This window comes from Pseudoalteromonas sp. SCSIO 43101 (assembly GCF_023650775.1).
Taxonomy (GTDB): Bacteria; Pseudomonadota; Gammaproteobacteria; order Enterobacterales; family Alteromonadaceae; genus Pseudoalteromonas; species Pseudoalteromonas apostichopi.
On the sequence record NZ_CP072673.1, the window covers coordinates 2,271,250 to 2,386,592 of the forward strand.

Below are 115,343 nucleotides of genomic sequence, written 5' to 3' on the forward strand. Positions count from 1 at the left end.
ATGTTGAACTTTAAGTTGAGATTAATTGGCTAATTTTATCATATTTTATCTCAATAAGAGGACATTTTGCCTTGCAATGTTCTAAACTAATAAGGTCTTTTAATTCAAGAAAATAACTAAACTATGTCTGATAATTCGCCAGTAGGCTTAGATTTAGAGCAACAGCTTGATAATGTACTTGCCTTTATTACCCAACCCGATAAAGGGTCGGCGCCAGATAAAAGTACTCAATCTGTTGAAAACGTACTAAACAAAGCTTTGTATTATTTAAAAAATGAACAGCCTCCCCTTGCAGCCAAATGGATGCGCCTAGCTGCTATGGCAGGTAATCATAGAGCGCAATTCTACATGGGGCTATTTTTTATCAAAGGGCAAGGTGTTCCGCACAGCGTATTTCATGGTGCGGTTTGGCTAAGTTTGGCAAGTAGTCAGGGATATGAGCCTGCAACCGCTGCTCTTGATGACCTTAGAAAGCACATTAGTAATCGCCGATTACATGATGCGCAAAGCTATGCAGCGACCTTATACGAACAAATCCACCAGCAACAGTTTGCTCATTTAATTCCTCGTGACCCTGACGCCAGCTAACACGCGTCAGGTTCTGCAACTCATTAATGCTGTCTTGTCAGTTTACTCTCAAATGTGATGAGACCTGCACCAACCACAAGCAATAAGATACCTAAAAACTCAAGCCACACATGGCCTTTATGCGGCTTGATAATAGGTGTTTTTGAAGTAAGGCTGTATAAGCGTCTGCTGTCTTGCTCGCCAGGCTCTACAAACGAGATGCCCTTATAGTCAGCTGAGATAATAAATTTAAAATCATGCCTGCTAATCATTTCTCGACGTTTTGCATCTATTTTCTCGCGGCTTTGTTCAACGAGTAGCGTTCGCCAATCATGAAAAATGCCATCTGGTTCATTATCTTTCACTTCACCGTATGATTTGTACTCATAGAACATTGTATTGAATAGCTTTTCTTGATGCCCTAAATAAAACATGGCACAGCCTAGCGCACTCAACAGTATGGCAACATATATCAATGAGCGCTGTTTAATGAATTGTTTATTACTTTGTCGCTTATACCAAGCTTCAATGTCAGGCACATTAATCAACCTCGCTTTATCTGCCGAGTGTTTTAATGGCTCCATAAAGTCACAAATTGTTAGGTTGAGCGCCGTTAGTATCGAACGAAATGTGTCATTTGAAGGCACTGATTTATCGTTCTCAAGTTTTGAAAGGTAGCTTTGTTCTATCCCTATTTGCTCAGCAAATTCTGGTTGGCTTAGTTTTAGCTCACAGCGATAGTGTTTTAGTTGTGTTCCGAATGTACTCATAACGCATTTCCTTTTGTTGTGGAGCCACTATTCTTTGCTATTCATGCAGATATAAGAAGCTGAATAAATAGGAATAATTAAGAATATTAGCAAGATAGGAAGAAATATACGAGATACGAGATACGAGATACGAGATACGAGATACGAGATACGAGATACGAGATACGAGATACGAGATACGAGATACGAGATACGAGATACGAGATACGAGATACGAGATACGAGATACGAGATACGTTTTCAGTGTAAAGAGATAATTTGTTGGAGAGTAAAGACTAATTTAATCATTTGCTTTGATGAAAACAAATGGCGGAGTGGACGGGACTCGAACCCGCGACCCCCGGCGTGACAGGCCGGTATTCTAACCAACTGAACTACCACTCCGCAGTGGTATGTGCATGGGGTAATGCACTTAATTTGTTTATGATATCAAATGGCGGAGTGGACGGGACTCGAACCCGCGACCCCCGGCGTGACAGGCCGGTATTCTAACCAACTGAACTACCACTCCGCAGAGATATCATTGTTATTACTTAATTTGTTGGCGGAGTGGACGGGACTCGAACCCGCGACCCCCGGCGTGACAGGCCGGTATTCTAACCAACTGAACTACCACTCCGCGATACAAATTTTGTAATAAAATAGCGTTTAAATAGTGGCGGAGTGGACGGGACTCGAACCCGCGACCCCCGGCGTGACAGGCCGGTATTCTAACCAACTGAACTACCACTCCGCAGTATCTAATGCTATTTATTTTCCTATTGGCGGAGTGGACGGGACTCGAACCCGCGACCCCCGGCGTGACAGGCCGGTATTCTAACCAACTGAACTACCACTCCGCAAAGGAAAATGTTTTACAACCATAAGTTGTGCAAGTAATTGGCGGAGTGGACGGGACTCGAACCCGCGACCCCCGGCGTGACAGGCCGGTATTCTAACCAACTGAACTACCACTCCAGCGCATACTTACAAATTATCGAAAATTGGCGGAGTGGACGGGACTCGAACCCGCGACCCCCGGCGTGACAGGCCGGTATTCTAACCAACTGAACTACCACTCCACATTTTCGTTGCTGACTGAGTCTCCCCTGACAGCGGCGTGAATAATACGAATCACCCTCTGGTTCGTCAAGGGGTTTTTTGTATTTTTACAGGTTTTTTAGTCATCTGACATCGAAAGGTTTAAAATTTCACCTGATTTGTCATTTTTTGAGCCGTTTTTGCCAACTTCATTTTCATTCGTTGCTTGCTCATCATTTTCGGTTTGATTTTTTTTCTTTAAAAACGGTAACGAAAATTTAAATTTAAGCGGTTTCTTTTGAACAAAAATTCTAATTGCTAGCCAACCCAATAAAAGTACGGTTAAATTTCCAACAACAATTAAAGTCACCATGAGCATGGTGGATGTTTTTTGTTCTTCTTCAAGAATTCGTTGTTGCTCCGCTTGCGCTTCTAAATCAATTTCAGGGCGAACAATTTCTGGTACAGCTTCAATTGGGCGCTCTATTTCAAATTTATAAGTAGGTAAAGTAGCCATAAATTCACGGTCATTTATATTGCTACCAAATACAGAAAGCTCGACACTGTATCGACCCCAATCATAATTTTTAATGGCAAGCTCACGTGTTTGCGATTTATCAGCATCTAAAGAGAACATTTGCTCTTCATTATTGGGGTAATATATTTTTCCTTGAATAAGCACTGTTTCTGGTTTGACGATTTCAGGATTTAAGGTGATCGTTAAAATGTGATCATCTTCATCTTGCTCAGCAAGTGCTATTTCGTAAGCAAAAGGCGGTTCGTGCACGACAATGGGTTTTTGTACCACGGTACGCTTTAATATAGGGGTTTCTATATAAAGCTCGGGTTGCCACTCCCCGGCTGGGAATATCAGCTTAAATTCACCGGTAAACACACCATCAAGAGGACGCTCATCAAAGCCACGCCCATCATCTCTAAAATCGGTAACACTTTGCGTACCTGCGCCAAAGTTTGCGAAATCACTATTATTCGTGCTGACAAAATCAACGTGTAGACTTATTACATCACGAAACTGGCCAACTTCTATAGGCTCACCATCATTTAATACGCGGCCAGTCAGTTTGACTGTTTCTCCACGAAACAGCATAGGCGGGAGTGGATCAACATTAAGCTCAATTTCACCCAGCACCATTATACGGCTATCTGGCAAAATGCTGCCGACTACTTGCCAGGGACCAGGCATTGGGTTGCTGATGGTGATCAAGTCATAGCTTAATTCATCATGCCAGTCGAGGTCATCATTTTTGACTGAGTCAGTAGCATAGTACTTGGTACCATCAGGGCGAACTAAAACAACGGCAGGCGCACCGCGCTTACGAAAGAAGAGTAAAGTAACTTTATCGATTTTATGGTCAATACGAAAACGGTTCTCTAGCAGGGGAATTTCATTTTGCACCCCATCACGTTCTAATGGGGTTATTTTATCTTGCTCGTTGGCAAATCCCGTTAAGGGAATTAAACACACTAATCCTGCTAGCAGTTGTTTTCTCATTTTATTACCCTATTCTGCACGCCATAAGCATTGACCACCTTTAGCGACCAAGTCTAAACGCTCTTCATGAGCGGCGTGCTCTTGTTCTGTTGCTCTTAATACGACAAGCGGTGCTCTATCAGCACTAAGTCGGCGAATACCACCAGCTTGTTGTGTTGAGCTTTCATCTTTATTTTGATTAAGATTCAGCTTTACTTGTCCACCCGTCATAGAAAGGTAAACATCTGCTAGAATTTCGGAATCCAGCAGTGCGCCGTGTAAGGTACGCTTTGAGTTATCAATATCGTAACGACGACAAAGTGCATCAAGGTTATTCTTTTGACCTGGATGCAAGTCACGCGCCATTTTCAAAGTATCAAGTACACTACATACATCGGCAGTATTCGGAAAACCTTGATTTAACAATGCAAATTCATTGTCCATGTGACCGATATCGAACGCAGCGTTGTGGATTACAAGCTCAGCGCCGCGAATATATTCTAAAAATTCATGAGCAATCTGGTGGTATAAAGGCTTATCACGCAAAAATTCATTGGTTATACCGTGAACGTCTATCGCTTCTTCTTCTATTTCACGCTGTGGATTGATATACACATGAAAGTTGTTGCCAGTAAGGCGGCGATTAACAAGTTCAACACAACCGATTTCAATAATGCGGTGGCCTTGCTTTGGGTCAATACCCGTGGTTTCTGTATCTAAAACTATTTGTCTATGTGCCATATCGTCTTAAGCCTGACTCTGGTATCTTTCTATCATCACTTTATTGTACACAATATCAAGGTAAAACAGTGCAGAAAACCGTAGAGATTTACACCGATGGATCATGTTTAGGTAATCCAGGGCCTGGAGGTTATGGCATCGTGATGCGATACAACGGCCACGAGAAGCAATTAAGTCAAGGTTATACCCTAACAACAAATAATCGGATGGAAATGCTCGCAGCTATCGTTGCACTAGAAACCCTCACCCGCTCTTGTCACGTCATTCTCACCACCGATAGCCAATATGTGAAACAAGGGATTGAGTCATGGGTCGAAAATTGGAAAAAACGCGGCTGGAAAACAGCAGCAAAAAAGCCAGTCAAGAATGTCGATTTATGGAAACGACTTGATGCAGCATGCCAACAGCATGACGTAGAATGGCGCTGGGTAAAGGGCCATAGCGGCAATAAATATAATGAAATTGTTGACGATCTTGCTCGCGAAGCTGCTGGCAGCGATAAATTACTTGAAGACACAGGTTACGACGGTAATTAAGGAGCCTTGAAATAAACTTGGCGCAGGCCGTTTTATATTTGTGTTATATGTTATAAGATTTGGCTATAACGAATTATAAAGGACTCATTATGGCTCTGCGCATTCACTCTTTTTATCATCAACAAAGCGCCACTCTCTGTTATTTAGTTAGTTGTGAAAGCACTAAAGATTGCTTGCTGATTGATGCACCCGCTGATTTTGATATGCCAAGTGGTGAGTTAAGTTTTACAACAGCCAATGAGATCATCAGCTACATAAAGACTGAGCAGCTCACATTACAATGGCTACTTGAGACCCATGCACATGCTGACCATATCACCGCAGCAAGTTATATAAAGCAACAATTACAAAACACACATCCCTGTAAGCTTGGTACAGGCGAAGGGATCACACACGTTCAAAAACACTTTAGCCAACTTTATAATCTAGATATGCCATGTAATGGTGAACCGTTTGATGCCTTATTTGCTAATAAAGCACAATTTCAGTTAGGTGATTACACGGTTGATGTGATTGCCACACCGGGCCACACTCCTGATAGTGTGTGTTACCACATTGATGGCAATGTATTTGTAGGTGACACCTTCTTTATGCCAGACAGCGGCACAGCCCGCTGTGACTTCCCTGGCGGTAGTGCAGCCGAGTTATATGATTCACTACAACGTATTTTAGCTTTACCTGACGACACGGTACTTTGGATGTGTCATGACTACCAACCAGATGGCCGCCCTCTCGCGAACAAAACCACAGTGAAAGAGCAGCGTGAGCAAAACATTCATTTAAAAGGCGATAAACAAAGCTTTATTGCAACTCGGGAAGACCGCGATGCAACCTTAGCTGTACCAAAGCTGCTGCACCCTTCTATTCAATTAAATATTCGTGCAGGCCAATACCCAAGCAAAACGGATACTCACCAACACTATTTAGCTATCCCGCTCACAGTGCTGCTTTGATGTTTGTCTAAGCCCAGCTCCTTTTACCGGCGAAAATTGCGGCCTTGCATGCCATTTAGGTTTAATTGGTGTAAGCGGGGCCACACGTTTTCGAGCCACCAGCATATAAACACTCCCCATTGGCTTTAAATATTGTTGACCAAAACTACGCCAAGCAGCAAAGCGTGATAAACGGCTCCCTCTTGCAAGCGATGAATGGATAAATCGCTCATCCGAAATAATCTCAAAACCCAATAGATTCAGCCAATCTTTTACTCGCGACGGTGTAAAAAAGCGCCCTGTCCAAGGAAGCTTTTGGCGACTAAAAGGTAAAAGCTGCGCCAATCCACACAAGCTAAACGGGTTAAAGCCCGTGATCACCAGATAGCCACCGGGAATTAAAGTACGGTGTGCTTCGCGTAAGATGTGGTGCGGATCAGAATGATATTCTAAGCAATGCGATAAAATACATGCATCAACACTGTGCTCATAAAAAGGCAGTTCGTCTACATCCGCAATTACACCGGTAAATAACCCCTGCTCTGCTACACAAACTTGATGCTTAATAGGACTTTCACTGGTTGCCAGCTCACCACTTAAATTACCAAGTTTGAGCATGTGATAGCCAAACATGCGTGGCAGCCATGGCGTTAGCTTACGTTCAATTTCAGCACGTAAATAGTCACCATGAGGGAACTGCTGCCAAGAGTATGGCTTAGGACCTTCTTGAAAACTAAGGGCTGGTTTCATTTTCTGAGCTCGTTATACTGTGTGTTAACTGTCACTTTATAGAGCAATTAAACATGGTGCAAGTTAAAGCAATTAAAGCCTTTTCTGATAATTACATTTGGTGCATCAGCAATGAGGCTGAGCAAACTGCATGGGTTGTAGACCCAGGTCAAGCAGAACCTGTTTTAAACTACCTAAACGAGCAAAACTTAACACTTTGCGGTATTTTGATTACCCATCACCACTATGACCATACCGATGGCGTTGCTGCACTGGTTAAGGCATTTCGTGATATTCCGGTTTATGGGCCAAGACACAGCCCTTTTAAAGGCATTACTCATGGCGTATCAGAAGCGGATAAAGTCACTGTGTATGATTACACTTTTACCGTGCTTGCGACACCCGGTCATACCCTAGACCATGTTTGTTACATTAATGACGAATTAAGTTTTACTGGCGACACCTTATTTAGTGCTGGCTGCGGACGATTATTTGAAGGCAGTGCTGAGCAAATGTGGCACTCGCTATGTAAATTAAGAGCCCTGCCAGATGAGTGTAAAATCTATTGCACTCATGAATACACGCAAGCCAACTTAGCCTTTGCAAAAGCCGTTGAACCAAATAATGAATACCTACTCAACTACAGTGATAAAGTAGATATGCTGCGCGCCAACGGCGAAATAAGCCTGCCAACTCAGTTAGGCGTTGAAAAACAAATAAATCCATTTTTGCGTAGCAACGTAGCAACTATCACCGATGAGCTGCCTGATGAGCTAAAAATTAATTTGGATCTGAATGAACCTTGGCAACGCTTTTCAGGTCTCAGAGCTTGGAAAGATAACTTTTAAATAAACGTAAACGCCAGTGTTTACAATTTTGTATATTTAGATCAGCATCTTGCAATAATAAGCTGACATAAACTGGTCATAAAGTGGCAATATGTTCTCAGAGCAGGTAATATTCGCCGAGTTTTTTTACCTGATGTATGGGTATATATGTATAAGTCTCCTTTAGTTTTATCACTTGCGCTGATTTTAAGTGGCTGTCAATTAACAGCCTCTGACTCAGCAAGTACAGATGTTGCGAACAATAATGTTGAGCAACAATTAGACGGCGCAAGTCCGAGCGACATCAATGATGCATTGATGATCAACGCTCAGTATCAACAATTAACCGATATTGATGAGCCGCCTCCTGTATTTGATGATGTATGGGAACGTATTCGCTACCAGCTTTCGATTGATGTGCCACAAAACCGCCCTGTTGTTGCTGAGCGTAACTATTATGCGCGTCATCAGGCCTATTTAGATCGTATCTCGAAGCGAGCTGAGCCATACCTATACTTCATTGTTGAAGAAGTCGAAAAACGTCAAATGCCAATCGAAATTGCCCTTTTACCCATTGTAGAAAGTGCATTTGACCCATTTGGCTATTCGCACCGCAGTGCTTCAGGTATCTGGCAATTTATGCCACAGACCGGTGAGCGTTTCGATTTAAAACAAAACTGGTGGTATGACGGTCGTCGTGACATTGTGCAATCGACCCGTGCAGCGCTAGATTACTTATCATATTTACACAAAACCTTAGAAGGCGATTGGCTAAATGCCATTGCGGCCTATAACTCAGGTGAAGGTCGTTTACTTCGCGCCATTAAAAAGAACCGTAAAAAGCATTTACCAACGGATTTTTGGTCACTTGATTTACCAAAAGAAACCACTTCGTACGTACCAAAGCTGTTAGCGCTGTCTGATCTAGTAAAACGCAGCGACGAGTTTGGTGTGAAGTGGCAGCCAATTATTAATGCTCAAGTAGTTGAAGCGGTTAATGTAGGAAGCCAAATCGACTTGGCACTCGCTGCTGATATGGCAGATATTAGCTTAACTGAACTTTATCGTTTGAACCCTGGTTTTAATCGCTGGGCGACTGATCCAAATGGACCGCACTTTTTATTATTACCGTCAGATAAAGTTGAATCGTTTTCTGAGAGACTAGCAAAAACAGAGCAAAAAGACCGACTGCGCTGGCAGCAATATGTGGTTGCACGTGGTGACAGCTTATCTGTGATTGCGAAGAAGTTTTCTACAAGTACAAATGCCATTAAAACGCTGAATAAACTTTCATCGAATACTATTCGTGTTGGTCAGCAATTACTTGTGCCACTAAGTGATGGTGAGATAAATAGCCAGCATTTACCAAAATCAGTACGTATGGCAGCGAATAAAGCAACACGTAAAAAGCTAAGCCATAAAGTCGCCAGTGGCGATACACTTTGGGATATCAGCCGTGAGTACGATGTGACTATTGCAGAACTAGCAACATGGAATAAGCTGAAAAAAAATTCAGTGCTTCGTGTTGGTCAAAAGCTAACTGTATATAAGGAAGAAAAGTCACAACTTGCTGCGACACAAACCAAAGAGCGAACAATTACCTATAAAGTTCGTCGTGGTGACTCGTTAGCGCGAATTGCCGCTAAGTTTAATGTTTCTGTGCAAGATATTATTAAATGGAACTCATTAGCTGGACAAAAATACATTCAGCCTGGGCAAAAGCTTAAGTTAAAAGTTGATGTACGAAGCGCATAACGGCTTCATTTTATGTTAAAAAAGAGCGCCTTTAGGCGCTCTTTGTCTCTCTCACTTAGTATTTATGCTTTAAAGCCCATAAGTGTAATAACTCATTGGCAATGGTCGCTGCGGCAATCGCGGTTAATTCACTTTGATCATATGATGGCGATACTTCAACCACATCCATACCGACCATATTAATGCCCTTCAATGCACGAAGCACCTTAAGCACTTTATCGCTTGTTAAGCCACCACACACAGGTGTGCCTGTCCCTGGAGCGAATGCAGGGTCAAGGCAGTCAATATCAAAGGTTAGATACACAGGTAAGTCACCCACGCGTGCTTTGATTTGCTCAGCGATATCTTGTGCAGGTAAATCATTGGCAGCCATTGCATCAATCACCGCAAACTCATGTTTGCTCTGATCAAAGTCAGTACGAATACCAATTTGAATACTGTGTTCAACATCAATGAGTCCTTCCATCGGCGCATGATAGAACATGGTACCGTGATCATAACGTGAGCCATTGCTGTAAGTATCTGTGTGAGCATCAAAATGAACTAATGCCATCTTACCGTATTGCTTAGCATGGGCGCGCAGTAAAGGCAAAGTCACAAAATGGTCGCCACCTAAGCCTAATAATGTTTTACCTTGACGAAGAATTTGCTCAGCCGCTAATTCTAATTGCGCTGTAAAATATTCTGGGTCACCTACTGGGTAGGTAAAATCACCAGCATCAGCTAATTTTAAACGCTCAAACAACGGGAACGTCCACGGGTACTTGATTTCTTCCCACGCAAGGTGCACAGAGGCACGACGAATTGCATCAGGGCCTAAACGTGCGCCTGGGCGACCCGAGGTCGCCAGGTCAAATGGTAAACCTAGCACCACTACATCGGCATCGATTGCAGTGATGTTTTGCACCATCGGCTGACGTAGAAACGTCATGCCGTTTGAATATAACGAATGATCTGTGTGGTCAAACAATGTCGACATTGCTTATAACTCTTCTAAATAAGTGTAACCATTTAAGCCAGTTTGCAACTCATCTAATACGCTTTGCTGCTCTGATTCTGGTAATTTTGCCGCTACCAGTTGGGCGTAAGATTGCTGAAAACCTTCTACATCTAAATGTACATAACGCATCATGTCAGCAACGGTATCACCCTCGTTAACCTCAGTGATTTTCGCCTGACCCTGCTCGTCCATTTTTATAATTGCACTGTGCGTGTCACCAAATAAATTATGCATATCACCTAAAATCTCTTGATAAGCACCCACTAAGAAAAAGCCCATTAAATAAGGTTTTTCTTCGCTAAATGCTGGTACCGGCAAGGTGCTTTCAATACCTTGACCATCGACATAGTGCTCCATAGCACCATCTGAGTCGCAGGTAATATCAAGTAACACTGCACGCTTTTGTGGTGCCTCTGTTAAACCACTTAAAGGCAAAACAGGAAACACTTGGTCAATACCCCATGCATCCGGTAATGACTGGAACAATGAAAAGTTCACAAAAAACTTATCTGCTAAACGCGCATTTAATTCATCAATAATCGGACGATGAAAACGGTTTTTGTTATCCATATGTTTGTTAAGTTCATAACATACACGTAAGTTAACTTGCTCCGCCCATGCTCGCTCTGTTAAATCTAATAAGCCAAGTGCAAATTGATTATGTGCTTCGGCTAAATCACCTTGGCTATCATGATAAATTTCAATTAATGCACGGTCGTCATTGTCATCACTTAACTGCTGCCATGATGTCCACATGTTTTTTAATAATAGTGGTGCATCAGCGGCTGGCGCTTGAATGTCTTCTGGTACATAGCTTTCGGTACCAATAACATTCGAAATCAATACAGCATGGTGCGCTGTTAACGCACGACCTGATTCAGAAATAATGCGCGGCATTGGTTGCTCATATAACTTACAGGTATCACCAATGGTGTATACAATGTTATTAGCATATTCACTTAAGCTGTAGTTCATTGAGTTATGAGACTGGCTACGTGTACCGTCATAATCTACCGCTAAACCGCCACCTACATCTAAACAATCAATTTGTGCACCTAATTTGCGTAACTCACAGTAAAAACGCGCAGCTTCACTCACACCTAAGCGAACATCGCGGATGTTTGCCATTTGCGAGCCAAGGTGAAAGTGTACAAGTTGGATCAGATCAAGTTGATCAGATGCTTTTAAACGATTAACCACACTGAGTACTTGCGATGCCGACAAACCAAATTTTGATTTTTCGCCACCACTTGCTTGCCACTTGCCCTTACCTTGCGACGCTAAACGTACACGAATACCAATGCGTGGCTTTACGTTTAACTCTTTTGCTTGGCTAAGCACCATGTCTAGCTCAGACAGTTTTTCAAGAACAATGTAAACCTTGTGACCTAGCTTCTCGCCAATCAGTGCTAAACGAATGTATTCTTGGTCTTTATAGCCATTACATACAATTACAGCACTGGTTTTTTCAGCCATGGCTAAAACCGTTAATAGCTCAGGTTTACTGCCCGCTTCTAGACCCAATTGCTTTTTTTCAATATCAGCTTGGCTTGCAACTATTTCTTCAACAACTTCGCGTTGTTGGTTTACTTTAATTGGATAAACAAGCAAATAGTCTTTCGGATAACCATAATTTTCAATCGCCGTGTTAAATGCCTGACATAAGCTATGTACACGATGATGTAAAATTTGTGGAAAACGAACCAACGCAGGCAAGCTTAAGCCTTTGTCTTGTAATTGCTGTGCGATATCGATTAGTGCAATGGTTTGCTCTGGGGCATGGGCCTTTGGCGCAACATACACATCACCTTGATCATTAATACCAAAGAAACCTTGGCTCCAATGACGAACATTGTAACTCGTGCGAGCTTGTTCTAGTGATGTTGTCTCTTTCATCTATCTTTCTCTTTTATTTTAGTAATGCCAAAAACGGCAAGGGTTGTTGCCGCGCATTAAAAGAAAAATAGTGATTCAAGTCCAACAAGAATTTTTACTCGTAACGAGTGATTTTTAATGTGAAAAACGAATCGATAATTCCCTACCCATACTCAAAATTATTTAAGGACAGGCACTGTAAACAAGAATACATATTAGTGGACTGTTTTTCATTTTAGAGTATTTTAGAGGACAGCATTTTAGAGGACAGGCACTACTTTTGTGATTTCATCTGCTTTTGTTGAGTTCGATCCCAAGCGCCTCCATGCCTCATATTGCTCGTTATCATGCCACGTAATACCGATGTACTCTTGCCAATTTTCAAAGTCCTTTGTCCGAAACTTTTCAACCCCACACCCTCCTGCACCAAAAGATGTGCGGCAAATTTTTACAGTAAGATAAGTACCATCAAAATTAAGCTGTGATTGTTTATCAGTGCAAACACTTAAAGGCCGATAAGGAAATGTAAGAATAACTTTTGATTCTATAGTGCCATTATGATTGAAGACACCAGTTAGGGAGTGACATGAGTTTAAGTAGAACTGGGTGGTATCAATAGTAAAGTCGGGTTGCTTACTCTTAGAAGTAATAGATACTTGTGACTTATCACCACAGGCAGTAATCAAAAAAATCGTAACAAAACATATGAATTGTAAGGAATATTTATAAATTAGGATAACCTCAATAAAACATGGCTTAATACCTAACTTACTGGTTAAGCCCTAACTCCATAAATAAACTTTGTGGATTTTCGCTATAGTTACCAAACGGACCACAACGATTGAAGCCTAAGTTTTCATATAGGCTAATGGATTCTGTTTGTTTAGGGCCTGTTTCTAATCGAATAAGCGGAATTTGCTGCTCACCTGCGTGATGCAAGAGTATTTGCATAATTCGACGTGATAAACCTTTACCACGGTAACTTGGTTTTACATATAGGCGGCGGATCTCACCATATGGAGGATTGCCTTCTTGCATCACGATTGCACCACAAGCAACGATACCATCTTCATTTTTCAAGCCAATGGCATAAACATTAGGTTCAGCAAGTTCTTCAACACTTAAGGATTGAGCGGTTGCAACAGGATATAATGAGTTTATGAGTCGGTCTATATCAGAAAACACGTGTACTACTTCAGGATCATGTGGATTTAAATCGACTAACTGCATAAAACTCCCATTTTTATATGTCGTTTTTGTTAATGATGTTAACAATGATATCGGATATTAGTTTAATCCTCTACTGTTGTTTTCAATATTCATTTTTATAGGTACTGTTCAGACCGCCATACTATCGCTTAGTTCAACAGTATGTAACTGAAAAAACGCCCAGTTGATAAAAATTAAAGTCCAACCTACACCGCTCAATTAAAGATTAATGATTTTTACTAAAACTTTAAGAAGACAGTCACTTTAGTTTTTAATTTAACTAAAATGGACAGGCACTTAAAAATAAAAACCTTAGACTTAGGTTAAAACTCCTCTCAATCTCTCTAAACTTGACCTTGCAAAGCCCGCTTAACTATAAAGGTCTTTCTTTTCATTTAATCTTAAAACTGATTTTGATTAATTTGAGAAACGCTAGCCATTTCAAAGTAATGGTTTTAAAAAATAATATTACAAAAATCACATAAAAGAATTAGCTAGCTAACAGTAATAGACTATTAGTCCTGTTACTTCGCCGCTTTCGAGCAGTTTTACTACAGTAGTTTTCAATAGCTTGTATTCGACCTACAGCACCGTGAAATAAATGTTCAAACTGTGTTGTTAATGTTAGCCAATTTGCTGGCTCGAGATTAAGCCTCTCAAGGATAGGAGGTAAATGATGATCTATATATCCGCGTTTATCCGTGCTAATACAACGCCCTGTCTGCTCTACAAGTAACAGGTATGACTTTAACTCAAAAGGTATTCCCTTTGATTTATTCTTGTTCATACCACCAACAAAACGAGCTAGTAGCTTAGGTTGTTTTGAATTCTTCGCTCCCTGACACCGCTTTTTGAAACTTGTATAGTCAGATTGCTCTGGGGTCCTCGCAACCTCTGCACGAACAGGGTTTAAATCAACATAGGCCATGCACGCTAAAAGAGCAGATTCATCAAGTAGTGCTTGGCTCTTGAAGCGCCCTTCCCAAAAATGCCCGGTACATTCGTCTTCTTTATTTGCACGTCTGGCAATATATTCATTAAGCATTCGCATGAACCAACTAATGCTAGAAAGGCGAGTCCTATACTCTGCAACCTCTTTATTTAAAAAGGCCTGTTGAACGTCACTCAATTGCTCACCACGGAGGAAGTTTTGACCTAAAGGCGTCATTTTACTGAGCTTATTCCAGCGTAGAAGAACGGCCTTATCGGTTAACCTATTTGCTTTTTTATCATCTACATAAAGCACAATATGAGTATGATTACTCATCACTGCATAAGCACACACATCAATACAAAATACCTTCGCAAGAACAAGCAGACGATCTTCAACCCACCCTCGGCGGTGTTCATATGATTTACCTGTAAGAGTGTCTTCTCCGCAAAGGTAGGCGCGTCTAACGCATCGGGATACACAGTGATAGTATTTAGTATTCGACAAACAGATTTGCCGCTTCCTTGCTAAAGCCATCGTCCACTCCTTGAACCGATAATTTAAAATGCATGGGCTGTAACTAAAGTGTAGACAAAAACTCTTGTGCTGCAAGAACAGTTAAGTGTAATGACTGTCTATTTAAATTTCTTCCCTTGGAATACAGCTGAGAGCTAGGCTTAAAGTGACTGTCCATGTAAAGAGTTAGTCCATGTAAAGAGTTAAACACTTTGTTACGGAAAAAAGCTGTTCAAATATCGTTAAAACCATATACTGCAAACAACAAGAAAAAAGATGAGGTTTTCTCGTGCAGTTCACTCAAGGTATGGAATACTTCTTTTCTGGCTTTAAGTTAATTAGCCAAAAGGGGTTGAAACGTTTTGTACTTATTCCTTTAACAATCAATATCCTGCTTTTTGGTAGTTCGCTGTTCTTTTTGTACGGTTGGCTCACTGATGGCTTTGCTTACATGAACTCGTTATTACCAGAATGGCTTAGCTGGCTCGAATGGCTAATGTGGCCGATTGCCGTGCTGGTGATTTTATTTAGTTACAGCATGCTCTTCACGGTTATTACGAATTTTATAGCAGCCCCATTTAACGGCCTGCTCAGTGAAAAAGTTGAGCTTTACTTAACTGGGCAAAAAATTAATGACGATAGCCTTTTCGATACAATGAAAGATGTGCCGCGCATGCTAGGACGAGAGTGGACAAAACTTTGCTATTACCTACCACGCGCTATTGGCTTTTTTATTTTATTGTGGATTTTACCTGTGATCGGGCAAGTTTTATGGGTGCTTTTCACCTGTTGGATGTATGCCGTTCAATATGAAGACTACGCTTTCGATAACCATAAAATTAGCTTTAACGAAATGAAAGGTGACTTAAAGCAAAAGCAAACCTTGTCCTATGGTTTTGGTTTAGCTGTAATGATTTTAACTGCAATCCCAATTGTTAACTTAATTGTCATGCCTGTTGCAGTATGTGGAGGCACACGTTTATGGGTCGATACTTACCGAAGTAAATATCGAACTTAAATTAGATGTTTAATCGTCTAATATAAAGGCCAATAGTTTTAGCTATTGGCCTTTTTATTTTCAAATTGATGCTAACTGTAAAGGCTTTGTGGCACCTTAGTTACATTCAAATGTACTGTGACCTCTTCACGATCGTGATACAAATGCTTGGCTTGCAGCTCGTAGCTCACTCCATATTTATCAAGCTCTTCTTTGATCATTTTCAAACATTCGTAAACGCTGTCAAAACGTTTTTTCATAGGCAACTTGAGATTAAAGATTAGCTCTTTAGCGTAGGCATTAACTGCCCAATCAATCATAAGATTAGTCACTTTTGTCGGCTTCTCAACCATGTCACACACTAACCACTGAATATTGCGCTTTTCAGGGCGATATTTAAAACCATCTACTCTGAAGTGCTTAACCTGCCCTGTTTCCATCAAATCATCATTCATTGGGCCATTATCGATTGCGCTTACAAACATTCCACGGCGCACCAGCTGATAAGTCCAACCACCTGGGCAAGCGCCTAAATCAACGCCTCGCATGCCAGGTTGCATACGTTCTTCGGCTTCATGGGGGGGAATAAACACGTTAAAGGCTTCATCGAGTTTTAAGGTAGAGCGGCTCGGCGCATCATTAGGCATACGTAAGCGCGGAATACCCATAAAGAAAGGCGAGTTGTTAAATGTATACGAATAGCCGACATAAGCACTGTCATTTGCTAAAAATAACACATGCATTACTGGTTTCTTCTCTGCAAGCTCGCGAGTTACCTTCGAGCGCTTTTCAAGCGACTTTTTCAGTGGCGTCGAAATCTTTTTGCAGAATTTAGACAGCTCTTTACCTTCGTTAGTATCGGGCGTTTCTACGCGTAAGTCACCACATTCAGGAAAGTCAGCGGCAGCATCAACAATGGCACTAACACGGTCTTCAAGTGGCATATTATCCACTAGAATGCCAGTAAACCATTGACGCGCAAATACCATATTTTTGAAATCGACTTTTTTTATGATTTCATCGCCGTGACTTGTATCAAAACATTCATAAACAACAATACCTGTATTTGGTTTTGTTTTAACGTAACCTGCAAAGCCTTGTTCAGCAGCTTGAAAGGTAATTTCAGCAGCGGCATCATTTTCAAAACCACTGCGACAATAAATAATTACACTCGACATAGATAACCCTTAAAACTTATATCGTGCGGCTTGAACTAACAAAATAGCCCAACCAATAATAAAACAAACGCCGCCAATAGGGGTGATAGGCCCAAGCCATTTCATGCCCGTTAATGCGAGTAAATACAAACTACCACTAAATAGAAACGTACCTGCTATAAAAAATCCACCAGCCCAACTTAGGTTCATGCCCCACTTAATTAAGATAGCAATAGCTATAAGTGCAAGGCCATGCACCATTTGATACTCAGCAGCTGTTTTAAAAATCCCAATTGCGTATTCCGAGACACGGTTTTTTAAACCATGAGCGGCAAATGCACCAAGCATCACCGAAAGCATGCAGAATAAGCTGCCAACCATTAAATATAGTTTGATCATTGCTCATCTCCTGCCACTAAATTAATAATAAACTTTGCTGCATAATCCGCAGCTTGCTGTAGATTCTCTTCTTCAGTAATTCCACTTTTTTTACGTGGTTTTAGTGAATGATCACCATCTTTGAGAAATTTGATTTCTGGCGGATTAATCATTTTAAGATCAGCGAGCTCTTGCTGATTTCCAAATGTATCGCGCTCACCTTGCAGAACTAAAAAAGGACATGGTATGTCTGCAAAATGCTCTATACGAAGTTTTTCAGGTTTTCCTGGTGGGTGAAACGGATAACCAAAAGCCACAACTCCGGCTATTTTAGCTAGGCTCTGCTCGGTACAAAGCATAGAAGCCATACGCCCCCCCATTGATTTACCACCGATAAATAAAGGCAGCTCTGGCTGTCTCTCTCTCAGCACCTCTGCAAAGTATGCAAGCAACTTAGGAGCACGCTCTGGCGGTCTTCGCTTGCCTGTCTCTTTTGCAATTTGCATATATTGAAAATCAAACAACGCCACATCAATATTGAACTGACTAATAAGTTTAGCCATTGTTTGCATAAACTCAGAGTCGCTGCCCGCCCCTGCACCATGTGCAAATATAAACTGTGCACGGGCACTGCCCGTTGCACTTTTAAACCACTGTAACATGTTAATACTCTTGTTCTTGCTCTACTAAGCTCAGCATCCAGTCTTTGAAAGACACTATTTTACCAAGCTCTGTTTGCGATTCGCGGATCACTAAATAGTAAGCATTTTTACTTTCTAATGAGTGATTAAACGGTATGACAAGTCGACCTGCATCAATATCAGGTTTAGCTAATACGCTATTACCAATAGCAACACCCTGACCATGCACCGCAGCTTGTAATACCATCGATGAGTGACTAAAAATTGGCCCTTGGTTAACTTGCACATTACGCACACCAGCCGTTTTCATCCAAGTTTTCCAATTTTTACGGGTCGTATCATGCAATAACGTATGATTCGCCAAATCACTTGGTTGATTGAGTGGCTTAGGGCCTGTTAATAATAATGGGCTACATAAAGGCACCAGATATTCAGTGTGCAGCTTATAAGTTTGCACCCCACTCCAGTGACCTCGGCCATAATAAATGGCAATATCGACATCGTCAGAAAGGGAATTCTCATCCTGATCTTGCGCTTTAATTCGCACATCAATCTCAGGGTGTAATTCATTAAATAAACTAAGTCTGGGCACTAACCATTGAATCGCAAAACTTGGCGTTAAGCTCACTGTAAGTGAACCTTTCGCACCTCGTGCAAGCAACTTTTCTGTAGCATCAATCAGCTGGGTAAAAATCTCTTTAATATCTAAAAAGTAACCTTGCCCTTCTTCGGTCAGCAATAAAGAGCGATTTTTACGCAAAAACAGTTTTAAACCTAAATGCTCTTCTAGGGTTTTAATTTGGTGACTCACAGCTGCTTGCGTTACATACAGCTCTTCTGCCGCTTTAGTAAAGCTCAAATGACGAGCCGCAGCTTCGAATGCTTTTAGCGCATTTAAGGGAGGTAAACGACGAGACATAATCACCAAGCTTAGAATTAGTTTTTCTTATGCGTCGATTATAGCGATACAAATAAAAAAAGGCGACCATGGTCGCCTTTTTCATACTTAAATAGCAAGATTACAAGTCACTAGCGCTAGTATCTAGTGGTGCAAAGCTCTTAACCAAGTCATCAACCGCTTTCATTTGCGATAAATAACCTTCTAGTTTACTTAGTGCAAGTGCACAAGGACCATCACATTTTGCTTCATTAGGATTAGGGTGTGCTTCAATGAACAGACCTGCAATACCTAATGCCATACCACTACGCGCAAGCTCTGCAGCTTGTGCACGGCGACCATCCGCAGAGTCAGCACGACCACCAGGACGCTGTAATGCGTGTGTTGCATCAAAGATAACCGGCGCCATAGGCTTCATGTCATCCATACCTAGCATATCAACCACTAGGTTGTTATAACCAAAGCTTGTGCCACGTTCACACAGCGCAACGTTGTTGTTGCCCGCTTCATTAAACTTTTTAATGATATGGCGCATTTCATGTGGCGCTAAAAACTGTGGTTTTTTCACGTTGATAATGGCGCCAGTTTTTGCCATAGCAACGACTAAATCAGTTTGTCGAGCAAGAAAAGCAGGTAATTGAATAACATCAACAACTTCAGCCACAGGTGCGGCTTGATGTGGCTCATGTACATCAGTGATTAAAGGCACATTGAAAGTAGATTTAATTTCTTCAAAGATTTTTAAACCTTCTTCCATACCTGGGCCACGGTATGAATTAATTGAAGAGCGGTTTGCTTTATCAAAAGATGCTTTAAACACATATGGAATGTTTAGCTTTGATGTTACTTCTACGTAATGCTCAGCAATACGCATCGCTAAATCACGTGATTCAAGTACATTCATACCACCAAACAGCACAAATGGCTTGTTGTTGGCTAATTCAATGTCGTTAATTTTAATTAACTGGTTGTTCATTTCTATTCCTTAAGGTGCAACAGCTTGAAGCATTAATCCACAAATATAAGCCATGTAAGTACCTACACCGTAACCCAAAACAGCAAGTAAAACACCTACTGGCGCGAGAGACGGGTGGAATGCTGATGCAACAACAGGTGCAGATGCTGCGCCGCCTACATTCGCTTGAGAGCCTACTGCCATATAAAACAGTGGTGCTTTAATTAGTTTCGCGACGATTAACATTAAGCTTGCATGAGTAATCATCCAAATCGCGCCCAGTACAAAATACATTGGCGAGTCAAAAATCGCGGTAATATTCATATGTAAACCAATTGAAGCAACAAGAATGTATAAAAAGCTTGATGCTACTTTTGAAGCACCAAAGGCTTCAATATGGCGAACTTTAGTAAATGATAAACTAATACCTATGGTGGTAGAAATAACAATCAACCAAAAGAATTTACTATTTAAACTATACTCTTGCGCCCAAGGGAAATTAGCCCCAAAAAACGGACCTAAAAAGTCTGCACAAAAATGAGCAAGGCCAGTAATACCAAAGGCAATAGCAATAATCGTCATGTAATCATTTAAGGTTGGCATACGCGCATGCTCAGCATGATACTTTTCAACGCGCTCTTTTAAATCTTCAATTGCACGAGTATCTGCCCCGGTTTTGGCATCAATCGCCTTATGATTAGCTGCCATTAATAACAACACCGCCATCCATAAGTTCGCCACGATGACATCAACAGTTACCATTGCAGAGAAAATATCACCGCCCACTTCAAACATTTCTTTCATTGATGCTTGGTTTGCACCACCACCAATCCAGCTACCAGCAATGGTCGTCATACCGCGCCATACAGCATCAGGGCCATGGCCTCCGACAGCTTCAGGGTAAACCGCACTCATTACTAAGATAGCGAGTGGTCCACCAATAACGATACCCATGGTACCCGTTAAAAACATTATTAATGCTTTAGGACCAAGGTTAATAATGGCTTTTAAATCAATACTAATGGTCAGCAATATTAAGCAGGCTGGCAGTAAATAACGTGATGCAACAAAATAAACATTTGAAGAGTGACCATCAACAATACCAAAGGTATTCAGTAATGATGGTAAAAAGTAGCAAAGTAATAATGCCGGTACGTATTTATAAAATTTTTGGCACGCAGCATTATTACTGTGAGAGGTTTTAAAAATAAACCCCAAAATAACGGCAAGCAAACCAAGTACGACTGCGTCATTGGTAATTAGCGCACTGTGGGCGTCAGTCATAAATGTTCCTTTAAAATTAGTGGTGTGTATTATTGTTGTCTTCTATTTCAGCAATTTGATGCTGAATAACTTCGATAGCAGGATCATCTGGGCACTCGTTAATAAAGTACTGCAAATCATCGCGGGCCATTTTTGGGCAATCTAGCTGATTAAGTAAATAACCACGGTCACGACGCTCATAAGGGTCATCACCAAGTAATTCCATCAACATTTCAACACAATGCAAAGCATGACCAAATTTACTTTCGCTAATAAAAGACCATTTTTGCTGAGCTAAATATAATTTATATAGCTCTTCATCAAAAATCAGCTCAAGAGGTTCTTGTTCATCACCATTTTCTTCACACGCATTCTCTGGTGTTATATACCAGCTCTGCTGTCCCGTGCTGGGCTCAATTAAATAACCTTCTTCATCACTCATACCAACATGAACGTGCACGTCTCCTTGACTAAGAGTAACAGTCGCGTCCAATTCAGCATGTTGCAATAAATGACAAAGTAAAACTGCCAGCGTGGTTTGTGTACCACTGCGCATGGTAATGGTGTAGCTAAAACTATTTAACGTATACTCAGGCACTTTTAAGCTTGATGAGCTAAATAGCCATTGTTGATAAAAGGTATCAAGTAACTTATCGAGACGCTCATGTGGCTCTTTTAATTCAGCGCAAAGAGCTGTTACCGTGTCTTCAAGCTCATTGAGGGTGTCATAACAGGCTGTTAAATCAGCTTGATGATCCCACTTCAATTCAGCGTCGATACAACGATAAAGCACTTTCGAAGAAAATGCGTCAAAGGCCTCTTCTTGATAGGATTCATTTTGATCTTCAAACCAAGGGGTGGTCATTTATACTGCTACATCTCTTACAAAAACGAACAGCTAGTTTACCTACTTTTCCCCTAAGTTACCAATACTGAGCGATGAGATATAAAAAAGCGGTATGACAACCTAGGCCATCAAATACCGCTTAGAAATTCTTAAAGAAGAAGTGCCGTTTTAGCAGAGGCTAAATAGCCAATTGCCAATAAGATGAGTGTGGTGATTACAAGTAATACGAGCTTCGCACTTTTTGCATTTTGCTTAGCAGCAACAACACCTAACACAATGTATGCAATAACTAAGATTATCTTTTCTAATAACCAAGACTGCTCTAAAGGGTTAAATCCTGCCATCACAATCAATACCACTGCAGAAACTAGCAGTAAAGTGTCGATACTATGACTACCAATAAATACCACTTTATTTTTTGCCAAAGTGCCCGATTTTAAGCGTGAAAACGAACGAACGTAAAATAAGATAATACTCAACACGGCAAACAGCATGTGAGTATGTTTTACTGCTAAATAATCCATATGCCCCTAATTTTGTTTTAATTAATCTGGATAACGTACAAGTACGTCTTCTATTTCTTTAACCCGCTGATTAAACACTTCAATTAACTTCGGATCAAATTGTTTGCCCTGTTGCGAGTTAATTTCCTTGATTACATCTTCAAGTGACCACGGCTCTTTATAACAGCGTTTATGACGAAGCGCATCAAACACATCAGCTAATGCTACAATGCGACCTGCAATTGGAATTTCCTCACCTTTTAAACCTTTCGGATAGCCTGAACCATCCCAACGCTCATGATGTGATAAAGCAATAATGGCTCCTGTATTAACAATGTCACGATTTGAATCTTTTAAAATTAAATGACCTTTTTCAGCATGCTGCTGCATGATAGCCCATTCTTCGTCGGTGAGCGGCCCTGGCTTATTTAAAATTGCATCAGGAATACCCACTTTACCTACATCATGTAGGGGCGCTGCTAAGCGAATAAGTTCAGCTTCGCGTTTGGGTAAACCATAGCCCAAGGCCAATTCATAGCAAATGTGCGAAACACGTTTTACATGGTTACCGGTTTCCGTTGAGCGTTGCTCTAACGCTTCACTAAGCCTAAATACTAACTCTTGCTGTGTTGCTTCAATTTCAGATTGTAACTGTACATTTTCATACGCCAACTGCACATTTTGTGAAAAAATTTCAATCAGATGACGCTGAGTGTCTGTTAAATGCTTAGGGATACCGGAAATAAATAACATCGAGTTGTGATTACATTCACTACAACAATAAGCAAATAAATAATTTTCACGGTAGACGATGGTTTTTTCGTTCAATGCTTGCTGGCAGGCTTGCAACTGCTCATTATCTAGGACTTCTTCGATAGCCTTACCTTCACTACGTTCAAACTCACCACGCCCCGAAAATACCACTAACTTCTTTTGATTATCCTGCGGGTTACTGGCAACTAAGCTTGTTGCATACATTGCTTGATCTACAGTACCGAGTAATGAGGTGAGTTGTTGCATCACCCCTTCAATAAAGCTCTCAAGTGAATGAGTTGAGAAAATATCACGTGATGCTTTAATAATTTTTTCAAGGCCTTGACGAGATTGCTCAATCGATAAAATGTCACGGTAAGAACGTAAACTCGACATAACCACGGTAAAAAGTTTCTGTGCAGTTAGCTCAGTTTTTGACTTGTAGTCATTGATATCGTAGTTAACTATCACTTGTCGCTCAGGTGCTTGACCTGGCTGACCGGTACGAAGAATGATACGAATGTGATTATTTTTTGCAGTTTCGCGAATAAACTTAGCAACCTTAAGGCCTGCGTCGTCAGTTTCCATTACCACATCAAGTAATACGATGGCAGCATCTGGATGCTGCTCAATTACCTCTTTGGCTTCTTCACCCGAATAGGCACTAATAAACTCTAAGCGTTTATCTTGAAATTCAAAGTCACTCAACGCAAGCTTTGTTACGGCATGTACTTCTGGCTCATCATCGACGATGATGACTTTCCAACTACCCTGAACCACCTCATTAACTTCATCAAGTGCTTCATCCGAAAACAAAAAATCATCCATTGTATGGGACCCTCAAAGGCTATGTACGCACAGTGCTCTTCATGATTATTTAGGCCATTGTGCTAAGGTTACACGGTCATTACCGCCAAGATCTTTAATTGTAAGTATATGGCTATACGACATTTGTGCAAAAAATTCTTGTACCTTCACACTTTGTTTGTAGCCATGTTCAATTAAAAGATAGCCATTTGTCGTTAAATAGTCACGCGCGCTAGTAATAATTTGTTTAATATCAGCCATACCGTCATCATCTGCAACTAATGCAGAGAGCGGTTCAAAGCGAACATCACCTTGGCTTAAGTGCTCATCATCATGTTCAATATACGGAGGATTGCTGACAATTAGGTCAAACTTTTCTGTACTTACTGCACTAAACCAATTGCTCAACGTAAAAGTGGCGTTGTTAATACTAAGTCGTTGTTTGTTCTCTTGGGCAAGCTCAACTGCATCAGCAACTCTATCAACCCCTGTCACCTGCCAACTTGGCATTTCACTGGCTAATGCTAAGGCAATTGCCCCTGTTCCCGTGCCTAAATCAAGCACCTTGGCATCAGCAGGTAATTCAAGACCTAAAGCATACTCAACTAAAGTTTCGGTATCGGGTCTTGGGATCAAAGTCGTTGGGTTAACCTTCAAAGGAAGGCTCCAAAATTCACGAAAGCCAACAATGTGAGCAACAGGTTCACCATTTAAACGGCGCTGACATGCTTTTTCAAAATCAAGTTGTTGCTGTTCGGTAAGTTGTTTTTCTGGCCAGGTAAATAAGTAACTGCGTGGTTTATCAAGAATGGATAATAAGAGGACTTGTGCGTCTAGCTTAGCACTGTCGCTGCTAGGCGTTAATAACGCCGTTGCAGCAACAATTGCTTGTTCAATGCTTTGCGGCACGATTATTCATCGCCCATCGCAGCAAGTAAATCAGCTTGGTGTTCTTGCATTAGAGGTTCAATAACACTGCCCAAATCACCTGCAACTACTTCATTTAAACGGTAAAGCGTTAAATTAATACGGTGATCTGTGATACGACCCTGCGGGTAATTATAAGTACGAATACGCTCAGAACGGTCACCACTACCTACTAGGTTACGACGCTCTGATGCTTCAGCCGCTTGACGCTTTTCATCTTCAGCTTGTTGTAAGCGCGCACCAAGTACTGACATCGCTTTAGCACGGTTTTTATGCTGTGAACGTTCATCCTGACACTCTACAACTACGCCCGTTGGAATATGCGTAATACGGATTGCTGAGTCAGTTTTATTTACGTGCTGACCACCGGCACCCGATGCACGGAAAGTATCTACTTTAATATCCGCAGGATTAATCTCAATTGCTTCCGCTTCAGGGATTTCAGCCATGACTGCTACAGTACACGCAGATGTATGAACACGGCCTTGCGATTCTGTCTCTGGTACACGTTGTACACGGTGCGCACCTGATTCGAACTTAAGCTGACCATAAACACCTTCACCTGAGATATGTGCAATCACTTCTTTATAACCGCCGTGCTCACCTTCATTAGTACTAACGACTTCCACCTTCCACTTTTTAGTTTCAGCGTAGCGACTGTACATACGGAATAAGTCACCTGCGAAGATAGCAGCTTCATCACCACCGGTACCGGCACGAACCTCTAGGTAGACGTTATTATTGTCTTTAGGGTCCTTAGGTAACATTAGAATTTGGATTTCGTCTTCTAAAGCAATTATTTGTGCTTTTGCTTCTTTATATTCTTCTTGCGCCATTTCACGCATATCAGGATCAGAGTCTTTTAACATTTCTTCAGCAGTAGCAACATCATCTTGTGCTTGTTGGTAAGCTAAAAATGCTTTTACGATTTCTTCTAATTCTGAGTATTCTTTAGATAAGGCACGAAAGCGATTTTGGTCGCTGATCACAGAGGGGTCGCTTAGTAGCGCTTGCACTTCCTCATAACGCTCAACTAAGGTTTCTAATTTTCTATAAACAGACTCTTTCATTTAACGACTATTCCTGATCAATACCTAACATTTTCTTTAATTGGCTTAACTCCGCTGCTTCACCTTTTTTAGCAGCATCTTGAATGGCACGGGTAGGTGCGTGCATCAAGCGGTTGGTCAGTTTGTTTGCCAACTCGAGTATAACTTTTTCAGCTTCTTTACCTGCTTGCAGCTGGCCTAAGGCTTTTTCGACAAGTTCTGACTTTATATCTTGTACATCGTTGCGATAATGGCGAATTAAATCCACCGAATCGAGTGAACGCAACCACATAGCAAATTCATCGGTACGTGAGCGAATAATAGCTTGTGCTTGCTCAGCAGCCTGCTCACGGGCGGCGATATTCTCGCTTACTATGGCTTGTAAGTCATCAACTGAATACAAATAGGCCGCATCTAATTCGCCTACTTGGCTCTCGATATCACGTGGTACTGCAATATCAATAAATAACATTGGTTTGTGACGGCGCTTTTTCAGCGCTTGTTCTACTACCCCTTTACCAATGATGGGCAAAGTACTGGCGGTTGAACTAATTACAATATCTGCATCATGTAAACGCTCAGGTAACTGAGCTAATGCAATGACATCCGCATTAACATCATCTGCTAACGTTTTAGCTCGTTCAATAGTACGGTTAGCAACTGTTATTTTTTGCGGATCATTTTGGTATAAGTGTTTAGCAACCAGCTCTATCGTCTCACCTGCCCCAATAAGCAATACATTGGTTTTATCTAATTTGCCATAAATGTGCTTAGCAAGATTAACAGCTGCATAAGCAACAGATACCGCACTGGCACCAATATCAGTTTCGGTACGAACTTGTTTTGCAACTGAAAATGTTTTTTGAAATAAACGGTCGAAGGTTACACCTATCGCATCATGGGTTTTCGCATTATGGTAAGCTTGCTTTATTTGCCCTAAAATTTGCGGCTCACCGAGTACTAACGAATCTAAACCACATGAAACCCGCATTAAATGGTTAATTGCTTCATGATCTTCATGATAATAAACATTATTGCTCAGTTCCTGTTCATCCAACCCATGGAAACTGGCTAACCAGTGCAACAGGGTTTGGGAATTACGCTCGGCAAGGCTACAATAGATTTCAGTTCGGTTGCAGGTCGAAACAATAACCGCCTCATTAAAATGCGAGTGACCACTTAATTGCTGCAACGCCTCAGACATTTGCTCTGGCGAAAAAGCGACTTTTTCACGTAATTCTACGGATGCGGTTTTGTGATTTATACCAAGTGCTACGATGGTCATATGTACCAAATATTGCTAAGCCCAGCTGTAAAGGCGTTAATTTTACCAAAAATCAGCGGAATATGGAAAGTAAGGAACGACATTTGATTAAACAATATTTGATTTTATTCATATTTTTTTTATTTATAGGTGGCTGTGCGCAAAAAATTTCAACAGTTGATTACATTTATCCCGACTGGAAAAGCCGATTAGAACAACAAGCTCAGTGGCAAGTACAAGGCAAAATGGCATTTATTAGTACAGAGCAACGCCAATCCGCCAATTTAAATTGGCAGCACGATGAGCAGCACAGTGAAATGGTACTCACCAGTTTTATTGGTACTCGCATCCTTTCTTTAAAACAAAATGCACAAGGTGCTGAACTTGAATATGACGGCGATGTTTATACAGATAGTGATGCCTCAATGTTATTATATCGCCTAACAGGTTTTTCAATCCCATTAGATAACGCGGCAAAATGGCTAAAAGGAACTGTAGAAAACGAACAAGCCAGCTTTGATGAGCAAGGTCGTTTAAAAAAACTTATATGGCAAGCTCAAGATGGTCAGCAATGGCAGATTAGCTATTCAAATTACATCAAACATAATGGCTATTGGCTTCCTGTTAAGCTAAGCCTTAAAAACCAAAAAATTCGTATTAAAATTCAACTTAATGATTGGCAGTTAAATTAATAATGACGCAAGCTTCAACCGCCCCGCTAACTTTAATAGCACCAGCAAAACTTAATTTATTTCTTCATATAAATGGTCGCCGTGAAGATGGCTACCATGAACTAGAAACTTTATTTACCTTTTTAGAATTTGGTGATGACTTAACATTTACAGTGACCAATGATCTGGACATAAATGTAAAGGGTGATACCAGCGGCATTGAGTTAACAGACAATCTTATATACAAAGCAGCCCGTTTATTACAACAGCATTGTGATTGCCAACAAGGCGTTTCTATAGAATTATTAAAACGCTTGCCTATGGGCGGTGGCGTCGGTGGTGGTTCATCCGATGCGGCCACTACCCTATTAGCTCTCAATAAGCTATGGGGCTGTGATTTATCACTCGCAGAGTTAGCAAAACTTGGAGTAACATTAGGCGCCGATGTTCCGGTGTTTATTAATGGTCACAGCGCGATTGCTCATGGTATTGGCGAGCAGTTAGAAAATGTTGAATTACCGCGAAGCTGGTTTTGTGTTATTCATCCAGGGGAACATGTCAGCACCGCGAAAATTTTTACTCACCCTGATTTAAAACGCGACACTCCCAAGCTAAAAGCAGACTGGCAAATAGAAAATTTAGGCAACGATTGTGAGGCTTTAGTTAAAAAGCTCTGCCCCGAGGTTGAAAAAGCCCTGCAGTGGTTGCTAAAATACGCACCGTCAAAGATGACTGGTACAGGCGCTTGCTGCTTTGCTGAGTTTTCAACCGAGGCAGAAGCACAACAAGTTTTAGCTCAATTACCAGAAAAATGGACAGGTTTTGTTGCAAGTAGTGCTACACTTTCACCTGCTCATACAGCATTAAATGCTCACTTTGAAATGAAGTAACGTACAAGTAAATGTTAACCTGCTTTGGTGCCTACCATAGCCTGTTAGTCCCAAAATTCAGTGCCTGAGGAACCCTACCGTGCCTGACATGAAGCTCTTCGCTGGTAACGCAACACCTGAGCTAGCTCAAAAAGTTGCAAAACGTTTGTATATTGAATTAGGCGATGCTGTTGTTGGCCGTTTTAGTGACGGTGAGATCAGTGTTCAAATTAATGAAAATGTTCGTGGCTCTGACGTTTTCATTGTCCAATCAACCTGTAACCCCACTAACGATAACCTGATGGAGCTTATCGTTATGGTTGATGCCCTACGTCGTGCATCTGCTGGACGTATTACCGCAGTTATTCCTTATTTTGGTTACTCACGTCAAGACCGCCGCGTGCGTTCTGCGCGTGTTCCAATCACAGCTAAAGTAGTTGCAGATTTCCTTTCAAGTGTTGGGGTTGACCGCGTTCTGACGGTTGATTTACACGCTGAACAAATCCAAGGTTTCTTCGACGTACCAGTGGATAACGTATTTGGTAGCCCAGTGCTACTTGAAGATATGAAAGAACGCGACTTCGATGATGTTGTGGTTGTTTCTCCTGACATCGGTGGTGTTGTTCGTGCTCGTGCAATCGCTAAGCTATTAAACGACACAGACCTTGCTATTATTGACAAGCGTCGTCCGCAAGCAAACGTTTCACAAGTAATGCACATTATTGGTGACGTTGAAGGTCGTGACTGTATCATCGTTGATGATATGATCGATACTGGTGGCACTTTATGTAAGGCAGCGGCAGCACTTAAAGAGCACGGTGCAAAACGCGTATTTGCTTACGCAACTCACCCTGTGCTTTCAGGTGATGCAGCTGAGAACATCCGTAATTCAGTGATTGACGAAGTTATCGTAACTGACTCAATTACATTAACTGATGAGCTTAAAGCAATTGATAAAATCAAAGTGCTTACGCTTGCAGATATGCTTGCTGAAACAATCCGTCGTATCAGCAACGAAGAATCTATTTCAGCGATGTTTGAACACTAATCAAAGTCACTGAAATACTATAAAAAGCACCGCCTAGGTGCTTTTTTTGTAGTCGTTATTTATTTTCCCTGAAAGGGGTGGTATGATAGCGCGCCTTTTGGCTGGGGACCTTGGTCGCAAAGGCCCTAAGACTATTAATTATTGGAGACATTATGTCAACTTACACATACAATGCAGAATTACGTACAGAAACAGGTACTGGTGCGAGCCGCCGCCTACGCCGTGAAGATAAAGTTCCTGCAATCCTTTACGGTGCTGACAAAGAAGCTGCATCAATCGTTCTTGCACACAAAGATATGATCAAAGCGCAAGAAGACGAAGGTTTCTACACGCATATCCTTACTTTAAACATCGGTGGCGAGTCAGTTGAAGCTATCCTTAAAGATATTCAACGTCACCCGTTCAAGCCTAAGATCACTCACTTAGACTTCCAACGTGTAGATGCTACTCACAAACTTCACACTAAAGTGCCAGTACACTTCATCGGTGAAGACAAAGTAACTAAAGCAGGCAACACAGTTGTTCACCAATTAACTGAAATCGAAATCACGTGTCTTCCTAAGTCACTTCCTGAGTTCGTAGAAGTTGATGTTGCTGATCTAGTAGCAGGTGATTCAATCCACCTTTCTGACCTTAAACTTCCTTCAGGTGTTTCATCTGTAGAGCTAGCTAAAGGCGCTGATCACGATCAGTCAGTTGTTACTATCAAAGCTAACAAAGCAGCTCCTGCTGAAGACGAAGCTTCAGAAGACGCTGCAGAATAATTTTTAAGGTGTAAACACCTTGAATTCTATTCAAATGCTTGTGGGCCTGGCTAATCCAGGCCCCGAATACGCAAATACACGCCATAATGCAGGTGCTTGGTTCATCGAAGAACTGGCTGCACGTTATAACTGCACACTCAAACATGATCCAAAATATCACGGCCTCACTGGCAAAGTGATTATTCAAGGCCAAGAATTTAAATTACTGATCCCTACGACTTATATGAATTTAAGTGGTAAAGCGGTGAGTAGTCTCGCTAATTTCTTTAAAATTCCTGTAGAGAACATTCTCGTTGCACACGATGAAATGGACTTAGAACCAGGGGTTGCAAAACTTAAAAAAGGTGGTGGCCACGGCGGTCACAACGGTTTAAAAGATATTATTGCGAAAATGGCAAACCAAAAAGATTTCATGCGTCTTCGTATTGGCATTGGTCATCCTGGTCACCGAGAAATGGTAACAGGCTGGGTGCTAGGTAAAGCTGCGAAAGACGATCAAGAAAAAATGGACGCCGCCGTTGACGAAGCAGTTCGTTGTATGGAAATACTTGCAAAAGATGGTGTGTTAAAAGCACAAAACAGACTACATTCATTTAAACCTTAATCCGTTTTAATGAAATTACACAAGGTATCTTACTATGGGTTTTAAATGTGGCATCGTTGGTTTGCCAAACGTTGGTAAATCAACACTATTTAATGCACTAACTAAAGCGGGTATTGAAGCCGCTAACTTCCCTTTCTGTACCATCGAACCAAATACGGGTGTGGTACCGGTTCCTGATGCGCGCTTAAATGATTTAGCCGCTATCGTAAATCCTCAGCGTATTTTACCAACGACGATGGAATTCGTTGATATTGCCGGTCTAGTAAAAGGTGCATCTAAAGGTGAAGGTTTAGGTAACCAGTTCCTAGCAAACATTCGTGAAACAGATGCGATTGGTCATGTTGTTCGTTGTTTTGAAGATGAAAACATTGTTCACGTTGCTGGCACAATTGACCCTGCTGATGATATTGATGTAATTAACACTGAATTAGTACTGGCTGATATGGACAGTGCTGACAAAGCCATTTTACGTAATGCTAAAAAAGCTAAAGGCGGCGACAAAGACGCTAAAGAACAAAATGCTGTTTTAGAAAAAGTGAAAGTACATCTAGATGAAGGTTTAACGTTACGTTCTTTAGAACTAACAAAAGAAGAACAGGCTGCAATTAAGCCTCTTAACTTCTTAACAATTAAACCAACTATGTACATTGCTAACGTAGCAGAAGATGGTTTTGAAAATAACCCTTACCTAGATAAAGTACGTGAAATTGCTGCTGCAGAAGATGCCGTTGTTATTCCAGTATGTGCTGCTATTGAATCTGAGTTATCTGAGCTTGAAGAAGAAGATAAATTAGAATTTATGGCTGACTTAGGTTTAGAAGAGCCAGGTCTTAACTTAGTGATCCGCGGTGGTTACGAGTTACTTAAATTACAAACATACTTCACTGCAGGCGTAAAAGAAGTACGTGCATGGACAATCCCTGTAGGTGCAACTGCGCCACAAGCTGCGGGTAAAATCCACACTGACTTTGAGCGTGGCTTTATCCGTGCACAAACTATCGCATTTGATGACTACATTGCGTTTAAAGGTGAAAGTGGTGCTAAAGAAGCAGGTAAAATGCGCCAAGAAGGTAAAGAATACATCGTTAAAGATGGTGATGTAATGAACTTCTTATTTAACGTATAAGCATTTTCGCTAGTTTTATTTTAAAAGGCTCGTTATTACGAGCCTTTTTTATTACCTAAGTTTTGCTAGCTTTGTAGATAGTGCTAGTCTTAAAGATGCCTGTCACTTTAGGGGATTAATGTTCTTTAATTTACGTGTATTGATTGCAAATCGTATTTTTACACATATGAGTTAAGCAAGCTGATCTCAACAACAGTTTAACCAGAAAGTTAATAAGGTCAGTATCAATTCAATCTACCCTATTGCTGAATTAATGAACCAATAATAGGTAAAAGTGCAAACTATTTTTAGCTAAAGTGCTTATTGAAAACCCTTAACTTTGACTTTTATGCGATTAAACAGCCTAAAAGAACACACTAACTAATTTTGCAACTTGATTTTTGTTTAAAAATCAATCAGATTTAAATCAGTGTAATAACAACCTCAAAGCAGATTGCAGTTTTAAATTGGCAAATAGCTGTCAAAAAAACAGCAATTCAAATGAAATTTAGCCACTTAGCTTAATTTTAGCGCAAACAAACACAGATAAGCGTTTTTTTGCAAAAAAGGTGTTGACGGATTTAGGTCATATCAGCATAATACGCCCCGCACTCAGCGATGAAGTGCTAACAAAAAAGATGGCTAAGTAGCTCAGTTGGTTAGAGCACATCACTCATAATGATGGGGTCACAGGTTCAAATCCCGTCTTAGCCACCATTCCTTTTGTTGCTCAATGAAGAGTTTAAAATAACTACCAGTACTTTAAGTACAAATGATGCGGGAGTGGCGGAATTGGTAGACGCGCTGGATTTAGGTTCCAGTAACTTCGGTTGTGAGAGTTCAAGTCTCTCCTTCCGCACCATGTTCTTGATAAGAACTAAAACTATCAAGCTTTTGTTGGGATATCGCCAAGCGGTAAGGCAGCAGGTTTTGATCCTGCCATTCCCAGGTTCAAATCCTGGTATCCCAGCCACAATGGCTAAGTAGCTCAGTTGGTTAGAGCACATCACTCATAATGATGGGGTCACAGGTTCAAATCCCGTCTTAGCCACCATTCTTTCTTTAGAATGGCTCTACAGGAGTTTAAAATAACTACCAGTACTTTTAAGTACAAATGATGCGGGAGTGGCGGAATTGGTAGACGCGCTGGATTTAGGTTCCAGTAACTTCGGTTGTGAGAGTTCAAGTCTCTCCTTCCGCACCATGTTCTTGATAAGAACCAAAACTATCAACTTATTCTTTGTTGGGATATCGCCAAGCGGTAAGGCAGCAGGTTTTGATCCTGCCATTCCCAGGTTCAAATCCTGGTATCCCAGCCACTTTCTCTACCAAGAGAGTGTTGAAGAATGTCTCTAGCTAAGAGTTTAAAGTAGCACCCCTTTTGATGCGGGAGTGGCGGAATTGGTAGACGCGCTGGATTTAGGTTCCAGTAACTTCGGTTGTGAGAGTTCAAGTCTCTCCTTCCGCACCATGTTCTTGATAAGAACCAAAACTATCAAATTATTCTTTGTTGGGATATCGCCAAGCGGTAAGGCAGCAGGTTTTGATCCTGCCATTCCCAGGTTCAAATCCTGGTATCCCAGCCACTTTCTCTACCAAGAAAGTGTTGAAGAATGTCTCTAGCTAAGAGTTGAAAGTAGCAACCCTTTTGATGCGGGAGTGGCGGAATTGGTAGACGCGCTGGATTTAGGTTCCAGTAACTTCGGTTGTGAGAGTTCAAGTCTCTCCTTCCGCACCATGTTCTTAAGTAGAACTAAAACTCTTCAAGTTTAGCGTTGGGATATCGCCAAGCGGTAAGGCAGCAGGTTTTGATCCTGCCATTCCCAGGTTCAAATCCTGGTATCCCAGCCAACTAACTTCCCTTTCTAATTTCTAATTTCTAATTTCTAATTTCTAATTTCTAATTTCTAATTTCTAATTTCTAATTTCTAATTTCTAATTTCTAATTTCTAATTTCTAATTTCTAATTTCTAATTTCTAATTTCTAATTTCTAATTTCTAATTTCTAATTTCTAATTTCTAATTTCTTCAAAATTGTACTCGATTATATCTACATAAAAAACGGGCTAATTTTCATTAACCCGCTTGTTAGTATTGATTACGAATTTGTATTAATCTAATGTCCCGCTGATAGCATACTTTAACACCCAGTTTTTTGCAGGACCTGTATTATTTGCAAGCTTTAAAAACTTACTGCGCACCCAGCTAAGTGGTTTAACCTCATTTGAAAAGCCAAAGTAACACGCATCCATCATACTCATCATTAGTAAATTAGCGTGACGGCGTTTTTTCTCATAGCGTTTTAATAAATCATGGTGACCAACATCCTGTTGTTCTGCCAAAATATCAGCCAACGCTACGACATCCTGAAAACCTAAGTTCACGCCCTGACCTGCAAGTGGGTTTATTGTGTGAGCCGAATCGCCAACCAAAACTAAACGCCCCTGTGAATAATCATTAGCATGTTGGCGTGCAAGTGGAAAAACGGCATGTTCAAGTACCTCAAAGTCGCCAGGTAGCTCAGGAAAGTGCTCTATAAGCTTTGCTTTCAGTTGTTCATTTGAGAGTTTATGCCATTGCTTTAATACCGCAGCGTCGTGATAGCAAATTAAATTGGCATACGGTGCCTGCATTGGCAAAAATGCCACAGGTCCGGTTGGGGTAAATTGTTGCCATGTTTTTACTTGCTGCGGTGCATCTAATTTGATTAAAACCCCCATGCAGTGTTGGCCGTACTGCCAACCCGTTACACCTAAGCCAGCTTTGGTACGTAATTGGGACTGTCCGCCATCTGCAGCAACAACTAAATCAGCGGTATATTTAGTATCACCATAATGTAAGGTAATTGCATCAGGCGTTTGACTAATATCTGTAATTAGTGACGTTTGTTCTATTACTTCAATGTTGTACTTAGCAAATTGTTGCCAAAGACTGGCTTGTATTAAATTATTTTCTATTAAATGACCTAAATGTGTTTCGCCAATATCTTTGCAATCAAACAATAGATTCTCGTCTTGCTGCTGGTAGGCTTCAAGCTGTTGATAAGGCGCGATGCGATTTTGCCTAAGTAACGGCATTGCACCTAGGTCGTCGAGTAAATTTTCTGAAAAACGATTAATAGCCGAAATGCGAATATCTACTTTATCTGAACTAAGAATGTGATCAGCATCGATAAGGTGCTTTTCAATGACGGTGACATCCCTACCCTGTTTAGCCAGTGTTACCGCTGTAGCAGCGCCGACCATGCCACCACCGACAATTATTACCTTATTTTTATTCATTTAATATTCGCTCATTTGGCTATTAAAATACGCGACAAATTGTAACGTAATTCAATATTGCGTGTCAGTGCATTTACCGCTTATGAATTTCAAAACAGTAACTTGTTTGATTTCACACCACAAAGATAAAAACTATACTTGGATCTGTGCGGGTATCCAGCTAAAATACGCGTCCTTTAGGTCGGCATACTGCCACTTAATCCTGTTTCTAACACATTTTTGTGTCACTACCGAATTGAAAACGAGGCTATATTTCAATGAGTAAAAAGCTGCATATTAAAACCTGGGGTTGTCAGATGAACGAGTACGACTCTCAGAAGATGGCTGATCTACTAGATGCGACTAACGGCTATCAGTTAACTGAAGAAGCTGAAGACGCAGACGTGATCTTACTCAATACCTGTTCAATCCGTGAAAAAGCACAAGAAAAAGTATTCCATCAGCTTGGCCGTTGGAAACTGTTAAAAGACGACAAACCAGAATTAATCATTGGTGTTGGTGGCTGTGTTGCCTCGCAAGAAGGTGACTCGATTCGTCAACGTGCGCCGTTTGTTGATGTAATCTTTGGCCCGCAAACATTACACCGCTTACCAGAAATGATTAAGCAAGTGCAAAGTGGCGACAGCAGTTCGGTAGTTGACGTTTCATTCCCAGAGATTGAAAAGTTCGACCGTTTACCTGAGCCAAAAGCGGAAGGCCCTACTGCGTTTGTATCAATTATGGAAGGTTGCTCTAAATACTGTACATTCTGCGTAGTACCTTATACGCGTGGTGAAGAAGTAAGCCGTCCACTTGATGACGTATTACTTGAAGTAGCACAACTTGCAGAGCAAGGCGTTCGTGAAGTGAACCTACTTGGACAAAACGTAAATGCGTATCGCGGTGAAACTCATGACGGTGAGATTTGTTACTTCTCTGACCTACTACGTTATGTAGCTGCAATTGACGGTATTGACCGTATTCGTTACACCACATCGCATCCTGTAGAATTTACGCCAGATATCATTGATGCGTATGCAGACGTACCTGAGCTTGTTGATCACCTACACTTACCAGTACAAAGTGGTTCAGACCGTATTCTTAATTTAATGAAACGTGGTCACACTGCACTTGAGTACAAATCTACAATCCGTAAGCTACGTAAAATTCGCCCTAACCTAAGCATGTCATCTGACTTCATCATTGGTTTCCCTGGCGAAAGTAAAGCTGACTTTGAAGCAACCATGAACCTAATTAATGATATTGGTTTCGATATGAGCTTCAGCTTTATCTACAGTGCGCGACCTGGTACTCCTGCTGCTGATTTACCTGATGATGTGACAGAGCAAGAGAAAAAAGAGCGTTTATACCTTCTACAGAATCGTATTACGCAAATGGCACAACAAATCAGCCGACAAATGTTTGGTACTGAACAACGTATTCTAGTTGAAGGCCCTTCTAAAAAGAATCCTATGGAATTACGTGGCCGTACCGAGAATAACCGTGTGGTTAACTTTGAAGGCCCTCACTCAGTGATCGGTCAATTCGTTGATGTACGTATTACAGAAGCATTGCCAAACTCTTTACGTGGTGAGTTAATTCGTACAGAATCAGAAATGAACTTACGTCGTGATGTGGCACCTTCAGCTATTTTAAGTAAAGCTGCTGAAGCTGAGGCCGCTGCGGCCCCTAACGAAATTGGCGTTGCTACTTTCGTACCTTAGGGTGACACTTGGTGCAGGCACTGCCTGCACCCATCAATAGGAAGCAATTTTGAGTAATCAGTTAAAAACATTAGAGATTTATTTAGAACCCGCCGACAACAAACGCCTTTCATCTTTATGTGGTCCGTTTGACGAAAACATTAAGCAAATTGAACGCCGCCTTGGTGTTGAGATAGCACACCGTGATAATTTCTTCAGAGTAACCGGTAAACTGCACCTTGCAGCTGCGGCTGTTGAGATCCTAAAAAACCTCTATATTGAAACTCAACCTATTCGCGGCCTGATTGGCGAAATTGAACCTGAAGCCGTACATTTGGCGATTAGCGAATCAAATGCTCTTGAGCAAGATGAAAATCCAGGTGTATATGGCAAAGACATGGTGATTAAAACTCGCCGTGGCGTTATTAAACCGCGCAATGATAATCAAGGCGTGTATGTTGCTAATATTTTGCATCACGATATTACTTTCGGTATTGGCCCAGCCGGTACTGGTAAAACTTATTTAGCCGTTGCAGCAGCTGTTGATGCCTTAGAGCGTCAAGAAATTCGCCGTATTTTATTAACCCGCCCTGCAGTTGAAGCAGGTGAAAAGCTAGGCTTTTTACCGGGTGACTTAAGCCAAAAAATCGACCCTTATTTACGCCCATTATACGATGCGCTATTTGAAATGCTTGGCTTTGAGCGAGTAGAAAAGCTGATTGAGAAAAACGTGATTGAAGTAGCGCCCCTTGCCTACATGCGTGGTCGTACACTGAATGACGCGTTTATTATTCTTGATGAAAGCCAAAACACCACAGCAGAACAAATGAAAATGTTCTTAACCCGTATTGGCTTTAACTCAAAAGCGGTAATTACTGGTGATATTACACAAGTCGATTTACCCCGTGGTGCTCGTTCAGGTCTTCGCCATGCCATCGAAGTATTAAACGGTGTAGATGAAATTAGCTTTAACTTCTTCCAATCACACGATGTGGTGCGCCATCCGGTTGTTGCCCGTATCGTTGAAGCTTATGAGCGCAACGATGAAGCAGAGCGTTTAAAACGTGCTGAGAAACAACGTGCGAAAGAAGCGCAAGCAAACCAACAAGAAGCAAACTCGTGACCGAATTAGATTTACAAATAGCCTGTGAGTTTGACGACTTACCAAGCTTTGAACAATTCCAGCTGTGGGCTGACAAAGCCCTTAGCAATTACCGTGAAGATGCAGAGCTGACCATAGTGATCAGTGATGAAGCGCAAAGCCAGCAGCTCAACAATGATTACCGCGGCAAAGATAAACCGACTAATGTCTTATCTTTTCCATTTGAAGCACCACCGGGCATTGAGTTACCTTTAGTAGGTGATTTAATCATTTGTCCGGCCATTGTTTTAGCCGAATCAATTGATCAAGAAAAGACCTTTCACGACCATTTTGCCCATATGGTTATCCATGGATGCTTGCATTTACTTGGATTTGACCATATAAAGGACGAAGATGCACTTGAAATGGAAAGCATAGAAAAGCAATTACTTGCCGATCTGAACATCGCTGACCCATATCGAGACGATATTTAAATTAACGGAGCAATTAGACGCAATGAGCGACGACAACTCGCAAACTAGCCAGGGTTCTTCTGGCAAAACGTGGCTGGGCCGCATAGCCCAAATGTTGCAAGGGGAACCCCAGAATAGAGAAGAGCTGGTAGAAGTAATTGCCGATGCGCAAGAACGCGACCTTATCGACCCTGAAACCAAAGACATGATTGAAGGGGTACTAGGTGTATCAGAGCTAAAAGTGCGTGACATCATGATCCCACGCTCGCAAATGGTGACCTTAGAGGTTGATACACCTTTAGAAGAACTATTGCCTATGATGGTTGATTCAACACATTCACGCTTTCCAGTGGTGTGTGAAGACAAAGACCATGTTGAAGGTATTTTATTAGCAAAAGATTTATTACCACTGATCATCAATAAAGATGATCAACTACCTTCATTACGTGAATATTTACGCCCTGCGGTTGTAGTGCCTGAAAGTAAACGTGTTGACACGCTCCTAAATGAGTTTCGTCAACAACGTTACCACATGGCTATCGTTATTGATGAGTATGGTGGTGTGTCTGGTCTTGTAACTATCGAAGATATTCTTGAAATCATCGTTGGTGAAATCGAAGACGAGCACGATGAAAGTGAAGACCTACAAGATATTCGCCAAGTTGCAAAGCACGTTTACGCTGTGCAAGCACTGACTGAAGTTGATGACTTTAACGAATATTTTAAAACCGGTTACAGCACCTCTGATGCTGACACCATAGGTGGTATTGTTTTACATGCATTTGGCCATATGCCAAGCCGTGGTGAAACCATCGAAGTAGAAGGCTTACACTTTAAAGTCACTAACTCAGATAACCGCCGCATCTTACAATTGCAAGTCACCATTCCAAAGGCTGATGATAACGACAGTGAAGAAACTGCTAACTAACCTAAGCCACCTTGCAAAAGATAAAAAAGCCTGGCTCGCACTTGTTGCGGGCCTCTTTTTAACCTTAAGTTACGCACCCTATAACCTATGGTTTATAACTTTTCTTTCTCTTGGTGCCCTGCTCTACTGCATAAACCCACTCGCAAACGGTAAATTAGCTGCTAAACAAAGTGCTAAATATGGCTTTATATTTGGTTTAGGCTGGTTTGGCGCCGGCATAAGTTGGGTTCATGTATCAATAGCGACCTTTGGTGGTATGCCGTTAATAGCATCACTATCATTAATGGTGCTGCTATGTGCTTATTTAGCTCTGTATCCTGCATTAGCCGCTTGGCTGACTACACGCCTTGCTAAAGGCCCATATAGCTTTATCTGTTGGTTACTAGCCGCTATAGCAACCACAGAGTACTTACGTGGCACATTGCTGACAGGCTTTCCTTGGCTTAGTTTTGGTTACACGCAAACAGACAGCCCACTTAATTTTTTAGCGCCCGTAATTGGTGAGTTCGGTATCACGCTTGTATGCATGTTAATTGCGTTTGCCTTATATCGTATAGCATACAAAGATACTAAACCACTTATCGCCTCTGTGGCTCTTTTAGCAGGCTTATATACGATTGCAAACAGCAATCAGCTTCACTACCAAGACAAAACTATTAAAACTGTACTGGTGCAGGGTAATATTAAACAGCATCTTCGCTTTGAGCCGTCTGAGTTTTGGACGACGATGAGCAAATACCAAGATATGACTCGCCTACATTGGAATGCAGATTTAATTGTCTGGCCAGAGGCAGCAGTCCCCGAGCTTGAAGCATTATCAACCGAGTATTTAACAGGCCTCAATAGTGCTGCAACGTTTAATAACACTGCACTTATTACCGGCATCGTCGATTACCAATACGACACGCGTAACATTTTTAATACTTTGATTGTGCTGGGTAAAAAAGAACAAGAAGACAGTGAGGGTGATTATCAGTATTTAGGTAAAAACCGCTACCAAAAGCATCAGTTATTACCCATTGGTGAGTTTGTGCCGTTTCAAGATTTTCTGCGCCCAATCGCACCACTGTTTGACTTGCCGATGTCATCTTTCACCCGTGGTGATGAAGTGCAAAACAATTTACGCGCAAATAGCTTAAATATCTTGCCGGCTATTTGCTATGAAATTGCCTTTGCCGATTTAGTTCGTGGTAATTATCGCAGCGATTCTGATATCTTATTTACGGTTAGTAATGATGCGTGGTTTGGAGACTCTCATGGCCCACATCAGCATATGCAAATAGCGCGTATGCGCGCCCTAGAATTACAGCGCCCGTTAATTCGAGTTACTAACAATGGTATTAGTGCCGTTTACGACCCCATCGCTAAATCACAATTAGCTATGCCGCAATTTAAAGCGGATGTACTCGAAGCCAATATCACTTTAATTAAAGGCGATAGTATTTACAGCCAATATGGTAATTGGCCAGTATGGGCCGTAGTCATATTACTCAGTACTGTTGGTTTGATTTTAAGACTCAAAAAATAACAAAATAAAAGGCTTCATTATGAAGCCTTTTTTGTGTTTTATACTCATTCGCTTAACTAAGTGAACAAGTACTATTGCAGATTAAATTTAAGATTCTATCTTTATCAACTCTACGTCAAATATCAGCAATGAACCTGCTGGAATACTGCCTACGCGTTTACGGCCGTACGCAAGCTGCGGCGGGATATAAAAGGTAAACTTATCCCCTTCACTCATGAGTTGTAAGCCTTCAGTCCAGCCCGCAATCACTTGATTTAAGCCAAAGCTGATTGGCGAATTTCTTACCACTGAGCTGTCAAAAACACTGCCATCCATAAGCGTACCATGATAATGAACCTTTACTTTACTGGTTGCATTTGGTTTTGCGTCATTACCTGAACTTTGCTCAATTTTGTATTGCAACCCAGATGCTGTTTCATGAACATCGTCGGCTTTACTATTGTTCGCTAAAAAGTCCGCTGCTAGTTTTTCATTTTCAAGGGCTTGTAGCTTCGCCTTTTTACTATTTTTAAAAATTAAAAAGCAAAAAATACCAATGATCAGTAAAAGTATTAAATTAATCATTCTGCGTCCTTCTCATCATCATTATCGCCATTAACGATATCAGCAATATTGGCAAGCCTTGCTAATGCTAGGGCATTTATTGAGCCATCAGGATAACCTTGTGGTGTCATTTCGCCTGCGTCTTTATCCATTAATAAACTCAGTGCTTGATCAACTGTTTCAACGGCATAAATGTTAAAGCGTCCTTTTTCTACCGCATCGAGCACTTCGTCATCAAGCACTAAATTGACTTGATTTGATTTAGGAATAATCACCCCTTGCTCACCAGTTAAGCCACGCATTTTACAAAGCTTAAAGAAGCCTTCTATTTTCTCGTTGACGCCACCGATTGATTGCACGTCTCCATGCTGGTTAATTGAGCCTGTAAGCGCGATAGATTGGCTAATAGGTAAATTAGTAATTGCCGATATTAGCGCGCAAAGCTCTGCTAATGAGGCGCTATCACCATCAATGTAACCATAGCTTTGCTCAATTGCGATATTGGCACTGAGCGTTAGGCTAAATTGCTGAGCATATTTATTACCTAAGTAACCGGTTAATAGCATCACCCCTTTTGAGTGAATTGCTTTACCCAGCTCGGCTTCACGTTCAACATCAATAACGCCATCTGCACCTGCGTACACAGTGGCGGTAATACGTGCAGGGGTACCAAATGAAGTATCACCAATGTGCAGCACGGTTAAGCCATTCACTTTGCCCACGGCGTGACCTTCAGTAGCAATTAAAATTTGCCCCTCTTTGATATCACTCAACATGGTTTCTGAAATTTGCCCGGTGCGATATTGCTTACCTACAATAGCTTCATCGATGTGATGAGCATCAATCACAGTTTGCCCATCTTGCTTGGCATAAAAACTGGCTTCTGCCACTAATTCTAATACATCAGCAAAACGAGCTGAGAGCTTGTTATGATGTTCAGCTTGACGATAACTAAATTTTAATAACCTCGCCATCGCTGCTTCATTTACTGTGCAATTAAGTGTCTGCTGACAATATTCAGTGACCTTGGTAATGAACTGATATTGCAGTTTGTCACTGCTTGGCAAATAGTAATCAAAATCAGCGAGTACACGAAATAACTCAGCAAACTCTTCGTCATATTCACCTATTGTGTAATAGAGCTCCCGTGAGCCTAGCAGCACTATTTTTACATCAAGGGGAATAAGCTGCGGACGTAATGTAAAGCTACTCCCCACAGAGCTGTCTTGATAAGGTAAGTCGTTTTTGATTTGATGCGTTTTTAAAGATAACTTAAGGCCATCCCACACTTGTGGGTTAGACATAACTTTCTCTGCATCCATAATCAAATAACCACCATTAGCACGGTGCAATGCACCTGGTTGTATTGAACGGTAACTGGTGATTAAAGAGCCTTGCGAAGTCGCATATTCAATTTTTCCGAAGATATTACCAAACGTTGGATTTGGCTCATACACCACAGGCGCTGCATCATCTTCTTTGTATTCTACTAAGATATTTGGCGCAAAGAAGTCTGTGAGCATCCCTTTACGGTCAAAGTCTTCTTTATTTTCGTCGTTTTCATCGTCGTCGAGCCACTCAAGCACTGCATCAATGATTTCTTCACGAATGTCTTTTAAGTAACGTAACACACCAATATGCGTGGCATATTTGTGTTCAAGGGCTTTAATTAGTGGTTTAGTGGCAAGCTCTGCAGTTGATTTTTTAAGGTTACGCAGTTTCTCAGATGACTCACGCTTCCAGCGAGGCAGCTCAATCAGTGCTTCGATTAATGCATCTTCAAGTTTTTCAATGACCTCATAAAACTCAATACGCAATGGCTCTTCAAGGGCTGCAAATTCACTGTCACTCAGTTGTTTACCGTTAACCAAAGGCGCAAAGCCAACGACGCCATTTTCTTCAATCAGAGCCACACTTTGCTCAAGAGCAGCAATTTCGACTGATGTAATTGCCGCATCGTAAGTATCAGTAAACTCACGGTCGATTGATTTTTTCTTACGTTGATAACCAGGATTATCAAAAGCAGCGGGGAATGTATCGAGTACTTCATCAATGAAAGAGTCAATATCGTCTGCTAACTGTTTTGATTGACCAGCTTGCATAAATAACGCAATAGGCTCGCGGTGGTCTTCATAGTTATTAACGTACAACCACTCATTAGGCGTTGGGCGGTCTTTTGAATGGGCTGTGAGCTTGTCTTTTACTAAGGTGTAACGTCCGTGCGCCGCTTCACCCATTACATAAACATTATATCCAGGTAATTCCATCCCCAATGAAAAGTCGAGGGCACTTTGTGCACGTTGCTGGCCAATAAATGGTAAGGCTTCTGGATATGGGTTTTGCATGCAAGTGGCAACATGGCTTGCAGCAATCTCAGGTGCTAACGCAGAAACAGGTAGAGGGATTAGTTTTTTTGTCATTCTAACTTCTTATTTCCCAGTTTTGACTGGGCATTATAGGTAACGCCCAGCACAAGCCTGCGTCACTGATTAAGGTTGTAATGCCTTACGGCGAAAATAAATACCGCCACATTCAGTACAAGGAGTAATTTGCGTAGCATGGTAAACATCGTAACTATGCTGACAATTTTTACATACTAATGTGCCCATGGCTATCCATTCTCCTTCTTGATACACACCATTGTGTTTAAAATCTTGGTTTAATGCTTGCCATTCAAGCTGGGTTTTATCTTCGATATGCGACAATTCGTACCAAAGAGACTCTTTGAGCTCTAGCCAAGCGAGTGAGTCATAATGACTGTCGTTTTCTTTGATATGGTCAATATCGCGCTTTAAATAGTCACGATACTGATATAGCTTTTCTTGACCTAAATCTTTAAGTGCCTGCTCTGACTCAACAAATTTCTCCATTGCATCTTTTAGCTCATTCTCTTTTACGTCTTTAAGCCAAGCACTCAAATCACTAAGCCAAGATTTATAATCTGCCATCGTTTACTCCTTCAAAAGTGATGAAAAATCAATCGTTATACTAGTTGAGTATAGGTTAACCTGTCCTGAAAATATATTTCATTGGAAAATTAATAAAAGCGCCTATTTGCCGCTGTGATTAGCATGTATTTTGGGTTATCCTTATCGACAATTTTTTATTAATTTGCAAGAAGTCTGGAATCGTAGATGCAAGAGCAATATAACCCGCAAGACATAGAGTCAAAAGTACAAGCCTACTGGGAAGAAAACCAAGTATTTAAAGTCACTGAAGATGAGAGCAAAGAAAAGTATTACTGCCTATCGATGTTCCCATACCCAAGCGGCCGACTCCACATGGGTCACGTTCGTAACTACACCATTGGTGACGTAGTATCTCGCTTCCAACGCTTGCAAGGCAAAAACGTAATGCAACCAATGGGTTGGGATGCGTTTGGTCTTCCTGCTGAAAACGCGGCAATCAAAAACAACACCGCACCTGCTAAGTGGACTTACGAAAACATCGATTACATGCGCGATCAGTTAAAGCAACTTGGCTTTGGTTATGATTGGGATCGTGAAATCGCAACATGTCATCCAGAATATTATAAGTGGGAACAGTGGTTCTTCACTAAGCTTTACGAAAAAGGCTTAGTATACAAAAAGATGTCAACAGTAAACTGGGATCCAGTTGACCAAACAGTACTAGCGAACGAGCAAGTAATTGATGGTCGTGGTTGGCGTTCAGGTGCCATTGTTGAGCAAAAAGAAATTCCACAATGGTTTATCAAAATCACTGATTACGCACAAGAATTATTAGATGATTTAGACAAACTAGATCACTGGCCTGAGCAAGTTAAAACCATGCAACGCAACTGGATTGGTCGTTCTGAAGGCTTAGAAATCGAATTCAAGCGTGCTGATAACGACGATACATTCAGTGTTTATACAACGCGCCCTGATACCTTCATGGGTGTGACGTATGTTGCTGTTGCAGCAGGTCACCCAATTGCACAAGAAGCCGCTAAAAACAGCGATGCTGTGGCAATGTTTGTTGATGAGTGTAAAAACACGAAAATCGCAGAAGCAGACATGGCAACCATGGACAAAAAAGGCATTGCTACTGGCTTTTATGCGATTCACCCATTAACAGGTAAGCAAGTACCAATTTGGGTTGCTAACTTTGTATTAATGGATTACGGCTCAGGCGCTGTAATGGCTGTTCCTGCACATGACCAACGTGACTACGAGTTCGCATCAGCTTATGGCCTTGAGATCACTCAAGTTATCGCACCAGCTGCAGGTTCTGAAGAAACGGTTGATTTAGACAACCAAGCTTACACAGAAAAAGGCGTGTTAGTTAACTCAGGTGAGTTCGATGGTCTTGAGTTTGAAGCAGCGTTTAATGCGGTTGCAGACAAACTAGAAGCACTTGGTGTCGGTGAGCGTAAAGTTAACTTCCGTCTCCGTGACTGGGGTGTTAGCCGTCAGCGTTACTGGGGTTCTCCAATCCCAATGCTTAGCGACGAAAATGGTGATGAGCTTGCAGCAACTGAAGACATGCTACCAGTTCGCTTACCAGAAGACGTAGTAATGAATGGTGTTACTTCGCCAATCAAAGCTGACCCTGAGTGGGCTAAAACAACTGTAAATGGCGCACCTGCATTCCACGAAACAGATACCTTCGATACCTTTATGGAATCATCATGGTATTACGCGCGTTACTGTAGCCCTCGTTTTGACGAAGGTATGATTGAGCCAGGTGCCGCAAATTACTGGTTACCAGTAAACCAATACATTGGTGGTATTGAGCATGCGATCTTGCACTTACTTTACTCGCGTTTCTTCCACAAATTATTACGTGACTTTGGTTTAGTAAACTCAGATGAGCCATTTGAGCGCTTATTATGTCAAGGCATGGTACTAGCTGATACTTTCTATCGTAAAGATGAGAAAGGCGGTGATATTTGGATTTCCCCAACAGACGTACAAACTGAAACAGACGACAAAGGTCGTGTTGTTAAGGCTTGGCACAAAGAAGATGGCGAGCCAGTATTCTCTGCAGGCATGAGCAAAATGTCGAAATCGAAAAACAACGGTATCGACCCACAACAAGTTATTGCCGAGTACGGTGCAGATACAGTTCGTTTATTCATGATGTTTACAGCACCACCAGAGCAAACTCTTGAATGGTCTGATTCAGGTGTTGAAGGTGCAATGCGTTTCTTAAAACGTATTTGGAAATACGCTGTTGATGTAGAAACAGTAGGCTACCAAGCGCTTGATAAGTCAGCATTAAACAACGACCAAAAAGTACTACGTCGTGAGCTTCATAAAGCAATTGCAAAAGTAACTGATGACGTTGAACGTCGTCAAACATTCAACACCGCGATTGCAGCAATCATGGAAATCTCTAACAAATTATTAAAAGCACCACTTGCAGATAAGCAAGATGTAGCTATTGCTAACGAAGCTCTTGAAGCATTGCTTATCATGCTTGCGCCTATCACGCCGCATATGTGTCACCAGTTATGGCAAGACCTTGGCAAAGAAGGCGACATCTTAGATGCAGCATGGCCAAAGGTTGATGAATCAGCGCTTGTTGAAGATGAGAAGCTAATCATTGTACAGGTTAACGGTAAGCTACGTGCTAAGTTAACAGTGCCTGCAGATGCAACGAAAGAGCAAGTTGAAACGCTAGCATTTGCTGAAGAAAACGTGACTAAGTTCACTGATGGCGTAACCATCCGTAAAGTGATTTACGTACCTGGCAAACTACTTAACGTGGTTGCTAATTAAGATGGCAGCGCTTCAAGCACTGAAAAACGGACTAGCCCTTGCGCTAGTCTGTTTACTACTAACAAGTTGTGGCTTTCACTTAAAGAAAGCCTCTAATTTGCCTGAAGACTTGAAAGTGATCACCCTTGCTGGTGATGATAAAAAATCAGCGCTATTCGAATTAGTTGAGAAAGAGCTTATTGCTAGTCAAGTAAAGCTAAACGAAAGTGACAGCCTATACCCTGAGTTAATCATCCACAAAGACCGTCTAGAGCGTCAAATATTGTCATTATTTGATAATGGTCAGGTTGCTGAATATGAACTTGCCTATAGTGTAAGCTATACCCTAAAGCGACCAGGTCAAAAAGCCATAAATCAAAGCTTTGAGCTGTATCGTAACTACCAAGACGACCCTGACAATGCCCTTGCAAAGGCAAAAGAACTTGATTTACTATTAAACGAAATTCGTAAACAAGCGAGTCGCCGTATCGTTCGTGAGTTATCACAACTCTAATGCGTTGTTATGCAAACCAACTTCCGAGCCAGTTAAAAAAAGGCCTAGCGCCTTTTTACATGGTCTTTGGTGAAGAGCCTTTTCAAATTGAACAGTGTGTCATGCAAATTCGCCAAGCTGCTAAACAGCAAGGCTTTGACGAGGTCATTAAATTTACCTTAATGCCAGGTTTTGATTGGCAAGAAATTGTTGCTCAATACCAGAGTATGTCGCTGTTTAGTGCTCGTACCTTAATTGAGTTTGATTTAAACGAGCAAAAACCAGGTACTCAAGGCAGCCAAATCTTTAAACAACTTGTTGAGCTTGCTAATCCCGATACTATTTTGGTTTTAAAAGGTGCCAAAGCCAGCCAAGATATTCAACGCAGTGCTTGGTTTAAGGCCTTAGATAAACAAGGCTTATTCGTTCCTTGTTATCCCCTCACAGGTAATCATCTAAGTCGTTGGTTGGATGAGCAATGTTACCGTTTAAACTTGAACCTTCATAACAATGCTAAACAAAGCTTGATTGATGCCACAGAAGGTAATTTACTTGCCTGTCATCAAGAGCTAGAAAAACTGTCTTTACTCTACGGCAGTGAGCTAATTGACCAACAAGCCGTAATGCAAGGACTGCTTAACCAGTCTAAGTTTGATATTTTTGACTTAAGTGATGCTCTATTAAATGGCCAAGCCAAGCAAGCCGTTAAAGTAATGACTAAACTTGCCGCTGATAATACCGAAGCAATGAGTATTTTTTGGGCTATTAACAAAGAAGCTGCAAATTTACTGGCGATGCAACATGGGCGCTTAAATGGTGCCAACATGGCTGATTTATACAAGCAATTTAATATTTGGAAAAATCAACAAGCGATTGTTCAACAAGCCTTAAACCGCTTAAATATTAAAGTACTCGAACAAATTACAGTTCAGTTAGCTCAGTTTGATGCAGCTTATAAACAAGGGAACCTCGTAGCTCCCTACCAAGCATTAATGCACATATGCTTAATGTTTTGCCAACCAGTGGCAATACCTTTACCTTGCCACCCAGTCTTCGACTAAGAGTGACAATTCATGATTGCTATTTTCGGTGGCACCTTTGACCCGATTCACTTAGGTCATATTAATATGGCCCAGCAATGCGTTCAGCAGTGTCAACTTGATACCCTTTACTTCATGCCTTGCGCTATTCCCGCTCACAAAGCTAAGCCAGGAATAAGTGATGAGCATCGAATTAACATGCTGAAACTCGCGATTGAAAACAACCCACATTTTGCTATTGATTATCGAGAGTTAAATAGAGAAGGTGCATCTTATTCGCTACTGAGCTTAAAAGAGCTTCGTGCAGAAAATCCGTCTTCACCGATTATGTTTTTAATCGGCATGGACTCATTCAATAGCCTAGACAAGTGGTTTAAATGGCAAGAAATTGTCGAACTATGCCATATCGTTGTTTATCAACGTCCGGGTCAACACTGTCAAGTAAGTGGTGAGTTAGCGGTTTATAAAGAAAATGCTTTTACTGAGCAGCTCAGCCAACTGCAACAAACCCATGCAGGTAAGTTATTCTTTTTAGATGGCTTACAAGTTAATGCTGCCTCAAGCGAAATCAGAAAAAAGCTGCATTTAAATGATAATATAGCGGAACTTTTACCTACCACGGTAAGTCAATACATTGCGCAGCATCATCTTTACCAAACAGATGAATAAATACTGTCTGCGTGATAAAATAACAAATTAAGATTATTTATTTTTGAGATAACACTTTGGATTCTAAACAACTACTCGCATTTGCCCTTGATAAAGTCGACGATATGAAAGCCCGTGATGTGGTGCAACTTGATGTTCGTGGTAAGTCTGATATTACTGATTACTTATTAGTATGCTCAGGAAACTCTAAACGCCACGTACAATCTATTGCGGATCACGTTGCTAAAGAAGCACGCCATGCTGGAGAAGAGCCTCTCGGTTACGAAGGCCAAAACGAAGGCGAATGGGTGCTGGTTGATCTAGGTGATGTGGTTGTGCACGTAATGCAAGACCAAACTCGCGACTTCTATGATCTAGAAAAACTTTGGGGCTAACCCTTAGCAAAGACATAGGTAACCATTTTGAAAATACAATTGATTGCTGTTGGCACCAAAATGCCAGCATGGGTTGAAACCGGATTCACAGAATACCAACGTCGCTTTCCGCGTGATATGCCGCTTGAGCTTATTGAAATCCCCGCTGGTAAACGTGGTAAAAATGCTGATATCAAACGTATTTTACAACTTGAAGGTGAAAAGACCCTTGCAGCTATTCCTAAAGGTAACCGTATTGTTACTCTTGAAGTAACGGGTAAACCCATGGATACCCACCAGTTGGCGAAAAGCATGGAAAAATGGCAGCTTGATGGTCGTGATGTCAGCTTGTTGATTGGTGGACCCGAAGGTTTAGCACCAGAGTGTATCGCAGCCTCTGAGCAAAAGTGGTCATTATCAAACCTTACACTACCGCACCCATTGGTGCGTATTATTGTTGCAGAAAGCCTATACCGAGGCTGGAGCTTGAATAACAACCACCCTTATCATCGCGAGTAGTAAAACCAATGCGAAAACACAGACCCACGATTAGAGACCACTCGGCTGAGGCAAACTTATTTGCTCGCCGTGCCTTTGTGGGCTTTGTGTTTGTTACATTGTTAATTGGTGTGTTGCTATCTAACCTGTACAACATCCAAGTTATTGATCATCAAGATTATCAAACACGTTCGAACGATAACCGAATCAAGGTCATTCCTATTGCTCCTAACCGAGGGCTCATTTACGACAGAAATGGCGTATTATTGGCTGAGAACAAACCTGTTTACAATCTTGAAGTGATCCCTGAAGAAGTTGACGATCTTGATAAAGCTCTAACAGAAGTAAAACAGATCATCGAAATTAGTGAGCAACAAAAGGCCGACTTTTTAGATGATATTAAGCACAATCGCCGTTTCAAAAGCCAAGTATTAAAGGCCCGTCTAGACGAGACTGAGGTAGCAAAGTTCTCTGTTAATCAGCATAAATTCCCTGGTTTTAGCATCGAAGCTCGGTTAGCTCGTTTTTACCCCTATGGTGATACCCTCACCCATGCCTTAGGTTATGTTGCCAAACTCAACAAAAAAGAACTCATTAAGCTTGAAGCAGAAGATCAAGCTACTAATTACCGTGCAACTCACGACATTGGGAAGCTTGGTATTGAGAAATATTATGAAGAGCTCCTGCATGGCATGGTGGGTTCACAGCGTGTTGAAGTGAATAACCGTGGCCGAGTTATTCGTACATTGAGCCTTACTCCACCTGAACCAGGTCATGATTTAGTACTCACCCTGGATATTGGCCTGCAACAAATAGCCCAGCATGCTCTAAAAGATATGCGTGGTGCCGTTGTCGTACTTGATGCAAAAGATGGCGGCGTATTAGCTCTGTATTCAAACCCCAGTTATGATCCGAACTTATTTGTACATGGGATCAGTAGTACCGACTACAAAAAGCTGCTCAACCCGGACCGGCCACTTATAAACCGAACTACACAGGGTCGTTACGCACCAGCATCGACAGTAAAACCTCTCATGGCTATTTTAGCGCTTGAGGAAGGCCTGGTTACCGAGCAAACACAAATGTGGGATCCGGGCTTTTTTCAGATTCCAAATGTCGATCACAAATGGCGTGACTGGAGGCGTTGGGGTCATGGTCATGTTGATGTTTACAAAGCCATTGAAGAGTCTTGCGATACCTACTTTTACGACGTTGCGTATCGTTTAGGCATTACTAAAATCAGTGATTTTATGTATCAATTTGGATTTGGTGAGTTATCTGGTATTGATATCCATGAAGAAACTTCTGCAATAATGCCATCTAAAGAGTGGAAAGAAGGTCGCTTTAGAGAGTCTTGGTGGCGTGGCGATACAATTTCAGTGGGGATCGGGCAAGGTTACTGGACTGCCACACCAATGCAAATTGCTAACGCAACCAATATATTGGTAAACCGTGGACTCGATCATCCACCACATCTTGTGCAAGTAGCCAAAAAAGAAAATGAAGTAACGCAAATAAACAATGACGAAAAGCCCCCAGTGGAACTAAAAAATCCTCATCATTGGCAAATTGCTCTCGATGCTATGCATAATACAGTGCACAAAGTCACTGGTACTGCACATAAAGCATTTAGAGGGGCAAGTTACGACCCTGCTGGCAAAACAGGTACTGCGCAGGTGGTAAGTATCGCACAAGGTGAACGTTACGACGCTAAGTCGCTAAAAGAGCGTCAACGAGATAACGCTATCTATGTTGGTTTTGCACCTTATAACGACCCGCAGATTGTTGTCTCTGTAGTTGTAGAAAACACTGGGGGTGGTAGTACGGTTGGAGCTCCTATTGCTCGTCAATTAATGGATTACTACTTCTCAGCTAACCCAATTCAAATTACCCAAAGTGACGCGCCATGATCCCATTAAATAAAAAGCGCTCAATTTGGCAGCGTCTACACCTCGATTTACCGCTACTTGTAGCCCTTTTGGCTATGATGGTTGCAAGTTTAGCGATTGTATACAGCGCCAGTGGCCAAGACTCTGCAATGATGATACGCCATGCAACGCGTATGTTTGGCGCTATTCTCGGTATGTTCATTCTCGCTCAGTTTTCGCCTAATACTTTAAAAAGCATGGTAATTCCGCTTTACTGTGTGGGGCTACTAATGCTGGTAGGAGTGTTATTATTTGGGGTTAGCTCAAAAGGAGCGCAGCGCTGGCTTGACCTAGGTGTAACCCGTTTCCAACCATCAGAATTAATGAAAATTGCTGTGCCTATGATGGTTGCTTGGTATATTGGTCGCAATCATCTTCCCCCTCGTCCACTGCATTTAATTATTGGTTTTGCCATAGTGATGGTGCCAACCATTTTAATTAAAGAACAACCCGATCTCGGTACCTCTATTTTGATAGCTAGTTCAGGTATATTTGTATTGTTTTTATCTGGGCTTAGTTGGCGCTTAATTGGCTTTTTATCAGCCTCAGTGGCATTAGCAGCTTGGCCATTTTGGCATTATGTTATGCTTGATTATCAAAAGCAGCGAGTACTTACCTTTTTGGACCCAGAAAGTGATCCTCTTGGCTCTGGGTATCACATTATTCAATCGAAAATTGCTATAGGCTCCGGAGGAATTGAAGGTAAAGGCTGGTTACAAGGAACTCAATCGCAATTAGAGTTTTTACCCGAACGTCACACCGATTTTATCTTTTCTGTTCTAAGCGAAGAATTTGGCCTTTTTGGGGTTTGTTTATTGCTGTGTATGTACTTGTTTATTATTGGTCGTGGCTTGTATATTGCGGTAAACGCGCAAGATGCTTTTGGTAAACTTCTTGCCGGTGCATTAACCCTTACCTTCTTTGTTTATGTATTTGTAAATATTGGTATGGTATCTGGGTTACTGCCTGTTGTAGGCGTTCCGTTACCTCTGATAAGTTATGGTGGCACTTCAATGGTGACCTTAATGGCTGGATTTGGCATTATTATGTCGATCGCCACCGATAAAAGGATGCTTTTAAAATAATGACACAGCGAGTCAATTTCTTATTAATAGCGTTATTCTCAATGCTGCTAGCAGCATGTAGTTCTTCGCAGCAAGGTCGCTATGCTATGGAACATGATGCTGCGCCGCTTCGTAAACCGACCGAACTTGAAATGCAAGATGCGATAGTTACCCCTGTTGTTAAAAGTGCCAGCGCCAGTCGCCCTTACGAAGTTCGTGGTAAACGCTACACGCCAATGCTTGATGAAACAGGCTATGCAGAAGAAGGCATCGCTTCATGGTATGGCCGAAAATTTCATAATTATCACACCTCAAACGGTGAAGTCTACGATATGTTTGCAATGACAGCAGCTCATAAAACACTCCCTCTACCAAGCTTTGCCAGAGTAACAAATTTAGATAACGGTAAATCAGTGATTGTTCGTGTTAATGACCGAGGACCGTTTCATGAAGATCGGATTATCGATTTATCTTATTCTGCGGCCTATAAATTGGGTTATTACCGACAAGGTACAGCCCGTGTTAAGGTTGAGGCTGTTACCCTTGCAAATTCTGCCCCTCGTTTAAGCTACATTCAGGTTGCAGCGGGAAGTACTCTTGCTAATGTTGAGGCGCTCGCGTTTCAACTTCGTCAGCAATATCATGTGCCAACAAACATTGTTGAAAAAGATGGAATCTATCGATTACGTCTTGGTCCAATAAAAGATGCCGCAGAAGCACAGGCTGTTTTAGAAAAGCTAAAACAAAACCAATTTCAGAACGCGTTCTTGCTTTACAGTGAGTAAGACCTTTAGAATAGGTCAACGCAACATGTTTAACTTTAACCATTAATGAGTACGATGAAATCTATAAAATATAAAATCTTAAGTGGCGTTTGTGGCCTTGTTTGCACTGCTAGCGTATTTTCTGCAACAGCCCAAATTATCCCTGCCCCACCTCAAGTTAATGCGAAAGGTTATTTCTTGGTTGATTTCACCACAGGTAAAGTAATTGCCGAAGGCGAAGCTGATACAAAGCTAGCACCTGCTAGTTTAACCAAAATGATGACCAGTTATGTTATTGGTACTGAAATCAAAGCAGGTAATATTGCTCCAACCGATATGGTTACAGTGAGTGAAAAAGCTTGGGCAAAGAATTTTCCTGAGTCATCAAAAATGTTTATTGAAGTAGGTAAGCAGATCAGTGTTGATGACCTTAATCACGGTATCATTATTCAATCTGGTAACGATGCCTGTGTAGCTATGGCAGAACACATTGCTGGTAGTGAAAGTGCATTTGCTGATTTAATGAATGCGCATGCTGAAAAACTTGGCATGACTAACAGCCACTTTGTAAATAGCCACGGTTTAGATACTAACGAACACTTCACAACACCACGCGATATGGCAACATTAGGTGCAGCTCTTATCCGTGATGTACCAGATGAATACGAAGTATACGCTAAAAAATCATTTACCTTTAATGGTATCAAGCAGTACAACCGCAACTCACTGTTGTGGGATGAAAGCATGAATGTTGACGGTATTAAAACTGGCCATACGTCTGAAGCTGGCTATAGCTTAGTCACTTCAGCAACTAAAGACGACATGCGTTTAATCGCGGTGGTTATGGGCACTGAAAGCGAGCGTGCACGAAAAGTTGAAAGCAAAAAGTTACTTAACTATGGTTTCCGCTTTTTCGAAACAATTACCCCATACAAAGCAGGCGATAGCTTTGCAGAACAACGTATTTGGATGGGTAACAAAGAAAACGTATCGCTAGGTATCTTAGAAGACACGCCAATTACTATCCCGCGTGGTCAGCGTAAAAACTTAAAAGCAAACTTCGAGCTTGATAAAACGTTAGAAGCACCACTGGCTAAAGGAACTAAAGTAGGCACGCTTTTCTTACAGCTTGAAGGTGAAGAAATTGCTCAATACCCACTAGTTACACTAGAAGAAGTGGAAGAAGGTAGCTTCTTTAGCAAGATCTACGATTACCTGCGTTTACAAATTCAGTAATCTGCTAGTAAAGTTTATAAACGCCTTGCACCGCAAGGCGTTTTTTTTTGTCTGAAAAATGATAGAATGCGCCCCATATAAGTCGCGCTGGGTCGAGTGCGTCGTAATCTAAGTTTGCTTAACGCCAAGAAATGGCAGAGAACACCTCTATTAAGCATACTCACTGTTTGAGGAGTCACCGTCGTGGTTCAACCTGTAAAAAATACTAAGTTTGACGAGTATTTAGATTTTCCTTGCCCATTCACATTTAAAATCATGGGTTTAGCTAATGTAAATCTAACAGATCAGATCCTAGAAAAGCTGCAACCAATTGCACCTGGCGATTATGCGCCAAAGGTAAAACCAAGCAGCAAAGGTAATTACGAATCTGTAACGCTTGTAGCTACCGTTACAAGTAAAGAGCATATTGAAGAAATTTATAACGTGATCAGCAACATCGATGACGTACGTCACATGCTATAGACCGATTACGGAGTAAATCGTGAGCGAAAGAGAATTAATCGTTCGTCAATTAGGTCGTCAGCGTTACATGCCAATTTGGCAAAAAATGCAATCTTTTACCGACACCCGTGATGAGCACACAGCCGATGAAATTTGGCTCGTTGAGCACGAGCCTGTATTTACTCAAGGCCAAGCTGGTAAAGCTGAGCATTTATTAAATACCGGTGATATCGAAGTGATCCAAGTGGACCGTGGTGGCCAAGTGACATACCACGGACCAGGCCAGCAAATGATGTATGTGCTGTTCAACTTACGTCGTTTAAAAATAGGTGTAAGAGAGCTAGTTACATGGCTTGAAGAGTGTATTATTGACACGCTAAAAGAATATGACATTGATGCCTACGCCAAAGCAGATGCACCTGGTGTCTACGTAAACGATAGTAAAATCGCCTCATTAGGCCTTCGTGTTCGCCGCGGTTGCTCTTTCCACGGTTTAGCACTTAATGTAAACATGGATCTAGCGCCATTTTTGCGTATAAATCCATGTGGCTATGCTGGCATGAACATGGTGCAAACAACCGACCTTAACGGTCCGCAAAACCTCGAGCAAGCAGGTGCAGGGCTTGTAAAACACATGATTAAAAAGCTTAATGCTACTGTGGTTAAGCATACTGAAGGGTTTGAAAACGAATGAATAAACCAGTCAAAATGGAACCAGGCGTAAAACTGCGTGATGCAGAAAAAATGGCGCTGATACCAGTTAAAGTTTTACCGACTGAAAAAAACGAAATGTTACGTAAGCCAGAGTGGCTGAAAATTCGCTTACCTAAATCAACCGAACGTATTGATGGTATTAAACAAGCGATGCGTAAACATGGTTTGCACTCAGTTTGTGAAGAGGCATCATGCCCTAACCTATCTGAATGTTTCAACCATGGTACAGCTACCTTTATGATTTTAGGTGCTATTTGTACTCGTCGTTGTCCATTCTGTGATGTTGCACACGGCCGTCCATTAAAGCCAGATGCAGCAGAGCCTGAAAAGCTAGCGCTGACCATTAAAGACATGAAGCTTAGCTATGTTGTTATTACCTCGGTAGACCGTGATGATTTACGTGATGGTGGTGCACAGCACTTTACTGACTGTATACGTGAAATTCGTAAGCACAACCCAGAAATCACCATTGAAATTTTAGTGCCAGATTTTCGTGGTCGTATGGACAGAGCCCTTGATATCTTAATCGAGACGCCGCCAGATGTATTTAACCACAACCTAGAAACTGCACCGCGTTTATACAAATTAGCGCGTCCTGGTGCTGATTATAAGTGGTCACTTGAGCTTCTACGTCGTTTTAAAGAAGCGCACCCTAATGTGAAAACTAAATCAGGTTTGATGGTAGGTTTAGGTGAAGAGATTAGCGAAATCGAAGAAGTGTTACGTGACTTACGCGAGCATAACGTTGATATGCTAACAGTAGGCCAATACTTACAACCTTCTAAGCACCACTTACCTGTTAAACGCTATGTGCCGCCAGCAGAGTTTGATGCATTAAAAGACTATGCAGACGAAATTGGCTTTACTCATGCGGCCTGTGGTCCATTTGTTCGCTCAAGCTACCATGCTGACCAACAAGCAGCTGGTAAAGAAGTGAAGTAAGACTTCTTATAAATATAAAAAGCCCGCATCAAGCGGGCTTTTTTTATGAAACAGACAATCAGCGCCCATATCGCGCTAAGAACATTTTCACGGTTTCACTAATCACTTTACTATCAGAGTCGCCAGCTTGACGTTCAAAGCCATACAGCAATGGATAAAAAATTAAGGACTTTAATTGATATACAAATTGTTTTGCAGCGAACTCAACATCATCAATACTTAAAGCCTGCGCTTGGTTTCCTGCTTCTAAAAACGACACAAGATCTTGCATGCAGCCCATGTTGTTACTAGCTAATGATTTAGCTAAATCAGGCTGTTTTAACATTTGCATGAAGGCTACTTTCGCCACTTTTAAAAACTCTTCAGAGGTTAGTAGCGCTACTTCTTGCTCGGCAATACAGGTTAACTGCTCTGCTATTGGCAAAGAAGCATCAAACACAACAGCTTGCTCTTGGCGTACTTTTTCAAACATAAACACAAGAATAGCCTGGAACAACACATCTTTATTTTCAAAGTGGTTATATACCGTACGCTTAGAGGCGCCTGCCAAGCTTGCAACCTGATCCATACTTGTATTCTCAACACCCTGCTGAAAAAATAATGTCTCTGCTGCATTCAAAATATCTAATCGCTTTCTCTGTGATAGTTTCATGTGCCCCTCCAATCAAGTTACTAGTGTACCGTAAAAACAAAAAATGCACTAGACAGTTTACTTTTACAACAAGCCACAAAAAACTACACAGGACATTTACTTATAATAAAAATTGAGATTTTCAAAAATGGTTAGCAATCGCCACTCTATCTTGATATAACCCAATTAACCCCTCAACAAAAAGCATACCAAGCGCAAGTATCATTCAGTACCCAGTCGTTGCCGAGGTTTTAGAACTCAAGATACCAAGATTAATAACACTTAATCGTTCACTTGATAGAGTAATACCAATTCGCTCATTAAGTGGTCTATTTTGAGGCAATAAACCCTCGTTGATAACAAGCCAAAAATTTCGTTATTTAGTTGTGATCGACAATTGCTCCTGCATGCTACCTTCTGCATCCATGCCGTCGTAAATAAGAAATTTTAACGCAGGTAGCGACAGGTTTAATCCCTCAAAATGATTAAGTATTATTGCGGACTGGTATAAAAGTGCATTATTACCCTTTCATCCTGAATAATTAGTTATTTGCAGACTCTTTCTGGACAGCCCCCCTTCTCGTCCCATATAGTGAAACCTTGTGCAATCAACCAGAAAAACTATGACAACTCACCTTAAATATGCAAGCTTGGCACTTGCAGTTGGTTTATTCGGCTGCTCTGAGCAACCAATATCTAGCGCTAATAAGCCAAGTGCTGAAAACCATGAAGCCGTTAACATTGCCAATGTGCGCTCACATATTAAAACACTTGCCTCTGATGAATTCTTAGGCCGTGGCCCTTTGACTGAAGGAGAAACGCTGACCATTAACTATTTAGCTGACGAGTATAAAAAACTCGGCTTAACAGGTAGTTATAATGGCGAGTTTTTACAGCCAGTTACTATGGCAAAACTCACCCCAGATCAAAACATGACCCTAAAAGTGGGTGATTTAAGCTTTAATGCTGGCAGTGATTTTACCGCCCGCACTCAGCAAATTAACCCTGAGATTAATATTGATGGTTCTGATGTTGTGTTTGTTGGCTATGGCATTAATGCACCAGAATATAACTGGGATGATTTTGCTGATATTGATGTCAAAGGCAAAACCATTATCGTACTTGTTAATGATCCAGGTTTTGCGACCCAAGACGAAGCACTTTTCACAGGTAATGCCATGACCTACTACGGCCGTTGGACTTACAAATATGAAGAAGGTGCACGACAAGGCGCAAAAGCGGTATTCATCGTTCACGAAACAGCTCCTGCGGCATACCCTTGGAGCGTAGTTGAAAGCTCGAACACTGGCAGTAAATATACCTTAATCGACCAAGAGAAAAATGTTTCCGACATTCCTGTTATGGGTTGGATTGATGAGCAAGCTGCAAATGAAATCTTTGCTCAAGCCGGCCTTGATTATCAAACTGAAAAAGCCAATGCATTAAAAGCAGATTTTAAACCCGTAGATTTAAACGCTAAGGCAGAGCTGACACTGCAAAGTGATATCTCTCAAGCTCAGTCGCATAACGTTGTTGCAACCCTAAAAGGCAGCGAAACTCCTGATGAGTACATTGTAATTGGCGCACACTGGGACCACTTTGGTACGAAGCAAACTGATGACGGCGTAAAAATCTATAATGGTGCTGTAGATAATGCATCAGGTAGTGCAGCAACAGTGGAAATAGCCCGAATTCTTACCGAAATGCATAAGAACAAGCCATTCAAGCGTTCTATTATCTTTGCCAACTTTACGGCTGAAGAAACGGGGCTTATTGGTTCTCAGCAATTTGCGACTGGCGAAATTGTACCAACCAAACAAATGGTCGCGTTGCTTAATATTGATGGTATGAACGTGCTAGACGGCGTTGACTACATATTACAATACGGTAAAGGCATGTCTGAGATGGAAGACTACCTTGCAGATGCAGCTAAAGCACAAGGTCGTCATGTAAAAATGGACCCTCGCCCTCAAAATGGCTTGTTTTTCCGTTCAGATCACTTCTCACTAGCTAAACAAGGCGTTCCAAGCTTACTATTTATGAGCCTAGGCGATACAGATCCTGATTATATTGCTCATAAATATCATAAAGAAGCTGACGACTATTCAGCCGAGTGGTCTATGGGTGGTGTTGAGCAAGATATTGAACTGATCGTTGATATTGCAGCCAAGCTTGCTAATAACGGTGATTGGCCAAAATGGAAAGCCGAGTCTGACTTCAAAGCTCGCCGCTTACAAGACAAGCAATAGCCTTCGCTTAGATATAAAAAACCGAGCTATTAGCTCGGTTTTTTATTGATTAATATTACTCACTTATCTTAGCTTTTAATGACTGTGCTTCTTCTTGCACTTCATCAGGGCCATTCGCTATCACATCTTCAATAGCTTGCAGTGCTGCATCAAAGTCGTCTATTTCGATATATGCCCTTGCTAGGTCCAGTTTAGCTGAGTAACCACCACTTTCGGCATCAACATCAGTTGGATTATCACCTGCAAGTAAGTCATTAAAATCACTCAATCCTACATCCATATCAACCTCGTCATAAGGTTCATGGTCTAGAGCTTCATCATCACTTTGTTCAAGTAATGAATCAATATCTACAAACTCATCAGCTGTAGCTTGTTGCGCTTGTTCATCTTGATCCTCTAAGGCCGCTACTTCAGGTTCAACTGTCTGTTGACTTTCACCCTGTAAGTCTTCATTTAATAGGGCATTAAAATCAACATCAAATTCACTGGCATCAGCAATATCAGCTTCATCTGGCTCTGCTAATTCATTTAACAGCGCATCAAAGTCTGTTTGAGTGAGATCAGCCATAAAATCATCATCGATTTCATCATCTGACAGCTCACTTAAATCAGCCTCGTCAGCTAAATTAGACTCGATATCAGCTAATGTTTGCTCAGCTTCTGCAGCATCATCAAGTTCAATATCGTCTAATTCGAATTCAGGGAAATCCTCTAATTCGTCTTGGCTTTCAGCAACCTCATCATCAATTGGCTCTTCGCTAGTTAACTCTGTTGTGCCTTCATTTTCTGATTGTTCCGGCAAGTCGCCCTCAGAATCAAGAACATCATCTTCTGTGAATTCATTATCAAGCAAGATGTCATCATCAAAATCATCGTCTAACTGACCAAGCTCATTACCCGTTGCTAATGAGTTAGCAAGGTCTTGCTCTGCCTGACTTAACTGTAATGGCTCATCTTCGTCTAACTGATTAGAAGTGTTTTCATCAGATTCATCTAATTCAAAACCTGCTTCATCTAGCTCAAGTTCTGGATACTCTTCCAACTCTTGGCTAGGAGTCACCGTATCTTGCTGTAATGGCTCTTCATCGGCAGTTAAATCAAATTCATCGGTTAGGTCTTCATCTGCAAGTGGATCATCGCCTAAATCAATTTCAACTTCTTCAATGTCTTGCTCTGGTTCATCTATTGACCAATCTGGTGCTTCGACATAATCATCTTCTTCACCAATTTCATTTAATAACTCATCAACGCTTTTCAGTGATGAATCATCAAATTCATCTAGACTATCATCTTCATCTAATAGCTCATCGCTATCTTCATTAAACTCTTGATTTAACGCCTCATCAATATCAACTTCGTCACTATCATCCGCGTCATCAACCAACTCAGAGGCAATTGATTCAACATTCATGTCATCAACAGCTTGATCTGCATCGGCTAAATCTTCTAGCGACTCTTGTAGATTCTCATCATGCTCTGCACTGTCACTCTGTTCATGGCTTAAATCTGAGATCTGCGCTTCGGTGTCTTGCTTCAGCTCATTTGTTTGCTGAATAAGCTCTTCTAGCTCATCATCAACGTCAGAGTCCTGCTCATCACTGCTCTCTTCATCAAGCAAAGGGTCGATATCTGCTACATCTAGTTCATCATCTTGCGCAGCATTGTCATCAATATCTGAATCACTATCATCTGTTAACTCAGGTTCTTCTGACTCTGCATCAACCTCATCGAGTAATGAGTCGATGTCATCAGTATCAAACTCATCGCTTAAATCATCTGTAATAGGCTCTTCGGTAGGCTCTTCAGCGGATTCTTGTTCTGGCTCTTGTGCTTCATCTAATAATGAATCAATGTCGTCAACATCAAGAGCATCATCAAGCTCGCTTTCATCGATTAAATCGTCTGCACTAGGTTCTTCGCTTAGCTCTTCAACAAGCTCTGCTTCAGGTTCTTGCTCGTCTTGTGCCTCATCTAATAATGAATCAATGTCGTCAACATCAAGAGCATCATCAAGCTCGTCTTCATCGATTAGATCGTCTGCACTAGGTTCTTCGATTAGCTCTTCAAGAAGCTCTGCTTCAGGTTCTTGCTCTTCTTGTGCCTCATCTAATAATGAATCAATGTCGTCAACATCAAGAGCATCATCAAGCTCGCTTTCATCGATTAAATCGTCTGCACTAGGTTCTTCGCTTAGCTCTTCAACAAGCTCTGCTTCAGGTTCTTGCTCTTCTTGTGGCTCTAGATCGTCTTGTGCTTCATCTAATAACGAGTCAATATCGTCAACATCAAGAGCATCATCAAGCTCGTCTTCATCGATTAAATCATCTGTACTAGGTTCTTCGGTTAGCTCTTCAACAAGCTCTGCTTCAGGTTCTTGCTCTTCTTGTGGCTCTGGATCGTCTTGTGCTTCATCTAATAACGAGTCAATGCCATCAACATCCAGTGCATCATCAAGGTCATCGTTTTCTAATGCATCATTCGCTTCAGCTATTGGCTCTTCTGTTTGCGCTTCATCAATTAAGCTGTCGATATCAAGGTCATCTTCATCAATGAGTTCATCTGCACTTGCCTCTTCGACAGGCGCTTGTTCTTGATGAACTTCATCTAATAGCGAGTCAATGTCATCAACATCCAGTGCATCATCAAGGTCACCGTTTTCTAATGCATCATTCGCTTCAGCTATTGGCTCTTCTGTTTGCGCTTCATCAATTAAGCTGTCGATATCAAGATCATCTTCATCAATGAGTTCATCTGCACCTGCCTCTTCGACAGGCGCTTGTTCTTCTTGAACTTCATCTAATAGCGAGTCAATGTCATCAACATCCAGCGCATCATCAAGATCGTCGTTTTCTATTGCATCATTCGCTTCGGCTGCTGGCTCTTCTGTTTGCGCTTCATCAATTAGGCTGTCGATATCAAGATCATCTTCATCAATGAGTTCATCGGCACTTGTCTCTTCGACAGGAGCTTGTTCCTCTTGAACTTCATCTAATAGCGAGTCAATGTCATCAACATCCAGCGCATCATCAAGATCGTCGTTTTCTATTGCATCATTCGCTTCGGCTGCTGGCTCTTCTGTTTGCGCTTCATCAATTAGGCTGTCGATATCGAAATCATCTTCATCAATAAGTTCTGCTTCAACGTTAGTTGTTGCGGCATCATTATTTTCATCTAGTAAATCATCAATATCGTCTAGGTTTACTTCTTGATTAGAATCTGTGTTATTTTGCTCATCAATTAAGCTATCAATGTCAAAATCATCTTCAGCGTCATCTTCTGCGAGCTCTTCACTAAGCGCTGCCATTTCATCATTCGCGTTATCTAACGAGTCATCTTCATCAGTATCAAATAAGTCGTCAATATCGTCAGCACTTAAAATATCACCAGATGAATCAGCTTGAGGCTGCCCACTATCAAGATCAATTTCATCACCCAAACTGTCGTCATCGGTTTGATCGAAATCTTGCTGCAAAAATGCATCTAAATCATCATCGTCAGCATTACTTGAAGACTCATCATTAAACTCGATGTCATCACTTAATAGCCCTTCTAGCTCATCTTGATTTAGAACACTGTCGTCTTCATCAAAGCTATCATCAATGCTGTCGTCAAAAATGATGTCATCATCTGGCAACATGTCTTGGTCTAAGTCATCATCTAAACGAACACTCAAGTCATCATTTTCTTCAACCGGATCTGGAACTAGTGGATCATTTTCTACTATCGACTCTAACTCATCATCAGGATTATAACTTGGACTTTGTGGTAAAAATTCATCGTCGTCACTGCCATCAGTGTCATCGCTAGAGTTGTTACGTTTTTTCAAAAACATCACAACAGCAGCAATGATTAGTAATGCAGGAATAAACATTAATGCACCGAGAACAAATGGGTTACTCAGTAAATCCGAAAAGTTGAACCCACTGTCCTCTTCAATCTTTTTTGCTTTTTGCTGCTCTATGATTTCATTTTGTTTAGTGATCAGTTCTTTCAGCTGCTTTTGAATTTCACTGTCTTGGCCAAGTTGATCTCGAACGGTTTCAAGCTCTTTAGAGATACCTGTAAGTTGTTTTTTGAGCTTATTGTTCTCTGCTAAGATTTCTTCAACATTTTCAACCGACGATTTAAACTGCTTTTGTAACTCGACAAGCTGCGTGCCCTGTTCTGTTTTAATGGTGTTGATTTCTTGCTTAAGCTCTTGCTTTGCTTCGTCTACATCAACTTTACGGGCTTGGGTGACTTTCTTTTGCGATTCATTGATTTCAGCGGTAGTCAAAGTACCGTTTTTCTTCTTTTCCCATAGCTCATCATCTTGTTCAGAACGCGCTTTTGCTAGCGTCGGATTGACCGCACGCATTTCGGCAATAGTTGGGATTTTTAGATATGCGCCATCACGCATATGATTAAGGTTTTGGTCTAAAAATGACGATGGGTTTTTGTCATACAAAGCTTGCATGACCTGATAAATACTTACAGAGTTGTCAGGGCGAATTTTAGCGGCAATGCGCCATAATGTATCGGTCGGTTTAATTGGACCAATAGAGCGCCCCTGCGCACCGTAATCGACACCTTTAGGGCCTTTAAGTGTGGTGCCTTCATCAGAGTATGTCGGTGTTACCACCAATGCAGACGCTAATATGAAGAGTGTTGCTAAACCGCGCATGCTGATCCTTTATGTTTTAAATGTTAACACAGCAACCTTAGTTGCTTAAACATCAAGTAATTCTTGCAGAATTGATTCTTAATTATGTTTTCTTGCAAGCTCTATTCCAGCTGCAAACTATAACTTAGTTGCCTTGCAATATCTATTGCAACACCTTGATAGTAAATAGCTTAAATAATAGCGGCTGAGAGGCTTTTTTATTGTTATCGTTAAGTTTATACGCTTTTACAACGTATGCGGCAATAATTTGGCAGTGAATTCACAAAAAAAGCGGCAAATTGCCGCTTTTTCTCAAATTTAGCTCAGCCTAAATCATCAGTTTACAAGTAATTTGCGATTAGCTCTTCAGCAATCTGCACACTATTTGTTGCTGCACCTTTGCGCGTGTTATCACTAACAACCCACATATTTAAACCATGTGGATGCGAAATATCAGCACGTAAACGACCCACGTAAACCGTGTCATTACCACTGGCGTCTGACACCGCTGTTGGATAATCGGCTAAGTCTTCAATAAACTCTACACCTGGTGTATCGTTTAATAGCTGCTTAACATGTTCAATATCTACTGGCATACGCGTTTCAATATTAATCGCTTCACTGTGACCAAAGAACACGGGTACACGAACACAAGTAGGGTTAACCACAACACTGTTATCACCTAAGATTTTTTGTGTTTCGTTGACCATTTTCATTTCTTCGCGGGTATAACCGTTATCTTCAAAACTGTCGATTTGTGGGATCACGTTAAAGGCGATTTGTTTAGGGAAAACGGCATTATCCATTGGGCGTGCATTCATTAAGTTCGCTGTTTGTTTAGCTAGTTCATCAACCGCTTCTTTGCCCGCACCTGATACTGCTTGATAAGTTGATACGTTAATGCGGTCAATACCATAAGCGTCATAAATAGGCTTTAACGCCACCAACATTTGAATAGTTGAGCAGTTAGGGTTTGCAATGATGTTTCGGTTTCTGAAATCCGCTAAGCTTGATGCATTCACTTCGGGAATAATTAATGGTACGTCAAAGTCATTACGAAAGTGTGATGTATTATCAATCACCACACAGCCTGCGTCTGCCGCAATGGGTGCGTATTTTTCAGAGACACTACCGCCTGCTGAAAATAAACCAATGTGAGCTTGGCTAAAATCAAACTCTTCAACATCGATTACTTCAAGGCTTTCACCGCGAAATTGAATTTCTTCACCGGCACTACGGCTACTTGCGAGTAAAAATAATTGGTCTACCGGAAACTTACGATCTTCCAAAGTTTCGATAATTTGACGACCCACTAAACCTGTGGCACCTAATACGGCTACATTAAATTTTTGCGACATGTGTTTTCCTCTTTTGAATAAAGCAAATGACTTTATTCGTTAATTCTAAATCCCAGTGCAGCTAATGCGCCTTCACATGCACTGTTAGCAGCCACCGACAAAGTACTAAACTCTCGTCGTGGCGGGTAATTCTTACGCAAACTATCAAAGCCTTCGCTTGCTAATTTACTTCGTAAAATGCCATCGTCACGACGTACATCATAAATTAAGTGCACCAAGCGGCCGATATCGTCTTGGTTAAAGGTTTCACCTAATGTGACAGAATGACTAATTGGCTCTGGTAAAAAGTCGTCCAGAGATTTAAGTGCTGCGATACCTTCAAGCTCACATACTTTCTGATACAGCATTTGTGTACCGCGGGCCTTACCTTCGAGTGTATGCCCTGCAATATGCACGCTGGCATAACGCACATAATCAAGCAGAGGAGTCAGTATATTGGGTTCGTTTTCCCAAACATCAAGCACGCAATCTAATTTTGCGCCTTGTTTAAACAGTGCAAGCAATGCTTTGTTATCAATCACATCACCACGGCTTGCATTGATAATAGTCATTCCAGGCTTAAGTGCCTTTAAGCGCGTTTCGTCTAGCATGTGCAAGGTTTTATGTGGCCCTTGCTTAACCAGCGGCACATGAAAAGTTACGATATCAGCTTGAGCTAATAATGCGTCTAACTCAATATGCTCTGCCAACTCACCGGCTTCATGTTTTGGTGGATCGCATAGCAGCACATTCATACCAAGCAGGCTTAGCTTATCACGTAAACAGCTGCCTATGCTGCCAACGCCAACTATACCTATAGTTTTACCTTGTAATGAGCTGGAATTTTCTTGGCTCAAAGAATATAAACTGCTAATAACATATTCAGCGACTGCAACTGCATTACAACCTGGTGCGCTACTAAATGCTATATTTCGCTCAGCGAGTAGTTCGGTATCAATGTGATCAACACCTATAGTTGCAGTGCCCACAAATTTTAATTTATCTGCTTGAGTTAATAAGCTTTTATCTACATTCGTAACAGAGCGGGTTAACAAAATATCGACCCCGACAAGCTGCTCTGGCTGTAGACTACGACCATCAAATCGCTCAACATCACCAAAATCGGCAAAGTACTGCTCAACCAATGGCATATTTTGATCTGCAAGAATTTTCATTTGTGTGTCCGAAAGGCAGAAAGTGGCGCTATTGTAGCGAATTTATCAGTATTCGGATAGGTAACAACTAAGACGATTTTGGGGTTATTTATGTGAAAAAGCCGAGCAATTGCTCGGCTTTAAGCAAATACTGGAGAGGTTTAACCTTTATATTTGCTCATTACTAGTGTGGCGTTAGTGCCACCGAAACCAAAGCTGTTAGACATTACATTGTTAAGTTCAACGTCTTTACGCTCAGTTACGATATTTAGACCTGCAGCTTGCTCATCTAGTTCATCAATGTTGATAGATGGAGCAACAAAGTTATGCTCAAGCATTAATAACGAGAAGATTGCTTCGTGAACACCTGCTGCACCTAAAGCGTGACCTGTCATCGCTTTGGTTGCACTGATCATTGGTGAATTACCACCAAATACTTCTTGAATAGCACCAAGCTCTTTAACGTCGCCAACAGGTGTTGAAGTACCGTGGGTATTTAAGTAATCAATACCGCCTTCAAGACCTTGCATTGCTTGTTTCATACAACGAACTGCGCCTTCACCTGATGGAGCTACCATATCGTAGCCGTCAGATGTTGCACCGTAGCCTGTGATTTCTGCGTAAATATGCGCGCCACGAGCAAGTGCATGCTCAAGTTCTTCAACAACAACGATACCGCCACCGCCAGAGATAACAAAACCGTCACGGTTTGCATCGTATGTACGTGATGCTTTCTCTGGTGTTTCATTGTACTTAGTAGACAATGCACCCATTGCATCGAATTCCATAGCGAGTGTCCAGTGAAGCTCTTCACCACCACCTGCAAAAATTACGTCTTGCTTACCTAGTTGAATTTGCTCAACCGCATGACCAATACAGTGTGCTGATGTCGCACACGCAGAACTTATTGAATAGTTAACACCTTTAATTTTGAATGGTGTTGCAAGACACGCTGAAGTCGTACTCGCCATAGTACGCGGTACCATGTATGGACCAACACGTTTTACGCCTTTTTCACGTAAAATATCAGCCGCTTCAACTTGCCATTTAGATGAACCACCACCTGAACCCACTAATAAACCAGTGCGCTCATTTGAAACTTGCTCTTCACTAAGGCCTGCATCTGCAATTGCTTGAGACATTGAAATATAAGCGTATGCAGCAGCATCGCCCATAAAACGCATTGCTTTACGATCAACAAACTCTTTAACATCAATATCGATTTTGCCAGATACATTACTACGTAGGTTGTAGTCAGCAAATTCTTGGTTGAACGCAATACCACTACGGCCTTGTTTTAATGATTCTAATACTTCTTCTTTGTTGTTACCGATGCTTGAAACAACACCGATGCCCGTAATAACGGCTCTTCTCATGGGTAATTACCTTAGCTCTATACTAAATTGTGTTCTATTTTACGCTGAAATTACTTTCGAAGTGGTCAGCTTTCTAGCGTACACATGTACTCTGAATGTCTAGCTTATAAATAACGCCAGACTATTTCAAAGAAAACACGTAAAATAATGAAAAAAGTTTGTAGTTAATTAGTTAAACCATGATCAAAAACGCACATATTCATTTTAATCACCTTGGTACCCCTGTCGCCGATCAGTTTGACGATGTTTATTTCTCTAATGACGATGGCTTAGCCGAATCACATTATGTGTTCTATCAACAAAACCATATCCCGCAACGATTACAAAATCATGACCGTAACCACTTTACGATTGCTGAAACAGGCTTTGGTACGGGGCTTAACTTTTTAAATACTTGGCAACACTTTGCTGCTTACCTTGATAGGCAGCATGCAGAGCTAGAAGTTCAAAATCAACACGACCTTAGTGGTAAAAAAGCTGACAAAAAAAGTATTAACCGCCTGCACTTTATCTCTTTTGAAAAGTTTCCTATTAAGCGTGATGATCTCGCCCAAGCACTCAAAGCCTGGCCTAATTTAAATGAATATAGTGAGCAACTGATTGATCAATACCCTATTAATCTGGCAGGTTGTCATCGCCTTGAATTTGCAGGCGGCAAACTAATACTCGATCTTTATTTTGGTGACGTGCAAGACAGTATTGATACCATGAGCTACCCAAGCGAAGGGGTTGTTGATGCGTGGTATTTAGATGGCTTTGCACCAAGTAAAAACCCAGATATGTGGCAGCAAAGCTTATTCAACAAGATGCGAGCTATCTCAAGAGCAAACGCCACACTCGCCACTTTCACGGCCGCAGGCTTTGTAAGAAGAGGACTCATCGAAGCGGGCTTTAGCATGAGTAAAGCAAAAGGCTATGGCAAAAAGCGCGAAATGCTGATTGGCGAGCTCACCGAACCTAATGAGCAACAATCAGGGCCTGCGTATTTTGCTCATCAGCAAAGTGAACTGAGTAATGTAGCTGTTATCGGCGGCGGTATTGCCAGTAGCAGTGTACTGTATTCACTGGCAAAAAGAGGCCTAAAAGCCACGCTTTTTTGCCAAGATGAAGCGCTTGCCATGGGCGCTTCACATAATGTGCAAGGAGCTGTTTATCCGCATCTACAAGCGAAGAATTCACCGCACAGTGAAATGTTTGCCCATAGCTTTTTATATGCGATGCGTCTTTACCAGCAATTACTTGATGATGGTTTTGACTACCCTCACCAGTGGTGTGGTGTATTGCAACATGCAGTTAAACAAGGTCTAGCAGATAAACATCAAAACCTTGCCGATAAAGCGCTTTGGCCAGCTGAATTAATGCGTAATGTAAGCGCTGAAGAAGGTGACGAAATTGCCGGCGTGGATACGGGTTATTCAGGTGTATTCTTTGCAAAAGGCGGCTGGGTAAATCCACCAGCTCTGGTTAAAGCACTATTTAATGCCGCAAATTCTTTAAGTGCGACTACCAATAATAAAATGGACAGTCACTTTAATTGCCATATTGAAAAGTTAGAAAAAACCGCTGATGGCTGGTTATTACACTCTAAAGAGCAAACATTCGGACCATTTAGCGATGTAATTAACTGTGCTGGTGAACACAGCGATCAGTTCAGTCAAACTCGCGCTCTGCCCGTTGTGGGTGTGCGCGGCCAAGTCTCGCATGTGCAAGCAAGCGAGCAGTCAAAACGCCTAAAGACCGTGCTTTGCCATAAGGGCTATTTTACCCCTGAATATCAGGGTCATCATTGTATGGGCGCGACCTTTGAAAAAAACTCAAAAAGCCGTGAAGTTAAAGAGCAAGACAACCACACCAATCGCGAACAACTATTAAGTTTTTACACAGACAGCGAGTTTGCAACGACCTTAGGTGAGATAACAGCGGCAAAAGCAGCAGTAAGATGCACCTTCATCGACCATCTACCCATGGCTGGTGAGTGGGCTGAACAAAGTGATTATGTAAGCGCGTTTGCTAATCTTCGCTTAGGTAAGCGATATGAGTACCAAACTTTAACGAAACCTCTGCAAGGCTTGCATGTACTCACTGGCTTTGGTGCAAGAGGCCTGTGCAGTGCCCCTTTATGTGCAGAGCATTTAATTGCTTGTTTAAACAATGAACCAAGACCATTTAGCGAACGCGTGAGTCAAGCTATTCACCCCGCCCGCTTTATTGTACGCGACCTAATTCGTAATAAAATTTAATGATTCGATGGGGCTTTAATTAGCCCCGTTATTTTTCTTGATTACAATTTCGTTCTTAGTTTCCCCTTTAAAAATAAATTCACACCCCAAGGTCTTTACTTACAAAGCAATTAGAAGGAGTTTGATATGAAGACCTTAATCATTGGTGCAACGGGTCAAATAGGTAAAATGACCACCGAAAAAATGCTGGCAAGTGGTCATGACGTGGTGGCTTTGGTTCGAGATAAAAGCAAGCTGAGCACGCTTGAAAGTACTCATTTAACGATTGTCGAGCAAGACCTCGAAAACGATTTTAGTCGCGCCTTCGAAGGCGTTGAACAAGTTATTTTTAGTGCTGGCTCTGGTGGGTCAACGGGTGCAGATAAAACCTTACTGATTGATTTATGGGCTGCAGTAAAAGCGATTAATTATGCGGTTGATGCCAAAGTTAAGCACTTTATTATAGTCAGTTCAATTGGCGCTGACGCCCCAGATAATATCGAAAGCAGTATAAAACCGTATTTAGTGGCAAAACACATGGCTGATCAACATTTGATCAATAGCGAATTAAACTACAGCATAGTCAGACCCGGCACACTGAAAAATGATGCAGCAACTGGATTATTAACGACTACGCGACCTGCAACCCGCCAAGATGCGGTGATCAACCGTGAAGATGTAGCAGATACCCTGCTATACCTTGCTGAACATACACCGAAAAAACCACAAGTGTTTGAATTATTTAATGGTGATAAGTCAATCGACAGTCTACTGAACGATTGATACCAATTTGCTTAATTAAGTGGTCTATTTTGAGGCAAGAAAACCTTGTTGATAGCAAGGCAAAAATTTCGTTATTTAGTTGTTTAAATCAGAAATTTTTAACGCAGATAGCGACAGGTTTAATCCCTCAAAATGATTAAGTATTATTGCGGATTGGTATGAATACGTATGCATAAGAAATAAGATTGAGAAAGCGCGTAAAGCACTTTAGTTTATTGTTTACATAATAATAACAAAGGTGCTTTATGCGTCATTTTGCTTTTCTTTTTTGCTTTGCTTTTACATCTGCTTGTTATGCCGCACCGGTAAAAGTACAGAGCTACAGTGGCGATACCTCCCTTCCCCACAAATTATTGATCAGCGCCATTGAACGGGCTGGCTTAGATTATGTTCACCCTTACGAAACCAATAAAGATATCTCTAACGCGCGTATCCTAAACGATGTAAAAAACAACCAGCTTGATGTGATGTGGAGCATGACATCAACTCAGTTAGAGCAAGATTATCAGGCCGTTTATATTCCTTTGTTTCGTGGCTTACTTGGCATGCGAGTAGCAATTGTAAAAGCTCAAAACCGCGAGCTGTTTAGCTCGGTAAATAGCTTGCAAGATTTAAAACGCTTCACCGCTGGGCCAGGGTGAGAGCATACTTTGTTAACAAGTATTAACCAAAGATAAGCTCAGCCCTGAATTCATCGTCAAAACTAGCCCTAACACACTTACTGCGTATCGAGTCTTTACGGCCTTTGTGCTGTTTTACCAGGTTGCGAACAACCCGTCTGAACAGCGCCATATTCTCCGCCGAAATCGGCTCGCTTATCTGGCAAGCGTCTTCCTTAAAGACGACATCCAACACCCAGTGCTGCTGATTTTCTATGTGCCAATGATGGCGGATTGCTTTCTGCAACATCTGTGCATCTGGCTCGACAGAAGTAACATAAAAGTGCGTGTCTATTTTTATTATTGAGTCGGACTTATTGTGCCTTTCGACTGCGACCAACGAAGTAAGCCCTGGCCATTTTTCTTTTATCTCTTTAGGCAGTTTGTCTGCTTTTAGAGCGTAAGTGATCCGTGTTTCCTGACGTCCATGCCCATTGCTGGTTTGTACGTCCTCAGGCAAATCTCCCTCTTCTTCAAAAGCTTTTTCAAAACATGAAGCGACTGCTTTATAAAGCGTTTTCTGATTTGCTTTGACCTGAACCAAATAGTCCGCATCTCTTGAAGTCAGTGCTGAGAGTGTCGCTTTCTGACAATGTAGTGCATCTAGTGTGATGATAGAGTCTGAAATATCGAGCACATCTAATAAGGCCCTAACTGCTGGGATCTCGTTAGATTTACTTTCTACGGTACGCTGATACAAAGTTAAACCAGATTCACAATCAAAAGCGGACACCAAGTGTAAGTTATCCTCACGCTTTTTACTGGCACCACGCAGAGTTTTCCCATCAAATGCAATAATTGGCTTGTCAGATTGAGTTCGTTGCTCGTTAACCCAACTAAGCAGGGCCAAAATCAGAGAGTCAGTTTCCACTGTTTTAAGAATACGAGCAATACTATGTCGCGTTGGAATACCATGTTTAAATGCTCTGAACTGTCGGAGCCAAGACAGCTTGCTGTGTCCAAACACTTCGATATCTTTCCAGCCTTCACAACCAGATAAAACCGCCGAAATGATAAGAAATAAGACATCAGTAAGGTCATGATGTTGATTGATGAAAGAACGCTTATCTTCCACAAGTTCAAGGTGGCTAAATAACGACATAATTAACAAGTAGATAGTGACAATGTGGGCGTTATTAGATCAGAAAAGAGGCGGATGTTAAAGCCTTTTTACAAAGTGCGATCCCGCCGTGACCGCTGGGCAAGGTAAAACTTGGCCAGATACTAAAATATTAAAAGCGAACCAATTGCCCGTTGTTACCACATTAAAATACCCTAACTTATTCCCTATGCTTGAAGGCGAGCGTTTTGATTACTTCCCACGTGGTGTGAATGAGCCTTGGGATGAAATTGCCAACCACTCAGAACTTAACCTTACGGTTGAACCACACTTGGTAATTAAATACACCGCCCCTCTTTACTTTTTCGTCAACAAAAACAATCACACACTACACAAGCAATTAAATGATGCCCTAAAAGAGATGATTGAAGATGGCACATTTAACGCGATGTTTTTGGCAGACAGCCAAGTACAAATGGTTTTATCAAAAGCCAACTTAAGCTCGCGTCGCGTTATTGAGCTAGATAACCCAACGCTATCGTCGAACACACCTAATAAAAATAGCCCTTTGTGGTTTAACCCATTTCAATGAGCGCACAATGAAATCATTAAAATATAAAATGACCTTGGCACTGTCTTTGTGCCTTTTACTTAGCGTGATCTTTGTGATCAGCGCAAACTACCTACTTGCAAAATCGAATCAAACACAACAATGGCAAGAAGACATCACTGCCCTTAATGAGCAAATGCAGGTTATTTTAGCTGAACCGGTATTCTCTTATGACGAGCCGTTAATCAATCAGATTATTAAAGCCTTTTCGCAAAACAAACATGTACATAGCATTTCAGTGACAGATCATCGTAATAAGCCACTTGCCGCTATCACTAAGCAAAGCAATAACGCATCAGTTAGCAAAACTATTGATTTACACTATTTAGATAATTTAATTGGCCATATAAAAATTGGTTACTCACAACAAGCACTGCATAGCACCATTGCTGAGTCGACACGCACCATGTTTATTACCTTGCTGGTCTCTTTTATCGCCTTGGGTGCGGTGATTATTTATATCGTGCGACTGTTAGTGATAAAACCTATCGATAGCGTAAACAGCCTTGTTGATGAAATTGTCAAAGGTGAAGGCGACCTTACAAAACGCATTAGCTATCAATCTAGTGATGAAATTGGCTATTTAGTTGATGGTTTCAATCGATTTATAGCGCAGGTGCAAGAAATCATCACTGAGTTAGGCAGCACAGCCAGCGAGCTTGAAATGATTGCCAGCACAGTAAACGAAGCCTCAGTGCGCTCTAAAAACGAAGCCGAGCTTGAATATAACCGCACAGATTCTGCAACCAATGCGCTTAGTCAGTTAAGTGAGGCAACCAAAGAAATTGCGCAAGGGGCTAATCAAACCGCGCAGCAAACAACCGACGTACATCGCTTATGCCAGCAGGGCGAACAAAACATGAATGCCAATGGTAACATGGTGGATGAGTTAGCAGCACAGCTCGACCACACATCAAACGTAGTAAAACAGTTAAACGCCAGCAGTAATGAAATTAGCCAAGTGCTCGATGTTATAAAAAGTATTGCTGAGCAAACCAATTTACTGGCTCTAAATGCTGCTATTGAAGCGGCTCGTGCTGGTGAATCTGGCCGTGGTTTTGCCGTGGTGGCCGATGAAGTAAGAGCGCTTGCTAGTAAAACCTATGATTCAACGTCTGAGATTGAGTCGATTATTGTATCGCTACACAATAATACCTCTGATTGCGTAACAGCAACAGAGCAAAGTAAGTCACTCAGCGATAAAGTGAGCCAAGCGAATCAAAAAAGCCAAGCGGTATTTAAAGATATTGCTAAACAAATCAATACCATTAATCAAATGAACGAGAGCGTTGCAGCAAGTTCTGAAGAGCAAACCAGTGTTACCGCTGATATCTTAAATACTATGCAGCTTATTAACCAAGGCGCTAAGAGCCTATCGCAAGAAGCTCAGCACCTTGATAACACCATAGGCCAACTCAATGAATTAGAACATGGCATCGTTGCCAAACTGGGTTTGTTTAAATATTAAAAGCCATGATCCCCTGCCACGCGAGTTGCAGGGAAAGCACTGTTAACACTAAACGAAAAATCTTTTTAAATTTGTCTGACGAAATGCGGTGCAATAACTTAAGGCCAAGCCAAGTGCCTAATGCACCGCTCATTATCATGAGCATAACCAAAGGCAACCACTGCCAAAATGCAAACCCCACAGCCCCATATAAAATCGCTTTTAAGGTATGTTGCACTGTCATACAGCTTGAAAATGTGGCGGTAAATTTAAGCTTATTATAATTATTTACATATAAGCAGCTGCCAACCAAAGGCCCACTTGCTCCTACAAACATCGAGATAAACGTGGTCCAAAGCCCTGCAAGAACGCGCCATAACTTTGAGGTTTCTCTAAGCTTTGGCGTCACACCCCAAAGTAAATAAAGCACAAAGGCAGCGACCACTATTTTCATTAATTCAAGCGGTATTGATGTGACAATCGTTGAGGCAACCAACGCCCCGATGACTCCCCCTAAAGAGAAGTACACAAACATCGACGTATCAATATGTTTAAACGTGAATAAAAAGCGATTTGCGTTCGAGCCTAATTGTACTAAACCATGCACAGGAATAACCAAACTCATAGGTAGTATTGATGCCATGATCACCAGCAGCATTAACCCACCACCTGCACCAAAAGCCGCTGAAATCATTGAAGTAAAGCCCGCAACTACAATGAGCATTATTGTGCTGATCGGACTTAATAAATCTCCACCCAAAAACTGCCAACTGATCAAATCCATTGTTCTGCTTTAAATAATGTGTTTAACCTAAAGCTACCATGACTAATCACTATTAGCGACAAATTGGAAAACCCTTTCGACTAAAAGACCATATCAACCAAAAGAGAAGTGCCCCTAAATTCACAACTGGTCAGACTTGTGGTTTATTTTGTCAAGGCGATGGTATATAACTATGCCCACGACACAATAAAATAAAGGCGTAGCATGACACTGATGAATGTAAGTACACAAGGCTCTGTTGCTATTTTAACGATGACAACAGCTGAAAATCGCCACAACCCTGCTTTTGCAGAGGCTTTTTTAACTAGCCTTGACGAAATCGAAAGTAACCCTGAGCACAAAGCACTAGTGATCACTTCAAGCAGCGAAAAATCATGGAGTTTGGGCATAGATACTGATTGGCTTATGCCCGCATTAAAAACACAAAAATTTGCAGAAGTAAGTGGCTTTATGCATTCAATGGATGCTGTATTTAAACGCTTATTACTCTTCCCAATGCCAGTTATTGCAGCGATCAATGGCCACGCTTTTGGTAACGGCGCAATTTTATCGTGCGCTTGTGATTTTAGATTTATGCAAAGCAATCGTGGTTTTTTCTGTTTCCCAGAAGTCGACTTATCAATCCCGTTTTTACCAGGTATGCTCGCCTTTATTAAAAAAGCCATTCCAGACTATCGTTTTAACGAGATGATGCTAACAGGGCGCCGCGTTACCGCAGGCGAACTTGCCACTGATCATGTAATCGAACAAGCCTGCCCAGACAACGAAACTTTATTTAATACCGCCCTCGAATTTGCCAGCCAGTTCGATAAAAAACGTGCTATTTTCGCAGAGCACAAAAAGCGCCTACACAAACATATTATCGACACCATTGATATAGAAAACAAACCGATTATTGATGCTGTTCAGTTGGTTGTTTAGAAAACAATCTCTGTAACTGGACAAAGGTGTCTTCGAGTTGAAGGCACCTAAAACCAAATCATTAAAAATAAAATAAAAAACAACCCAATTAACCCAGATAAAACTCAAAAGCGGTTTTAACAAACCTAATAAAAAGAAACTAGAATTTTTTATAGAAAGCTCCAACCCCACCATAAATATTACTTATTTTTATAATAAAACACCCAAAAAACTTGATTAAAAAACAAACGATGACAACTTTTATATTTACCAATATAAAAGGAGTTATAATCATGATTTCGAATTTAATCATATGTACTAGAGATACCAAAAAGAAAGGTAAAAAAGAGTTTTTCATTTCAGAACCTGGTGTTACTAGATATCTAGAAGTAAACGATGGAAATTTTAATCCCCACCCTACTGAAACAGCTTTAAATAGAGGTGACTGGCTTGAAAAAGTAATTAACAGAGCAACTAATAATAGGAAAAGAGTTCACCCCAAGGGACACCCACTTGAAGGGTATACCTACGGTGACATCCTAATATTTGTACATGGATATAATAATAGTATTAAAGATATTATGATTCGCCATGACTTATTACAAAAGAACTTAAACAAGCTAGGGTTTAAAGGTGCGATAGTTAGTTTCGATTGGCCCAGCGCTAACGCTGCACTAAACTACTTAGAAGACCGAAGCGATGCTCTAAAAACTGCTGAGAGTTTAGTAAAAGACGGCATTATGCCAGGGTGAGAGCATACTTTGTTAACAAGTATTAACCAAAGATAAGCTCAGCCCTGAATTCATCGTCAAAACTAGCCCTAACACACTTACTGCGTATCGAGTCTTTACGGCCTTTGTGCTGTTTTACCAGGTTGCGAACAACCCGTCTGAACAGCGCCATATTCTCCGCCGAAATCGGCTCGCTTATCTGGCAAGCGTCTTCCTTAAAGACGACATCCAACACCCAGTGCTGCTGATTTTCTATGTGCCAATGATGGCGGATTGCTTTCTGCAACATCTGTGCATCTGGCTCGACAGAAGTAACATAAAAGTGCGTGTCTATTTTTATTATTGAGTCGGACTTATTGTGCCTTTCGACTGCGACCAACGAAGTAAGCCCTGGCCATTTTTCTTTTATCTCTTTAGGCAGTTTGTCTGCTTTTAGAGCGTAAGTGATCCGTGTTTCCTGACGTCCATGCCCATTGCTGGTTTGTACGTCCTCAGGCAAATCTCCCTCTTCTTCAAAAGCTTTTTCAAAACATGAAGCGACTGCTTTATAAAGCGTTTTCTGATTTGCTTTGACCTGAACCAAATAGTCCGCATCTCTTGAAGTCAGTGCTGAGAGTGTCGCTTTCTGACAATGTAGTGCATCTAGTGTGATGATAGAGTCTGAAATATCGAGCACATCTAATAAGGCCCTAACTGCTGGGATCTCGTTAGATTTACTTTCTACGGTACGCTGATACAAAGTTAAACCAGATTCACAATCAAAAGCGGACACCAAGTGTAAGTTATCCTCACGCTTTTTACTGGCACCACGCAGAGTTTTCCCATCAAATGCAATAATTGGCTTGTCAGATTGAGTTCGTTGCTCGTTAACCCAACTAAGCAGGGCCAAAATCAGAGAGTCAGTTTCCACTGTTTTAAGAATACGAGCAATACTATGTCGCGTTGGAATACCATGTTTAAATGCTCTGAACTGTCGGAGCCAAGACAGCTTGCTGTGTCCAAACACTTCGATATCTTTCCAGCCTTCACAACCAGATAAAACCGCCGAAATGATAAGAAATAAGACATCAGTAAGGTCATGATGTTGATTGATGAAAGAACACTTATCTTCCACAAGTTCAAGGTGGCTAAATAACGACATAATTAACAAGTAGATAGTGACAATGTGGGCGTTATTAGATCAGAAAAGAGGCGGATGTTAAAGCCTTTTTACAAAGTGCGATCCCGCCGTGGGCATTATGCTTTTAGCTATGAATCAAGCTAATGAGAATAATCTGAAGTGCGATGTAGATATCCATTTGATTGGCCATAGTACCGGTGCTTATGTAATCCGGGAAGCATTCTACAAAGCAGACCAAAACAGAAAGCTAGAGCGTATAAATTGGAATGTCAGCCAAGTAGCTATTATTGGTGGCGATATTTCAAGAAAATCAATGCAAAGCGATGATAAAAAATCCAGTTCTTTATTCGCTCATGCGACAAGAATTACTAATTACCAAAACCCAAGAGACTCTGCTTTAAAGCTTTCAAATGTTAAACGCTTTGGCACGCAACCACGAGTTGGCCGTGTTGGAGTACCTGATAACAGCCCTTCCAATGTAGTAAATGTCAATGTAGAGAAGCACTGGTTAACATTAGAAAAAGTTAAAAGTAGTGCTAACTGGTCACACTCTTGGCATTTCTATGATGAGTATTTTTGCGAAGACCTGCTCTTTACAATTAATGGTGACTTAGATAGACATTCAATACCAACAAGAGTTGTTGAAAACGGGAAGCTTTATCTTAGAAAAAATTAAAATTCACTTATTTTTAAGTTACTTCACAACATAAGTTGCAAACTTCTTACTATTTAAAGGAGTATATAGTGGACAAGAAAAATAAAGTTTGGAATAGCCTCGAAATAGCAAAACTAATTGTCGGAATTGCCATGCCAATTTCCATAGCTTCTTTTGGAGTAATAACTAATATAACATTACAGGAAAGTAATCATAACTTTAGCTTGAATAAAATTATAATAACCAAGAGAGCAGAAATATACGAAAAAATCGGAAAAAAGCTAAACAATATATATTGCTATATTGAAGAAGTGGGCGAATATAAAGATATGACTCCAGAAACAATCTTAAAAGATCGCAGAGACTTAAATAGTAAAATGCATTCACATAGAGCTTTTTGGTCACCTGAAACATTTGACTTGTACTTAAACTATATGGACAGGGAAGCTTTTGCTCTATGGCAAGGAGAAGTAACAGATGCTCGTATAAAAGATGACCCAGGACAAAAAAGGTCTCTGCCCTCTTGGCAAGAAGATTGGAATAATAGATTTACAGGGATGGAAAGTCCGACTCACAAACAATCGTATGAGTTACTTTTAAACTCCATAGCAAGTGATTTAGGAATAAATAACTCTCGTTAAAATAGTCCAACGAATCTGGCCCTTAATTTAAACACCTTAATGGGTAATTTGATTTATAAAGACAATAAAAAAGGCCGCTCTGAGAGCTAACACCATTCAGTTAAGCATGTTTTGATTGAATGGTGTATCTGGTTTTAGAAATGCGAACGGTCCTACTTTTGGGCCGTTTTCTTTTTTCAGGAAGAATATAGCGTTTCACTTTCTCTCTCATCGCCTTCAACTTTTTGGGGATTGACCCGGGTGAAGCGATTGCACACCAAAGTATTTCATCTTGTATATCGCGTAGTGCCATAACGAAGCTGATCCTAAGCGGCGACACATTGGCTTCTTTTGCTATGCGACTTATCTCCACCCTGACTAGGTTATATGCTAATAATATGCCCCATAGTTCCTGCTTGATACCCTCAACTGTCTGACTTCGCAGGAGAATACTATCTTCCAGCATCTGGTGTTTTATCTCGCCATAACTATTCTCTATTTCCCAGCGCTCGAAGTAAACATCAAGAATGTCACGGGTATTAAAAGCCTTTGTGTCTTCTAGGGAGCATAATAGTCCTCTTATTTTTCCTGGCCCCATAGGCTCAGGGTACAACACCAACCTTGCTTGCCAATGCTCTGGCAATGATGGGTCCAGCTTTCTAGCGTGGGCAGATACCTTCATTTCAACTTTAAAATCATAGTCCGAATAGGTTTCGATGATGGTGTACTGCGTGTTGCCTTTAATTGGTACCATCCAGTGAGATGCCGGATGCCGAAGACGCCAGTTAATCAGTAACTCAGCGCTCAGATAGCATCGGTCAAAAATGGTTAAACTGTTGTCGCTGACATATTCTGATAACCCTTTAGCGTAGCTCACCTCTCCTTGATAGCTGGGGCCAAACGCTACGTGATGTATCAACCTGCTCCTCAATGAGCTCAACGCACACATGCGTACGATGGGATACTCGGTATGGCGTGTTTTACTATGTTTAATATAGTGAAAGTGCTCACTCAGAGCGGGTGTGTCCGCGGTACGAAACTGTGTCCCGTCGACAGAAAATAAACGTAAGCCGTTCCAAGTGTCTGAACTATCTTCTTGCTGCGTCCAGTGTGTCGCACACAGGTTGAACAGTGCTTCAAGCGGTTCACTACTCAATCGCTGCCTCGCTTGTGGAATGGCACTTGGCACAACCGTATCGCCAAGCGTCTCAGTCAGCGTTAAGTCTAGTTTCTCTACAACATCGCTAATAGGACGGTCGCGAAAGAGCCCCATCGCAACAACAAGCCAGACAACTAGCTCAGCAGGTAACTTGCGTTTGCGAATACTGGCTTTATCAGTCTGTTTAAGTACTTGGGAAATCCAATCAAGTGGAATGTGCTGTTGAAATGTAGAAAGGGAGTCAGGAGCGACAAATGTCTCCGTATCTAACAACCAATGACTAAGCAAGAAAATACCCTCATTCCAAAATAGTAATGAGGGTATTCTGAAGCCACTAAAAGATCGGTCAACTGATCTGAAAAATATAATTCCTTAACTGATCGGTGTTAGCTCTGAGAGCGGCCTTTTTATATTTGGTGGAGCTGGGGGGAGTTTCAGTCAAAGCTAAAATAAACCTTTTAAAATCAATAAAAACAACACAAAAATCAAATGTAGTTCCCCGAAAAAGTTCCCCGAAATAAGTAAGCTTATATATTTTTTGGTTTGAATCCCTATTAGGGAACTGAATTGGTGTCCTTTTTTTTGATAAGCTCATTCCGTAAAGACAGGAGCTTGTAGATTATTAAGTACTTTTCGAGTATTTTATAATTTGATCAGAGCTTTTAGTGCACTACATATATTTAATCAAGGAGGTGTTATGGGCTTTTTTCAAAGCTTAGTGGACGATTGGGACGAAATTAGACATGAGCAAGATAATCCGAAATTAGCTAAAGGAACTGTTATACGTGTTGAAAAAACAACTAAACTAGTATTTGGCTACTACCATTACGGTATCTACGCAGGCAGAAGAAAAGTAATTCATTTTTCACGAGGTAAGATCCGTAGAGATTCAATTGAAAACTTTACCTCTGATACAGGCGCAATATTCGACACTTCAACTATAGATGTGATTGGGTTTGACCCTGAGCATATCAAAGGTATTACCTTGAAAGAATGCTACGAACGCGCTAAATCATGCGTTGGTAAAACTGGATACGATGTTTTAGAAAACAACTGCGAGCATTTCGCTTTATGGTGCAGAACAGGTAAGGCAATATCAGCGCAAGCGTTCGGAAGTGAATCAGACGCGTATAGTAATCTAACTTCAGCGCTTTTTAGCACCTCTGGGATAGCAGACCTTTATGATGAACTTGGTATGGAAGTGAGTCGAGAAGTCTTTCATGAAAACCTGTAATGAATAGTTTTCAAGGGTATACGCATAAGGTAGTCGTAAAATGAGCGGCAAGAACCAATGAGCCCCTTAATTGTCGCTTCGGCTTTTCCTTCGCCTTCTTGTTCAACAATCCACCGAGCAACTTCGATCTTTTTGATAGGAAGCACAGGAAACTTCTCATTCAACTTAAAGATTGCTGTTTGTCTTTACTTGATAGTTCTAGGGATAAGCTTCCCTTCTTGAGACTTAAGCCATTCATCAAGATAATTAGTACAAGGGAGAGACTCACCGTAAACGATATTAGATATTGTCCTTGCTGCGTTAGGGCCTTTATCCTCAGCAACAAGATCAAGGTATTCAGTAAACTCTATTTCTTTATTGCTAAGGCCCAAGTCTTCAATTTGATGTGCATACAGCTTGCCGTCTTTGGATTTACCCTTTAGTTGTGCAATAAGAGGCGCTTCCCGACGCCTTTCGGCCTCAAGTTCTCGTTTCCATTGCAAGGCGTCCTTAACGGCGCTAGACGTCCCTCGGGCTTGCTTTATCTGGGCTTTCCACTCAAGTATATATAGCGCTGCTCGCTTTTGGGCTATTTGAATATCGTCAGTCTCGAGGGTTTTCCAGAATTCAGACTTACCGATTATCTCTCGTACGTCCTCGGGAACTGTGAGACGTGCAAAGTATGTATTTCCACGAATAGCGATTCCAGTGTACCCACTCGGGCGCTTCCATTTAGCCATATGACCTCAACTAACTTATAACTAAAGAAGTGCTATCTTAAAGTAATTTAGGTTCCCCGAATGAGCAGGCAAAGAAAAACCCTAAGCCATTGATTTTACTCGTAACTTAGGGTTTATCTAGGTATTGGTGGAGCTGGGGGGATTTGAACCCCCGTCCGAAAAGCCTCGACCTTTGGTACTACATGCTTAGTATCGTCTTTTAGTTAACCTTATACAGCTCGGACGAACACGATCTGCAAAGGCGAGGCCGCTTAGTTTTAGCCCTTCAACCCCGGCCAGGGTTTCCGTAGCGAGTCCGTGTAGGGTGACACTTCAGAACCGGGTCCACAGACATACACCGGAGAAGTGCTAGCGGGCTATTATGCCGCTAGAGCGTAGTTATCGTCGTTTGCGATTACTTTAAATTGCGGCTTTTTTACGAGGCCAACCGCACCTCGACATGCACCTCGGGCGTCTTGAATTCCGTCGAATCCTAATCAGCCCCTGAATTTGGTATCTCATTCAGAGTGTTCACGCAGTATAACTGAGTAGCCTATTCATACTCAAGGTATTAATCGGGAAATTTTTGCTAAGTGCCTTTAGATGCTGAATTTTTAAGCAAGAAAAGACTCTTTTTATACATATTTTTACATTTAATGCATACATTATCTTAACATAGTACAAAAGTTGTGCTGAAATAGGAAACGTTGTTACCCTTCTCTAAAATAACCTGTAACAACACATAACTATAATAACAGGCAGTTTTTTACAGGGCTTTTCAGATGTCGATGTTTTCATTCGATGAACAAAGCGGCTATGTCTCTTTGTGTGAGCATCCTCGAGATGCGGGTTTTCCAACTACCAGTACTCAGTTAATTGAATTACTTGAGCAGTCTCCTTATGCCAGCTACGAATATATTGATGCTAATATTGGCAAGTTGTTTACACCGAGCAGCCAATATCAAACCCAATCTTTGGTAGTTGCTAAAGCGGTTGATGCTCATCTTGAAGTTAAAGTCGATGCTAAAAACATGGTGGTTGAAGCAAATCTAACAACGGCGCGTGGCGGTCAAATTGTAAGTATGGATATGGCTCAAGAGGTACTTGCAGAAGCAGGTGTTATTAAAGGCATTAGTATGCGCGCCCTCGATACATTCTTAGGCCAACAATTTAAACAACCACCAGGCGCGCATTACAGCGCAATAGTAGCCCATGGCAGAATGCCCAAAGAAGGCACTGATGCTAAATTCGTTCGTTTATGCTCAACAGCACAAGACCGCGTACTGAGCCCACAAGCTACCTCTGGCGGTAAAGTCGATATGCGTAATTTGGGTGCCATTATTACCGTTAAACCTGGCACACCATTGATGCAAAGAGTTGCTGCAACACCCGGTGAAGATGGCTTTACGGTATTTGGTGATGTAATGCCTGCAAAACCCGGTAAAGACTTCTCCCTTGAGCCATTCGAAGGGACGCGTATTGATCCAAATAATAGTGATATGCTGATTGCCGATGCTAAGGGTGTGCCTGTTGCCCTACCCCGCGGTATGCGAGTTGATGATGTATTGTGTTTTCATCATGTTGATGTAAGTACTGGTCATGTGGAGTTTGATGGCAGTGTCATTATCAGTGGTGATGTAAAAGATGGAATGCGAGTTAAAGCCACGGGTGATATCACCGTATTAGGTTTTGTTGAATCAGCCACAATTGAGAGTAAAAGTGAAGTCACCGTTATGCTAGGGGCTGTTGGTAGAAAACGTGAGAACGTCGAAAACTTTACTTGCAACATAACGGCTTCGCGCACTATTTCTGTTGGTTATGCTCAGTACTGCCATATAAAAACAGAGCAAGATTTATTCATCGAGCGCCAAGCCTTACATTGTGATTTAAGCGCTCGCCGCCTAATTCGTGTTGGCAAAGCCAACAATCCGCGAGGCAAAATTATTGGGGGTAATATTTTAGATGCCATGCGAATTGAAACTGGCGAGCTCGGGGCACCATCTGGTACTAAAACACGAGTATTCATTGCTCAGTACTGGCATGATTTACGCCAGAAGCAGCAACAAATTAATGATTTTGAAAAGTTATTAGCAACGAAAGCAGCTGCTTTACAACAAGCGCGAAAAAAAGCCAATAAAATATCAGACCCAGCCCAGCGTGCTCATTATATTAATAAGATCACAGCCAGCGAGCAGCAGATTAAAATAAAATCGGCAAATACAAAGAAAAAGAAACACTTAGTCAAAACTAAGATTGCCCGCTTATTAGCAACAAGTCGTTTAAAAGTGAATGAATTAATGCATCCTGGGGTGGAACTTAAGATTGCGCAAGAGAGTAAACAGTTTTCACGTATTTACCCTCCTAACATGGTGCGGTTTTTTGAAGGAAAGATCACTCAGTCGTTTTAGCGGCTGAGTCTTGCTCTTCTTCTGTTGCTTCAGTTTCAGGCAATGGCCAACCACCTAGTTGTTGCCAGCGGTTTACAATTAAACAAAACAATTCTGCTGTGCGCTCGGTATCATAAAGTGCTGAGTGAGCTTGTTTATTGTCAAACTCAATACCGGCAGTTCTACACGCTTTGGCTAAAACAGTTTGACCTAATGCAAGCCCCGCAAGTGATGTGGTATCAAAGCTAACAAATGGATGAAATGGCGTACGTTTAATTTTACAACGCTCAATTGCTGCATTTAAAAAGCCATGATCAAACGCTGCATTATGGGCCACTACAACTGAACGCTGACAACCTGCTGCTTTTTGTGCCTTACGCACTACTTTGCAGATTTCTTTAATCGCTTCTTCCTCAGGTACAGCGCCACGAAGTGCAGAGAAAGGGTCAATACCATTAAACTCAATGGCTGCTTGTTCGATATTAGCGCCTTCAAATGGCTCAACATGAAAATGCACAGTATGATCAATACTTAACACGCCATCGTCATCCATTTTAAGTACAGATGCAGCAATTTCTAATAACGCATCGGTCTCTTTGTTAAAACCTGCGGTTTCAACATCAATCACAACAGGAAAAAAGCCACGAAAGCGTTTTGCGAAAAGAGTTTGTTCAGTATTTTCCATAGTCTTCTTGGTTTGCCAGTGTAAGCTGGCTATTATGTCAAAAACCACGGCTACTCTGCTAGAGTAAATAGTGTGAAATCGCAGATTCTTACTTAGCTTTTAGGCACATTACTTGCTTTAAAATAATCAGCTAGCCCAGTGTTTAGTGTTCTTATGCTATTAAACACAAAAATTGCCAATTATTTGGCATTGATGATTTGTTGGAGAATTACCGTGATGAAGCTTTCATTACTTCCTTTAAGCCTAGGCCTATTAACCTCAGTTGCAAGTATAAATGCGCATGCAGCCATGCGTGAATATACCGCTAATGCTGATATGTCGAACTGGCAAATGGTTAAAACATCTCGCTTAGAATGCCAATTAAATCATGAAGTTCCTTACTATGGTGAAGCAATTTTCAGCACTACTGCCAGTAAAAATAAAGACGTAAACTTTAACCTTGATATGGTCGTACGCCCAGACAACTACAGTATTGCAGGTCTAAAAGCAGTACCTCCTAGTTGGCGTGCAGGAATGCCTGCTCGCGACTTGGCGAATATGAAGCTATTACGTAAGTTTGATGGCGAGCTTGGCAATAAAACCGCTTGGGAAATGCTTACCGAACTTGAAAAAGGTTATCAACCTACATTTTATTACCAAGACTGGCAAAACAGTGCCGATAAAATTGCCGTTGGCTTATCGAGTGTTAACTTTAAACAAGCATATTGGGCGTTTTTACAATGCCGAGATGCTATGCTGCCATACAGCTTTGAGGATATTTCGTTCACAATCATGAATTATGAACCTAATACCAGCAAGCTAACTAAATCATCGCAAAAACGCTTGGATAAAATTGGCGAGTACTTAAAGTACGACACCAACATTGAATCTATTTCAATATCATCTTACACCGATAGCTACGGTGGTCGCTGGAACAACCTAGAGCTATCGAAAAAACGCGCGAAGGCCATTAAAGATTACATTGTTAGTTTAGGGATTGATGAAAGCAAAGTAGATACCGATGGTTACGGTGAAAAGCGCCATGTCGCCAGCAATGACAACATTTTAGACCGAAACAAAAACCGTCGTTTAGTCATTCAAATTGCAAAAATGTAGTAGCCGCCGTAGCGGCTACTTGCCTTAACTCATTTCTACCGACTTCACGCGTTTAAAGCGCTTTAGCCACTTATCCCCAAACTGAAAAAACGCTAGGCTAACCATAATGATTGTCGCGCCAACAATCAGTGCTTGGTCAATTGGTTCAGCGTTAAGCAAACCACCAATCGCGATTGCAAAACTTGGCGTGATCAAAGTTGTTAACGCTACTGTGCTGGCGTTCAACTTTTGCAAGACATGAAAATAAGCCAGCGCACCTATTAATGAACCAAACACGCCTAAGTAAACAATTGAGTACAGTGACTTTGCACTCCATACTTGGCTATTTAGTTGACCATCTACAAGCAACCAAGTAATAAAAAACAGTGGGGTTACAAATACCAAAGCACCAAATGTTGTAGCCATTGGGTGAATGGCTATTCTTACTCGCTTGATCATCACACCACTTAAGCTAAAAAAGCACACTGCCATAAACACATATAACAGGCCACTTAACTGCTCTACTCCACCTTGAATATGGCGTTGGCTCACTAAAAACAAACCAATTAAGGCACAGCCAAGTGCGCTAAGCTTAATGGCACTAAACTTAGGCTCGTTCAGAATCTTTTGCGCAAGTAAGCCCGATAAAATCGGTGCAAGGCCAAACATCAATGATATTAAGCCTGAAGGCACAGTTCTAGCAGCCATGTAGCTTAATAACATACCACCAAAAATACCTATGCTTGAATAGCCATAAAGGAATAAAGCACGCCGATGCCAAGGTACTCGAATGTTGGCTACAGCAACGACAAACAAGCCAACACCAGCCCCACCAGCATGCGTAAAAACACAGCCAGGGTTGGTGCTACCGTTTCACTACTCCAAACAATACCCAGTGGTGTTGTTGACCAAATCACCACCATTAAAAAATATGAGGCTTTAACAGGCACAAGCTTATTCCTTTAAAAAGGCGAAAAAAGCGGAAGAGAATTTAAAAGGGAAATAACCAACCGCTTAGAACGCGGTTAGTAATACTTACTTAATTAACCGCAGCACATAACAGACCACACGACTGACGAAGTCAGGCGCATACAATTGTTTGTTGGTCGTTGGTTTAGCTGCATCATGGTATTTAAAAAGTAAGTTGAAGAAGCTTAAGAATCCGCCTAAATGGTGATTTTGTCAACACTAATACTCATGCTATTTGGCAAAAAGTTCTTTGCTGATTTCAACAGCCTGTTTGCACATGTAAATCATAGGTTACATTTAATTTCTTTGATTTATAACAAAACTATTTAAGTTTTGTTAAACAAGTTATATCTTGCTTGCCTCTCACGAAGTTTAAGGGTCATAAAGTGCTTAAAAATAAAACAATAGGTAGCATGTTAATTGTTGCTGGCACCACCATAGGTGCAGGGATGCTGGCATTGCCTATAGCCTCTGCTGGGCTTGGTTTCACAACAGCGTTATCACTCATCTTTTTAACTTGGGTTTTAATGACCTACACAGCATTACTGATGCTAGAGCTACATCAATATGCCGACAGAGATGCAACCCTCAATACGTTAGCTAAATCATGGTTAGGTAAACGTGGGCAATGGGTGGCAAACTTTTCAGTAATGTTTTTGTTTTACGCATTATGCGCCGCATATATCGCAGGTGGCGGCGCGCAATTACAAGAAAAGCTCAACAATGGTTTATCGCTTTCTTTAGCGCCACAAGTTGGTTCAGTTATTCTGGCTATTGTGATTGGCACGGTGGTGACACTCGGTACCAGCAAAGTTGATAAGCTTAACCGCGTACTGTTCACGATTAAAGTGTGTGTATTAGCCAGCTTATTTTACATGCTGACGCCTTATGTTCACGGCCAACACTTACTTGAAATGCCGATTGAACAAGGTCTGATTTTATCTGCAATCCCGGTGGTGTTTACCTCGTTTGGTTTTCATGGCTCTATTCCGTCGATTGTGAAATACGTGGGTTTAGATATTAAAACACTTCGTAAAGTAATGGTGGCAGGCGCAGCACTGCCTTTAGTAATTTACATTTTTTGGCAATTACTAAGCCAAGGTATGATGAGTCAAAGCGATTTACTTCAAAGCCAAGGTTTACCTGGGTTTGTTAGCAGTGTCGCTAGCATTGCTCACAGCCCACATGTTGCCACAGCTGTGAACATTTTTGCTGATTTAGCATTAGCTACGTCTTTCTTAGGGGTAAGTTTAGGTTTATTCGACTTTTTTGCTGATGCATTTAAAAAAGGTAATGGCAGTAAAGATCGAATCAAAACCGCCTTGATCACCTTTATTCCACCACTAGGCTTTGCGCTATTCTATCCACAAGGGTTTATCATGGCACTTGGCTACGCCGCCATTGCACTGGTTATCTTAGCGGTGTTTTTACCGGTTGCTATGGTCTATAAGCAACGAAGCAGCAAACCTGATGCGGGTTACCAAGTTAAAGGCGGTAATATTGGTTTAGCACTCGCCGCCCTGTTTGGTGTGCTTATTATTAGTGCTCAAGGTTTACAAATGGCGGGGCTTATTCCAGCTATTGGTTAAACAGCTCATCAAATCGAAAAAAGCACCCTCGGGTGCTTTTTTTGTGTCTGGTTTAAAGTTTAATTAAAACACCATCGCCTTACCACGGCCAGATGCTTCAGATGCCGCATCTAATTTACCGTCTTTATTGATGATTACATGCATATCACCAAAATGGCGTTCATCAAGTGTATAACCCATTTTCTCTAGGGCTTTAACAACCTTTGGTTCAAGACCTGTGTGGTATCTAATCACATTTTTAGGCCATAACTGGTGATGAAAGCGTGGGCTGTCTACCACTTGCTCTGCAGTCATATCAAATTCAACCGCATTTAAAATAGACTCATACACAGAGCTAATAATCGTGGTGCCACCAGGAGAGCCAGTAACCATTTTTACTTTATTATCCTGAAGTAAAATTGTTGGTGTCATTGAGCTTAACATACGTTTATGAGGTTGAATTTCGTTAGCTTTGCCTCCAATTGCACCAAATACATTCATCACACCTGGTTTGGCACTGAAGTCGTCCATTTCATCATTCAAAATAAAACCAGCGCCCGATACAACCACACCACTACCAAAGCTAAGGTTTATCGTCGTGGTATTAGCGACTGCATTGCCCCATTTATCAATAATGGAAAAATGCGTTGTTTGCTCGCTTTCATACAAACCTGGTTTGATATTCTCGGTTGTTGAAATGACATCTGGGCGAATTGTACTTGCTCGTTTAGCAAGGTAATCATCTGCAAGTAGAGCTGTTTTTGGCACTTCATAAAAATCTGGGTCACCTAAATATTCAGCCCTATCAGCAAACACGCGTTTACCTACTTCAGCCAAAGTATGTACATACGCTGTAGAGTTGTGTTCAAGATTTTCCTTTGGTTTTGCAAGGTCATACATTTTTAGCCACTGTAAAATAGCAATGCCACCAGAACTTGGCGGTGGCGATGTGAGCACTTCGTAACCGCGCCAATTGCCTTTGATTGGTGTACGTGATTTAGCTTGATAGGCTTTTAAGTCTTGCTCGTTAATAATACCGCCATGTTGCTTCATAAAATCAGCAATGATCTTTGCAGTCTCACCTTCATAAAAGCCAGCCTTACCTTGATCACGAATACGTTTCAGTGTGGCGGCAAGTTCCGGCTGCTTGAATACCTTGTTTGCTTTGGCATCAGCAAAGTAATCTGCAAAGTTAATGTTGACCGACTTGTTAGCCATGCGCTTAATGTAACGCTCAATGCTGGCGGCTAATTTGGGATGTACCACAAAACCTTGTTCTGCTAACTTAACTGCAGGCTCTAGCAAAGTTTTCCACTCTAAACTGCCGTGCTTTTGATGTGCAAGCCACATACCAGCAACGCTTCCCGGAACACCGCTTGCGTGAATACCGTATACCGACATGTTGTCAATAACATCGCCTTTATCATCAAGGTACATATCGCGATGAGCTGCAGCAGGTGCTGTTTCGCGGTAATCAATAAAATCACCTGTGCCATCTTTTTGGATCAGCATAAAGCCACCACCACCTATATTACCTGCTTCAGGCAGGGTGACAGCTAATACAAATTGTGCAGCTATTGCAGCATCAACAGCGTTACCGCCCTGCTCTAAAATAGCGCGTGCAGTATCACTGCTGTAACTATCTGGCATAGCGACAGCTGCTTGCTTTGCAAAGCTTAACGGATGAAAGAATATCGCGGTAACGATGAATAGATGTGCCGCGTATTTGACTAAATTTGCCATGGTACTTCCTTTTTCTTGATGTTATTTTGACCATTTAGACATGTGTAACCCTTAAGGTCAATTAGTTACGATTAACTTGCCCAAGCTGCTCTTTAAAACACGAATAAAGTACAGCTGGTATGTCGCCATGCTCATCATTATGCATATAATCCTTTACATGAGTTAGACCCAACTTTTCCATCACTTTTATAGACCCTACATTTTCTTTCAATGCAGTCGCTGAAAGCGATTTAACTACAGGGTCCTGACACACCGTATGCGCAACAGCTAGTGCTGCCTCAGATGCATATCCCTTGCCCCAGCTCATTTGCTTAAAGCGCCAACCAATTTCTAAATCACTGAAATCAGGCTGTTCAAAGAAACCCATGGGTCTTACCAATACCCAACCGATAAAGGTATCGCTGTCGTTGATATTTACTTGCCATAGCCCCCACCCTTTTTGCTCATTTCGATAAGCATTCATACGAGGAATAAATACCTCTTTGATTGTCTCCATACTGCTTACTTTGCCACGAGTTAAATATTTCATTACCTCAGGGTCGTTATCGAGTTCATAAAGTAGATCGGCATCATTTTCATCCATTAACCGAAAACTTAATCGTGCTGTTCTAGCTATATTCATTTTTTATTGCTTATACTGCTTAATAGTTGATTAACCATTAGAGAAAAATATGAACAAATTAGCAAGCTTAGTTTTATTTGGCTGTATTACCTTAACGGGTTGTGATGATGCAGAGCAAGCCAAAAAAGATGCCAACGAAGCAAAAGATGAAGTAAAGCAGGCGCTAACCGATGCTTGGAGCGATGTAAAAGGCGCCACCAATGAGTTTAACGACGACTCGCTGCAAGAGTTACTCGAAGAGAGTAAAAAGATGGGCTTGAGCATGTATGACGACGGTAAAGAAATTGCTTTAGATGCATGGATTGAAAGCAAAGAAGCTGCTGGTGAGCTTTCTGAAAAAACCAAGCAAAAAGCAAAGGAACTTGCTGAAGAGTTAAGAGAAGCACGCGAAAAACGCGAGCAAGAGAAAAATAATTAAAAAGAAGGGCAAGTATTTACTTGCCCTTTTTTGTATCAATTAAAGCTCAAATTCTTTTTTGAATTTTAAGCCAAACTCACTGCGGTCATTACTGCGCATTACACCAACAAAACCAGATTGTTGTAAACGACCCACATCGTATACTTCGTTTAACACGTTCTCACCGTAAAGAGTTACTTCAAAGTCACCATTCGGGTTTAAGTAAGAGATATTAAAACCTACTAATTCACGAGAATCAATGTGTTCACTTTGGTTGTAAACTGATTGGCCTTGCATATCGCTACGGTATGAGTAGTTAGCGTTTACAGCAACTGTGCCACCGTTACTTAAATCAATGAAATAAGAAGGTGCGACCATAACAGTCCAGCGTGGTGTGAGTGCTGGTGAATCACCTTTACCAATACCTAATACACCGTCATCAACTTCTGTAATTTCTGAATCTAGGTAACCAATTGCGCTGCGTAGAGTAAAGTCATCGGTGAATGCGATAGTTGTCTCAAGCTCAATACCTTGTGCTTTAGACTCTCCGGCATTTTCTACGATAGTAACAAAGCCGCCACCTGCAGTTGGATCTGAGAATGGTAATGCAAGGTCTGTGTAGTCAGTAACAAACACAGCAAGCATCATAGATACGTCTTCATGTATCTGACCTTTAAGACCTAGCTCATAGTTAATCGCTTTTGTTTCATCGAAAGAAACAAATTGATCAGGGCCACCAAATGGACGCGGTGGGAAACCACCTGTTTGATAACCTTTTTGGATTTGGCCATACACGTTCATGTTATTGCTAAGCTGGTACGATGCATTTAAATCCCATGTTACTGCATCAAAATCTGCACTTACATATTTACGTGCCGCAAAGGTTGGGAACAAAGCATCGGCTTCTTTTTTATCTTTCGAATAACGTAGACCACCACCTACAGTTAAATCGTCGCTTAGATCATAACTTGCATTAATATAAGCCGCGTATGAGTTAGTCTCTTGATTAATATCAAAGTAACCGTAATCACCAAACGACGCTGTAGTACCATCATTCAGAAAGCCATCTGGTGTATTAAACGGGCTAAATACAAACGGACCAGAGCTTGTGAAACCATCTTCATTAAAGAAGTATAAGCCAGATACAAAATCCATATTATCAAAACTACCGTTTAATTGGATTTCGAATGAATATTGATCTGCGCCGCCTTCTTCTGGGAATTCAGATAAGTTAAGGGCAACAGCGTCATCATCAAGACCCCCTTCGTATTCTGAGCTACGGTAGCTAGTGATGAACTTTGCTGTATACGTATTATTGATATCCCAATCAGCAGTTAAAGACGTGCCCCAGCCTGAGTAAGCCGTCGACTCAATGCCCGCTACTGTTGATGCTAAATCATCAGGATCGCTTGGTAACATGTCTTCTGTAAGTAATGGGAAATCACCATTGAATGGGTCATTCGGATCCAGTGGCGCGGTTAATTCAATTGTATATGGCGATTGGCCTGACTCGTTATCAACACCATCAACAGAGAACACAAAAGATAAATCGCTGCTTGCTTGCCATTTAAGCGCCATACGACCGCTTAGTTCTTGCTCTTCACCGATTTCTTTTTCTGGGTTAGCAAGGTTAATCGCTTCACCTACACCATCGCGTTGCTTATAAGACACGCTTGCAGACATGCTTACAGTGTCGGTAAGGCTGTTATTAAAGTAAACGTCACCGGCTAAACGACCACGGCTACCTACTTTTGCCGTTGTCGTTACAATGCCTTCGTCACCAGGTTGCTTAGTAATAATATTTACTGCACCACCTAACGTGTTACGACCATACAAGGTACCTTGTGGACCACGTAATACCTCTACACGCTCAACATTTGGTAATGATAAGTTTGAGCCCATTTGACGGCCTAGGTAAACACCATCTAAGTAAACACCTACACCCGGATCAGTTGTGATCACGTGGTCTTGTAAACCAATACCACGAATAAATACAGATGCATGGGCCGCATTACCTACACCATAACGAGTGATGTTTAGGTTAGGTACGTATTTACCAATGTCTTCTAGGTTGCTCATGTTCGCTTTATCAATCAGGTTTTCGCCGATTGATGTCACTGCAGTTGGCGACTCAAAAATGCTTTCTGTACGCTTACGCGCTGTTACTTCGATTTTTTCGAAAGCATCTTGTTTAGCAGTGGTTTTTTCTTGCTCAGCAAAAGCTGAAGTAGATAATGCAGCAACAATAGCTACAGTTAACTGTGAGAGGTGACGTAATTTCAATTAAAACTCCAAAGGATACCGTGTGTGTGTATTTTTACCCGTAAATTTCAGGCATAAAAAAAGACGCTTAGGTATAAGCATCTTTCCTCTGGAGGGGTATTATATGTCAGTTTTGTGAAAATATGTATATTTTTTTTAATTTTTATCAAAAATTGTATAAATAAACCACATTAACATCTCATTTAAGAATTATAAGTCATCGCAGTCTTTGCAAATAGTAAATAAAAATAAATGTTTAGTTTTGTTTTAGTTCAAGAACCTAACTCCGTAACACAATTTAAATGAACAAACATGAAGCAACCTTTACTAATATTCATATAAATAACGACAATTTTCAGAAATTTCTCGCCTTGTAGGAGATGTATGGACTCCTCCCCCAAATAGGGTGAGTACGGTATAAAGAGATTGGACAATTACTTTTACCAATAAGGAATCCATACATGTCAAAATTTAACCTAATTAGTATCGACTTGGCAAAAAATGTTTTTCAAGTCGGTAAGTTTCTTCATCAAAAACTACAAAGTAATAAAGCGGTGAGTAGAAAAGAACTATTGACCATACTCACTACATCACCTCGCTGTAAAGTTGTTATGGAATCATGCGGCGGTGCTCATTATTGGGCACGCAAAGCGCGTAGTGTTGGTCATGAAGTTGTGATTCTAGACCCTCGATTTGTCAAAGCATTTAGAGTTGGTCAGAAAACGGATGCAAATGATGTTATTGCAATAGCCGCCGCTTCTTTCTCACCTAATGTTCGCCCGTGTAAATCACTGACACAAGCACAGCAAAGTCTACAGTCGATAGAGCGAATGCGTGCGTTAGCTGAAAAGCAGAAACGGCAGTTGGCTAATCAAATCAGAGGTTTGTTACTTGAATTTGGGATTATAATCAAGCAATCAGAATGCGCGTTTAGGCAAGCTATCCCTGAGATTTTAGAAGATAGCGATAATGGGTTAACCTTTGGTTTAAAGCAGTGTATAGCTCAGTGCTATGAATTATTTAAAGCCCAATCAACATTAAAAGAAACATTAAATGAGTTGCTGACAGGTTTAGTAAAACAAGACGAGCAATGTGAACGCTTACTGGCACTTGAGGGTGTCGGGCCTATCACAGCGGTTGGTTTATTAATAAGCTTAAGTGACACAGCCCATTTTACGAGTGGACGTAATGCGGCAGCCAATGTTGGTGTCACCCCGCGCCAGCACTCAAGTGGTGGAAAAGTACGAATAGGTCATATAGCCAAATACCGTGGCGAGATAACATTACGGAGCCACTTGTTTCTCGGAGCCAGAGCAGTCATCAGTCAGTTAAAGCATCGAGAGCCAAAAACGAAAAAAGAACAATGGCTCAAAGCATTAGTTGAAAGACGCGGTGTGAAGTGCGCCGCCATTGCGTTAGCAAATAAAACAGTTAGGACAGCGTATGCCATGCTGAAAAAGGGCACGAGTTATGAACCAATGCTACTGACAAATTAATATTTAGCCTTCGATAACAGAAACAACAGTATTGACCAAGAACCTGCGTTAAGCGGTTAGACCCACCCTTGATAGCCTGTAAAGTACCTGGCGTGTTAAAACACCGAGTAGGAGAAGAGGCACAAGGGCGCGAATACATCAAAGGGCCGAGGTAGCTCCTCATTATGAGCCCGCATATAAGCACGCAGTCTGACAAAATTAACGAAGGGTATTGTGCAATAGGAGGAGTCCATATAAGGTACTTTCTTCAGCTAATGTTTAATTAAATACTCCTAAGCAATCAAAAGCTAACTAAACATTAATTTGCTCAACATTTTCCTGTGTTGGCATTCCATTATTTAAAAGTAATAATCAGGAACACAAATTACTTGTTATCATTTAGCGGTAGTTATTGACGTGAATATGGATTTTCTAATTAATAAAAACGCGGATGATTCTGTATCATCTGTTTTAATTCATCCTTACTGTGTTGCAAGCGATGATAAAACTCTACTACTCAATTACGACTCTTTAGACACTTTGACTAATCGTGAATTAATAAGTGAGTTTATGAAAGCTCATGGATATCATCATCTAGTTATTTTTAACATGCCCCATAGAGCTGACGCTCTATCTCTTAAAGACTGGCCAAAATTGAAAGGGCTATTTTATAAAAACACCAAAACAGATATTTTTGAACAAGGACTGCAAGAAATTAAAAAGGGTTCGCTGTGGTTTCCAAGAACAGTCAGTGATAAATGGATGAGAGAAATGCTGGAAACTGAGCAAAAAAATCAAATCCGATCAAATAACTTAACGTTTAAAGAATCTAAAGTACTTCATTTGCTCTCCTCTGGCGCAACATGCCATCAAATAGCTGATACGTTGTTCATTAGTGAAGCAACTGTTCGAGTTCACCTGCACAAGATATACCAAAAGATTAATGTTAAAAATAAACAAAAAGCTCTGCAGTGGTGCAAGAGAAATATTAATAAGATCAATAAACTTGCAGGCTAATCTGCAGGCGAATTGTACCCCTGTACTGCCGATGAACCACCTTCAACATCCTGACCATTTTAATTAGATGGTAACTGGCACTTAAGCTATGACTGGGTAATTAATTTTCAAAATCAATATTAACTCGCTAACACAGGTAATAATTAACTTATTGCTTTTATGATGAATTCTTATTAAGAGGCTAAATACATTCAAACGATGACTTTCAACTGATTTATACAAAACAGTTAATAAGACTAAAAACACAATTATAAAAATAGTGGCAAAGCATCAAAATGAGGTCATTAAATAACTGTTTTTTGATTGAATAACAAACAAATAATGGTCTATGCTTTTATTTGACCCTATTTTGCAAGGAGCAAATTTTGAAATTACCCACTCCCTTACGAACTGCGATTTTATTGGCTGTTTCAGCGGTTTCATTGGTAGGTTGCCAGCTTACCTCAAGCGAACTTCGGCGTTGTTTCCTAAAAGTTTGAACTATCTTGCCAGCCTGTGATCAGATCATCTATATCCTACTAGCCCGTGCAACAACAATGAGCAAAATCACAAACTGGTCTCACTATAATCAAGCCCTCGTTAACCGCGGTAATATTCGCTTCTGGTTTGACGAAAAAGCAACGCGTCATTGGTATAACGAATGTACTCACGGTGGGCGTGGCCGCTCTAATCATTTCTCTGATCTTGCTATTGAAACTTGCTTAACACTCAAAGCTGTCTTTGGCTTGTCGTTCAGGGCACTACAAGGGTTCACACAATCGGTATTATCTTTGATGAAGCTTCCGCTTGAAGCCCCAACCTACAGTTGTCTGTGTAAGCGCAGTGCTGAGTTGAATATTAAATTTCGCAGTAAAGTCCGCACCACTGGATTTGTAGATATTGTAGTTGATAGCACAGGACTTAAGGTGTTTGGCGAAGGTGAATGGCATGCACAGAAGCACCACGTAAAGGCAAGAAAAAAGTGGCGAAAACTGCACCTTGCGGTGGATGCCAACACGCATGATATTGTGGGGGCGCAAATGACGCTCAGTAACGTCACCGACGGCGAGACCCTCCAAGATTTGATAAGACCATTACGCCGGCGTATAGATAGAGTGAGCGCTGATGGTGCTTATGATAGCCGCCGCTGCTATGCAGAAATTACTGAAAAAGGCGCGATACCTGCTATCCCGCCGAGAGAGAATGCACGGCTGTGGACTGATAAGCATCCACGCAATGAGGCTGTCATGTTGTGCAATAAGTTAGGAATCGCACAATGGAAAAAGCTCAGTGGATATCATGTGCGCTCATTAGCAGAAACAGCGATGTACCGTTTTAAACAGTTGATGGGGGCTAAGCTAAATGCGCGTGATTACAATCGCCAGCTGGTTGAAGCGATGATCAAAGTGAAGGCGCTAAATAAGATCAACACCCTTGGTCTGCCTAAATATCAGTAAGTTAAGTGAGTTTGTTAGAGAGCTGTATTTGATCAACAAGGCCGCGAACTTCCCGCAATCAGTGATTCAGGAACAAAAAACTCAGGTCACGTTGTCTGGCACGATTTAATCACCCCCAATTTGGCTCAATCTCAAGCATTTTACGCCAGCGTGTTTGGTTGGCAGTTTAAAGAAGTTAACGACAACTATACACTAGCATCACTAGAGGGTAAGTTAATTGCAGGCATTGCTGAGCTCGATAATAAGCAAAATGCCAGCCACTGGCTGAGCCTTATCAGTAGCAAAGATATAGCTGCTGTCAGTGAAAAAACTATCAAAGCCGGAGGTAAAGTCTTAGTAAGCAGTACCGAAATTAAAGGCCGTGGCACCATTGCTGTATTAGAAGACCCACAAGGGGCTGTATTTTCGCTGATCAATACGGTTAATGGTGACCCAGAAACTCAGCAAACTGATAACGGCTGGATTTGGCAAGAAGTATGGAGTGATAACCCAGATCAAAGCAAAGCCTTTTATCAATCACTTGACAGTTATTCAGCACAAAGTAAACCACTTAACAATGGCAATTACAGTTACTTAGCTTTAAATGGCACACCTGCTATTGGCTTTGTAAAAAAACCAGATGCCGAGATTGGTAACACATGGGTAAATTACATCAAAGTAGCTGATGTTGATGCGACCCTATTAAAAGTAACCGCAGCAGGCGGCATAGTTCTGATGGCACCAAATGACAAAGTCCGTAATGGCAGCGTCGCAATTATTCGTGATCCAGCGGGTGCTGGTATTGTAATTCAGGAGCAAATGTAATGAATAAAAAAATGATTCGCTTAGCTGCTCTTGCGGCTGCACTGTTAGCTTTAAACGCTTGCACCCCCTATGCAAGCCTAGATATTAATGCGCCGTTTAAAGTAGGCCCTGTATATGTTAATCCGAGCATTGGTATTGGCGGTACACTTTAATAAATTATAGGGCTCTGCGTTTTAAACAAAGCGCCCTATTCATTAATGTTTTACTTTTAAGCGCTGAACCTGTGTAAGCACATCTTCAGCCTTAGCGCCTAAGTAAACGTAAATAGCAAGAGCAATCAAAAGTCCAACTACAGCAAACATCATCAAAACAGCAGGTATAACATACTCTGTTTGCCCTAGTGCTGCTTTAAACATGGTAAGCAAAGCTTCTATTGATACCGCAATCAGTATTGTTGAGATAAAGCGCGTAATCGTGCGTCTTGTCGAGCTGTGACGAAAAATATCCTTATGCATAAGGATTTCTTCTTCCAGTATAGTTTTCCCTAAATCGAAAATAGCCAAAGCTAAAGTAACAAAGATAATAATAGTAAATGGCTTAAGAGGATCTGACTGTATATCTTCATTCAAGACTAAATCCACCATACCAGCAAACACCTTATATAACAGATAAATTACCAAGCAAAACAAACAGCCAACAATCAGACCATAACCAACCCTGAAGTAAGGTGTCATTCTTGCTCGCTTAATATCTCCCATAATAAATTCGATTAACTCAGTTAAGCACACATCAATTACCAAAAATTGCTGCTTACCTTTTTCGGAAGGAATCATTTTAATAACTGAAATACATAAATGCTTTGTTGCTGTCGAAATATACGGCGAAGTAAAATGGGGATCAGGCGAAGCTGAAGCAAGTAAGAAATAAGGCCGAGCGCTTAAGTCCTGACCAGCCCCTACATGCGCGAGTTTTTTCTTATATTGACGTTTAAAACAAACATTATAACCCTGCTGAATACCTTGCTCATTCAAGCAATATTGTAATTCTAGAAATGGATATTGATTGACTAGCTGCTGATATTCTTGCTTGTTAGTTAAAGATGCCTGAACGCTTGCCAGTATTGAGAGTAGTAAATTATGAATAAGCACTTGTTGCTCTTCATAGCGTTCTATAGCACTTAAATAACTCATTCTTGCCATTTTGCTTCCTTAGAGTAATAGACACACTAAGCTAAGCAAGGAAGGCTCCAAATTTGTAACGCCTTGATAATCAGTTGATTGGAGGATTTGAAGATTTAAAAACAATGATCAAGGCACTATAAAAGTGCAGAGTATAATTAAAAAGCACTAAAACGAAAAAAGCCGTAACTTATTAAGTTACAGCTTTTTAATTTTGGTGCGGATGGGGGGACTTGAACCCCCACGGCCGAAGCCACCACCCCCTCAAGATGGCGTGTCTACCAATTCCACCACATCCGCATACAATTCTGTATGTTGTTAAGCTTGTTTTGTTTACTTGAGGAATGAAAACTACTTAACAATAATTAGTAAAAACTAATTAGTTAGGTACGTCAGACGCTTTTTCTTCTGTCACAGGCACATCAGTTTGTGCTGGTGTTACAGTTTCAACAGCTGGCGCAGCCTCTAGGTTTTCCCACTCATCAGTCTTTTTAATTTGACCTGCAGTAAGGTTGCCCAGAACAATACTTAGTACGAAGAAGATCGTCGCTAAGATTGTTGTTGTTTTAGTCATGAAGTTACCAGCACCTGATGAGCCAAACACAGTTGCAGAAGCACCTGCACCAAATGATGAACCCATATCAGCGCCTTTACCTTGTTGGATTAAAACCATACCAACTAATGCTAAAGCAACGATTAAATAAACTACTAATAAAATTTCGTACATCTTATACGGTCCCTTTTGCACTTTCACAGATAGCAGTAAACGAATCTGCTTTAAGACTCGCGCCGCCAATAAGGCCACCGTCTATATCTGGTTGTGCAAATAATAATTCGCTATTTTTTTCATTCACGCTACCACCATATAAGATGGTTAGTTGCTGTGCTATTTCGCTATCCGAAGAAGCAATTTTCTCACGAATAAACTTATGTACAGCTTGCGCTTGCTCAGGAGAGGCAGTCTTACCTGTGCCAATGGCCCAAACGGGCTCGTATGCTACCACAGAATTCTTCAGTGCTGCTACACCTAATTTGCTAATTACAGCATCAATTTGTGCTGCAACCACTAATTCAGTTTCATTTGCTTCACGTTGCTGTTCACTTTCACCAACACACAGAATAGGTGTTAAGCCAACTTGCTGCGCTCGTGCAAACTTATCTGCAACAACGTCATCTGACTCACCGTATATGCTACGACGTTCAGAGTGACCAACAAGTGTAAAAGTTGCGCCTAAGTCTTTTACTAACTGGGCATCTACTTCACCAGTAAACGCACCAGCATGATTTTCAGAGACTGTTTGCGAACCAAAAGTTACGTTTTGTTGCTGCAAAGAACTCAACAATGGGAATGGTGGAAACACCACTATATCCAGTTCATCCGATTGAACATTTTTGATAGCAGTTGATAACTGTTCAACAAGCTCTAAAGAGCCGTTCATTTTCCAATTACCTGCGACCATCGGCTTACGTGTTGCCATTATTCCACTCCACATTAGAAAGCGGGCAAGATACTAACTCGACTTGCCCAAAGTTACAAGAGGTTATTGTTATGCCTCGGTTTGTTTGCTCACAGTTTCGACAACTTCAGCAATTTTGCGTGCGCTATCAAGAACAACCTTTTCCTGTTCAGCTTCAACCATTACTCGTACAACTGGCTCAGTCCCTGATTTACGCAGTAATACACGACCTGTATCACCTAACTGTTCTTCAACCAGTGCTACCATATCAACGACAGCTTGATCTTGCGTTGGATCAGTGCCTTGTGGGTAACGCACATTGATCATTTTCATTGGGTACTTTGTAAAACCAGCCCCTAAGTCTTGCAATGTTTTATTCTGAGAAACCATCGCAGCCAACACTTGTAAGCTTGAAATAATGCCATCACCCGTGCTAATTAAATCAAGGTTTAATACGTGACCTGAGCTTTCACCACCGATTTTCCAACCATTTTCTTGCAATAACTCCATTACATAACGGTCACCTACTTTACTGCGAGCAAAACCAATGCCACGTGCTTTTAAGGCATTTTCAAGGCCCATGTTTGACATAACAGTACCAACAACACCACCACCTAACATATCGTCGTTGGCTGCTTGACAAGCAATGATATAAACAATGTCATCACCATCAAAAATTCGCCCATTATGGTCAACCATCATTACACGGTCACCGTCACCATCGTAAGCAATACCTACATCAGCATTGTGCTCAAGAACTTTACGTTTTAGGGTTTCAACGTGAGTTGCACCACATTCAAGGTTAATATTTACACCATTTGGCTCACAAGCATGACAGATAACCTCAGCACCTAACTCACGCATTACTGAAGGAGCAATGTGATAGGTAGCACCATTTGCGCAATCAAGAACGATTTTTAAACCTTCAAGTGATAAGCCTTGCGGGAATTGGCTTTTACAAAACTCAATGTAACGGCCATCTGCCGTTTCTAAACGACGTGCTTTACCAAGTTTATCAGAGGCAACACAGGTCATTGGTTCGTCCATCATAGCTTCAATTTCAAGCTCAACTTCATCTGGTAGTTTTAAACCTCTGCTTGAAAAGAACTTAATACCATTATCGTGGTAAGGGTTATGAGATGCACTAATTACAATCCCCGCTTCGGCGCGGAAAGTTTGTGTAAGATACGCCACCGCGGGAGTCGGCATAGGGCCCAATAATACAACATCGATGCCAGCAGCTATTAAACCGGCTTCAAGTGATGTTTCGAGCATATAGCCAGAAATACGGGTATCTTTACCAATAATAACCTTTTTCGTCCCTATTTTTGATAATACGCGACCTGCTGCCCAGCCTAACTTCAATGCAAATTCAGGAGTGATTGGAAACTCACCAACCATACCGCGAACACCATCCGTGCCAAAATACTTTCTTGTTTTACTCATTTGTAATTCCTTTCGTGCATGCTTGCCAAACGCTAAGCACATCAACTGTTTCTTGTACGTCATGAACGCGGATAATTTTCGCACCATTTTGTGCTGCAATCAGCGCACCAGCTAAGCTTCCCGCTAAGCGTTCATGTGTTTCTCTATTTAATAAATTACCGATCATCGATTTACGAGATAACCCCGCGAGAACCGGTAACTTGAATTGATTAAATACATCAAACTTATTTAAGATTTCGTAATTATGAGCCAGTGTTTTACCAAAACCAAAACCTGGGTCTAAAATAATACGCTGTTGCTGAATACCCGCTTGCTCACATTTGGCTAAACGCTCTGCAAAGAACTCATTAATATCAGTAAACAAATCATCATAGTGTGGGTTACTTTGCATAGTGCGAGGCTGACCTTGCATGTGCATTAAGCAAATTGCCACCTCAGGGTATTGAGCTAAGACCTCAATAGCCCCAGGTTCATGCAATGCTCTAACATCATTAATGATGTCAGCACCAGCAATAATCGCTTGGCGCATGACTTCACTTTTACTGGTATCAATGGAAATGATGCAGTCGCTAGTTTTTCTAAGTGCTTTGACTAAAGGTATAACTCGCTCAAGCTCATCTTCAAGAGATACATCTGGAGCCCCTGGACGTGTTGACTCGCCGCCTATATCTATTATTTTTGCACCTTGGTTTAATAATATTTGAGCTTGCTTGACAGCGCTGTCTAGTTGGCAGTAGCTGCCACCATCAGAAAATGAATCAGGAGTGACATTTAAAATCCCCATCACGACAGGGGAATCGAGGTGTAAAATACGACCTCGGGGTAATTTAAGAGCGGTCATTTTTACCTTCAAATCTTCCATGCATTTGCTCTACTAACAAAGAGCCAATTTAATGCTAAAAAAAAACCCCGGCATCCGGGGTTTTTGCTGTGTATATTTTAACGATTATTCAGCTTTGTCATCAAGGCTTGTTTCATCCTTTTTTACTGAATCATCCTCTTTTGTCTCATTGGCTACAGGCTTTGCTTTTGCTGTAGGCTTTTTATCATCTGAACGACGGTCATGAACATCACGCGGCTCTCGTACAGGCTGACGTGCCATTAAGTCATCAATTTGACCGGCATCAATCGTTTCGTACTTCATTAGTGCATCTTTCATTGCATGTAAGATATCAATGTTATCTTTAAGGATTTGCTCTGCACGTTGATAGTTACGATCTGAGAATAAACGAACTTCTGTGTCGATCACTTTTGCTGTTTCATCAGACATGCTCATAGAACGGCTACCGCCGCCACCCATGTACATTTCGTTTTGATCTTCAGCATAAAGTAACGGACCAAGTTTCTCACTTAGACCCCATTGGGTAACCATTTTACGAGCAATATCTGTTGCACGTTCAATATCGTTACTTGCACCGGTTGTAACTTTGTCTTCACCATAAATTAGCGCTTCGGCGATACGACCACCATAAAGGCTAGAAATCATTGACTCTAATAGCTCTTTTGAGTGGCTCACACGATCTTGCTCTGGCAAGTACATAGTGACACCTAGCGCACGTCCACGAGGAATGATAGACACTTTATAAACCGGATCGTGTTCAGGTACCATGCGACCAACAATCGCGTGACCTGCTTCATGGTAAGCAGTCATTTCTTTTTCTTGCTCACTCATCACCATGGTCTTACGCTCTGCGCCCATCATGATTTTATCTTTTGCGGCATCAAATTCAGCCATGCTTACTACGCGCTTGTTACCACGAGCTGCATATAATGCTGCTTCGTTAACTAAGTTTGCAAGGTCTGCACCAGAAAAACCTGGCGTACCACGTGCAATAACAGCGGCTTCTACGTTGTCACCTAAAGGCACTTTACGCATGTGAACTTTAAGTATTTGTTCACGACCTCGAATGTCAGGAAGACCAACAACAACTTGACGATCAAAACGACCTGGACGCAATAACGCAGGGTCTAATACATCAGGACGGTTCGTTGCAGCAATAACGATAATACCTTCGTTACCTTCAAAGCCATCCATTTCAACCAGCATTTGGTTAAGTGTTTGCTCACGTTCATCGTGACCACCACCCATGCCAGCACCACGTTTACGGCCTACTGCATCGATTTCATCAATGAAGATGATACAAGGTGCTGCTTTTTTCGCTTGTTCGAACATGTCACGTACACGTGATGCACCTACACCAACAAACATTTCTACGAAATCAGAACCTGAAATTGTGAAAAACGGCACTTTAGCTTCACCAGCTACTGCTTTAGCAAGTAACGTTTTACCCGTACCAGGAGGACCAACCATCAACACGCCTTTCGGGATGCTGCCTCCAAGCTTTTGGAATTTTGATGGGTCACGTAAGAAGTCAACTAACTCAGTCACATCTTCTTTCGCTTCGTCACAACCCGCTACGTCAGCAAAAGTCGTTTTAACTTGGTCTTCGCTCATCAGGCGCGCTTTGCTCTTACCAAAAGACATCGCACCTTTACCGCCACCGCCTTGCATTTGACGCATGAAGAAAATCCATACACCAATAAGCAGTAACATTGGGAACCAAGAGATTAAAATGCTGGCGAGGAATGACTGCTCTTCAGGCTTAACGCCTTTAACATTAACATTGCTTTTTAAAAGATCATTCAAGATGTCTTTATCATACATAGGCATGATGGTTTGAAAGCGTTCACCGTTTGTTTTAGTACCTGTAATAGTACCCGTTGTGCTTTCAATAGAGACTTCTTGGATAGCGCCACTACGAGCGTCGCTAACAAATTGAGTGTAACTTGTTTGGCGATCAGCCTGATCACCACCATTAAAGCTCTGAAACACTGACATTAGCACTACTGCAATGACCAGCCAGAGTATTAGATTTTTCGCCATATCGCTCAAGGAGTTAACCTCTTGTATCCAATTAATTTAAATTCAACTTAACGCAGCACAACTGTACTACAGTTTGTAGCCTGTCGCCACTATATAAACTTCCCGAGAACGGGCGCGTGATGCATCAGGCTTTCTAATTTTCACCGCTTTAAAGCTATTACGTACTTCCTGCAAGTATTGATCAAATCCTTCGCCTTGGAAGACTTTGACACAAAATGCGCCATTTTTCTTTAAAACTTGGTGGCACATATCTAATGCCAACTCAACTAAGTACATACTACCAGCTTGGTCAACAGATGTATTGCCGCTCATATTTGGCGCCATATCAGAAAAAACAACATCCACGTTTTTTCCATCAATGCGTGTCAATAGAGCATCAAGCACCGCTTCTTCACGAAAGTCACCTTGTAGAAAGTCAACACCTGCCAGCGAGTCCATAGGTAAAATATCACAAGCAATAACTTGGCCTTTGTCACCTACCTTTTCCGCTAAATATTGCGACCAACTACCTGGTGCAGCACCTAAATCAACCACAGCCATCGATGGTTTAATTAATTTATCTTTGTTCTGAATTTCGTCTAATTTGAAAACCGCACGAGAACGCCAGCCTTTCTTTTGCGCTTCGTGAACATAAGGATCGTCGAAATGTTCCTTCAGCCAACGCTTAGAACTGGCTGAATGTTTTTTATTTGCCATAAATTAATACGTAACTAATTAGTAATATTCTCTAGATGGCGTTAGAATACCCTTAATTCAAGCCATATTCAGCAAAATTTGTAACATGATGAAATTATCGAACAAACAAAAGCAGTTTTTAAAAGGCCAAGCGCACAGTTTAAAACCTGTTGTATTACTTGGTGCAAACGGGTTAACCGAAGGCGTTTTAGTTGAAATTGAAAGCGCTCTAGATATTCATGAGCTAATCAAAGTTAAAGTTCCTACTGACGAACGTGAAACTAAGACATTGATTTTTGATGCTATTGTTCGCGAGACAGGCGCAACAAAACTACAAACAATTGGCCACACAATTGTGTTGTATCGCCAAAGCGAAGAGAAAAAGATTCAATTACCACGCGGTTAATCTAACCCGAGGAAATCTTGAATCAAGGAAAAGCCAGCAAAAATGCTGGCTTTTTTGTAGGCAAAAAAATTTTGCATTAATTTGTAACTAAACTTTTTTACCTAGGTTATTTTTGCTCACGAGTGTATTTCAGTACCCGATTGATAAACTCAGTGGTTAACTCATTAATTAACCCGGTTTCAGCATTGAGAACTAAGCTAAACCCTATGTTCAGATGTGGAAACACAACAATATCGCTGCGATAACCTTGCACCCAGCCACTATGGTAATACAGCAGTTCATCATCATAGTTATATACACGCCAACCCAATCCATAATAAGCATCTTTGACATGACTACGCCAAACTCTACGACGAGTTTCCTTTTTAGTATGTGTATAAGGGCGTGTTTGCTTAATAAGTGCTTCTAGAGGTAACACGTCAGGATACTGCCCTAACTGCGCATTCAACCAAATAGCCATATCATTTGCGCTGGCATTGACACCTGCAGCGGCAGGTACCTTATAATAGTTTTTCTTTAATCGTGAAGTATACCAACGCTTTCTTCCACGAACATGAGGGTGAGCATAATTATCATCTCTTACCATCCCCTCAAAACCAACACTGGCATCCACCATTTTCAAGGGAGCAAATATATACTCTGAAATCCAGTGCGAGTAATCCATCTGTGTTGATTGATAAATTACAGAATCAATCAAGCTAAACATCACATTTTGATAACCGTAGCACTCGCTTGGTTTACAGATAGGTTCAACAGTCAATAACCGCTCAACAATGTCTGGGTAGCTCATACGCGACTCAATAAGGTTATCGTATGCATTAGGTACTAAGCCACTTGAGTGACTAAGGATGTGATAGATTTTTAAGTCATCTTTATAAGCTGTATTAGAAAAAGCAGGAATAAACTTACTTATTGGGTCGTCAATATTAAACTCACCTTGTGCTGCAAGTTTTGCGGTCAACGAGCCGGCAAAAGTTTTTGATACTGACGCTAATCGAAAACGTGTGTGTTTATCAACTTTGCGACCTTTTTCTATTTTTGTTCGCCCAATACCACGAATAAAATCTTCATTACCAATATTTACAATCGCCAATGAACCACCTGGGATCCCTTTGCTTTTTAGTTTTCGGGTTAGGTGTTTATTATAGTCAGCAACGAAACTTTGCCACTGTTTGTCACTCGAAGTAGCTTCACCACTCACCACAAGCAGTAATAAAGAAAAAAGAAAAAGAATTAAAGATGAGCTGTACTTCATTATTTATTTTTTTAAGTCTGTTTGGGAAGTTTCTCATAACATAATATCATGAACTTTTGCCTCGACTAACGTACAATACGCTTAATCTTAACTTTTTATGGGTAGACTATTTTTCATGCGCTTACTTGTGGTTTTGTTTTTTACTTTAATTTCAGTTGGTTGTGCTCTAAAACCTGAACCAGCTCCGTTACTTTCAATGCCTAAGAAACCAAGCTTACAAAGCCAACGCTTTCAAGTTGAGTACCAAACAGAGCATGCTGCGCCTAAAGTAAAGTCAGTACAATTACCTGCACATGTGGTTAGTACACATCAAACTGTTGTCATTGTTGCTGATAAAACCAGTGTAACAGATACGCTTTACGCGCAGCTGGCCGAAGCACTCACAGCAAAGCAATTAAAGGTTGTAGAAGAAGGTGCACAAGCAGACTATACCCTTTCAATTCACCAGCTTGATCTTGAATTGATTGAAGACACAGAATACCAATTGGTAAAACCTGAAAAGCCATTGCCTTTATTTGATGAAGTAGCAAAACAGTTCCCGGTTCAAAAGTGTGCAACTATTTTAGGCCAAGTGAGTATGCGTCTGACTCATAAAAAAACCGGTGATGTTGTTTGGTTCGCAAAATCATCGATTGATAGTGCAAGTTTTCATCGTGAGCCACTTATCTATAGTTTTGAACAGCAACAGTTAATAAAGAATGAACTTGAAGTAGCGAGTTTTGTGCACGAGCAAAACTCAGAACAAGCTCGGATGGAGCGTATTAATAAAGAAGTCACCATTCCTGCTTATCAGACCTTCACACAAGTGAACGCGTTTAAAAAAGAGCAAGGCCCGTGTAACCGTACAGAAATTAGCGCTCTAACACCTATGATGCAGTACTACTTGAGCAGTATTTTAATCGATAAAATTAAAGTTCAGTAAAACTCATTAGCTGTTTGCCTACCCATAGGCAAACAGCGCCCTCCTTGAATTTGCAACACTTTCTTACACTTCCAATTCCTACTAATACATTTTTTTACAGATTACAGGAACTCCTTAACAATATACTATAAGCTATTACCCTTTCTAACAGACAAGGAAGCAACGTTGCGAGCTCATAGTGCCCTATTATTGATATGTTTAACCCTGCTTAGTACCACAAGCCGAGCTAGTAATCGCTATTATGCAGATAATACTTTAGAACCAAGCCAAGGTTTTGCATGGGACTGGGGCATAGGTCTAGGTTACTACATTGAAGATTCTTACCTTGTTGGCATGGATTCATACAATGATGGTATAGAGCCAGATGTTCACCTCGCCGTTTCTTACGACCGTTTTTATCTTGATTACGATCAGAGCCAACTCAGTGGTGGTTTAACACTCGGTTACAGTGTTATCGATAAATTTGAATGGGGCTTAGATATTGTTGGCACGAACATTCAATCTGGATTTGATGAAACAGGCTTAAACATTTATGGCAACGATGTGATTGAAGAGCTCAAAGGGATTAGAGCTAGAGACTACGATTTTGATGTAGGGCTGCGTTTATCGCGTCGCTTTGAGAATTCACAAATTTCATTTGAGTATTTACACGATGTGTCAGGTGCGCATAATGGTTGGGTAATGAATTCATTTTTTAGTCAAATTATCCCTTGGCGAAATTGGGAATTTCGCTCAGGCGTTGGCTTGAGTGCCTATTCAAATGACTTTACAGATTATTACTTTGGCATTTCAGACGCAGAAGCATTGGATACACGCCCAGCATATAACCCAGATACCTCTTACAGCCTTATTTTTGAATTTCACGCAGAATACCCCATCAATAGGCACTGGGTATTTTTAACTGGCTGGCTATCAACTTGGTTTTCAAATGATATCCACCAAAGCCCTATTATCTCTCAAGAATATCAGCATAAAGCCAAGGTAGGCGTGCGTTATGTTTTCTAAGTATTACTTGTGCTTTATCTTCTTGGTGTCAGGGCCCTTATTCGCCAAGCAGCAGTTAGAAGCTGATCAGACAACCGAAAGTGCACTAGTTGCACTACCAGATACCTGTGTAGCGCTGCGTGAAGGCAGAAATTGTTATGCCGAAGTTGATATTACATGGCACCAGCAGCAAGTTGGTAATTACTGCTTACGTAACGCACAAAGCAAGCACATAATGCAATGCTGGTTAATGCAACAAAAGGGCTTATTTAGATACCAATTTGATTCAGCAGAAACCATAGGTTTTGAACTTATAAGTAGTGATAACGGTAAGGTTGTTGCAAGCACTGAAATACAATTACAGTGGGTCTATCAAAATCGTCAGAAGAAACGTCGTTGGCGACTGTTCTAAGCAGGAGTAAAAAATGGAACATTACGGAACTATCTTATTAGTAGAAGATGATATCTCGCTCGCCAACTGGGTTGCGGAATACTTAATTGAGCAAGGCTATCAAACGACTATATGCCAACGCGGTGACCTAGTAGTTGAGCAAGTACGTAAAACAAATCCAGACTTAGTGTTGTTAGATATTATGCTACCAGGTCAAGATGGTATTAGTGTGTGTCGCGATTTAAGGCATTTTTATCAAGCTCCGATTATTATGCTAACTGCACGTGATGATGAAATGGATGAAGTTATAGGCCTCGAAGTGGGTGCCAGCGACTATATGATGAAACCAGTTCGCCCTCGCGCTTTATTAGCACGTATTAAAGCTGCACTTCGTTCTAAAACCGACACGCATGAAGCTGCAAACTCTGAACTTATAAGTGTTGGTAAATTATCAATTAACACTGAATCACGCACGGTTTACTTGGCTAACGACGAGGTACATATTTCAAGCGCTGAATATTTACTGCTAAACTATTTAGCAAGCAATGCAGGTCAGGTGGTATCTCGTGATGCGGTGTTTAAGGCAACGAAAGGCCGAGAGTATGATGGCTTGGACAGAAGTGTAGATGTACTCATTTCCTCATTAAGAAAAAAATTTAATGATGACCCACAGCACCCTGAAAAAATTAAAACCATTTGGGGCAAAGGCTATTTACTTGTTGCCACTGCTTGGCAATAACGACTAGCGCCTGTGAAAAAGTTTTATATTTCGCTACTTGGTAGCGCTTTGCTTTCAATCATTGTTTTGGGCTGGCTAATTGATGCTTTTAGCCAACAAACCCAGGCACCTCAGGATGTGTTTTCTAGCGAAACGAAAATGATCAAAGGTTTTGCAAAGCAACTGGCTAAACTTGACGCGAAGCAACGAGAGCACGCTATTGCAGAGTTTAATCAAGACTTTTCTGTACAACTTGAGTATCGACCAACCCAATCCCTTGCGCTGCCTTACTCATTATTAGCTCAAATAACTCAGCCAAGTGGTCTCATTCTAGAAGATCAGCAAGGCTATTATTTGCTTTACAGTGAAGCAGCCCTTGATACTCATCATATAAAAATGCGACTAGACAAAGACTTAACTCATGAACAAGGTAACGATGTATTACTTACCTTGTTATTCTACACTGGGTTATGTGTATTTATGGGCTTCATTATTGCACCACTTGCAAAGCGTTTAAGCGTATTAAACGAGGCGGCACAACGCTTTGCAAAAGGTGATTTAAAAAGTCGCATTCAATTATCACACTTTACTTATATCAAAGATGTTGAACTGACATTTAACCGCATGGCAAACCAAATAGAAAAACTCCTTGATGAGAATAAGTTAATGGCATCGAGCTTATCTCATGATATTCGCACACCTATAGCTTGTTTACGATTTGGTTTAGAAGCGGCACAAGACTGTCCAAGTGAAGAAAAGCGCCTTGAATATCTTGCACGCATGGAAAACGACTTAGATCAAATGGAGTCTATGTTAAAAAGTTATCTGGCATTTGCAACACTTGAGCAAAAATCTAATCAGCTAACGTTTAACCACTCTGATCTGCAAACTTATATTCTAACTTTAATTCATCAAATAGAACCTAAGCTTGAGCAACGCGGTTTACGAGTCAGTCACCGAGTTAAAGTTGGTGATATTTGTGCTGATTTACACTGGTTAGCACGCGCCATTGTTAATCTATTAAGTAATGCCTGTGACTTTGCAGAGTCTGAAATTTCAATCAGTGCAACCAGTACTAATGAGTACATCACTATTAGTATTGAAGATGATGGCCCTGGTGTGAGCGAACAAAATTGGCAAAAAGTATTTAGCCCATTCTTTCAAGAACAAACGCACCGTAATCGCGATGGAGAAAGCTACGGGCTAGGTCTTGCTATCGTGGCTAAAGTCGCTGATTGGCACCACGGCACGGTCGAAGTATCAAAAAGTCAGCAGCTAGGTGGCGCCTGTTTTAGCATAACAATCCAAAATAAAAGCCAATAAACATGTTTCATTTGTGTTAATTGTTTCGTATTGTAATGCGCAATTGCACGAATTCTACGCTGACAACTCGCACACAACGAAGAACAACGAAAATGCGGATGATTAACCCTTTTTATTTAGTGTTAATTCGAGTAGATTGTCAGCGCCGTCACAAATAGAGAAGTAACAATAATATGAGCGCATCACGTGGGGAGTTCAGCTCCCGCTTTGGATTTATTATGGCTGCAGCAGGCTCTGCTGTTGGCTTAGGAAATATTTGGGGTTTCCCAACACAAACTGCAAGTAATGGCGGTGCCGCGTTTTTAGTGGCTTATTTAGTGTTAGCATTTTGTCTTGCTTATCCTGCTTTAATGGCTGAGTTAGTAATCGGTCGTCATGGTCAAGCTAATGCCGTCACTTCACTTCGAAAAGTAACGAATCAAGCATGGCAAAAGAAGTTCGCCTTCGTGGTGGGTTTTGGCGGTATTATTTGTGCGGGTCTCATCTTAAGCTTCTATGCGATTGTGGCTGGCTGGATGCTGAGTGCAACCCTCGAACCCGTTGCGCAGTTAGCAAGTCAAGAGCAAGCTAGCACTTGGCTAAGTGAGCAATCACTATCAAGAAATCTTATATTTACTGCTGCATTCATAATTCTAACCGTTGCTATTATTTCAAAAGGTGTAGAAAACGGCATTGAAAAATGGTCAAAACGTTTAATGCCAGCCCTGCTAGGCATCTTATTCATGCTGATCATTTATGTAATGACTCAAGATGGCGCAATGGCAGGCCTAAAAGCCTACTTAGTGCCTGATTTTTCATCAATTTTAAACCCTGAACTATTAGTTAATGCATTAGGACAAGCATTTTTCTCATTGTCGCTTGGTACCAGCGTAATGATTATCTACGGCTCATACATAAGCAAAAAAGAGAATTTAGTATCGCTAGGTGCGTATGTTACTTTAATCGATGTGTTCATTGCCTTTGTAGCTGGTTTATTGATTATTCCAGCTATGTATGTTGCTCAAGCGCAAGGCGTACAAATTTTTTCTGCTGAAGGTGCCCTACTTTCTGAAGATACCTTGGTATTCCAAGTGCTACCAGCATTATTCACTAGCATGGGTGATGTAGGTATTTTTGTTGGCTTTGCTTTTTTTGCTTTAATGAGTATTGCCGCATTAACGTCATCAATCTCGATGCTAGAAGCACCTGTTTCTTATGCAGTTGAGCGCTTTGCTTTGAAACGTGTTCAAGCTACTTGGATCATCGGTGGTATCATTGCACTCGTTAGTTTCACAATCGTATTTAACCTAAGCACGTTATTTGGTTTTGTAATTACTTTAACCACTAAGATTGGGCAGCCTATTCTAGGCTTAATGTGTTGTATTTTTGTCGGTTGGATTTGGCATCGTGCGTCTTTACTAAAAGAAATTCAACAAGGATGCCCAGAAGCTGCAAACAGCTTCTTCTGGAAAGTATGGCCATGGTACATTAAGTTCATTTGTCCACTTGCCATTGCAT

The 115,343-nt window shown here is 41.2% G+C and carries 104 protein-coding genes, 18 tRNA genes, 1 other RNA gene and 1 pseudogene (2 of these 124 only partly in view); 67 read left to right on the forward strand and 57 right to left on the reverse strand.

The window, feature by feature from the left end; all coding sequences use genetic code 11:
• Window positions 1-2, reverse strand: partial view of an NCS2 family permease gene (locus J8Z25_RS10495; RefSeq protein ID WP_167657755.1) — a 2-nt sliver only. 1,291 nt of this gene lie to the left of the window's left edge; a 2-nt sliver of its 1,293-nt coding sequence is all that appears in the window; the start codon is cut by the window's left edge — 2 of its three bases fall inside, at window positions 1-2; its stop codon lies off the left edge, out of view.
• Window positions 3-123: 121 nt separating this feature from the next.
• Between J8Z25_RS10495 and J8Z25_RS10500 the strand changes: the two genes are divergently transcribed.
• Window positions 124-588, forward strand: coding sequence for an SEL1-like repeat protein (locus tag J8Z25_RS10500; RefSeq protein ID WP_250661022.1), 465 nt, complete (start codon window positions 124-126; stop codon window positions 586-588).
• 23 nt (window positions 589-611) lie between these two features.
• Here the strand turns inward: J8Z25_RS10500 and J8Z25_RS10505 are convergent, their stop codons facing one another.
• The 10 genes from J8Z25_RS10505 to dnaQ form a co-directional block, all read right to left on the reverse strand.
• The gene (locus J8Z25_RS10505) at window positions 612-1,337 is read right to left on the reverse strand and encodes a helix-turn-helix domain-containing protein (protein WP_130051201.1); all 726 of its coding nucleotides are present in this window, start codon (window positions 1,335-1,337) and stop codon (window positions 612-614) included.
• Between the two features lie 307 nt (window positions 1,338-1,644).
• Window positions 1,645-1,721, reverse strand: a tRNA-Asp gene (locus J8Z25_RS10510).
• A 50-nt stretch (window positions 1,722-1,771) separates the two neighbouring features.
• Window positions 1,772-1,848, reverse strand: a tRNA-Asp gene (locus J8Z25_RS10515).
• Between the two features lie 31 nt (window positions 1,849-1,879).
• A tRNA-Asp gene (locus J8Z25_RS10520) sits at window positions 1,880-1,956 on the reverse strand.
• 37 nt (window positions 1,957-1,993) lie between these two features.
• Window positions 1,994-2,070, reverse strand: a tRNA-Asp gene (locus tag J8Z25_RS10525).
• Between the two features lie 29 nt (window positions 2,071-2,099).
• A tRNA-Asp gene (locus J8Z25_RS10530) sits at window positions 2,100-2,176 on the reverse strand.
• A 41-nt stretch (window positions 2,177-2,217) separates the two neighbouring features.
• Window positions 2,218-2,294: transfer RNA gene (locus tag J8Z25_RS10535), tRNA-Asp, on the reverse strand.
• Between the two features lie 27 nt (window positions 2,295-2,321).
• A tRNA-Asp gene (locus J8Z25_RS10540) sits at window positions 2,322-2,398 on the reverse strand.
• Between the two features lie 98 nt (window positions 2,399-2,496).
• On the reverse strand, window positions 2,497-3,870 hold the full coding sequence (locus J8Z25_RS10545; protein ID WP_178927157.1) for a TIGR03503 family protein: 1,374 nt from the start codon (window positions 3,868-3,870) through the stop codon (window positions 2,497-2,499).
• Window positions 3,871-3,879: 9 nt separating this feature from the next.
• On the reverse strand, window positions 3,880-4,590 hold the full coding sequence (gene dnaQ / locus J8Z25_RS10550) for a DNA polymerase III subunit epsilon (RefSeq protein WP_130051199.1): 711 nt from the start codon (window positions 4,588-4,590) through the stop codon (window positions 3,880-3,882).
• 68 nt (window positions 4,591-4,658) lie between these two features.
• Here dnaQ and rnhA point away from each other — a divergent pair, with 68 nt between their 5' ends.
• Together rnhA and J8Z25_RS10560 are read left to right on the forward strand one after the other, a co-directional pair.
• Window positions 4,659-5,126 carry a ribonuclease HI gene (gene rnhA, locus J8Z25_RS10555; protein WP_167659235.1) on the forward strand — a complete coding sequence of 156 codons (468 nt, stop codon included), beginning with the start codon at window positions 4,659-4,661 and terminating at the stop codon, window positions 5,124-5,126.
• Window positions 5,127-5,215: 89 nt separating this feature from the next.
• A complete protein-coding gene (locus J8Z25_RS10560; protein ID WP_130051197.1) occupies window positions 5,216-6,079 on the forward strand; it encodes an MBL fold metallo-hydrolase in 864 nt (287 codons plus the stop codon).
• Here the strand turns inward: J8Z25_RS10560 and J8Z25_RS10565 are convergent.
• On the reverse strand, window positions 6,050-6,808 hold the full coding sequence (locus J8Z25_RS10565) for a class I SAM-dependent methyltransferase (protein ID WP_130051196.1): 759 nt from the start codon (window positions 6,806-6,808) through the stop codon (window positions 6,050-6,052). The two genes, J8Z25_RS10560 and J8Z25_RS10565, sit on opposite strands and share 30 nt — an antisense overlap.
• 53 nt (window positions 6,809-6,861) lie before the next feature.
• On the opposite strand from J8Z25_RS10565, the gene gloB reads away from it, so the two are divergent.
• Both gloB and J8Z25_RS10575 read left to right on the forward strand, forming a co-directional pair.
• Entirely contained in the window at window positions 6,862-7,635 is a 774-nt protein-coding gene (gene gloB, locus J8Z25_RS10570; protein WP_130051195.1) for a hydroxyacylglutathione hydrolase, read from the forward strand.
• A 147-nt stretch (window positions 7,636-7,782) separates the two neighbouring features.
• Complete coding sequence (locus J8Z25_RS10575) at window positions 7,783-9,369, forward strand: LysM peptidoglycan-binding domain-containing protein (RefSeq protein WP_130051194.1); 1,587 nt, start codon at window positions 7,783-7,785, stop codon at window positions 9,367-9,369.
• A 55-nt stretch (window positions 9,370-9,424) separates the two neighbouring features.
• On the opposite strand, the gene speB is transcribed toward J8Z25_RS10575, so the two are convergent.
• The 4 genes from speB to J8Z25_RS10595 form a co-directional block, all read right to left on the reverse strand.
• Window positions 9,425-10,348, reverse strand: a complete 924-nt coding sequence (speB, locus tag J8Z25_RS10580) for an agmatinase (protein WP_130051193.1) — start codon at window positions 10,346-10,348, stop codon at window positions 9,425-9,427.
• Between the two features lie 3 nt (window positions 10,349-10,351).
• On the reverse strand, window positions 10,352-12,265 hold the full coding sequence (gene speA / locus J8Z25_RS10585) for a biosynthetic arginine decarboxylase (protein ID WP_130051192.1): 1,914 nt from the start codon (window positions 12,263-12,265) through the stop codon (window positions 10,352-10,354).
• Between the two features lie 747 nt (window positions 12,266-13,012).
• Entirely contained in the window at window positions 13,013-13,474 is a 462-nt protein-coding gene (locus tag J8Z25_RS10590) for a GNAT family N-acetyltransferase (protein WP_105174581.1), read from the reverse strand.
• A gap of 469 nt (window positions 13,475-13,943) precedes the next feature.
• Window positions 13,944-14,921 carry a transposase gene (locus tag J8Z25_RS10595; RefSeq protein WP_250661023.1) on the reverse strand — a complete coding sequence of 326 codons (978 nt, stop codon included), beginning with the start codon at window positions 14,919-14,921 and terminating at the stop codon, window positions 13,944-13,946.
• A 286-nt stretch (window positions 14,922-15,207) separates the two neighbouring features.
• On the opposite strand from J8Z25_RS10595, the gene cysZ reads away from it, so the two are divergent.
• Complete coding sequence (gene cysZ, locus J8Z25_RS10600) at window positions 15,208-15,918, forward strand: sulfate transporter CysZ (protein ID WP_502934603.1); 711 nt, start codon at window positions 15,208-15,210, stop codon at window positions 15,916-15,918.
• Window positions 15,919-15,989: 71 nt separating this feature from the next.
• Here cysZ and rlmM read toward each other — a convergent pair whose 3' ends face one another.
• The 12 genes from rlmM to hemA all read right to left on the reverse strand — a co-directional run bounded on the left by rlmM (window position 15,990) and on the right by hemA (window position 27,360).
• The gene (gene rlmM / locus J8Z25_RS10605; protein ID WP_250661025.1) at window positions 15,990-17,075 is read right to left on the reverse strand and encodes a 23S rRNA (cytidine(2498)-2'-O)-methyltransferase RlmM; all 1,086 of its coding nucleotides are present in this window, start codon (window positions 17,073-17,075) and stop codon (window positions 15,990-15,992) included.
• A 9-nt stretch (window positions 17,076-17,084) separates the two neighbouring features.
• On the reverse strand, window positions 17,085-17,453 hold the full coding sequence (locus J8Z25_RS10610) for a DUF423 domain-containing protein (RefSeq protein WP_250661026.1): 369 nt from the start codon (window positions 17,451-17,453) through the stop codon (window positions 17,085-17,087).
• Window positions 17,450-18,094, reverse strand: coding sequence for an alpha/beta family hydrolase (locus J8Z25_RS10615; protein WP_250661027.1), 645 nt, complete (start codon window positions 18,092-18,094; stop codon window positions 17,450-17,452). Before J8Z25_RS10615 ends, J8Z25_RS10610 begins: the two co-directional genes overlap by 4 nt.
• Window position 18,095: 1 nt before the next feature.
• Window positions 18,096-18,992 (reverse strand): transcriptional regulator GcvA, encoded by an 897-nt coding sequence (locus J8Z25_RS10620; RefSeq protein ID WP_063706073.1) that lies wholly within the window; start codon window positions 18,990-18,992, stop codon window positions 18,096-18,098.
• 100 nt (window positions 18,993-19,092) lie between these two features.
• Window positions 19,093-19,947 (reverse strand): 3-deoxy-8-phosphooctulonate synthase, encoded by an 855-nt coding sequence (gene kdsA, locus J8Z25_RS10625; protein ID WP_130051186.1) that lies wholly within the window; start codon window positions 19,945-19,947, stop codon window positions 19,093-19,095.
• A 9-nt stretch (window positions 19,948-19,956) separates the two neighbouring features.
• A complete protein-coding gene (locus J8Z25_RS10630) occupies window positions 19,957-21,210 on the reverse strand; it encodes a DUF819 family protein (RefSeq protein ID WP_130051185.1) in 1,254 nt (417 codons plus the stop codon).
• 16 nt (window positions 21,211-21,226) lie between these two features.
• A complete protein-coding gene (locus J8Z25_RS10635; protein WP_130051184.1) occupies window positions 21,227-22,054 on the reverse strand; it encodes a tetratricopeptide repeat protein in 828 nt (275 codons plus the stop codon).
• Between the two features lie 131 nt (window positions 22,055-22,185).
• Window positions 22,186-22,560, reverse strand: coding sequence for a SirB2 family protein (locus J8Z25_RS10640; RefSeq protein ID WP_130051183.1), 375 nt, complete (start codon window positions 22,558-22,560; stop codon window positions 22,186-22,188).
• Between the two features lie 21 nt (window positions 22,561-22,581).
• The gene (locus tag J8Z25_RS10645; RefSeq protein ID WP_239977903.1) at window positions 22,582-24,120 is read right to left on the reverse strand and encodes a response regulator; all 1,539 of its coding nucleotides are present in this window, start codon (window positions 24,118-24,120) and stop codon (window positions 22,582-22,584) included.
• 45 nt (window positions 24,121-24,165) lie between these two features.
• Entirely contained in the window at window positions 24,166-25,008 is an 843-nt protein-coding gene (gene prmC / locus J8Z25_RS10650) for a peptide chain release factor N(5)-glutamine methyltransferase (RefSeq protein WP_167659221.1), read from the reverse strand.
• 2 nt (window positions 25,009-25,010) lie between these two features.
• Window positions 25,011-26,096 (reverse strand): peptide chain release factor 1, encoded by a 1,086-nt coding sequence (gene prfA / locus J8Z25_RS10655; RefSeq protein WP_054551648.1) that lies wholly within the window; start codon window positions 26,094-26,096, stop codon window positions 25,011-25,013.
• A gap of 7 nt (window positions 26,097-26,103) precedes the next feature.
• Window positions 26,104-27,360 carry a glutamyl-tRNA reductase gene (hemA, locus tag J8Z25_RS10660; RefSeq protein WP_175580517.1) on the reverse strand — a complete coding sequence of 419 codons (1,257 nt, stop codon included), beginning with the start codon at window positions 27,358-27,360 and terminating at the stop codon, window positions 26,104-26,106.
• An 83-nt stretch (window positions 27,361-27,443) separates the two neighbouring features.
• Between hemA and lolB the strand changes: the two genes are divergently transcribed.
• The 16 genes from lolB (at window position 27,444) to J8Z25_RS10740 (ending at window position 34,251) form a co-directional block, all read left to right on the forward strand.
• Entirely contained in the window at window positions 27,444-28,031 is a 588-nt protein-coding gene (gene lolB, locus J8Z25_RS10665) for a lipoprotein insertase outer membrane protein LolB (RefSeq protein ID WP_130051179.1), read from the forward strand.
• Window positions 28,032-28,033: 2 nt separating this feature from the next.
• A complete protein-coding gene (ispE, locus tag J8Z25_RS10670) occupies window positions 28,034-28,900 on the forward strand; it encodes a 4-(cytidine 5'-diphospho)-2-C-methyl-D-erythritol kinase (RefSeq protein ID WP_130051178.1) in 867 nt (288 codons plus the stop codon).
• Window positions 28,901-28,979: 79 nt separating this feature from the next.
• Window positions 28,980-29,927, forward strand: coding sequence for a ribose-phosphate pyrophosphokinase (locus tag J8Z25_RS10675; RefSeq protein ID WP_130051177.1), 948 nt, complete (start codon window positions 28,980-28,982; stop codon window positions 29,925-29,927).
• A 152-nt stretch (window positions 29,928-30,079) separates the two neighbouring features.
• Window positions 30,080-30,691, forward strand: a complete 612-nt coding sequence (locus J8Z25_RS10680; RefSeq protein ID WP_130051176.1) for a 50S ribosomal protein L25/general stress protein Ctc — start codon at window positions 30,080-30,082, stop codon at window positions 30,689-30,691.
• A gap of 19 nt (window positions 30,692-30,710) precedes the next feature.
• Entirely contained in the window at window positions 30,711-31,295 is a 585-nt protein-coding gene (gene pth, locus J8Z25_RS10685; protein WP_082874093.1) for an aminoacyl-tRNA hydrolase, read from the forward strand.
• Between the two features lie 34 nt (window positions 31,296-31,329).
• Window positions 31,330-32,421 (forward strand): redox-regulated ATPase YchF, encoded by a 1,092-nt coding sequence (gene ychF / locus J8Z25_RS10690; RefSeq protein WP_130051175.1) that lies wholly within the window; start codon window positions 31,330-31,332, stop codon window positions 32,419-32,421.
• Window positions 32,422-33,040: 619 nt separating this feature from the next.
• Window positions 33,041-33,117, forward strand: a tRNA-Met gene (locus J8Z25_RS10695).
• A gap of 60 nt (window positions 33,118-33,177) precedes the next feature.
• A tRNA-Leu gene (locus J8Z25_RS10700) sits at window positions 33,178-33,262 on the forward strand.
• Window positions 33,263-33,298: 36 nt separating this feature from the next.
• A tRNA-Gln gene (locus J8Z25_RS10705) sits at window positions 33,299-33,373 on the forward strand.
• A gap of 4 nt (window positions 33,374-33,377) precedes the next feature.
• Window positions 33,378-33,454 (forward strand) — tRNA-Met (locus J8Z25_RS10710).
• 65 nt (window positions 33,455-33,519) lie between these two features.
• Window positions 33,520-33,604 (forward strand) — tRNA-Leu (locus tag J8Z25_RS10715).
• A gap of 40 nt (window positions 33,605-33,644) precedes the next feature.
• Window positions 33,645-33,719, forward strand: a tRNA-Gln gene (locus J8Z25_RS10720).
• Between the two features lie 67 nt (window positions 33,720-33,786).
• A tRNA-Leu gene (locus tag J8Z25_RS10725) sits at window positions 33,787-33,871 on the forward strand.
• Between the two features lie 40 nt (window positions 33,872-33,911).
• Window positions 33,912-33,986 (forward strand) — tRNA-Gln (locus J8Z25_RS10730).
• A 67-nt stretch (window positions 33,987-34,053) separates the two neighbouring features.
• Window positions 34,054-34,138 (forward strand) — tRNA-Leu (locus tag J8Z25_RS10735).
• A gap of 38 nt (window positions 34,139-34,176) precedes the next feature.
• A tRNA-Gln gene (locus J8Z25_RS10740) sits at window positions 34,177-34,251 on the forward strand.
• A gap of 260 nt (window positions 34,252-34,511) precedes the next feature.
• On the opposite strand, the gene J8Z25_RS10745 is transcribed toward J8Z25_RS10740, so the two are convergent.
• A complete protein-coding gene (locus tag J8Z25_RS10745) occupies window positions 34,512-35,681 on the reverse strand; it encodes an FAD-dependent oxidoreductase (protein WP_130051174.1) in 1,170 nt (389 codons plus the stop codon).
• A gap of 257 nt (window positions 35,682-35,938) precedes the next feature.
• On the opposite strand from J8Z25_RS10745, the gene miaB reads away from it, so the two are divergent.
• From miaB to lnt, 5 genes are read left to right on the forward strand one after another with little or no spacing between them, the layout of a single operon-like run.
• Window positions 35,939-37,384, forward strand: a complete 1,446-nt coding sequence (gene miaB / locus J8Z25_RS10750) for a tRNA (N6-isopentenyl adenosine(37)-C2)-methylthiotransferase MiaB (protein ID WP_130051173.1) — start codon at window positions 35,939-35,941, stop codon at window positions 37,382-37,384.
• Between the two features lie 49 nt (window positions 37,385-37,433).
• On the forward strand, window positions 37,434-38,486 hold the full coding sequence (locus J8Z25_RS10755) for a PhoH family protein (RefSeq protein WP_054551658.1): 1,053 nt from the start codon (window positions 37,434-37,436) through the stop codon (window positions 38,484-38,486).
• Window positions 38,483-38,938, forward strand: a complete 456-nt coding sequence (gene ybeY, locus J8Z25_RS10760; RefSeq protein ID WP_130051172.1) for an rRNA maturation RNase YbeY — start codon at window positions 38,483-38,485, stop codon at window positions 38,936-38,938. Before J8Z25_RS10755 ends, ybeY begins: the two co-directional genes overlap by 4 nt.
• 22 nt (window positions 38,939-38,960) lie before the next feature.
• Window positions 38,961-39,845, forward strand: coding sequence for a CNNM family magnesium/cobalt transport protein CorC (gene corC, locus J8Z25_RS10765; RefSeq protein WP_130051171.1), 885 nt, complete (start codon window positions 38,961-38,963; stop codon window positions 39,843-39,845).
• Window positions 39,826-41,373: an apolipoprotein N-acyltransferase gene (gene lnt, locus J8Z25_RS10770; RefSeq protein ID WP_250661028.1), complete on the forward strand. Its 1,548-nt coding sequence runs from the start codon at window positions 39,826-39,828 to the stop codon at window positions 41,371-41,373. The genes corC and lnt overlap by 20 nt, the downstream gene beginning before the upstream one ends.
• Before the next feature lie 87 nt (window positions 41,374-41,460).
• On the opposite strand, the gene bamJ is transcribed toward lnt, so the two are convergent.
• From bamJ to J8Z25_RS10785, 3 genes are all read right to left on the reverse strand, one after another.
• On the reverse strand, window positions 41,461-41,937 hold the full coding sequence (bamJ, locus tag J8Z25_RS10775) for a BamJ family beta-barrel-assembly machinery protein (RefSeq protein WP_167658321.1): 477 nt from the start codon (window positions 41,935-41,937) through the stop codon (window positions 41,461-41,463).
• On the reverse strand, window positions 41,934-44,336 hold the full coding sequence (locus tag J8Z25_RS10780) for a Lon protease family protein (protein ID WP_130051168.1): 2,403 nt from the start codon (window positions 44,334-44,336) through the stop codon (window positions 41,934-41,936). Before J8Z25_RS10780 ends, bamJ begins: the two co-directional genes overlap by 4 nt.
• A 69-nt stretch (window positions 44,337-44,405) precedes the next feature.
• Window positions 44,406-44,864 (reverse strand): zinc ribbon-containing protein, encoded by a 459-nt coding sequence (locus J8Z25_RS10785; protein ID WP_130051167.1) that lies wholly within the window; start codon window positions 44,862-44,864, stop codon window positions 44,406-44,408.
• Between the two features lie 186 nt (window positions 44,865-45,050).
• Here J8Z25_RS10785 and leuS point away from each other — a divergent pair, with 186 nt between their 5' ends.
• From leuS to lipA, 13 genes are all read left to right on the forward strand, one after another.
• The gene (gene leuS / locus J8Z25_RS10790) at window positions 45,051-47,639 is read left to right on the forward strand and encodes a leucine--tRNA ligase (RefSeq protein WP_178927166.1); all 2,589 of its coding nucleotides are present in this window, start codon (window positions 45,051-45,053) and stop codon (window positions 47,637-47,639) included.
• Window position 47,640: 1 nt separating this feature from the next.
• Window positions 47,641-48,132, forward strand: coding sequence for an LPS-assembly lipoprotein LptE (locus J8Z25_RS10795; RefSeq protein WP_250661029.1), 492 nt, complete (start codon window positions 47,641-47,643; stop codon window positions 48,130-48,132).
• The gene (gene holA, locus J8Z25_RS10800; protein WP_130051164.1) at window positions 48,132-49,172 is read left to right on the forward strand and encodes a DNA polymerase III subunit delta; all 1,041 of its coding nucleotides are present in this window, start codon (window positions 48,132-48,134) and stop codon (window positions 49,170-49,172) included. Before J8Z25_RS10795 ends, holA begins: the two co-directional genes overlap by 1 nt.
• A 12-nt stretch (window positions 49,173-49,184) precedes the next feature.
• A complete protein-coding gene (gene nadD / locus J8Z25_RS10805) occupies window positions 49,185-49,820 on the forward strand; it encodes a nicotinate-nucleotide adenylyltransferase (RefSeq protein WP_167658324.1) in 636 nt (211 codons plus the stop codon).
• Window positions 49,821-49,876: 56 nt separating this feature from the next.
• Window positions 49,877-50,194 (forward strand): ribosome silencing factor, encoded by a 318-nt coding sequence (gene rsfS / locus J8Z25_RS10810; RefSeq protein WP_130051162.1) that lies wholly within the window; start codon window positions 49,877-49,879, stop codon window positions 50,192-50,194.
• Between the two features lie 27 nt (window positions 50,195-50,221).
• On the forward strand, window positions 50,222-50,692 hold the full coding sequence (gene rlmH, locus J8Z25_RS10815) for a 23S rRNA (pseudouridine(1915)-N(3))-methyltransferase RlmH (protein WP_036967350.1): 471 nt from the start codon (window positions 50,222-50,224) through the stop codon (window positions 50,690-50,692).
• Window positions 50,693-50,700: 8 nt separating this feature from the next.
• On the forward strand, window positions 50,701-52,581 hold the full coding sequence (gene mrdA, locus J8Z25_RS10820) for a penicillin-binding protein 2 (RefSeq protein WP_130051161.1): 1,881 nt from the start codon (window positions 50,701-50,703) through the stop codon (window positions 52,579-52,581).
• Complete coding sequence (gene rodA, locus J8Z25_RS10825) at window positions 52,578-53,684, forward strand: rod shape-determining protein RodA (protein WP_167658325.1); 1,107 nt, start codon at window positions 52,578-52,580, stop codon at window positions 53,682-53,684. The genes mrdA and rodA overlap by 4 nt, the downstream gene beginning before the upstream one ends.
• Window positions 53,684-54,448 carry a septal ring lytic transglycosylase RlpA family protein gene (locus J8Z25_RS10830; RefSeq protein WP_130051159.1) on the forward strand — a complete coding sequence of 255 codons (765 nt, stop codon included), beginning with the start codon at window positions 53,684-53,686 and terminating at the stop codon, window positions 54,446-54,448. Before rodA ends, J8Z25_RS10830 begins: the two co-directional genes overlap by 1 nt.
• A gap of 54 nt (window positions 54,449-54,502) precedes the next feature.
• Window positions 54,503-55,663, forward strand: coding sequence for a serine hydrolase (locus tag J8Z25_RS10835; protein WP_054551673.1), 1,161 nt, complete (start codon window positions 54,503-54,505; stop codon window positions 55,661-55,663).
• A 183-nt stretch (window positions 55,664-55,846) separates the two neighbouring features.
• Window positions 55,847-56,125, forward strand: a complete 279-nt coding sequence (ybeD, locus tag J8Z25_RS10840; RefSeq protein WP_054551674.1) for a DUF493 family protein YbeD — start codon at window positions 55,847-55,849, stop codon at window positions 56,123-56,125.
• Window positions 56,126-56,144: 19 nt separating this feature from the next.
• Window positions 56,145-56,798 (forward strand): lipoyl(octanoyl) transferase LipB, encoded by a 654-nt coding sequence (gene lipB, locus J8Z25_RS10845; RefSeq protein WP_167658326.1) that lies wholly within the window; start codon window positions 56,145-56,147, stop codon window positions 56,796-56,798.
• Window positions 56,795-57,760 (forward strand): lipoyl synthase, encoded by a 966-nt coding sequence (lipA, locus tag J8Z25_RS10850; protein WP_250661030.1) that lies wholly within the window; start codon window positions 56,795-56,797, stop codon window positions 57,758-57,760. Before lipB ends, lipA begins: the two co-directional genes overlap by 4 nt.
• A 58-nt stretch (window positions 57,761-57,818) precedes the next feature.
• Here the strand turns inward: lipA and J8Z25_RS10855 are convergent, their stop codons facing one another.
• Window positions 57,819-58,412 carry a TetR/AcrR family transcriptional regulator gene (locus tag J8Z25_RS10855; RefSeq protein WP_167658327.1) on the reverse strand — a complete coding sequence of 198 codons (594 nt, stop codon included), beginning with the start codon at window positions 58,410-58,412 and terminating at the stop codon, window positions 57,819-57,821.
• A gap of 602 nt (window positions 58,413-59,014) precedes the next feature.
• On the opposite strand from J8Z25_RS10855, the gene J8Z25_RS10860 reads away from it, so the two are divergent.
• Entirely contained in the window at window positions 59,015-60,640 is a 1,626-nt protein-coding gene (locus J8Z25_RS10860; RefSeq protein ID WP_167658328.1) for a M28 family metallopeptidase, read from the forward strand.
• 55 nt (window positions 60,641-60,695) lie between these two features.
• Here J8Z25_RS10860 and J8Z25_RS10865 read toward each other — a convergent pair whose 3' ends face one another.
• The 4 genes from J8Z25_RS10865 to fabB all read right to left on the reverse strand — a co-directional run bounded on the left by J8Z25_RS10865 (window position 60,696) and on the right by fabB (window position 69,149).
• Window positions 60,696-65,303: a FimV/HubP family polar landmark protein gene (locus tag J8Z25_RS10865; protein WP_250661031.1), complete on the reverse strand. Its 4,608-nt coding sequence runs from the start codon at window positions 65,301-65,303 to the stop codon at window positions 60,696-60,698.
• A gap of 320 nt (window positions 65,304-65,623) precedes the next feature.
• The gene (locus J8Z25_RS10870; RefSeq protein WP_167658330.1) at window positions 65,624-66,640 is read right to left on the reverse strand and encodes an aspartate-semialdehyde dehydrogenase; all 1,017 of its coding nucleotides are present in this window, start codon (window positions 66,638-66,640) and stop codon (window positions 65,624-65,626) included.
• 32 nt (window positions 66,641-66,672) lie between these two features.
• Window positions 66,673-67,794: a 4-phosphoerythronate dehydrogenase gene (locus J8Z25_RS10875; RefSeq protein WP_130051151.1), complete on the reverse strand. Its 1,122-nt coding sequence runs from the start codon at window positions 67,792-67,794 to the stop codon at window positions 66,673-66,675.
• 140 nt (window positions 67,795-67,934) lie between these two features.
• The gene (gene fabB / locus J8Z25_RS10880) at window positions 67,935-69,149 is read right to left on the reverse strand and encodes a beta-ketoacyl-ACP synthase I (protein WP_130051150.1); all 1,215 of its coding nucleotides are present in this window, start codon (window positions 69,147-69,149) and stop codon (window positions 67,935-67,937) included.
• Between the two features lie 179 nt (window positions 69,150-69,328).
• Here fabB and mnmC point away from each other — a divergent pair, with 179 nt between their 5' ends.
• The 3 genes from mnmC to J8Z25_RS10895 all read left to right on the forward strand — a co-directional run bounded on the left by mnmC (window position 69,329) and on the right by J8Z25_RS10895 (window position 72,792).
• Entirely contained in the window at window positions 69,329-71,389 is a 2,061-nt protein-coding gene (gene mnmC, locus J8Z25_RS10885) for a bifunctional tRNA (5-methylaminomethyl-2-thiouridine)(34)-methyltransferase MnmC2/FAD-dependent 5-carboxymethylaminomethyl-2-thiouridine(34) oxidoreductase MnmC1 (protein ID WP_250661032.1), read from the forward strand.
• Between the two features lie 126 nt (window positions 71,390-71,515).
• Window positions 71,516-72,151: an SDR family oxidoreductase gene (locus J8Z25_RS10890; protein WP_250661033.1), complete on the forward strand. Its 636-nt coding sequence runs from the start codon at window positions 71,516-71,518 to the stop codon at window positions 72,149-72,151.
• A 245-nt stretch (window positions 72,152-72,396) separates the two neighbouring features.
• Window positions 72,397-72,792, forward strand: a complete 396-nt coding sequence (locus tag J8Z25_RS10895) for a hypothetical protein (protein WP_250661034.1) — start codon at window positions 72,397-72,399, stop codon at window positions 72,790-72,792.
• Between the two features lie 22 nt (window positions 72,793-72,814).
• Here J8Z25_RS10895 and J8Z25_RS10900 read toward each other — a convergent pair whose 3' ends face one another.
• The gene (locus J8Z25_RS10900) at window positions 72,815-73,912 is read right to left on the reverse strand and encodes an ISAs1 family transposase (protein WP_175081192.1); all 1,098 of its coding nucleotides are present in this window, start codon (window positions 73,910-73,912) and stop codon (window positions 72,815-72,817) included.
• A gap of 88 nt (window positions 73,913-74,000) precedes the next feature.
• Between J8Z25_RS10900 and J8Z25_RS10905 the strand changes: the two genes are divergently transcribed.
• Together J8Z25_RS10905 and J8Z25_RS10910 are read left to right on the forward strand one after the other, a co-directional pair.
• A complete protein-coding gene (locus tag J8Z25_RS10905) occupies window positions 74,001-74,462 on the forward strand; it encodes a type 2 periplasmic-binding domain-containing protein (RefSeq protein WP_250661035.1) in 462 nt (153 codons plus the stop codon).
• Between the two features lie 7 nt (window positions 74,463-74,469).
• Complete coding sequence (locus J8Z25_RS10910; protein ID WP_130051146.1) at window positions 74,470-75,948, forward strand: methyl-accepting chemotaxis protein; 1,479 nt, start codon at window positions 74,470-74,472, stop codon at window positions 75,946-75,948.
• Here the strand turns inward: J8Z25_RS10910 and J8Z25_RS10915 are convergent.
• Complete coding sequence (locus tag J8Z25_RS10915) at window positions 75,938-76,711, reverse strand: sulfite exporter TauE/SafE family protein (RefSeq protein WP_130051145.1); 774 nt, start codon at window positions 76,709-76,711, stop codon at window positions 75,938-75,940. The two genes, J8Z25_RS10910 and J8Z25_RS10915, sit on opposite strands and share 11 nt — an antisense overlap.
• A 204-nt stretch (window positions 76,712-76,915) precedes the next feature.
• Here J8Z25_RS10915 and J8Z25_RS10920 point away from each other — a divergent pair, with 204 nt between their 5' ends.
• Window positions 76,916-77,632 (forward strand): enoyl-CoA hydratase/isomerase family protein, encoded by a 717-nt coding sequence (locus tag J8Z25_RS10920; protein WP_250661036.1) that lies wholly within the window; start codon window positions 76,916-76,918, stop codon window positions 77,630-77,632.
• A 272-nt stretch (window positions 77,633-77,904) separates the two neighbouring features.
• A complete protein-coding gene (locus J8Z25_RS10925; RefSeq protein ID WP_250661037.1) occupies window positions 77,905-78,363 on the forward strand; it encodes an alpha/beta hydrolase in 459 nt (152 codons plus the stop codon).
• Window positions 78,364-78,385: 22 nt separating this feature from the next.
• On the opposite strand, the gene J8Z25_RS10930 is transcribed toward J8Z25_RS10925, so the two are convergent.
• Entirely contained in the window at window positions 78,386-79,483 is a 1,098-nt protein-coding gene (locus tag J8Z25_RS10930; RefSeq protein ID WP_250661038.1) for an ISAs1 family transposase, read from the reverse strand.
• Between the two features lie 109 nt (window positions 79,484-79,592).
• On the opposite strand from J8Z25_RS10930, the gene J8Z25_RS10935 reads away from it, so the two are divergent.
• Both J8Z25_RS10935 and J8Z25_RS10940 read left to right on the forward strand, forming a co-directional pair.
• Window positions 79,593-80,138 carry an alpha/beta hydrolase gene (locus J8Z25_RS10935; RefSeq protein WP_250661039.1) on the forward strand — a complete coding sequence of 182 codons (546 nt, stop codon included), beginning with the start codon at window positions 79,593-79,595 and terminating at the stop codon, window positions 80,136-80,138.
• 68 nt (window positions 80,139-80,206) lie between these two features.
• Complete coding sequence (locus J8Z25_RS10940; RefSeq protein WP_250661040.1) at window positions 80,207-80,758, forward strand: hypothetical protein; 552 nt, start codon at window positions 80,207-80,209, stop codon at window positions 80,756-80,758.
• A gap of 100 nt (window positions 80,759-80,858) precedes the next feature.
• Here the strand turns inward: J8Z25_RS10940 and J8Z25_RS10945 are convergent, their stop codons facing one another.
• Window positions 80,859-82,184 (reverse strand): IS4 family transposase, encoded by a 1,326-nt coding sequence (locus J8Z25_RS10945; protein ID WP_250660967.1) that lies wholly within the window; start codon window positions 82,182-82,184, stop codon window positions 80,859-80,861.
• 409 nt (window positions 82,185-82,593) lie between these two features.
• On the opposite strand from J8Z25_RS10945, the gene J8Z25_RS10950 reads away from it, so the two are divergent.
• Window positions 82,594-83,130 carry a lecithin retinol acyltransferase family protein gene (locus tag J8Z25_RS10950; protein ID WP_250661041.1) on the forward strand — a complete coding sequence of 179 codons (537 nt, stop codon included), beginning with the start codon at window positions 82,594-82,596 and terminating at the stop codon, window positions 83,128-83,130.
• A 185-nt stretch (window positions 83,131-83,315) separates the two neighbouring features.
• Here J8Z25_RS10950 and J8Z25_RS10955 read toward each other — a convergent pair whose 3' ends face one another.
• Both J8Z25_RS10955 and ssrA read right to left on the reverse strand, forming a co-directional pair.
• A complete protein-coding gene (locus tag J8Z25_RS10955) occupies window positions 83,316-83,849 on the reverse strand; it encodes a DUF6538 domain-containing protein (RefSeq protein WP_250661042.1) in 534 nt (177 codons plus the stop codon).
• A 125-nt stretch (window positions 83,850-83,974) separates the two neighbouring features.
• Window positions 83,975-84,333: a transfer-messenger RNA gene (ssrA, locus tag J8Z25_RS10960) on the reverse strand.
• 277 nt (window positions 84,334-84,610) lie between these two features.
• On the opposite strand from ssrA, the gene J8Z25_RS10965 reads away from it, so the two are divergent.
• A complete protein-coding gene (locus J8Z25_RS10965) occupies window positions 84,611-86,236 on the forward strand; it encodes a flagellar assembly protein A (protein WP_250661043.1) in 1,626 nt (541 codons plus the stop codon).
• Here the strand turns inward: J8Z25_RS10965 and rnt are convergent.
• A complete protein-coding gene (gene rnt, locus J8Z25_RS10970; protein WP_130051102.1) occupies window positions 86,220-86,900 on the reverse strand; it encodes a ribonuclease T in 681 nt (226 codons plus the stop codon). The genes J8Z25_RS10965 and rnt overlap by 17 nt on opposite strands.
• Before the next feature lie 216 nt (window positions 86,901-87,116).
• Here rnt and J8Z25_RS10975 point away from each other — a divergent pair, with 216 nt between their 5' ends.
• Window positions 87,117-87,995 carry a flagellar protein MotY gene (locus J8Z25_RS10975; RefSeq protein WP_178927490.1) on the forward strand — a complete coding sequence of 293 codons (879 nt, stop codon included), beginning with the start codon at window positions 87,117-87,119 and terminating at the stop codon, window positions 87,993-87,995.
• A 24-nt stretch (window positions 87,996-88,019) separates the two neighbouring features.
• Here the strand turns inward: J8Z25_RS10975 and J8Z25_RS10980 are convergent.
• A pseudogene (locus J8Z25_RS10980) lies at window positions 88,020-88,924 on the reverse strand (DMT family transporter).
• Between the two features lie 405 nt (window positions 88,925-89,329).
• Between J8Z25_RS10980 and J8Z25_RS10985 the strand changes: the two are divergent.
• Window positions 89,330-90,532, forward strand: a complete 1,203-nt coding sequence (locus J8Z25_RS10985; RefSeq protein ID WP_167658340.1) for an aromatic amino acid transport family protein — start codon at window positions 89,330-89,332, stop codon at window positions 90,530-90,532.
• 63 nt (window positions 90,533-90,595) lie between these two features.
• Here the strand turns inward: J8Z25_RS10985 and ggt are convergent, their stop codons facing one another.
• Both ggt and J8Z25_RS10995 read right to left on the reverse strand, forming a co-directional pair.
• Window positions 90,596-92,254, reverse strand: coding sequence for a gamma-glutamyltransferase (gene ggt / locus J8Z25_RS10990; RefSeq protein ID WP_250661044.1), 1,659 nt, complete (start codon window positions 92,252-92,254; stop codon window positions 90,596-90,598).
• 61 nt (window positions 92,255-92,315) lie between these two features.
• Window positions 92,316-92,876, reverse strand: a complete 561-nt coding sequence (locus J8Z25_RS10995) for a GNAT family N-acetyltransferase (protein ID WP_130051098.1) — start codon at window positions 92,874-92,876, stop codon at window positions 92,316-92,318.
• A 49-nt stretch (window positions 92,877-92,925) separates the two neighbouring features.
• Here J8Z25_RS10995 and J8Z25_RS11000 point away from each other — a divergent pair, with 49 nt between their 5' ends.
• Window positions 92,926-93,294 (forward strand): hypothetical protein, encoded by a 369-nt coding sequence (locus J8Z25_RS11000; protein ID WP_250661045.1) that lies wholly within the window; start codon window positions 92,926-92,928, stop codon window positions 93,292-93,294.
• A gap of 39 nt (window positions 93,295-93,333) precedes the next feature.
• Here the strand turns inward: J8Z25_RS11000 and J8Z25_RS11005 are convergent, their stop codons facing one another.
• Window positions 93,334-95,556 (reverse strand): TonB-dependent receptor, encoded by a 2,223-nt coding sequence (locus J8Z25_RS11005; protein WP_250661046.1) that lies wholly within the window; start codon window positions 95,554-95,556, stop codon window positions 93,334-93,336.
• Window positions 95,557-95,996: 440 nt separating this feature from the next.
• On the opposite strand from J8Z25_RS11005, the gene J8Z25_RS11010 reads away from it, so the two are divergent.
• From J8Z25_RS11010 to J8Z25_RS11030, 5 genes are all read left to right on the forward strand, one after another.
• Window positions 95,997-97,031 (forward strand): IS110 family RNA-guided transposase, encoded by a 1,035-nt coding sequence (locus J8Z25_RS11010; protein ID WP_250661047.1) that lies wholly within the window; start codon window positions 95,997-95,999, stop codon window positions 97,029-97,031.
• A gap of 402 nt (window positions 97,032-97,433) precedes the next feature.
• On the forward strand, window positions 97,434-98,027 hold the full coding sequence (locus J8Z25_RS11015; protein WP_250661048.1) for a helix-turn-helix transcriptional regulator: 594 nt from the start codon (window positions 97,434-97,436) through the stop codon (window positions 98,025-98,027).
• A 536-nt stretch (window positions 98,028-98,563) separates the two neighbouring features.
• Window positions 98,564-99,463 carry an IS5 family transposase gene (locus J8Z25_RS11020; protein ID WP_250661049.1) on the forward strand — a complete coding sequence of 300 codons (900 nt, stop codon included), beginning with the start codon at window positions 98,564-98,566 and terminating at the stop codon, window positions 99,461-99,463.
• 57 nt (window positions 99,464-99,520) lie between these two features.
• Entirely contained in the window at window positions 99,521-100,267 is a 747-nt protein-coding gene (locus J8Z25_RS11025; protein ID WP_284693413.1) for a VOC family protein, read from the forward strand.
• Window positions 100,267-100,419 carry a hypothetical protein gene (locus J8Z25_RS11030; protein ID WP_167658344.1) on the forward strand — a complete coding sequence of 51 codons (153 nt, stop codon included), beginning with the start codon at window positions 100,267-100,269 and terminating at the stop codon, window positions 100,417-100,419. The genes J8Z25_RS11025 and J8Z25_RS11030 overlap by 1 nt, the downstream gene beginning before the upstream one ends.
• A 42-nt stretch (window positions 100,420-100,461) precedes the next feature.
• Here J8Z25_RS11030 and J8Z25_RS11035 read toward each other — a convergent pair whose 3' ends face one another.
• From J8Z25_RS11035 to rlmE, 8 genes are all read right to left on the reverse strand, one after another.
• Complete coding sequence (locus J8Z25_RS11035) at window positions 100,462-101,406, reverse strand: general glycosylation pathway protein (RefSeq protein ID WP_178927186.1); 945 nt, start codon at window positions 101,404-101,406, stop codon at window positions 100,462-100,464.
• A 194-nt stretch (window positions 101,407-101,600) separates the two neighbouring features.
• Window positions 101,601-101,685, reverse strand: a tRNA-Leu gene (locus tag J8Z25_RS11040).
• Between the two features lie 79 nt (window positions 101,686-101,764).
• The gene (gene secG / locus J8Z25_RS11045) at window positions 101,765-102,112 is read right to left on the reverse strand and encodes a preprotein translocase subunit SecG (RefSeq protein ID WP_130051093.1); all 348 of its coding nucleotides are present in this window, start codon (window positions 102,110-102,112) and stop codon (window positions 101,765-101,767) included.
• 1 nt (window position 102,113) lies between these two features.
• Window positions 102,114-102,863, reverse strand: a complete 750-nt coding sequence (gene tpiA, locus J8Z25_RS11050) for a triose-phosphate isomerase (protein ID WP_130051092.1) — start codon at window positions 102,861-102,863, stop codon at window positions 102,114-102,116.
• 69 nt (window positions 102,864-102,932) lie between these two features.
• Window positions 102,933-104,288, reverse strand: a complete 1,356-nt coding sequence (gene glmM / locus J8Z25_RS11055) for a phosphoglucosamine mutase (RefSeq protein WP_250661051.1) — start codon at window positions 104,286-104,288, stop codon at window positions 102,933-102,935.
• Window positions 104,281-105,129 carry a dihydropteroate synthase gene (gene folP / locus J8Z25_RS11060; RefSeq protein ID WP_250662029.1) on the reverse strand — a complete coding sequence of 283 codons (849 nt, stop codon included), beginning with the start codon at window positions 105,127-105,129 and terminating at the stop codon, window positions 104,281-104,283. The genes glmM and folP overlap by 8 nt, the downstream gene beginning before the upstream one ends.
• Window positions 105,130-105,234: 105 nt before the next feature.
• The gene (gene ftsH / locus J8Z25_RS11065; protein WP_250662030.1) at window positions 105,235-107,172 is read right to left on the reverse strand and encodes an ATP-dependent zinc metalloprotease FtsH; all 1,938 of its coding nucleotides are present in this window, start codon (window positions 107,170-107,172) and stop codon (window positions 105,235-105,237) included.
• Window positions 107,173-107,238: 66 nt separating this feature from the next.
• Entirely contained in the window at window positions 107,239-107,868 is a 630-nt protein-coding gene (rlmE, locus tag J8Z25_RS11070) for a 23S rRNA (uridine(2552)-2'-O)-methyltransferase RlmE (RefSeq protein ID WP_130051089.1), read from the reverse strand.
• Window positions 107,869-107,956: 88 nt separating this feature from the next.
• Here rlmE and yhbY point away from each other — a divergent pair, with 88 nt between their 5' ends.
• Window positions 107,957-108,253, forward strand: a complete 297-nt coding sequence (yhbY, locus tag J8Z25_RS11075; protein WP_130052264.1) for a ribosome assembly RNA-binding protein YhbY — start codon at window positions 107,957-107,959, stop codon at window positions 108,251-108,253.
• A gap of 106 nt (window positions 108,254-108,359) precedes the next feature.
• On the opposite strand, the gene J8Z25_RS11080 is transcribed toward yhbY, so the two are convergent.
• Window positions 108,360-109,508 (reverse strand): serine hydrolase domain-containing protein, encoded by a 1,149-nt coding sequence (locus J8Z25_RS11080; protein ID WP_130051088.1) that lies wholly within the window; start codon window positions 109,506-109,508, stop codon window positions 108,360-108,362.
• A 115-nt stretch (window positions 109,509-109,623) separates the two neighbouring features.
• Here J8Z25_RS11080 and J8Z25_RS11085 point away from each other — a divergent pair, with 115 nt between their 5' ends.
• From J8Z25_RS11085 to J8Z25_RS11110, 6 genes are all read left to right on the forward strand, one after another.
• A complete protein-coding gene (locus J8Z25_RS11085) occupies window positions 109,624-110,430 on the forward strand; it encodes a hypothetical protein (protein WP_130051087.1) in 807 nt (268 codons plus the stop codon).
• 165 nt (window positions 110,431-110,595) lie between these two features.
• Window positions 110,596-111,435 (forward strand): MipA/OmpV family protein, encoded by an 840-nt coding sequence (locus J8Z25_RS11090; protein ID WP_130051086.1) that lies wholly within the window; start codon window positions 110,596-110,598, stop codon window positions 111,433-111,435.
• Entirely contained in the window at window positions 111,425-111,826 is a 402-nt protein-coding gene (locus tag J8Z25_RS11095; protein ID WP_167658349.1) for a DUF3019 domain-containing protein, read from the forward strand. Before J8Z25_RS11090 ends, J8Z25_RS11095 begins: the two co-directional genes overlap by 11 nt.
• A 13-nt stretch (window positions 111,827-111,839) precedes the next feature.
• A complete protein-coding gene (locus J8Z25_RS11100) occupies window positions 111,840-112,544 on the forward strand; it encodes a response regulator (protein ID WP_130051084.1) in 705 nt (234 codons plus the stop codon).
• 12 nt (window positions 112,545-112,556) lie between these two features.
• Window positions 112,557-113,846 (forward strand): sensor histidine kinase, encoded by a 1,290-nt coding sequence (locus J8Z25_RS11105; RefSeq protein WP_250661052.1) that lies wholly within the window; start codon window positions 112,557-112,559, stop codon window positions 113,844-113,846.
• Window positions 113,847-114,019: 173 nt separating this feature from the next.
• Window positions 114,020-115,343: the 5' portion of a sodium-dependent transporter gene (locus J8Z25_RS11110; RefSeq protein WP_239976932.1), read on the forward strand. Its footprint extends 29 nt past the window's final position; the window shows 1,324 of its 1,353 coding nt (coding positions 1-1,324); its start codon is at window positions 114,020-114,022; its stop codon lies beyond the right edge, outside the window.

What these genes read in the sequence shown, in the direction of transcription:
- J8Z25_RS10995 (WP_130051098.1), bottom strand. Translation starts at nt 92,876, where the DNA reads ATGAATATAGCTAGAACAGCACGATTAAGTTTTCGGTTAATGGATGAA.
- J8Z25_RS10640 (WP_130051183.1), bottom strand. Translation starts at nt 22,560, where the DNA reads ATGGATTATTTAGCAGTAAAACATACTCACATGCTGTTTGCCGTGTTG.
- mnmC (WP_250661032.1), top strand. Translation starts at nt 69,329, where the DNA reads ATGATCAAAAACGCACATATTCATTTTAATCACCTTGGTACCCCTGTC.
- J8Z25_RS10595 (WP_250661023.1), bottom strand. Translation starts at nt 14,921, where the DNA reads ATGGCTTTAGCAAGGAAGCGGCAAATCTGTTTGTCGAATACTAAATAC.
- J8Z25_RS10680 (WP_130051176.1), top strand. Translation starts at nt 30,080, where the DNA reads ATGTCAACTTACACATACAATGCAGAATTACGTACAGAAACAGGTACT.
- holA (WP_130051164.1), top strand. Translation starts at nt 48,132, where the DNA reads ATGCGTTGTTATGCAAACCAACTTCCGAGCCAGTTAAAAAAAGGCCTA.
- J8Z25_RS11030 (WP_167658344.1), top strand. Translation starts at nt 100,267, where the DNA reads ATGAATAAAAAAATGATTCGCTTAGCTGCTCTTGCGGCTGCACTGTTA.
- leuS (WP_178927166.1), top strand. Translation starts at nt 45,051, where the DNA reads ATGCAAGAGCAATATAACCCGCAAGACATAGAGTCAAAAGTACAAGCC.
- nadD (WP_167658324.1), top strand. Translation starts at nt 49,185, where the DNA reads ATGATTGCTATTTTCGGTGGCACCTTTGACCCGATTCACTTAGGTCAT.
- J8Z25_RS10890 (WP_250661033.1), top strand. Translation starts at nt 71,516, where the DNA reads ATGAAGACCTTAATCATTGGTGCAACGGGTCAAATAGGTAAAATGACC.
- J8Z25_RS10875 (WP_130051151.1), bottom strand. Translation starts at nt 67,794, where the DNA reads ATGAAAATTCTTGCAGATCAAAATATGCCATTGGTTGAGCAGTACTTT.
- kdsA (WP_130051186.1), bottom strand. Translation starts at nt 19,947, where the DNA reads ATGAACAACCAGTTAATTAAAATTAACGACATTGAATTAGCCAACAAC.
- J8Z25_RS10950 (WP_250661041.1), top strand. Translation starts at nt 82,594, where the DNA reads ATGGGCTTTTTTCAAAGCTTAGTGGACGATTGGGACGAAATTAGACAT.
- J8Z25_RS10590 (WP_105174581.1), bottom strand. Translation starts at nt 13,474, where the DNA reads ATGCAGTTAGTCGATTTAAATCCACATGATCCTGAAGTAGTACACGTG.
- J8Z25_RS10560 (WP_130051197.1), top strand. Translation starts at nt 5,216, where the DNA reads ATGGCTCTGCGCATTCACTCTTTTTATCATCAACAAAGCGCCACTCTC.
- J8Z25_RS10505 (WP_130051201.1), bottom strand. Translation starts at nt 1,337, where the DNA reads ATGAGTACATTCGGAACACAACTAAAACACTATCGCTGTGAGCTAAAA.
- fabB (WP_130051150.1), bottom strand. Translation starts at nt 69,149, where the DNA reads ATGAGAAGAGCCGTTATTACGGGCATCGGTGTTGTTTCAAGCATCGGT.
- prfA (WP_054551648.1), bottom strand. Translation starts at nt 26,096, where the DNA reads ATGAAAGAGTCTGTTTATAGAAAATTAGAAACCTTAGTTGAGCGTTAT.
- J8Z25_RS10780 (WP_130051168.1), bottom strand. Translation starts at nt 44,336, where the DNA reads ATGACAAAAAAACTAATCCCTCTACCTGTTTCTGCGTTAGCACCTGAG.
- J8Z25_RS10910 (WP_130051146.1), top strand. Translation starts at nt 74,470, where the DNA reads ATGAAATCATTAAAATATAAAATGACCTTGGCACTGTCTTTGTGCCTT.
- cysZ (WP_502934603.1), top strand. Translation starts at nt 15,208, where the DNA reads ATGGAATACTTCTTTTCTGGCTTTAAGTTAATTAGCCAAAAGGGGTTG.
- J8Z25_RS10835 (WP_054551673.1), top strand. Translation starts at nt 54,503, where the DNA reads ATGAAATCTATAAAATATAAAATCTTAAGTGGCGTTTGTGGCCTTGTT.
- J8Z25_RS11095 (WP_167658349.1), top strand. Translation starts at nt 111,425, where the DNA reads ATGTTTTCTAAGTATTACTTGTGCTTTATCTTCTTGGTGTCAGGGCCC.
- J8Z25_RS10920 (WP_250661036.1), top strand. Translation starts at nt 76,916, where the DNA reads ATGACACTGATGAATGTAAGTACACAAGGCTCTGTTGCTATTTTAACG.
- J8Z25_RS10865 (WP_250661031.1), bottom strand. Translation starts at nt 65,303, where the DNA reads ATGCGCGGTTTAGCAACACTCTTCATATTAGCGTCTGCATTGGTGGTA.
- J8Z25_RS10635 (WP_130051184.1), bottom strand. Translation starts at nt 22,054, where the DNA reads ATGACCACCCCTTGGTTTGAAGATCAAAATGAATCCTATCAAGAAGAG.
- J8Z25_RS11085 (WP_130051087.1), top strand. Translation starts at nt 109,624, where the DNA reads ATGCGCTTACTTGTGGTTTTGTTTTTTACTTTAATTTCAGTTGGTTGT.
- J8Z25_RS11035 (WP_178927186.1), bottom strand. Translation starts at nt 101,406, where the DNA reads ATGGCAAGAATGAGTTATTTAAGTGCTATAGAACGCTATGAAGAGCAA.
- J8Z25_RS10965 (WP_250661043.1), top strand. Translation starts at nt 84,611, where the DNA reads ATGTCGATGTTTTCATTCGATGAACAAAGCGGCTATGTCTCTTTGTGT.
- glmM (WP_250661051.1), bottom strand. Translation starts at nt 104,288, where the DNA reads ATGAGTAAAACAAGAAAGTATTTTGGCACGGATGGTGTTCGCGGTATG.
- J8Z25_RS10500 (WP_250661022.1), top strand. Translation starts at nt 124, where the DNA reads ATGTCTGATAATTCGCCAGTAGGCTTAGATTTAGAGCAACAGCTTGAT.
- ggt (WP_250661044.1), bottom strand. Translation starts at nt 92,254, where the DNA reads ATGGCAAATTTAGTCAAATACGCGGCACATCTATTCATCGTTACCGCG.
- J8Z25_RS11010 (WP_250661047.1), top strand. Translation starts at nt 95,997, where the DNA reads ATGTCAAAATTTAACCTAATTAGTATCGACTTGGCAAAAAATGTTTTT.
- J8Z25_RS10930 (WP_250661038.1), bottom strand. Translation starts at nt 79,483, where the DNA reads ATGTCGTTATTTAGCCACCTTGAACTTGTGGAAGATAAGTGTTCTTTC.
- J8Z25_RS10955 (WP_250661042.1), bottom strand. Translation starts at nt 83,849, where the DNA reads ATGGCTAAATGGAAGCGCCCGAGTGGGTACACTGGAATCGCTATTCGT.
- ispE (WP_130051178.1), top strand. Translation starts at nt 28,034, where the DNA reads ATGACGCAAGCTTCAACCGCCCCGCTAACTTTAATAGCACCAGCAAAA.
- J8Z25_RS10545 (WP_178927157.1), bottom strand. Translation starts at nt 3,870, where the DNA reads ATGAGAAAACAACTGCTAGCAGGATTAGTGTGTTTAATTCCCTTAACG.
- J8Z25_RS10615 (WP_250661027.1), bottom strand. Translation starts at nt 18,094, where the DNA reads ATGTTACAGTGGTTTAAAAGTGCAACGGGCAGTGCCCGTGCACAGTTT.
- corC (WP_130051171.1), top strand. Translation starts at nt 38,961, where the DNA reads ATGAGCGACGACAACTCGCAAACTAGCCAGGGTTCTTCTGGCAAAACG.
- rlmE (WP_130051089.1), bottom strand. Translation starts at nt 107,868, where the DNA reads ATGGCAAATAAAAAACATTCAGCCAGTTCTAAGCGTTGGCTGAAGGAA.
- J8Z25_RS10610 (WP_250661026.1), bottom strand. Translation starts at nt 17,453, where the DNA reads ATGATCAAACTATATTTAATGGTTGGCAGCTTATTCTGCATGCTTTCG.
- J8Z25_RS10830 (WP_130051159.1), top strand. Translation starts at nt 53,684, where the DNA reads ATGACACAGCGAGTCAATTTCTTATTAATAGCGTTATTCTCAATGCTG.
- J8Z25_RS11100 (WP_130051084.1), top strand. Translation starts at nt 111,840, where the DNA reads ATGGAACATTACGGAACTATCTTATTAGTAGAAGATGATATCTCGCTC.
- J8Z25_RS10900 (WP_175081192.1), bottom strand. Translation starts at nt 73,912, where the DNA reads ATGTCGTTATTTAGCCACCTTGAACTTGTGGAAGATAAGCGTTCTTTC.
- J8Z25_RS10860 (WP_167658328.1), top strand. Translation starts at nt 59,015, where the DNA reads ATGACAACTCACCTTAAATATGCAAGCTTGGCACTTGCAGTTGGTTTA.
- ychF (WP_130051175.1), top strand. Translation starts at nt 31,330, where the DNA reads ATGGGTTTTAAATGTGGCATCGTTGGTTTGCCAAACGTTGGTAAATCA.
- rlmM (WP_250661025.1), bottom strand. Translation starts at nt 17,075, where the DNA reads ATGTCGAGTGTAATTATTTATTGTCGCAGTGGTTTTGAAAATGATGCC.
- rnt (WP_130051102.1), bottom strand. Translation starts at nt 86,900, where the DNA reads ATGGAAAATACTGAACAAACTCTTTTCGCAAAACGCTTTCGTGGCTTT.
- J8Z25_RS10975 (WP_178927490.1), top strand. Translation starts at nt 87,117, where the DNA reads ATGAAGCTTTCATTACTTCCTTTAAGCCTAGGCCTATTAACCTCAGTT.
- miaB (WP_130051173.1), top strand. Translation starts at nt 35,939, where the DNA reads ATGAGTAAAAAGCTGCATATTAAAACCTGGGGTTGTCAGATGAACGAG.
- J8Z25_RS10645 (WP_239977903.1), bottom strand. Translation starts at nt 24,120, where the DNA reads ATGGATGATTTTTTGTTTTCGGATGAAGCACTTGATGAAGTTAATGAG.
- J8Z25_RS11015 (WP_250661048.1), top strand. Translation starts at nt 97,434, where the DNA reads ATGGATTTTCTAATTAATAAAAACGCGGATGATTCTGTATCATCTGTT.
- J8Z25_RS10870 (WP_167658330.1), bottom strand. Translation starts at nt 66,640, where the DNA reads ATGTCGCAAAAATTTAATGTAGCCGTATTAGGTGCCACAGGTTTAGTG.
- tpiA (WP_130051092.1), bottom strand. Translation starts at nt 102,863, where the DNA reads ATGGCAACACGTAAGCCGATGGTCGCAGGTAATTGGAAAATGAACGGC.
- rodA (WP_167658325.1), top strand. Translation starts at nt 52,578, where the DNA reads ATGATCCCATTAAATAAAAAGCGCTCAATTTGGCAGCGTCTACACCTC.
- J8Z25_RS11020 (WP_250661049.1), top strand. Translation starts at nt 98,564, where the DNA reads ATGAGCAAAATCACAAACTGGTCTCACTATAATCAAGCCCTCGTTAAC.
- mrdA (WP_130051161.1), top strand. Translation starts at nt 50,701, where the DNA reads ATGCGAAAACACAGACCCACGATTAGAGACCACTCGGCTGAGGCAAAC.
- bamJ (WP_167658321.1), bottom strand. Translation starts at nt 41,937, where the DNA reads ATGATTAATTTAATACTTTTACTGATCATTGGTATTTTTTGCTTTTTA.
- J8Z25_RS10785 (WP_130051167.1), bottom strand. Translation starts at nt 44,864, where the DNA reads ATGGCAGATTATAAATCTTGGCTTAGTGATTTGAGTGCTTGGCTTAAA.
- J8Z25_RS11080 (WP_130051088.1), bottom strand. Translation starts at nt 109,508, where the DNA reads ATGAAGTACAGCTCATCTTTAATTCTTTTTCTTTTTTCTTTATTACTG.
- J8Z25_RS10575 (WP_130051194.1), top strand. Translation starts at nt 7,783, where the DNA reads ATGTATAAGTCTCCTTTAGTTTTATCACTTGCGCTGATTTTAAGTGGC.
- yhbY (WP_130052264.1), top strand. Translation starts at nt 107,957, where the DNA reads ATGAAATTATCGAACAAACAAAAGCAGTTTTTAAAAGGCCAAGCGCAC.
- speB (WP_130051193.1), bottom strand. Translation starts at nt 10,348, where the DNA reads ATGTCGACATTGTTTGACCACACAGATCATTCGTTATATTCAAACGGC.
- gloB (WP_130051195.1), top strand. Translation starts at nt 6,862, where the DNA reads ATGGTGCAAGTTAAAGCAATTAAAGCCTTTTCTGATAATTACATTTGG.
- J8Z25_RS10745 (WP_130051174.1), bottom strand. Translation starts at nt 35,681, where the DNA reads ATGAATAAAAATAAGGTAATAATTGTCGGTGGTGGCATGGTCGGCGCT.
- J8Z25_RS10925 (WP_250661037.1), top strand. Translation starts at nt 77,905, where the DNA reads ATGATTTCGAATTTAATCATATGTACTAGAGATACCAAAAAGAAAGGT.
- hemA (WP_175580517.1), bottom strand. Translation starts at nt 27,360, where the DNA reads ATGACCATCGTAGCACTTGGTATAAATCACAAAACCGCATCCGTAGAA.
- lipA (WP_250661030.1), top strand. Translation starts at nt 56,795, where the DNA reads ATGAATAAACCAGTCAAAATGGAACCAGGCGTAAAACTGCGTGATGCA.
- J8Z25_RS10630 (WP_130051185.1), bottom strand. Translation starts at nt 21,210, where the DNA reads ATGACTGACGCCCACAGTGCGCTAATTACCAATGACGCAGTCGTACTT.
- J8Z25_RS10915 (WP_130051145.1), bottom strand. Translation starts at nt 76,711, where the DNA reads ATGGATTTGATCAGTTGGCAGTTTTTGGGTGGAGATTTATTAAGTCCG.
- J8Z25_RS10895 (WP_250661034.1), top strand. Translation starts at nt 72,397, where the DNA reads ATGCGTCATTTTGCTTTTCTTTTTTGCTTTGCTTTTACATCTGCTTGT.
- dnaQ (WP_130051199.1), bottom strand. Translation starts at nt 4,590, where the DNA reads ATGGCACATAGACAAATAGTTTTAGATACAGAAACCACGGGTATTGAC.
- J8Z25_RS10795 (WP_250661029.1), top strand. Translation starts at nt 47,641, where the DNA reads ATGGCAGCGCTTCAAGCACTGAAAAACGGACTAGCCCTTGCGCTAGTC.
- speA (WP_130051192.1), bottom strand. Translation starts at nt 12,265, where the DNA reads ATGAAAGAGACAACATCACTAGAACAAGCTCGCACGAGTTACAATGTT.
- J8Z25_RS11000 (WP_250661045.1), top strand. Translation starts at nt 92,926, where the DNA reads ATGAACAAATTAGCAAGCTTAGTTTTATTTGGCTGTATTACCTTAACG.
- J8Z25_RS10565 (WP_130051196.1), bottom strand. Translation starts at nt 6,808, where the DNA reads ATGAAACCAGCCCTTAGTTTTCAAGAAGGTCCTAAGCCATACTCTTGG.
- J8Z25_RS10620 (WP_063706073.1), bottom strand. Translation starts at nt 18,992, where the DNA reads ATGTCTCGTCGTTTACCTCCCTTAAATGCGCTAAAAGCATTCGAAGCT.
- J8Z25_RS10935 (WP_250661039.1), top strand. Translation starts at nt 79,593, where the DNA reads ATGAATCAAGCTAATGAGAATAATCTGAAGTGCGATGTAGATATCCAT.
- secG (WP_130051093.1), bottom strand. Translation starts at nt 102,112, where the DNA reads ATGTACGAAATTTTATTAGTAGTTTATTTAATCGTTGCTTTAGCATTA.
- ftsH (WP_250662030.1), bottom strand. Translation starts at nt 107,172, where the DNA reads ATGGCGAAAAATCTAATACTCTGGCTGGTCATTGCAGTAGTGCTAATG.
- J8Z25_RS10855 (WP_167658327.1), bottom strand. Translation starts at nt 58,412, where the DNA reads ATGAAACTATCACAGAGAAAGCGATTAGATATTTTGAATGCAGCAGAG.
- folP (WP_250662029.1), bottom strand. Translation starts at nt 105,129, where the DNA reads ATGACCGCTCTTAAATTACCCCGAGGTCGTATTTTACACCTCGATTCC.